Below are 111,813 nucleotides of genomic sequence, written 5' to 3'. Positions count from 1 at the left end.
ACAACGCCATGAAGGTGGTGACGAACGCGCCCAGCCGGTTGACCAGCGTGCTCGTCCACAGCCACCAGAACTCACGCGGCAGCCCCGCGACGCTCCTTCTGACGCTCTCCCCCGCGGCGCGTCTGAGTGCGGCGATGGACATGCGGCGTTCCCCCCGAGGACTCCGGCGTTGTAAGTGGCCGAACGGCCAACCGCAACTTACGTACGGGCGTCGCCGAGCCGCCAGTCAATTGACGGCAGCCGTCAATCGGAAACGTTCGATTAGGCTCGGCCCCATGGCCGACGCACCGTACAAGTTGATCCTCCTCCGCCACGGCGAGAGCGAATGGAACGCGAAGAACCTGTTCACCGGCTGGGTGGACGTCAATCTCACGGACAAGGGCGAGAAGGAGGCCGTGCGCGGCGGTGAGCTGCTGAAGGACGCCGGTCTGCTGCCCGACGTCCTGCACACCTCCCTGCAGAAGCGCGCGATTCGCACCGCCACGCTGGCGCTGGAGTCCGCCGACCGCTCCTGGATCCCCGTCCGCCGCTCCTGGCGCCTGAACGAGCGGCACTACGGCGCGCTCCAGGGCAAGGACAAGGCGCAGACGCTCGCCGAGTTCGGCGAGGAGCAGTTCATGCTCTGGCGCCGCTCGTACGACACCCCGCCGCCGGAGCTGGAGGACGGCACCGAGTTCTCGCAGAGCGACGACCCGCGCTACGCGACGATCCCGCCGGAGCTGCGCCCGCGCACCGAGTGCCTCAAGGACGTCGTCGTCCGCATGCTGCCGTACTGGTACGACAGCATCGTCCCGGACCTGCTGACGGGCCGTACGGTCCTGGTCGCCGCCCACGGCAACAGCCTGCGCGCGCTGGTGAAGCACCTGGACGGAGTCTCGGACGCGGACATCGCGGGCCTCAACATCCCCACGGGCATCCCGCTCGCCTACGACCTGGACGCCGAATTCCGCCCGCTCAAGCAGGGCGGCACCTACCTGGACCCGGACGCGGCGGCGGCCGCGATCGAGGCCGTGAAGAATCAAGGCAAGAAGAAGTAGTACGCGAGGAGTAGCAGGGCCCGGTCCGGGTGGAGGTCTTCACCACCGGACCGGGCCCTTGTCCGTGTCAGCCGCAGCTGCCCGCACAGGCGCACGGCGAGCCCGACTGGCAGCCGCAGCCGCAGCCCGAGCCGCAGCCGCAGGCGCCGAGGATCGGCAGCCGCACCCGTTCGACGGGCGCTTCCTGCTGGGTATCGGTCATGGTGGACTCGGCCATGGTTCCTCCTCGAAGGTGTGCACGGGCGAACGTGGGTGCGTCTTCGCTCATTGCATCGGCACCATGGCGGGCGCATCAACGGCGCATGCGCGCAGGCGCCCCCCAAAGTCACCCCGGCACGCCCCTGTGCGCCCCCCATGGCCCCATCCCACGAAGCCCATGCGGCACATCCGGCCCTCAGGCCCCTTCGACCGGAGCCTCCGCCTGCTGGATCTCGTCCGCGTGCTCACCCGTCACCAGATAGACCACGCGCTTGGCCACCGACACCGCGTGGTCGGCGAACCGCTCGTAGTACCGGCCGAGCAGCGTGACGTCCACCGCCGTCTCGATGCCGTGCTTCCAGCGGTCGTCCATCAGGTGCTGGAACAGCGTGCGGTGCAGCAGATCCATCTCGTCGTCGTCCTGCTCCAGCTGGAGCGCCAGATCGACGTCCTTGGTGATGATGACCTCGGCCGCCTTCGCCATCAGCCGCTGCGCGAGCTGCCCCATCTCCAGGATGGTCGCGTGCAGGTCGTGCGGCACGGCGTTCAGCGGGAAGCGGAGCCGGGCCAGCTTGGCGACGTGCTGCGCCAGGTCGCCCGAGCGCTCCAGGTCCGCGCTCATCCGCAGCGACGTGACCACGATCCGCAGATCGGTGGCGACGGGCTGCTGCCGCGCCAGCAGCGCGATGGCCCTCGCCTCCAGGTCGTGCTGGAGGTCGTCGACCTTCTGGTCGCCGGCGATCACGCTCTCGGCGAGCTTCAGGTCGGCGTCGAGCATGGACGTGGTGGCGCGCCCGATCGCCGACCCGACCAGCCGGGCCATCTCGACCAGGCCCTCGCCGATCGAGTCAAGTTCCTCGTGGTACGCGTCCCGCATGGGTGTCCCTCTCTGGATTTGCCTGCTGGTGGTCCGGGGGTGTCCGAGTACGTCGAAATGGCTCCCGAACAGCACCGTCCTCGTCGCACGGACCGGCGACGGACCGTCCGGGGTGGGGGCTGTCGAACCCCCACGGTCCCACGTTCGGGCCGTCAGGAGTCCGGATGCTCCCTCCCAAGTGAACCGGCACTTTCTCCACGGTGAACTCTGGGCGACGAGTGTTCGAGAAGACACCTGTACGGCTGGGAGAGTGCCGCTGACCGCGCATAACCTGGATACATGGACGTGAACGCGGCAGTCGCCGCAGTGGCAGCGATCGCCGGGGCGTGTACCGGCGTGATCGCCATGCTGGCGTTCCGCTGGAGCGAGCGCGACCAGGCCAGGCCCACCCGTAGCTCACTGCATACGGAGGCCGGCCTTCCGCCCGGCGTCGACACCGTGCTCTCCGTTCTCCGCTCCTCCGCCGTCGTGCTCGACGAGAGCGATTCGGTGGTCAAGGCCAGCTCGGCCGCGTACGCGCTGGGCCTGGTCAGAGGCGGCAAGCTGGCCGTCGACCCGATGCTGCACATGGCGCGCGACACCCGCCGCGACGGCGAGATACGCCAGGTGGAGCTCGATCTTCCCCGGCGCGGCACCGGCCGCGGCGAGGCCCTGGCCGTATCGGCGCGGGTGGCGCCGCTCGGCTCCCGCCTCGTCCTGCTCCTGGTCGAGGACCTCACGGAGGCGCGCAGGATCGAAGCGGTCCGGCGTGACTTCGTGGCGAATGTCAGCCATGAGCTCAAGACCCCCACCGGGGCGCTCTCCCTGCTCTCGGAGGCCGTCATGGACGCCTCCGACGACCCCGAGGCGGTCACCCGCTTCGCCGGCCGCATGCAGATCGAGGCGACCCGGCTCACCAACCTCGTACAGGAACTCATCGACCTCTCGCGGGTGCAGAACGACGACCCTCTGGAGGACGCCGAGCCGGTACGGGTGGAGGAACTCGTCGCCGAGGCCGTCGACAGGTCCCGGCACGCGGCCTCCACCAAGCAGATCACCATGGCCGCCGGTGGCGCCGCCGATCTGCGAGTCTGGGGTAATCGCGGCCAGCTGGCCGCCGCCCTCGGCAATCTCGTCGAGAACGCCGTCAACTACTCCCCGGCCCGCACCCGTGTGGGCATCGCGGCGCGCCGTGTGGCCGCGCCCGGCGGGGATCTGATCGAGATAGCCGTCACCGACCAGGGGATCGGCATCTCCGAGAAGGACCGGGAACGCGTCTTCGAGCGGTTCTACCGCGTCGACCCGGCCCGCTCCCGAGCCACCGGTGGTACGGGCCTCGGCCTGGCCATCGTCAAGCACGTGGCCGCCTCGCACGGCGGAGAGGTCACGATGTGGAGCTCCGAAGGCCAGGGCTCCACCTTCACCCTGAGGCTCCCCGAGGCGGGCGCCGGACGGGACCGCACGCTCACCGGCCCGGACGAAGACGCCCAGCGCCGCTTTCATCACGACGTCAACGATCTTGACCAATCGACTGAGATCCCTGCCCCGGAGGTCCTTCCGTGACCCGAGTGCTCGTCGTCGAGGATGAGGAATCCTTCAGCGACGCCCTTTCCTACATGCTCCGCAAGGAAGGCTTCGAGGTCGCGATCGCGACCACCGGGCCCGCGGGGCTCGACGAGTTCGAACGCAACGGCGCCGATCTCGTCCTCCTCGACCTGATGCTGCCCGGTCTGCCCGGCACCGAGGTGTGCCGGCAGCTGCGCGGGAAGTCCAATGTTCCGGTGATCATGGTGACCGCCAAGGACAGCGAGATCGACAAGGTCGTCGGCCTGGAAATAGGAGCCGACGACTATGTGACCAAGCCCTTCTCCTCGCGGGAGCTGGTGGCGCGCATCCGCGCGGTGCTGCGCCGCAGGGGCGAGCCGGAGGAGGTCACGCCGGCCGCCCTGGAGGCGGGGCCGGTCCGGATGGACGTGGACCGGCACGTCGTGACGGTCTCCGGCGGCAAGGTCGACCTGCCGCTGAAGGAGTTCGACCTCCTGGAGATGCTGCTGCGCAACGCGGGCCGGGTGCTGACACGTATGCAGCTCATCGACCGGGTCTGGGGCGCGGACTACGTGGGGGACACCAAGACCCTCGACGTCCACGTCAAGCGGCTGCGCGCCAAGATCGAGCCGGATCCGGGGGCGCCGCGGTATCTGGTGACGGTGCGCGGTCTCGGCTACAAGTTCGAGCCGTAAACCGGCGGATCTCACTCGTCACATGTGTTCACACGTGTAAGGGCGCCGCACCGGAATCCGGTGGGCGCCCTTACACGTACGAGTGCCGCGACGCGGCGCTGTCGGTGCCCGTTCTCAGTGCTCGGTGTTCGAGGACGCCGAGGCGGAGTCCGTCGGCGTCGACTGCTCGCCCTCCTCGGTGCCCTGGTCCGCGCCCTCGGCGGTGCCACCGGGCGCCTCGGACTCGCCGTTGGCGTTCCCGTCCGTCTCCCCGTCGCCGGGTGCGCCGGAGGCGCCGTCGGACGGGGAGCCCGAGGGCGAACCGCTCGGCTCTTCCGAGGGACCGGTCGACGGCGAGGGCGGTGCGCTCGGCCCGAAGCCGGTGAAGGGGCCGGTCGCAGGGACCACGAAGGCGTCGAGCTCGACGTCGCCGGTCTCGCTGAACTGGAACACGACCCGCTGGGCGTCGCCGTTGCGCGCCGGCTCGTCGCCGGTCTCGATCACGGCGGAGGCGTTGCCCTCGCCGCCGATCAGGATCGAGCCGTTGGCGGGCACCGTGAGCGGTCCCTTGCCCTTGACCGGGGTGATCTTCACCGTGTTGCCGCTGCCCGGCAGCGTGATGGCGTCGAGCGTCTGCTGGGTGCGGCCGTTGTTGAAGAGCTTCGCCGTGATGACGGCGGGGCCTTCGGTGGTGGCCTTGGGCTGAGTGACGACCGTGGCGTTCTGGACGCTGATGTCGCCGATCGAGGTCGAGGCGTTGTCAGGTCGGACGCCGAGCGTCTGCGCGTTGTTGCCGGCACCGCACGCGGCGAGCGAGGCGATCGAGAACGCGATGGCAGACGCGGCGAGGGTGCCGCGTCGAAGGCTGCGGCTCACGGCGGCGGCAACTCCTTGGACTTGGACGTGCGGACGGGCTGAGACGCTGACGCTGGTCCAGCGGGCCCAGGTTACCGAGCCCCTGTCGGGGCCCCGCACCCGACCCGCCCTCTACGGCGCCCGGCCCGCCGTGGAGACGACCGGGGAGTGAGGTCCGAAGTGAGATCGGGAGCGGGATCCGGAGCGGGATCGGGCCGAGGTCCGAAGTGACGCGGAAGTAAGTGGCCACGGCATGTTTAGTACGCCGTTCACATAAGTCCGGTGATCAATTCCCTGACCCGACACACATTCCTTACGAATAGCGCCGGATAGCTTCGTAAACCTTCGGTGATCAAATTCGGATTGGGTTCGCACTTCCGTCCGCACGCGTGACCGACATCCGAACGGAGCAGGGGAAGTTCAGCCTTCGGAACCAGACATATAGGGACGTTCGGCCCATCGTGGCGGGGTTCGGGGCGGTGGAACACGTGTGTTTCTGTCCGGCTTCGTAGCCGCTCCCACCTGCGAATACCTCGTTCCGGAAGCCGCTCGCAGCACGTTCCTATTGCTGTTGTCAAGCCCCGAGATGCGCCCTGACCTGCGAAAACGCCATTCAGAACAGGCCGTTCCCGTGTTACCCTGGATAGCCACGGAAGGGGTACCTGTCACATGACGTTCAAGGTTGGCGACACCGTGGTCTATCCCCATCACGGGGCCGCGCTGATCGAGGCTATCGAAACTCGTCAGATCAAAGGCGTGGACAAGACCTACTTGGTGCTCAAGGTCGCCCAGGGCGACCTGACGGTTCGTGTCCCGGCGGACAATGCGGAGTTCGTCGGAGTGCGCGATGTGGTCGGTCAGGATGGGCTGGACCGAGTCTTCGAGGTGCTCAGGGCACCGTACGCGGAAGAGCCGACGAACTGGTCCCGGCGCTACAAGGCAAATCTTGAGAAGCTCGCCTCCGGCGACGTCATCAAGGTCGCCGAAGTGGTCCGCGACCTCTGGCGTCGGGAACGAGAGCGTGGACTCTCCGCAGGTGAGAAGCGCATGCTTGCCAAGGCGCGCCAGATTCTGGTGAGCGAGCTGGCTCTCGCGGAGAACACGAACGAGGACAAGGCCGAGGCTCTGCTCGACGAGGTCCTCGCGTCCTGACCGGGTCCTGACCCGGACGTCCCGGCTGTCGTACGCGGTCGATGTGCGCGTCACGCGCGCACCGACGCGGAGCAGCAGCCGGGCGTGAAGCAGGAACAGGCATCAATGCCGCGGTGCCCGCTGACCAGCAGTGATTCATATGCTGCGTCGCCGGGCACTGCGGCATGCCCGGAAGAGTCGGCAGGTCCCACGGCAGGCCCGCCAAGTGAAATTGTCTTCGGCGAGATCTCTTCACGAGCCTCGTCCGGCCCTAAGATCTACTCGGATGTGACACCGCGTCACAACCGAATTTTCCCCGCAGTCCCCGTATCCGTACTCGAATCCGACACGCGCCTGCGCCCGATCCTGGTGTGCCGGGCCCGGGCAGCTGGCGCAGCTGGTCTCAACCAGTGTCACGGAAGGGTCCGGTCAAGGCGCCGCGCCCGGCACGCTGAGGCCATACCCATGTCGGCCGAGGAAACAAACCTGCCGGAGTGCAACCGATGTCAGACGAATCGAGCCCACACCGCACCGCCGCCGTGATCCCCGCGGCGGGCCGTGGCATACGGCTCGGCCCCGGCGCCCCCAAGGCGCTCCGCACCCTGGGCGGCACCCCGATGCTGATCCACGCGGTACGGGCCATGGCGGCCTCCCGCACGGTCTCCCTCGTGGTCGTGGTGGCCCCGCCCGACGACGCGGCGGCGGTGAAGCTGCTCCTGGACGAGCACTCGCTGCCCACCCGCACCGACTACCTCGTGGTACCCGGCGGCGAGACCCGCCAGGAGTCCGTACGGCTCGGCGTGGAGGCCCTGCCGGACGACATCACCACCGTCCTCGTCCACGACGCGGCACGGCCGCTCGTACCGGTCGACACCGTGGACGCGGTGGTCGACGCCGTACGGGCCGGAGCGCCCGCCGTCGTCCCCGCCATGCCGCTCGCCGACACCGTCAAAGAGGTCGAGCCGGGCGAGAAGGACCAGCCCGAGCCCGTCGTCGCCACCCCCGAGCGGGCCAGACTGCGCGCCGTACAGACCCCGCAGGGCTTCGACCGGGACACGCTCGTACGCGCGCACCTGAACGTGCCGCTCGCCGGCCAGGGCGCGACGGACGACGCCGGGCTCGTCGAACAGCTCGGGGCGCCCGTCGTGGTCGTGCCGGGCCACGAGGAGGCGTTCAAGGTGACCAGGCCGCTGGACCTGGTGCTCGCCGAGGCCGTACTCGCCCGCAGGAGGGCCAACGATGGGTTCTGAGTCCGCACCGCTCGCCGCCCTGCCGCTGATCGGCATCGGCACCGACGTGCACGCCTTCGAGGCCGGGCGCGAGCTGTGGTGCGCCGGTCTGCTCTGGGACGGCCCCGAGAACGACGGCTACGGCCTCGCCGGACACTCCGACGGTGACGTCGCCGCCCACGCCGCCTGCGACGCGCTCTTCTCCGCGGCCGGCGTCGGAGACCTCGGCGCGCACTTCGGCACCTCCCGGCCCGAGTGGTCCGGCGCCTCCGGCGTCACCCTCCTCAAGGAGGCGGCCAGGATCGTCCGCGCCGAGGGCTTCGCCATCGGCAACGTCGCCGTCCAGGTCATCGGCGTACGGCCGAAGATCGGCAAGCGCCGCGACGAGGCCATGAAGGCGCTGTCGGAAGCCGTCGGAGCGCCCGTCTCCGTGTCCGGCACGACTACCGACGGGCTGGGGCTGACGGGACGCGGCGAGGGCCTGGCCGCGATCGCCACGGCGCTGCTGGTGCGCGACCGCTGACCCGTCGCGGAGACGGCCGCCGGCTCGTGGGCGGACGGTCCGCCGATGTCGAGTGGTCCGACCCGAAATACCGGGCGGCCGAAGTGGGTTGAGAAAGCATCGAGGGGTACGCGCACCGCCGCGTACCCCTTCCGCGCACCCCTCCTCAGGAAGGCAGCATCGATGGCAGTCGCTCTCTCCGAGAAGCTCAAGGAGCTCCTCGACAGCCCCGTTTTCGTCGCGATCGCCACCATCCAGCCCGACGGCAGCCCCCAGGTGTCGCCGGTATGGGTGAAGCGCGACGGCGACGACATCCTCATCTCGACGACCGTCGGCCGTCGTAAGGAGGAGAACCTGCGGCGCGACCCCAGGGTGACGGTCATGCTCCAGCCCTTCGACGCCCCGTACTCGTACGCCGAGGTCCGCGGGTCGGCCACCCTCACCACGGAGGGCGGACAGGAGCTCATCGACGAGCTGGCCGTGAAGTACGTGGGCAAGCCCTACCGCGAGTTCAACCCGAACGCGGGCCAGGACGACGAGCGCGTCGTCGTCCGGATCACCCCCCGGAAGGTCGTCGGCCGCATCTGACGCCCTCCGGGCGCCACCGGGCACTGTCCGATGACGGACAGTGCCCGGACGGCCGTCCGGCGGCCCCTGACGAGGGCCGTCCGGCGCGTCCAACGTCACGCTTCGGTGTCCCGTGTCCCCAAGGGGCCCGGTGCACTGCCTCCGGAGCACTACCCTTGTCGCGTGACTATTCGGCTGTACGACACCGGCGCCCGGCAGATTCGTGACTTCACCCCGCTCGTCGCGGGCTGTGTCTCGATCTACCTCTGTGGTGCCACCGTGCAGGCCGCACCGCACATCGGGCACATCAGGTCGGGGCTGAACTTCGACATCCTGCGGCGCTGGTTCGCCTACCGCGGCTACGACGTGACCTTCGTACGGAACGTCACCGACATCGACGACAAGATCATCGCCAAGTCGGCCGTACAGAACCGCCCCTGGTGGGCGATCGGGTACGAGAACGAGCGCGCCTTCAACGACGGCTACGACGTCCTGGGCTGCCTGCCGCCCACCTACGAACCGCGCGCCACCGGGCACATCCCCGAGATGATCGAGATGATGCGCGTCCTCATCGAGCGCGGTCACGCCTACGCGAGCGACGGCAACGTCTACTTCGACGTGCGGTCCTTCCCGGAGTACCTCCAGCTCTCCAACCAGGACATCGACGATCTGCGCCAGCCCTCCGGCGAGGGCGAGACCGGCAAGCGCGACCAGCGCGACTTCGCGATGTGGAAGGCCGTCAAGCCCGGCGAGCCGTACTGGGAGACCCCCTGGGGTCCCGGCCGGCCCGGCTGGCACCTGGAGTGCTCCGCCATGGCGCACAAATACCTCGGCAGCGCCTTCGACATCCACGGCGGCGGCCTCGACCTGGTCTTCCCGCACCACGAGAACGAGATCGCGCAGGCCAAGGCGTACGGCGACGAGTTCGCCGAGTACTGGGTGCACAACGCCTGGGTCACCATGAGCGGCGAGAAGATGTCCAAGTCGCTCGGCAACTCGGTCCTGGTGAGCGAGATGGTCAAGCACTGGCGGCCCATCGTCCTGCGCTACTACCTGGGCACCCCGCACTACCGCTCGATGATCGAGTACAGCGAGGAGGCCCTGCACGAGGCCGAGTCCGCCTTCGGGCGGATCGAGGGCTTCGTCCAGCGCGTCATCGAGCTGGCCGGCCACACCGTCGAGCCCGCCGACGAGGTACCGCCCGCCTTCGCCGAGGCGATGGACGACGACCTGGGTGTCCCGCAGGCCCTCGCGATCATCCACACCACCGTCCGGCAGGGGAACTCGGCACTCGCCGCCGACGACAAGGAAGCGGCGGTCGCCCGTCTCGCCGAGGTCCGCGCGATGCTCGGAGTTCTCGGTCTGGACCCGCTGGACGCACACTGGACGGGAGCGGGCGCCGGCGAGGGCGGCCCCGACGGGCGGGACAGCCTGCACGGAGTCGTCGACACCCTCGTACGGCTGGTGCTCGACCAGCGCGAGTCGGCCCGCGGCCGCAAGGACTGGGCCGCGGCGGACACCATCCGGGACCAGCTCCAGCAGTCCGGACTCGTCATCGAGGACGGTCCGGCAGGCCCGCGGTGGACGCTGGGCCCCCGCTGAGCGGGGCGGACACCACGGCCTCCTGAAGAGGAGGCGCCGGGCGGACCGGGTGCCGCGGGGCCTCGACCGGGGCCCCGATTGTGCTGTCCGGCCGCCGGGCGGCACACTCACGTGAACGAAGTGAAGTTCTCACGAACCGACGAAAGCAACGAAACAGGTAGGTCATGGCCGGGAACAGCCAACGCAGGAACCGCCGCACGTCCAACAAGAAGGGCGCGCAGGTCGGCAGCGGTGGCAAGCGACGCCGCGGCCTGGAGGGCAAGGGCCCGACGCCGCCCGCGTCCGCCCGCAAGGGCCATGTGCAGAACCGCGTCTCCAACGCCAAGGCCAAGCTGACCGCCCGCCGCCAGGTCACCCGGCGCGGCGGCAAGGGCGCCAGCGAGATGGTCGTCGGCCGCAACCCCGTCTTCGAGGCGCTGCGCGACGGCGTACCGGCGACGATGCTCTACGTACAGCAGTACATCGAGAACGACGAGCGCGTGCGCGAGGCCCTTCAGCTCGCCGCCGACCGCGGCGGCATCCATCTGATGGAAGCCCCCCGGCCCGAGCTCGACCGCATGACCAACGGCCTCAACCACCAGGGCCTGGTGCTCCAGGTCCCGCCGTACGAGTACGCGCACCCCGAGGACCTGGCCGCCGCCGCGTTCGACGAGGGCGAGGACCCGCTGATCGTCGCGCTCGACGGCATCACCGACCCGCGCAACCTCGGCGCCGTCGTCCGCTCCGTCACCGCCTTCGGCGGTCACGGCGTCGTCGTGCCCGAGAGGCGCGCCGCCGGGATGACCGCCGGCGCGTGGAAGACCTCGGCCGGCACCGCCGCCCGTACGCCCGTCGCCCGCGCCACCAACCTCACCCGCGCGCTGGAGAGTTACCAGAAGGCCGGCCTGACCGTCGTCGGTCTGGCGGCCGACGGCGAGACCGAGGTCGGCGACCTCCCGGCGCTCGGCGGCCCCGTCGTGATCGTGGTCGGCAGCGAGGGCAAGGGCCTGTCCCGGCTGGTCGGCGAGACCTGCGACTACCGGGTGCGGATCCCGATGCCCGGCGGCGCCGAATCGCTGAACGCGGGCGTCGCCGCCGGTGTGGTGCTGTACGAGGCGGCCCGCCGGCGCGGCTGAGCGGCCGGGGGCGCGGGCCCGGTGACGGGCGCCGCGCCGGGGCGGCGCGGCGCATCCTTCGTACAGATGTCCCCACCCCGCCACTCTTGACGGGTCTCGGACATTTACCGGCCGTCAAGGCAGTGTCCTAAACACAAGTCACTCGGTTAGATGAGTGTGGACACCAGAACGCCCCGGCCCGGGTTCGACGAACAGCCCCCGCTGAGCATGGTCAAGGTGGACTGCGATCCCGCGCAGGTCATCGTGAACCACGCCAGCTTTCGGGTGAAGCTCGCAACGAGCCAGCGCCCCAGCCCCGTACGCGCCACGGCGGACACCGCGCGGATCCCCGCGATGAGCCGCCCCGCAGGCGCGGCCCGCCGCCGGGCCCCGGTCGTCTGGAGCGGCAGGTCGGAACCGGGCGACCTCGGAGCCACCGGGCTCCTCCAGGCCGTACGGAACTCCTCCGCGGCAGCCGCGGGCGCGGCCCTCGCCGAAGCGCCGGGCGGCCCCTACGGAACGGGGGTCGCCGGCGCCACCCAGGTCATCCCGCGCATCGACCTGGGCGACGACACGATGCCGACCCCCCGCGTGCCGCACCGCGGCGGGGGCGCCGGGTCCGACACTCCCCTGCTGCCTCCCATGCGGCAGGCCGTGGGCGCGTACGACGCGCCGGAGTACGACACGTACGGCGCGGGCGGCGCGCGTCACCGCGGCGGGCACGACGACCGCGACGACCTCGAGTACGAGCGCGACTACGAACGCGAGCGCCGCAGCTACGACGGTCCCGGCTACGACGACGACCCGGGCGGAGACCGCCGGGACCTCTCGGCGGCGGAGGCCGCCGTACGGCACGCCTACTACCCGGGCCGCCGGATGAACCTCGGCGTGGTGCTCCTGCCGCTCCGCGTCTTCCTCGGTCTCATCTCCATCTACGCGGGCATGGGCAAGCTCTGCGACCCCGTCTACTTCGACGGCGGCAAGCGCGGCTCCATGGTCACCTGGCTCACCTCGCTCCAGCCGTGGGCGCTCGCCGAACCACTGCGCGACTTCGCCCTCTCGCACCCCGTCGGCGCCGGACTCAGCGTCGCGTTCCTCCAGGTCGTCGCCGGTGTGCTCACCGTCCTCGGCCTCTGGCAGCGGCTCGCCGCCTGCTTCGGGGCACTGCTCTCGGCCGCGCTGATCCTCACCGTGAGCTGGCGCACCGTCCCCGTCTACGACGCGCCCGACATCATCTACCTGGCCGCCTGGTCCCCGCTGATCATCGCGGGCGCCCCCGTCTACTCTCTGGACGGACGCCTGGCCGGCGAGGCCTGGCGCAAGCTCGGCCCGCGCTCCCCCCTCCGGGAGCTGCGACGCCGCGTCCTGCGCCGGGGCGCGGTCGTCGCGACCGTGGTCATCGGTCTGACGCTGCTCATCGGCTCCATGCTCGGTGGCGCCGTACGGTCCACGGACATGGTGACCGTGCCCGGACCGAACAACCCGGTCAACCAACTCCCCGGCTCGCCGCTCCCGCAGAAGTCCGGCAAGAGCAGCGCGTCCGGCTCGCCCACCGGCGAGGCCCGGCAGAACGGCGGCAGCGCCGCGCCGACGGCCGGCCAGACCAGCGGTCCGTCGGCCGAGCAGTCGACGCCGGGCCGGAACCCGGCCCGCGAGCCGGGCCGTACCGGCGCGAGCGGGCAGCCCAGCCAGTCCCAGGGCACGGGCCAGGCGCCCCCGCAGACGTCACAGCAGCAGGTGCCACCGCCGTCCAGCAGCCAGGGCCCCGCCACGAGCGGCGGCTCGACGGGCGGCGGCGGCACCACGGGCGGCGGAGGCGACGGCGGCGGCACGACGGGCGGCGAGGGCGGCTCGTCCACCGGCGGCGGTGGCGGCGGCGCCAGGAACCCGATCGGCGGCCTGCTCGGCTGACGCGGAGCGGCGACGAACGGAACACGTACGAGGGCGGCCACCCGGCGGGATCGGGTGGCCGCCCTCGTACGTGTGCTGTGCGCCCGTCTGCGGGCCTGGGACGTCCGGTACCACCGATAGTCGCGCAGGGCGCCTCAGCGCCCGTCAGGACCCGCCAGGAGTGCTCGGCGCCGGCGCCCGGCATGGAACGCCAACAACGGGTACGCCCACAAACAACGGGAGAGTCAACGCGCGGCGGTCGCCAGCTCCTTGGCCGCTTCCGTGAGGTCCTTCGCGGTGTCGATGGCCCGCCAGTACGCGCCCTGCGGCAGCGGGAAGCCCGCCAGCCGCCGCTCGCGCGCCAGCCGGGGAAAGGTCGTCCGCTCGTGGTCGCCGCGGTCGGGCAGCAGACCCGCGAACGCCGAAGAGAACACGTACACGCCCGCGTTGATCAGATACGGCGACGGGGGCGACTCGATGAAGTCCAGCACATGACCGAACTCGTCGGTCTCCACGGCCCCCCAGGGAATCCGCGGCCGGGCGAGGGCGAGCGTCGCGGTGGCATCGCGCTCGTCGTGGAACGCGGCCATCTCGCGCAGCGAGAAACGCGTCCAGATGTCGCCGTTGGTGGCGTACCAGGGCTGCTCGGGCTCGGGCAGCCGGGCGGCGGCGTACTTGAGACCACCACCGCGGCCGAGCGGCTCCTTCTCCACCACGGTCGTGACACGCAGCGGGAGTTCCGACGCGTCCAGCCACTCCTGGAGCACCTCGGCGAGATGGCCGCACGAGACGACGGCGTCCGTGACGCCCTCGGCGGCCAGCCAGGCAAGCTGATGGCCGATGATCGGGGTCCCCGTCCCGGGGATCTCGACCATCGGCTTGGGACGGTCGTCGGTGTACGGGCGCAGCCGCGAACCCTGGCCACCCGCGAGAACCACGGCCTGCGTCGGAAACGTCATCATGCCGTGAACGATAGGCGGGGCGGTCGGGGAGGCGGTGCTCAGTGCCCCGCGGTCTGCTGGGAGACCCCGTAGGCGAACGAGGTGTCGCACACGGGGCGGGAGAACGACTGCGCGCGGGTGGGTCCGTAGTGCGCGACAGCGGCGCGGCCGAGCGCGCGGGCCAGGGACATGCAGTGCTTGGCGAGCGAGGGACGCTCCTCGATCTGGCGCTGGAGGTGGGTCAGGGCGATCCCCGGGTCCTTCTCCTGGAGCTCCACGAGCAGCTTGTCGCGGAGAACGTCCTGCGGGGCGCGGGACTTGGCGCGTACGGAGGCCTTGTCCGAGGACGCGGAGATGATCTGTGCCTCGGAGTTCTTCGCCGCCCACGGGACGGTCGCGACCGCCAGGGTTCCGGAGAGGACGAGGACGACGGGCAGTACGAGGGCGAGAGTTCGGCCGATTCGGCGGGCAGTGTGGGTCACGCAGGCGAGCGTAGCGGTCAGTGATGATTTGGCGACATTTAGTCACTCGGGCGAGGGATGGTTCGACTGGGCTTTTCGAATCGGGTGTTGACGTACACGATTCGAAATGACCTGTGTGCCGGGGTATTTGTCCGCCCGAGCGGCATACGCAAACGGCCCCGCACCGAAGTGCGGGGCCATAAGTACGTTCTTCAGTTCAGTCGCCCCGAGGGGGTCAGTCGCTGAGGCGCTCGCCCGTGGAGGACGCGAAGACGTGCGTCTCGCCCGGACGCGGCACGACGTGCAGCTTGGCGCCCTTCTCGGGAACGGCACGGCCGTTGACGCGGACCACCAGGTCCTTGTGCTCGCCGCCGACCTGCGCGTCGCCGTAGACATAGCCGTCGGCGCCGAGCTCCTCGACGACGTTGACGGTGACGGCCAGACCGGCCGGCGCGTCGGCGCTGTCCTTCGACAGCGTCTTCGCGACCTCGCCGCCCTGCTCCACGATGTCGAAGTGCTCCGGGCGGACACCGACGGTGACGGTGCTGTCACCACGGTCGGCCGCGGCGGACAGCGCCTCACGGGAGATCGGGACGACGCTGTTGCCGAACTTCACACCACCGTCGGTGATCGGGACCTCGACCAGGTTCATGGCCGGGGAGCCGATGAAGCCGGCAACGAAGAGGTTGGCGGGACGGTCGTACATGTTGCGCGGCGAGTCCACCTGCTGGAGCAGACCGTCCTTGAGGACGGCGACCCGGTCACCCATGGTCATGGCCTCGACCTGGTCGTGCGTGACGTACACCGTCGTGATGCCCAGACGGCGCTGGAGCGAGGCGATCTGCGTACGGGTCGACACACGGAGCTTGGCGTCGAGGTTCGACAGCGGCTCGTCCATGAGGAACACCTGCGGCTCACGCACGATCGCGCGACCCATCGCCACACGCTGGCGCTGACCACCGGAGAGCGCCTTCGGCTTGCGGTCCAGGTACTCGCTGAGGTCGAGGATCTTCGCGGCCTCTTCGACCTTCTTACGGATGTCGGCCTTGTTGACGCCGGCGATCTTGAGCGCGAAGCCCATGTTGTCGGCGACCGACATGTGCGGGTAGAGCGCGTAGTTCTGGAACACCATCGCGATGTCCCGGTCCTTGGGCGGCAGGTGCGTGACGTCGCGGTCACCGATGCGGATGGCTCCGCCGTTGACGTCCTCAAGACCCGCGAGCATGCGCAGGGAGGTCGACTTGCCGCAGCCGGAGGGCCCGACGAGTACGAGGAACTCGCCGTCGGCGACGTCGAGCTCGAGCTGATCGACGGCGGGCTTGGTGGAACCCGGGTACACACGGGTCGCCTTGTCGAACGAGACAGTGGCCATGGTGATGTGGTCCCTTCACCGGCAGGAACGTGCCGGACGATCCGAGTAAAGGAATGGCTCCCCCGCCGAACAGCGGAGGATGGGTCTAGTCCACCTGGATGAACTTGAGGTGACGCTACCCCGCGTTTCAAGATCTGTCAGTAGGTGAGCCGCGACGAAATTCCCGGCTGACCTGTGATCCGTGCCGGTTATAGTTTTCCCGCACGCCTCCTTAGCTCAGTTGGCCAGAGCAACGCACTTGTAATGCGTAGGTCGTCGGTTCGAATCCGACAGGGGGCTCGGGGGAAGGCCAGGTCATCCACGGTGACCTGGCCTTTCGGTCGTGATGGGGCGGGACCGTGGCTCTCCGGGGGTGGGACCGGCCGGGAGTGGTCCGCGTCAGTGGCGGCCCGCGATGCGGTTCGCCGTGCGGGCGACGGGGTGGGTCGTCGTCGTGTGGGCGGTGGATTCCCGGCGGTCCGCCGTGCGGTAGGCCGCGTAGAGGGTGTGGACTCCCAGCCAGCGCAGGGGTTCCGGTTCCCACTTGCGGACCTTGTGGTTGACCCAGGGCAGGGTCGTGAGGTCCGTGGGGCCGCCCTGGCCGGAGTCCTGCTGGATCAGGTCGCGCAGGGTGCGGGCCGCGAGGTTGGTCGTGGCGACTCCCGAGCCGACGTAGCCGCCCGCCCAGCCGAGGCCGGTGGAGCGGTCGAGGGTGACCGTGGCGCACCAGTCGCGGGGGACGCCGAGGACGCCCGACCAGGCGTGGTCGATGCGGACGCCGGCCGTGGTGGGGAAGAAGCGGACCAGGATGTCGCGCAGGGCGTCGATGGTGGCGGGCCGGGTGCGGCCGTCGTTGTCGGTTCGGGAGCCGTAGCGGTACGGGACTCCCCGGCCGCCGAGCGCGATGCGGTCGTCGGCGGTGCGCTGGGCGTACATGTAGGCGTGCGCCATGTCGCCGAGCGTTTCGCGGCCTTCCCAGCCGATGGTGTCCCACACAGCGGCGGGCAGCGGTTCGGTGGCGATCATCGAGGAGTTCATGGGGAGCCAGGTGCGGCGCTGGCCCTTGAGGCCGGCGGTGAAGCCCTCGGTGCAGCGCAGGACGTAGGGCGCGCGGACGGTGCCGTACGGGGTGATCGCGTGTTTGGGCTTGATCTCCGTGACGGGCGTCGATTCGTGGATGGTGACGCCGAGTGCCTCGACGGCAGCGGCGAGGCCCTTGAGGAGTTTGACGGGGTGCAGCCGGGCGCCGTGCGGGGTCCAGGTGGAGCCGACGGCTCCGGTGACCCGTACGCGTTCGGCGGTCTCGCGCGCGCCGTGCAGGGTGCGGTCGGTCTCGCCGAAGGCGATCTCGGTGGTGTGGAAGTCCTTGAGGCGGGCGAGCTGCGCGGGTGTGTACGCGACTTCGAGGACGCCGCCCCGGTGGATGTCCGCGTCGATCGACTCGTCGGCGGCGACGCGTACGACTTCGGCCACGGTGTCGTTCATGGCCTGCTGGAGCCGTACGGCGGCGTCGTGGCCGTGCTTGAGGGCGTACGTGTCACGGCCGGCGATGCCGTTGTAGAGCCAGCCGCCGTTGCGCCCGGAGGCGCCGTAACCGCAGAACTTGCCTTCCAGGACAGTGATGTTGAGGAAGGGCACGGCCTTCTTCAGGTAGTAGGCCGTCCACAGGCCCGTGAAGCCGCCGCCGACGATGCAGACGTCGGCCGTCGCGTCGCCGGGGAGGGGTTCGCGGGGCGCGGGTATGCCGTCCTGGGCGTACCAGAAGGAGATGCCGCCGTTGCTGGTGCTGCTCATGTCGGTGTTCGTACACCGCTTTCCGTGCCTGTGTCCAGGTTCGGGTCACGGGGGCGGGCCCGGGTGAGGGGGTAGCAGGCGAGGCCGATGAGGACGGCGGTGAAGTGGCCGATGTCGGTGAAGCCCGGCCCGGCGATGAGCGGGACGCCGTAGAAGATGAGGACGGCTCCTACGTACGGATATCGCCACGGCGGAGCGATCCGGTAGGCGAGGACGGCGACGACGCCCGCGAGGGCGTAGCCGACACCCACGTCGAGGGTGCGCGTGACGGCTTCGTGCGAGCGGCCGTGGTGGATGGCCCAGCTGAGGATGCCTTCGCTGACGAGGGTGGCGCCGACGTGTGCGGCGACGGCCGCGAGCCACAGGTAGGTGCCGGGAGCGGTCCTGATCCGGATCCAGGTGGTGTGGGCGGCCTTGCGGAGATGGCGGCGCATGAGGTGATTCACCCACGGGGGCGGGGCCTTGGACGGGATCGACATTCCGGGCGGAGCGGCCGTGGCGCGGAAACGCGGTCGAGGTTCCGGGGGCGCGCTCGTAGGCTCGGGGCGATGGAGATTCCGGCGGAGTTGGCGAGGACGCAGTCGAAGTTTCTGGGTGCGCGGGGGCGCGCGTTCATCGCCGCGCTCCCGGGGCGCGCCGCCGACTTCCTGAAGAGGTGGGAGCTTCGGCGTACGGGCCCGGCGATGCACGGCATGTGCGCGCTGGTCCTGCCGGTGGAGCGGGCGGACGGTACGCCCGCCGTGCTGAAGCTCCAGGACCTCGACGAGGAGACGGCCGGTGAGCCGGTGGCGCTGCGGCTGTGGGACGGCGACGGCGCGGTGCGGCTGCTGGAGTACGACGGGGCGTCGGGCACGCTGCTGCTGGAGCGGCTGGACGCGGCGCGGGATCTGACCGCTGTCCCCGTACGGGACGGGGTGGCGGTCATCGCCGGGCTGCTGGCCCGGTTGACGGCGCTGCCCGCGCCTGCGGGTCTGCGGACGCTGGACGGGATCGCGGGGGCGATGCTCGACGAGACGCCGGCGGCGGTGCGCTCGCTCCCCGGCGGCTCGGAGCGGCGGCTGCTCCTGGACTGCGCGGCGGCGGTACGCGAGGTGGCCGGCGAGCCGGGAGACCGGCTGCTGCACTGGGATCTGCACTTCGAGAACGTGCTGGCGCCCGTGCCTGAGCCGGACGCCGGGGATCAGGGCCGTGAGCCGTGGCTGGCGATCGACCCGAAGCCGCTGGCCGGGGATCCGGGGTTCGAGCTGCTGCCCGCCTTGGTCAACCGGTTCGACGCGGACGACATCCTGTGGAGGTTCGATCTCATGACGGAGGTCATGGGGCTGGACCGGGAGCGCGCTCGTGCTTGGACGCTGGGGCGGGTGCTCCAGAGCTGCCTGTGGGACATCCATGACGGGGAGCGGGGGCTGTCGCCCGAGCACCTGGCCGTGGGACGGGCGCTGCGGGACCGCCGTGGCTGACGCCGCGACCGGGATCTTTCAGGAACGAACCGCCGGGCGCGGGCTGTCCGGGCGCCGCTGGCGCGACAGCCGGAGAAAGGGCAGGCTGCGGACATGATTCGTACGGCGACGGCCGCCGACGTTCCGGTGATCCACGCGATGATCCGTGAACTGGCGGCATACGAGAAGGCCCCGGACGAGGCGCGGGCGACCGAGGCGCAGTTGGGGGAGGCGCTGTTCGGGGAGCGGCCCGCCGCGTACGCGCACATCGCGGAGACGGACGACGGCGCGGTGGCGGGGTTCGCGCTGTGGTTCCTGAACTTCTCGACGTGGCGCGGGGTGCACGGCATCTACCTGGAGGACCTGTACGTCCGTCCGGAGCTGCGCGGCGGCGGGCACGGGAAGGCGCTGCTGACGGAGCTGGCGCGGATCTGTGTGGAGCGCGGGTACGAGCGGCTGGAGTGGTCCGTACTGGACTGGAACGAGCCGTCGATCGCCTTCTACCGGGCGTTGGGGGCGCGGCCGCAGGACGGGTGGACGGTGTTCCGGCTGACGGACGGGGAGTTGGCCGCGCTGGGCGCGCCCGGTGCGTGAGGTGCGTGCGGACGGCGTTGTCAGTGGGTCCCTCTACTCTCGGTGACGAGTGCGGAGAGCGACTTTTCTGGGGGGCCTCGTGTCCGGGACGACGATTCAGCAGCCCGATCCGGTGATGGCGGAGATCGGCCGTGGCATGGAGCTGGGGCAGCGCGGTGAACGGGACGCCGCCCGGCGGGTTTTCGCCGGAGTGTGGGACCGGCTGGGCGCGGACGGCGACCCGTTCCACATATGCGCGCTGGCCCACTCCATGGCCGATGTCCAGGACGATCCGCGGGAGGAACTGGTCTGGGACCTGCGGGCGTTGGAGGCGGCGGATCTGGTCTCGGACGAGCGGGCGCGGCTCGCGGGGGTGGCGAGTCCGGTGGCCGCGTTCTACCCGTCGCTGCATCTCAACCTGGGGGACGTGTACCGGCGGCTGGGCGATCTCGACCTGGCCCGCGATCATCTGGCGCGCGGGCTGGACGCGGTGGGCACGCTCGGTGACGACGGGTACGGGCAGTTGATCAAGGGCGGGCTCGACCGGTTGGCCGAGCGCCTGTCGGCCCCCGGCCTCTCGTCGGCCTGAACCTCGCCCGCTCCCCGTCCGATCTCCGTCGAATTCGCGTCGGGTTCGCGTCCGGTTCCGGCGTGCAGGTCGTTCCGGTCGTTCCGGTCGGACGTCCTACGGGCCGAGCGGCGGCTCCAGGACCACCTTGCCCATCGTGCCGCGCGTCTCGATCGCGCGGTGCGCGCGGGCCGCGTCGGCGAGCGGGAAGCGCTGTACGGCGGGCCGCAGGCGCCCCTCGGCGGCCTCGGACAGGGCACGGTCCTCCAGTACGCGGACGTCGCCGCCCGCCTTCTGGAGCATCACGGGGCCGAGGACGCCCTCGGAGGTGATGCCGCGCGCCGCCTGCTCCTCCTCCGTGTAGCTCAGCGGCTCCCCGTCGAGGAGGCCTTCCCCGGTCCAGCCGAAGACGATGTGGCGCCCGCCCTTGCCGAGGAGGTCCACGGCGGCGCGGCCGGTGTCGCCGCCGACGGAGTCGAAGACGACGGTGGCGGGGCGCCCGTCGAGGCGGGCGCGGAGCGTCTCGGGCCAGTCGGGCAGCGTGTAGTCGACGGCGATGTCGGCGCCGTTCCCGGTGACGCGCGCGACCTTGGCGGGACCTCCGGCGAGGCCGACGACGGTCGCGCCGGCGTTCTTCGCGTACTGGACGAGGAGCGTGCCGATGCCTCCGGCGGCGGCAAGGACGATCGCGACGTCCTCGGGGCCGAGGGTGGTGAACTGAAGGATGCCCATGGTGGTGCGGCCGGTGCCGATCATGGCGACGGCCTCGGCGGCGTCGAGGTTGTCGGGGATCTCGTGGAGCCGGGCGGCATCGGTGACGGCGAGTTCCGCGTAACCGCCGGGGACCATGCCCAGATGGGCGACGACCCGCTTGCCGAGCCAGCTCGGGTCGGTGCCGTCGCCGAGCGCGTCGACCGTGCCCGCCACCTCGCGGCCGGGGATGGTGGGCAGTTCGACGGGGTTGGGGAACGGGCCCTGTTCGCCCTCGCGCAGGGCGGTGTCCAGGACATGGACCCCGGCCGCGGCGACGGTGATCCGGACCTGGCCGGGGCCGGGCACGGGGTCGTCGGTCCGTTCATGGACCAGGTTCTCGGCCGGCCCGAAGGCGTGGAGGCGGATGGCGTGCATGGCTGGCTCCCTCGTGAGGTCCCGGCGGGTCGCGACGCGTTTTTCCGTGCGTCGCGCGTTATGGCGCGTCGCGTTTCCGTGCGTCGCGCGTTCCGGGTCGGCGTACGGGAGCCAGCCTCCGACCTCAAGCGGACTTGAGGTCAAGCGGAGTGGCGGAGCCGTACGCCGCCGACCCTCAGCAGCGCGAGCGACGCCGCCTCGATCGCGCTGTTGAACGACACCTCGGACAGGACACCGGGCGCGGCGACCTGGTCGCCGACGAGATAGACGCCGTCGCCCCGGTCGATGTGCGGCCGGTCGCGCCAGGTGGTGCCCGGCAGGTCGACCGCACCCGTACGGCCCGCGGCGAGCGACTGGCGCCGCCAGAGGGCCCGTTCGCGCCAGTCGGGGAAGCCCAGGTCGAGCAGGTTCTCCGCGCGCGCGATGCCGACGGCCGCGGACTCGCCGGGGGCGACCGGGAATTGGCCCTGGAGCAGTTGCTCACCGGCCGGTGCGAGCGACGGATCGGCGGCGGTGAACCGTTCCAGCCAGCCCGGCGCGTCGAGATCGCAGATGACGAACGGGTCGCCCCTGCGCGTGGTGAGCCCGAGGTCCAGCAGGGCGGTGCGCCCGCTCTCCCACCGCAGGCTGTCGTCGCCGAGCAGCGGCCGGGCCGAGTCGAGCGATGTCGCGACGATCACCGGACCGTCCTCGGGGAGGGCGTCGACGCGGGAGACCGTCTCGATGCGTACGCCCAGATTCCAGGCCCGCCCGAGCATCCGGTCGATGACCTGGCTCCAGCCGCCGACCGCGATGTGGGCCTCCGGCGGGACGGTGGCGGCGCGCCGGAGCCGTTCCTGGACGAAGGCGGCGGAGAGGGAGCCCGGATCGTGGTGGAACAGGACGACGGCGGCGTAGCGGGCGGCGGCGACTGCCGCGTCGTGGCCGTGCCGCTCGGTGGCCCAGGTGTGGAAGTCGACGTCCACGGGCGCGCGTTCGGCCCTGCTTCGGCTCGCCTTGAGCAGCCCGAAGGGCGGGGCCTTGCGGAGCGCGCCGTCGCGGTGGAAGCGCAGGCGGGCGGCTTCGAGGGCCGGTACGCGGGCCATCGGGCCGAGGAGACCGCGCTGCCGGAGCCAGGCCCAGTGCGGGCCGCGATGGTAGAAGACGTGCGGCCCCTCGTTGGCGCGGTACGGGCCCTCGGTGGTGCGGGCCCGCCCGCCGAAGGTGTGGTGCGCCTCGAAGACGGTGACCCTGGCGCCCGACTCGGCCGCCGAGATGGCCGCGGTGAGTCCCGCGAAGCCGCCGCCGACGACGGTGATGTGATCCATGGCTGTTGCCCCTTCACTCGTTTCACTCGTTCCGGGTGTGCCTGCGCGTTGGTCCTCATGAATGTGACGAGATGCGGGTGCGGTTTGTGACATTACGAGCCGGACATTTCGGGCGGCTGTCAGTGGTGTACGTCACGATGGATTCATGGTTCGGAGAGCGACGACGCGGAAATCGACGGCGGGGAAAACGGGAACGACCGGCAGGAGTGTGTCGGCGCGGCGGCCGGAGGTCCGGCTGCCGCCGCTGGTCCCGTACGAGGGGGAGCTGGAGCCCGACGGGGAGTACGACGGGCAGGAGTTCGGCGGACTGGATCTGGCGGATCAGGAGGGACCGGGGTCCCGGTTCATCGACTGCGCGCTGCGCGAGGTCGGGCTCGACCGGACGGATCTGGGCCGGGCGCGCTTCATCGACTGCGTTCTCGAAGGGATCCGGGGGGTGGGCACGGATCTGGGGGGAGCGTCGCTGCGCGATGTCGAGGTGGTGGACGCGCGGCTCGGCGGGGTGCAGCTGCACGGCGCGGTGTTCGAGCGGGTGCTCATCCGGGGCGGCAAGATCGACTATCTGAATCTGCGGAAGGCGAAGCTGAAGGACGTGGTGTTCGAGGGCTGCGTCCTGGCCGAACCGGACTTCGGGGGAGCGGAGTTGGAGCGCGTCGAGTTCCGCGACTGCGTCCTCAAGGAAGCGGACTTCAGCGGTGTCCGGATGAAGGACGTCGATCTGCGGACCGTCGCCGAGCTGGGCATCGCGCGCGGGATCGACCGGCTGGCGGGTGCCGTGATCAGTACGGCGCAGCTGCTCGATCTGGCGCCCGCGTTCGCGGCGCAGATCGGTGTACGGGTGGAGGACGCGCCGGGCGGCTGAGGACCCAAGCGGAAGACCCCGACCGTGGGGGGTGGGTCGGGGTCTTCAATGTGCTCCGGGGGCTCGGCCATGTGGGGGGTGAACCCTGGCGTCTGGGTTCCTGGTGGCGTCCCGGCAGAACTGCGTCTGCCCGACTCCGACGCCTGTATTCCTGCCAATCCGAAAACGTCCCACCGGGTCGTGTGGATTCGCCCATGTCCACCCATCCTCACCCGCGTCCGCCCACGCGGGCCGATGTCGGCTCACTTCGTGGCGGGCCGGACGGAGGGAGTGCTGTCCGGGGAGCGGGAGAGAGGCGGAGGGGCGGTCAGACGCGGGGGAAGCGCGCCTGGATGTCCCAGATCACGGGGTTGTCCATCAGACCCTCGTGCATGTCCCCGAGATCGGCCAGCAGGTCGTGCAGGAAGTCGCGCGACTCACGGCGCAGCAGCCGGTGGCCGAAGGTGAGCGGGGGCTCGTCGGCGGGCATCCAGTCGGCGGCCACGTCGACCCAGCCGAAGCGACGCTCGAAGAGCATGCGGTCCGTCGACTCGGTGAAGTCCAGCTCGGCGTACTGCCTGTTGGCCGACCGGTTGCCGCGCGGATCACGGTCGAGCTGCTCCACGATGTCGCACAGCGCCCACGCGAAGTCCAGCACGGGCACCCATCCCCAGCCCGTGGACACCTCGCGGTCGGCCTTGGTGTCGGCGAGATACACATCGCCGCAGAACAGATCGTGCCGCAGGGTCCGGACGTCGGTGAGGCGGTAGTCGGTCTGCGGGGGATCGGGAAAGCGGCGGGAGAGGGAGTAGCCGATGTCGAGCACGCGTCCGATGGTGTCACGACGCCGCGCGGACGAGTTTCCGCCCGCCGGGATACGGGCCGGACGCGACCTACGATCACCGCGTGCACCAGCCGGAAGACCGCAGCCCGCACCAGCCGCGACACCAGAACCCGCACCAGCCACCACACCGGAGTCCCCTCGCGCAGGCACGCCGCACCACCCGCCGCACCGTCCCCCTCCCTTTCCCCACCTCCGCCCTCGTGCTCGTCTTCCTCCTCACCTTCACCCTCGGCATCGGCGGCCTCGCGGGCTGCGCGGAGCGGGAGGAGCCGGGCGCCCCTGGCGCGGCCGGCGTCGGTGACCCGTACTTCCCGCACCTCGGCAACGGCGGCTACGACGTCACGCACTACGGCCTGACCCTCGACTACGACCCCGCCACCGGCCGCCTCGACGCCGACGCCGAGATCACCGCCCGCGCCACACGCCGGCTCAGCGCGTTCAACCTCGATCTCGCCGGTCTGACCGTCGGCCGGGTGACCGTCGACGGCGAGCGGGCCGGCGTACGGCGCGCGGATACGGAGCTGACGCTGTCCCCGCGCGCGGACATCGGGCGCGGGGACACCTTCCGTACGGTCGTGCGCTACTCCGGCGTCCCCCGGACCCTGACCGACGCCGACAGGACGAGGGAGGGCTGGCTCAGATCGGGGAAGCGGTCCGTCGCGCTGGGCCAGCCGACCGGTTCGATGGCCTGGTTCCCCGGCAATCACCATCCGAGCGACAAGGCGGCGTACGACATCCGGATCACCGTGCCGGAGGGGCAACAGGCGATCTCCAACGGTGAGTTGACGAGCGAGCGAACGGCCGGCGGCCGTACGACCTTCGGCTGGCACTGCGCCGAGCCGATGGCGAGCTATCTCGCGACGGTCGCCGTCGGCCCCTACCGGACCAAGCTCTCCCGGGGCTCCGGCGGCGCCGTTCCCGTCTTCACCGCCGTCGATCCTGCCGTGGCCGCCGACAGCGCCCGTCTGCTCGCGAAGATCCCGGCGATCATGAAGTGGGGCGAGAAGACCTTCGGTCCGTATCCGTTCTCCTCCACCGGCGTGATCATCGGACGGCCCGGCGACGCCGACTACGCGCTGGAGACGCAGAACCGGCCCTTCCTGCCGGGCCCCACCAGCACCGGGATCCTCGTCCATGAGCTGGCCCACCAATGGTTCGGCGATTCCGTGACGCCCGAGTCCTGGCGGGACATGTGGCTCAACGAGGGCTTCGCCGAGTACGCGGCGTGGCTCTGGGCGGAGGACATGGAAGGCGTCCCGGCGCGGCGCGCGTTCGAGCGGGCGTACGGGGACGAGGGGAACTGGGCCTTCGCACCGGCCGAACCGCCGACCGCCGCCGATATCTCCGGGCGGCCGGTGTACGGGCGCGGCGCCATGGTGGTCCATCAGCTCCGGCTGGCGGTCGGCGACGACGCGTTCTTCGCGCTCGTACGCGACTGGACACGGGCGTACCGCCACGGCAACGCGTCAACCGCCGACTTCACCGCCTTCGCGCAGAAGCGGACGGACCGCGATCTGACGGCTCTTTGGGACGATTGGCTGTACGGCTCCGACAAACCGCCGCCCGGCGCGTGAGTCCACGGCGAGTTCGGCTGCGGCACGTGTGTCCGCGAGTCCGTGGATCCGTGGGTCCGCGAGTCCGTGGGTCCGCACGCCAAAGGCCCCCGGCCGTAAAGCCGGAGGCCCCTCGCACCAATCAGTCGGTCACTCGCTCAGCGACTCGCCGACGTGCTGAATCGGCGACTCAGAGGTTGACGCCGAAGTCCGTGGCGATGCCCGCGAGACCCGAGGCGTAACCCTGGCCCACGGCGCGGAACTTCCACTCCGCGCCGTTGCGGTACAGCTCGCCGAAGACCATCGCGGTCTCGGTGGCGGCGTCCTCGCTCAGGTCGTAGCGGGCGATCTCGGCGCCGCCGGCCTGGTTCACGATGCGGATGTACGCGTTGCGGACCTGGCCGAAGTTCTGGCTGCGGGTCTCCGCGTCGTAGATCGACACGGGGAAGACGATCTTGTCGACGTCGGCGGGCAGACCCGCCAGGTTGACGTTGATCGCCTCGTCGTCGCCCGCGCCTTCGCCGGTGCGGTTGTCGCCGGTGTGGACGATGGTCTGGTCCGGCGTGGACTTGTTGTTGAAGAAGATGAAGTGGCTGTCGGAGACAACCTTTCCACCCGGGTTGACCGCGATCGCCGAGGCGTCGAGGTCGAAGTCCGTACCGGTGGTGGAGCGGACGTCCCAGCCGAGGCCGACCGTGACGGCTGTCAGGCCCGGTGCCTCCTTGGTGAGCGAGACGTTGCCGCCCTTGGACAGGCTTACAGCCATGGGGATGGTCCCTTTCGTTGTGTACGAGCTCGTGTGCGGACTTCGATCGGCTTCCGAAGTTACCGTCACCCGCCATAACGCGGAGAGAGGACTCAGAGGTTCCTTAACGCCTTTGATTTGTCTGTGCGGACACGGGACGATGGACACATGTCCGGGTCCCCGCACGTCATCCGCGGCTCCGTCTCCCTCCCGGAGGCCGAGCTCATGTGGCGTTTCTCGCGCTCCTCGGGACCCGGCGGGCAGCATGTGAACACCAGCGACTCGCAGGTGGAGCTGCGCTTCGATCTCGCCAAGACGGAGTCGCTGCCCGAGGTGTGGAAGGAGCGGGCGCTGGAGCGGCTCGCGAGCAGGCTGGTGGGCGGTGTCGTGACCGTACGGTCGTCCGAGCACCGTTCGCAGTGGCGCAACCGCGAGACGGCCCTGGTGCGGATGGCCTCACTCCTCGCCGAGGCGACGGCTCCGCCGCCCCGTCCGCGCCGGGCCACGAAGATCCCGCGCGGTATCAACGAGCGCAGGCTGCGCCAGAAGAAGCAGCGCGCGGAGACCAAGCGCGGGCGCAACGGCCGGGATTGGTCGTAGCCGACCGGGAATGACGCGGCCCGAACCGGGCCCACCCGGTCCGGCGCGGTCGGGGATCGGCGGTCCGCGGCCCCTTCGGCTTCGGTCCCTTCGGCCTCAGCCCTGCCCCTGGCCCTGCCCCAACTGCCGGTATTTCCCGCGGAAGTACGTCAGCGGGCCCCCGTCGCCGGATCCGCCCGGCACGGCCGCCGTCAGCACCCGGCCCACGACCAGCGTGTGGTCGCCGGTCACGATCCGCTGTTCCGTACGGCACTCCAGGACCGTCAGCGCGCCGTCCATCAGCGGCGCCCCGCTCACCTCGCCGCGCCGGTGGGGCATGTCCTCGAAGAGCAGCCGGTCGCTGATCCGGCCCTTCATCGCGAAGCGGCCGGCGATCCGCACCTGGCTCTCGGAGAGCATCGACGCCGCCCACATCGGCTGTTCGTCGAGCAGGTCGTCCATGCGGGAGCCGTTGCGCAGGCTCACCACCACCAGAGGCGGGTCGAGCGAGACGGACATGAAGGACGTGGCCGTCATTCCGGCGTCCGCGCCCTTCGGACCGTCGTCCGGGTCGTGCGCGGTGACCAGCACCACCCCGGCGGCCAGCCGGGAGAGCGCGGCGCGGAACTCGTCGTTGCTCACTCCCTCAGGATGGGGGACGGCTTCGGGAGACGCGGCGTCGGGAGGCTGGGCCTCGGTACGCCGGGCGGTTGTCTTCTGCAGCACGTCGTCCACGCTAGCCCCGGCGGTGACATGCCCGCATCGGACCACAGAACCAGCCAGGACCTAGGTCCACCCCGCCTCGCGGTGCATCGCGACACCTCGCGAGGGCGTCGCTGGGCCTTCGTGGGGGCCTCGTGGCCTCCGCGCGCCGGAGTGTGCGCCCACAGCGCGCCCCGCCGCGCGCCCCCCACCGCACCACGTCCCACCTCGATATTTGCGTTCATGAAGCCCTGGAGCGCTCCCACGCCCCCATTCAACCCTCCTTCCTCATGTGTGACTTGGCTCACAGGGTCAAGGAATTGTTGACCCTGTGTACCGACTGCACAGCTCGCTGTGATTCAGTGGCCGGGATACCGCATCAAGCGAGCCGATGAGAATTCTGGAGTTGCTGTCGAGGTCTCGGGGAGAGCGAACGATGGAGACCGAGTCGGAGCCGTACGTCCGCCTTGCGACCCTGCGGCAGCTGCATGACGTTGTCGGCGAGCTCAATACCGCCCGCAGTCTGGCCGACACCCTTCAGACAGTTGCCGACGGCATAGTCAAGGGTCTCGGCTACGAGCTGGCCTGCGTCAACCTCGTACAGCCCGACGGCGACCTGGTCGTCGCCGCCTTCGCGGGCAACGCCGCGGCCGAAGCACTGATCACCGGCCGCGTCGGCGCGCGCGCCTCCTGGGAACGCCGGCTCAGCATGGGCGAGACCTGGGGTGAGCTGCGGTACATACCCCACACCGAGGGCTGGATCCTGCTGGATGACGATGTCCCGCAGTGGTACACCGAGGGACCCGATCCGCGCTTCGAGGACGAGTGGCACCCCCAGGACCGCCTCTACGCCCCCATGTACGCCCCTGGGGGCGGACGCGAGCTCCTCGGGGTCATATCCGTCGACCGGCCGCGCGGCGGGCGCCGTCCGGGTCCCTGGGGGCGCGAAGCGCTCCAGATGTACGCCTCCCAGGCCGCCATTGCGATAAGTAACGCCCGCCTCAGAGCAAACATGCAGCGCGCGCTGGTCCGGCTGGAGCGTGAGCAGCAGGCGCTGCGGGCCAGTGAGGAGTCCTTCCGGCAGGCGTTCGAGTACGCGCCCAGCGGTATGGCCATCGCCGAGATGGGCGGGGACCAGCACGGCAGGCTGCTGCGGACGAACGACGCGCTCTGCCGGCTGCTCGGCCGGTCCGCCTCCGCGATCCGCCGCTACTCCTTCTCCGACCTCGTCCACCCCGAGGACATCGGCACCCTGCTGCGCACCTCCGCCGAGGGCGGTCGCGCCGAGCTGCGGCTGGCGCGCCGTGACAACAGCTATGTGTGGGTTTCGCTGCGCAACTCCGTCGTCGCCGACACCACCGACGGCCCCCGCTTCCTCCTCACCCATGTCGAGGACATAGAGGAGCGCAAGCGCAACGAGCTCCAGCTCGCCCACCGCGCCTCGCACGACTCCCTGACCGGTCTGCCCAACAGCGCCGAGCTGCGCGCCCGTCTCAGCGCCCGCCTCTGCGAGCGTCCCAACGCCATATCGGTACGGGAGACGGCGGTGCAGGCCGTGGACAAGGCGTACGGCGGATACGAGGGCGACAACGGCAACGGCGCGGGCAACGGCGCCGGCGGATACGACGAGGCCGGCTACGGCGGTGGAGTGGTCCCGTACGGCCAGGGGCCCGGTTACGGCGGCTACAACGGGACCAGCGGTGCCGGCTACGCGCCCGTGCCCGCCCCCGGCTACGGACCCGGCACCGGCGGGGGCTACGGCGGGGGGTACGGCGGCGCGGTCGAGGGCTACGAACCCGGCTACGAACCGTACGAGCCCTACGAGCCGTACGACTCCTACGGAGACCCCGCCGAGCGCGCCTTCCAAGGAGACGGCTTCGACCCGTCCGCCGCCCCCGCGCCCCTCGACCACCATGTGCACACCGTCGCGCCGGGCGCCGACCCCGACGACGGGAGCAAGGGCCTCGCCGTCCTCTTCTGCGACCTCGACGGTTTCAAGTCGATCAATGACCGTTTCGGCCATAACACCGGCGACGCCGTCCTCATCGAAGTCGCCCGCCGGCTGAACACCGGCGTGCGGGACGGCGACACCGTCGCGCGCCTCGGCGGCGACGAGTTCGTGGTCCTCGCCGACGGCCTCGGCGCCACGGACGCCGCTGACCTGGCGGTTCGGCTGCGGAACGCGATCATCCCGCCCATCCGGGTGGACGGCAGGGCGGTCCGCGTGGGAGCCAGCTTCGGTATCGGCTGGGCGAGTTGCGGCATGACGGTCGAGGAAGTGCTGAAATCCGCGGACCAGCGGATGTACATCGAGAAGCGCTCGCGTAGCAAGGTCCAGCGCCGGGCGGGATAACGTCGGCGGTGCGCCGGGGCCCGCCGTGTCCTATCTCTCTGTACGGCGGTTCACCGATGTCCACCGACGTCTCCCGATGTTCACCGGGGGATGGTGCAACCGCCCACTCCGATCAAGGCCCGTCCGTATGCTTGCCCAATCGAGGTAGGCTCGGCCGGTCGGCGACGCTGGCGAGATGGTAAGGAGTGACCCAGGGATGACGGCCGGGAACAACGGCGCGAGTACGCCCGAGGACGACGATCCGTTCGGCTATCTGTACGAGGACGGACAGACGGCCGCGAACGGTGCGCAGGCCCGGCGCGGCGGCTACGGCTACCCCGGTCCCGCCTCTCAGCCCGGTGTGCCGAGAACGTCGTACAACCAGGTCAGGACCGTCGGCGAGCGCCAGTACGGGCAGGTCCCGCAGCAGCAACAGCAGCCCTACGGGCAGCAGCCTCAGTACGGAGGCCAGCAGCAGTACGGCCAGCAGGCGCCGCACGGCCAGGCCCCCTACGGACAGACCCCCGACGCGCACTACGCGGCCCCCGAGACCGGCGGTGCGGCCACCCGTACGGTTCCCGCCCAGCGCGGCGGTGGCGGCCGTGGCAACGGCGGCGGACCCAACACCAAGGGCCTGCTCATCGGCGCCGTCGCCGTCGTGGCGGTCGTCGTGATCGGAATCACGGCCGCGCTGCTCTCCAACGGGGACGACAGCAAGAACGCCGACGGCGGTCCGACGGACGGCCCGACCACGGGTGAGTCGGCGGCGCCGAGCGAGGACCCCGGCAAGCAGGATCCGGACCCCGACAAGCCGGTCGAGCTTCCCAAGCAGGACGCGGCGACGCTCCAGCTCGGGGCGCCGGCGGTGCTGGCGAAGGACATCAAGGGCGCGAAGGGCGCGGGCGGCGCGTATGTGACGTTCAACGGGCCCGGTGGATCGGCCAGTTGGACCGTCGACCTGCCGGAGGCCGGTGAGTACACGCTGTTCATCACCTACGGCGTGCCGGGCAAGGACGCGAAGACGTCGCTCACGATCAACGGCGAGACGCCCCGCTCGGTCAACATGTCCAATTTCGCCAAGGCGAAGGAGGGCGACTGGGAGAAGGGGTGGACCACCACCTACGCCTACGTCAACCTCGCCAAGGGCAGCAACACGCTGAAGCTCTCGTGCGAGGCGGGCGACCAGTGCGAGGCCATCCTCGACCAGGTATCCCTGGAGCAGGGCAAGGCGAAGGGCTGAGCCCGCTCGCCGGGCCCCGCCCCCGGCGGGAGCCCGCGGCCTAGGGCCTGTCGTTCGGATCTTGCCGGGCTCGCGGGGTCTGGCACGCACGCCCGCCGCGTTGTCGTCGGTCGCCAACGCTCCGCGTTGTCTCCCTCCTCCGCCTTGCGCTCGCACGCACCAGACCCCGCTCCTTGATCCGGCCTGATCCAAACGACAGGCCCTAGGACTCCCCGCCTATCACCTTCAGGAAAGCCGCCACCGTCCCGGTCATCGCCTCGCGAGCCGGGACGAGGTATTTCCGGGGGTCGACCGTCTTGGTGTCGGCCTCCAGATGGGCGCGGACGGCGCCCGTGAAGGCCGTGTTCAGGGCCGTACCGACATTGATCTTGACCATGCCCGCCGCGACCGCCCGCCGGATCTCCTCGTCGGGGACGCCCGACGAGCCGTGCAGCACCAGCGGTACGGCGACGGCCCGGCGCAGCGCGCCGATCAGTTCGTGGTCCAGGGCCGCCGTGCGGTCCGTCATCGCGTGCGAGGAGCCGACCGCGACGGCCAGCGCGTCGACGCCGGTGGCGCCCACGTACGCGACCGCCTCGGCCGGGTCCGTGCGGACGCCGGGGGCGTGGGCGCCCAGCGGCGGTTCGCCGTCCTTGCCGCCGACCTTGCCCAGTTCGGCCTCGATCCAGATGCCGCGCGCGTGGCCCCAGGCGACCGCCTCCGCCGTGGCGGCGACGTTCGCCTCGTAGCTCAGCTTCGACGCGTCGAACATCACGGAGCTGAAGCCCTCGCCGTCCGCCGCGCGCAGCAGTCCGGCCGATTCGACGTGGTCGAGGTGGAGCGAGAGCGGGGCGTCCGAGGCGCGCGCGACGGCGGCGGCGGCCGCGGCGACGGCCGTCAGCCTGCCGCCGTGGAACTTCACCGCGTTCTCGGAGATCTGGAGGATCGCGGGGCGGCCCGCCCGTTCGGCGCCGGCGGCGATCGCCTCGGCGTGCTCCAGGGTGATGACGTTGAACGCGGCGACGCCGCCCCGCCCGTCCCGCTGTTCGGCCGCCGCCGAGACGAGTTCACCGGTGCTTACGAGTGGCATGTGGTCCCCTGTTCGAACTGTTCCGTTCCGTCACCGGGCCTGCCCGGTCACGGTGCTTGTTCCGTCACGGCGATCCGCGGCAGCAGGTCCGCGTACGCCTCCCGGTCGAACTCGCCCGCCGCGGGCGCCAGGACCGTCGCCGTGGAGAGCGCGACCGCCCTCGCGAGCCTCTCGGGCCACGGCAGCCGCTCCACGAGCCCCGACAGCAGCCCGGCCACCGCCGAGTCTCCCGCGCCCGTCGGATTGCCCCGCACGGCTTTCGGCGGTGCCGCCCGCCACGAGCCGTCCGGGGTCGCGGCGAGCAGCCCGGCGGCGCCGAGCGAGGCGACGACGGCACGGCCGCCGCGCCTGCGCGCGTCACGGGTCGCGCGCAGCGGTTCGCGCGAGCCGGTGAGCCGGGCCAGTTCGTCGGCGTTGGGCTTCACGAGGTCGGGGCGGGCGGCGATGCCCCGGCGCAGTGGTTCGCCGCTGGTGTCGAGGAGGACGGGCAGGTTCGCGGCGCGCGCGAGGCGGACCAGTTCCGCGTACGCGCCGACGTGGATGCCGGGCGGCAGGCTGCCGCACAGTGCCACGGCGTCCGCGCGGGCGGCGAGCCCTTCGTAGGAGGTGAGGAACGAGACCCACTCGGCGGGTGTGACGGTCGGGCCCGGTTCGTTCAGCTGGGTCGTGTCGCCGGTCGCCTCGTCGACGACGGCGATGGTGCGGCGCGTGGTGCCCGCGATGCCCACGAGCGCGTCCGACGGGCCCTCGGCGGCGAGCAGTTCACGCAGCGCGTCCCCGGTCCGGCCGCCGGCGAACCCGGTCACGACGGTCTCGTGGCCGAGCGCCGACAGCACACGGGCGACGTTGAGGCCCTTGCCGCCGGGCCGTTCGGAGACCTCGGCGACGCGGTTGGTGGCGTGCGGGGTGAGCGCGGCGGTGCGGTAGGTGATGTCGAGGGCGGTGTTGAGCGTGACCGTGAGGATCATGCGCGGTGCCCTCCCCTCGGGGGTGCGACGGGGGAGGGGCCGCCTGCCCGCTCCGTATCGGTCCTGATCATGCCAAAGCCGGGGCGGGCGTCCCAGCGGTGGGAGCGGAACGGATGACCGGACCCACCGGCCCGGTACTGACCTGACCCACCGGCCCGGTACTGACCTGACCCACCGGCCCGGCACCGGCCGGATCTACCGGCCCGGTTGGGGCTTGACCACCCATTCGCCCTTGCGCAGCACGCCCGCGATCGCGAAGTCCGCGTCCAGGATCACGAGGTCGGCGTCCTTGCCCGCCTCCAGCGAGCCGACCCGGTCGTCCACGCCCAGCAGCTTCGCCGGGTTGGCGGAGATCGCCCGCACGATGTCGGTGACCGGCAGCCGGTCGATCGTCGCCGCGCGTCTGAACGCGGTGTCCAGGGTCAGGGTCGAGCCCGCGATCGAACCGCCCACGGCGAGCCGCGCGACGCCGTCCTTGACCTCGACCTCCAGCGGCCCGAGTTGGTAGACGCCGTCACCGAAACCGGCCGCGTCCATCGCGTCCGTGATGAACGCGACCCGGCCCGCGCCGGCGCGGTGGAACGCCAGCTCCAGCGCCGCCGGATGCAGATGCGTGCCGTCGTTGATCAGCTCGACGGTGATCCGCTCGTCCTCCAGCAGCGCGGCGATCGGCCCCGGCGCGCGGTGGCCGAGCGGCGGCATCGCGTTGAACAGGTGCGTGGCGACCGTCGCGCCCGCGTCGATGGCCTCGACGGTCTGCTCGTACGTCGCGTCCGTGTGCCCGATCGCTGCGATCACGCCGTGCTCGACCAGCAGCCGTACGGAGTCGATGCCGCCCGGCAGTTCGGTCGCGAGGGTCACCATCCTGGCCGTGCCGCGGGCCGCGTCGAGGAGCTTGCGCACCTCGGCCGGGTCCGGGTCGCGCAGCAGCGCCTCGCTGTGCGCGCCCTTGCGGCAGGGCGAGATGAACGGCCCCTCGAAGTGGATGCCGGCGAGGTCGCCCTGCTCGACGAGTTCGGAGAGGAACCCGGCGCGCTGCGCGAGGAAGTCCATCTCGCCGGTGACGGTGGAGGCGACGAGCGTGGTGGTGCCGTGCTCCTGGTGCGTACGGACGCCCTTGAGGACGTCGTCCGCGCTGCCCGACGTGAAGGAAGCGCCGCCGCCGCCGTGGTTGTGCATGTCCACGAAGCCGGGCACCACCCAGTGGCCGGTCAGGTCGAGCGTCCCCGGGCCGGCGGCACCGTCGGACGCGGTCGCGTCTCCTACGGAGGAGGCGGCCGGCCCGGCCTCGGTGATACGTCCGCCCTCGACGCTCACCCGTCCGTTCTCCACGATCCCGGTCGGCAGCACCACCCGGGCCCCGGTGAGAACAGTGCTTTCGGCGCGTGCGGCCATCAGGCGGATACCTCCGTGGAGAGAAGATCCCAGGCGAGCAGCCCCGCGCCCAGGCATCCGGCGGTGTCCCCGAGGGCCGCCGGGACGATCTCGGGCAGCTTCTGGAACGTGACCCGCTCCTCGACCGCGGCCCGCAGGGGTGTGAACAACGTTTCCCCGGCCTCGGCGAGACCGCCACCGATGATCAGCCTTCGGGGGTCGAGCAGGGTGAGCGCGGTGACCAGCCCGGCCGCGAGCGCGTCGACGGCGTCCGCCCAGACCGCCAGGGCCCGCGGGTCGCCGGACGCGACGGCCTTCGCGCAGTCGGCGGCGTCGGCCTCCGGATCACCACTGGCCGCCGCCCACGCCCGGGTCACGGCCGCCGCCGAAGCGAGCGTCTCCATGCAGCCGGTCTGTCCGCAGCCGCACACGGGCCCGTCGGGCCGGACCACCACATGCCCGATCTCGCCCGCGTAGCCGTGAGCGCCCGCCTCTATGGTCCCGTCGATGCCGATGGCGCCCGCGATGCCGGTGCCGAGGGGGACGAAGAAGAACCGGTCCGAGCCCTTGCCCGCGCCGATCCGCCCCTCGGCCAGTCCGCCGGTGCGTACGTCGTGCCCGAGCGCGACGGGTACACCGCCCAGCCGCGCCGCCAGCAGATCGCGCAGCGGCACGTCGCGCCAGCCGAGGTTCGCCGCGTACAGCGCGATCCCGCGCTCGGCGTCGACGATGCCCGGTACCGCCACTCCGGCGGCGACCGCGCTCTCGCCCAAGTGCTCGACGCCGTACGCGCGCAGATCCGCCGCGAAGCCGAGGATGGTCTCGACGATCGCGTCGGGGCCGCGCTCCCTGTCGGTCGCGCGGCGCGCTTCGTACAGCAGCGCGCCGTCCGTCCCGACCAGGGCGGCCTTCATACCGGTGCCGCCCACATCCAGGGCGATGACGTGTCTCACAAGCGCATTCTCGCGCGAAAACCCAAGAAAGGTCTAGTCCACTGTGCGGGATTGTTGCCAGCCCATACAAAGCCTTCGCCAAACCTGACCGGCGGGGGAAGTTGCCGAAGCGATACGGGGCTGGTGTAGACCTCCGACGGCACATGGGGGAAAATCGCAGCTCGTCAACGCAGGACGTCGCGGGGGACCGACTGGGACAACGAACGCCGTAAAGACGGCCGAGTGAATACAAGGGTGGGAAAAGAGCTGTGCAGCAGCGCTTCCTGAGGCATACCGCGGCGATAGCCGCACTGGGCATGACGATGGCGCTGAGCGGCTGCGGCAGCTCCAGCGGTTCAGGTGACGTCACCCTGAAAGTGGTCGCGGCGGACTACGGCAACAGCGCCGCCAACAGCTCGGAGAAGTACTGGAACAGCCTGGCCAAGGAGTTCGAGTCCAAGAACCCGGGCATCAAGGTCGACGTCGACGTCCGTTCCTGGAAGACCGTGGACGCCGACGTGGCGAAGATGGTCCGGGACGGTGAGGCGCCCGACATCGCGCAGATCGGCGCCTACGCCGACTACGTGAAGAAGGAAGAGCTGTACAGCGCGGACGAGCTGCTCTCCATTCCCACGCAGGCGAACTTCCTCTCCCGCTTCGCGGACGCCGGAAAGGTCGACCAGACCCAGTACGGAATGCCGTTCGTCGCCAGCACGCGGCTCCTCTTCTACAACAAGGGCCTCTTCGCGGCGGCCGGTCTCTCCGCGCCGCTGGACTGGGACGACATCAAGTCGGACGCCGAGGCGCTCAAGGCGCAGGACGTGCCGACCCCGTTCGCCCTTCCGCTCGGCCCCGAGGAGGCGCAGGCGGAGACGATGATGTGGATGCTCAGCGGTGGCGGCGGCTACACGGACGCCACCGACGGCTCGTACGCGGTCGACTCGGAGACGAACGTCAAGACCTTCGAATGGCTCCAGAAGGAGCTGGTCGGCAAGGGCCTCACCGGCTCCGTACCGCCCGGCGAACTGGACCGCGCCGACGCCTTCAAGGCGTTCACGAGCGGCAAGGTCGGCATGCTCAACGGGCACCCGACGATGATGCAGGAGGCCGAGAAGGCCGGCGTCGATGTCGGGATGGTGCCGCTGCCCGGTATCAACGGCAAGTCCAAGGCGACGATGGGTGTCGCCGACTGGATCATGGCCTTCAAACAGGCCGGCCACCGCGAACAGGCGGGCAAATTCCTCGACTTCACCTTCGAGGACAAGAACGTGATGGACTTCGTCGGGCAGTACGACCTCCTGCCGGTCACCTACAGCGCGTCCGAGACGATGGTGGCGGACGACGAGCACAAGGAGCTGCGGAAGTTCCTGGAGGCGCTGCCCACCGCCGAGCTGTACCCGTTCGGCAAGACGTCGTGGGCGGGTGTCAGCGACGACATCAAGAAGAACATCGGCAAGACGGTGCAGCCCGGCGCGGTGCCGTCGGAGATCCTGGCGAGGATCGGCCGTGACGCGACGACGGCGGAGAACGCCGAGTAGCGTGGCAGCCCTATGACCGCCGCATCCATACCCGAGCCCGAGTCCGAGTCCGGGCCCGAGGGCACGCCGCAGGAGGACCGTGGTCCCGCCGGCCGGTCGGAACTGACCGAGCGGGACCGCGCCGTCCTCGCCGTGGAGAAGCGCTCCTGGCCGGGCCCCGGCGCCAAGGAGCGCGTCATCAGGGAGCGGCTCGGCATCTCGCCCACCCGCTACTACCAGCTGCTGGGCGCGCTCATCGACGACCCGCTGGCCCTGGTCCACGACCCGGTGACGGTCAACCGTCTGCGCCGGATCAGGGACGCCCGCCGCGCGAGCCGCTGAGCACGACAACGGCCTGGGCGGCGACAGGGCCGGGCACCATCAAGCCCGTCCGGCGTTCGAGGACGAACCGGCCACCGGACGGACCCGGTGGACCGAACCCGGCCACCGCACCGGCTCCGCACCAGTAGGGCAGGCCCCGGCTCCCCTTCGCGGATAGGCTCGGCGCATGGGCAGTCATCCGCACCCCCTGCCGACCCCCGTCACCCCCGCCGGCGCCGAAGGACTGGCCGCGCTTCTCGCGCGGCCCGGGAAAGCCGTCGTCGCGCTCGACTTCGACGGCACGCTCGCCGACATAGTCCCCGACCCCGAACAGGCCCGCGCCCACCCCGGCGCGGTCCCCGCGCTCGTCGCCCTCGCCCCGCACGTGGCGTCCGTCGCGGTGATCACCGGCCGTCCGGCCGATGTCGCCGTACGGTACGGCGGCTTCGCCGGAGTACCCGGCCTGGAACACCTCGTCGTCCTCGGCCACTACGGCGCCGAACGCTGGGACGCGGTCAGCGGCGCCGTACAGGCTCCCGAGCCGCACCCCGGAGTCGCCGCCGTCCGCGCCGAACTCCCCGGACTCCTCGACCAGTTCGACTCCTGGCGCGGCGCGTGGATCGAGGAGAAGGGCCGGGCGGTCGCGGTCCACACCCGCCGCGCCACTGACCCGCAGGGGGCCTTCGACGCCCTGCGTGAACCGCTCGCCGACCTGGCGGCCCGGCACGGCCTGATGCTCGAACCGGGCCGCCTCGTGCTGGAGCTGCGCCCGCCGGGCATGGACAAGGGCGTGGCCCTGGAGGAGTACGTCCGCGAGGTCGGCGCCGAGACGGTCGTCTACGGAGGCGACGACCTCGGAGACCTCCCGGCCTTCGCGGCGGTCGACACCCTGCGCGACAACGGCCATCCGGGTCTGCTGCTGTGCAGTGGTACGGGCGAGGTCCCCGAACTCGCCGCGAGGGCCGACCTGGTGCTGCCGGGCCCGGGAGCGCTGACCGACTTCCTCGCCTCGGTGGCCGCCCGCCTCTGACGGCGCGGAGGCCGGAGCGCGGGCGCCGGGCGGAAACGCGGGCGACACCCGGCGTCCGGCTCCCGCATCATGGTCGTTCGGTGTGAGCGGGGGGCGAGGGCTCGATGAACGACGGCTTGATGGACGGCCCGACGGACGACCTGACGGACGACCGGATACAGGCGACGCTGGAGTTGCTGAACGAGGCACGGGACCTGTCGATCGAGGATCCCCGGCGCGAGCGGCTTGAGCGGGCCGCCAGCGGGCTCTTCCGGGACGGGCGGCGCAAACGCCGCTCGGCCACCCGGGGCGCCCGCGCGGCGGCGGACGCCGGGATCCAGGCCGGCACCGTCATGGGCGCGCCGGACCGGACGATGGACGCGCCACTGGGCGGCGTGAATCCGGAGCGGGACGACCGGTCCGTGGGCGAGTTGGGGCGCCCCCAGCGCTGCTACGTCTGCAAGGACCACTACCGGCGGATCCACCACTTCTACCACCGGCTCTGCCCCGACTGCGCCCGCGACAACCTCACCCGCCGCCGCGCCCGCACCGATCTGACCGGGCACCGCGCGCTGCTGACCGGCGGACGCGTCAAGATCGGCTACCAGCTCGCGCTGATGCTGCTGCGTGACGGCGCCGATCTCACCGTGACCACCCGCTTCCCGCAGGACGCGATACGGCGCTTCGCGGCGGCGCCCGACTCCGCCGACTGGTGGGACCGGCTGCGCGTGGCCGCACTCGACCTGCGCGATCCCCGGCAGGTGCTGGCCTTCACCGACCATCTGCTGGCCGAGGCAAGGCCGTTGGACATCCTGATCAACAACGCGGCCCAGACGCTGCGCCGTTCGCCGCGCGCCTACTCCGCCCTGGCCGCCGCCGAGGCCGCACCGGCGCGCACGGCGCTGCCGGCCGCCGAAGCGCCCGCCGTGTGGACCGCCCCCGACTTCAGCGTCCCCGGCGCCGCGAACACCGGGTTGGCGGGCCGGTCCTGGGCCGCCGGGCTCGTGCCCCGTACCACCGGTGCACCCGCGACCGCCGGTTCCGTGCTCGCCGCCGTGGACGAGGCAGGGCTGCTGACCGAGACCGCCGCCGAGAACTCCTGGACCGCCCGGCTCGGTGACATCGACCCGGCCGAGATGCTGGAGGTCCAACTGGTCAACGCGGTGGCCCCGTTCCTGCTCGCCGACCGGCTGCTGCCCCTGCTGGAGTCCTCACCCCGGGCGCGGCGCTATCTGCTCAACGTGTCCGCCGTCGAGGGCCAGTTCACCGTCCACAAGAAGACGAGCGGCCACCCCCACACCAACATGGCGAAGGCCGCCCTCAACATGCTCACCCGCACCAGCGCCGCCGGCCTGGCCGAGCGCGGCATCCACGTGTGCAGCGTCGACACCGGCTGGGTCACCGACGAGAAACCCCTGCCCGCCAGGGAGCGGCACGCCGCCACCGGCTGGCGCCCGCCGCTGGACATCGTGGACGGCGCGGCGCGGATCTACCACCCGATCGTGCAGGGGCAGGCGGGCAGCCCCGTCCACGGCGTACTGCTCAAGGACTACCGGCCCGTCGCCTGGTAGGCGCTCAGCCGTTCCGCAGCGCCTCCAACTGGTCCAGGAACCACCGCTGCGGCGGCAGCGCCGTCGCGGCGGCGGCCAGGCGCTTCGTCCGCGCTGTACGGTCGTCGTCGTCCATCGTCAGGGCCTCGTGCAGGGCCGCCGCCGTGGCCGACACGTCGTACGGGTTCACCACCAGCGCGTCGTCGCCCAGCTCCTCGTACGCGCCCGCCTCGCGCGACAGCACCAGCGCGCAGCCCGTCTCCGAGACGACCGGGATCTCCTTCGCGACCAGGTTCATACCGTCGCGGATCGGGTTGACCAGCGCCACGTCCGCGAGGCGGTACGCGGCGAGCGAGCGCGCGAAGTCGTCCTTGACGTGCAGCACCACCGGCGTCCAACCGGGCGTGCCGTAGGCGGAGTTGATCTCGTCGGCCACCTCCTGGACACGGGCCGTGTAGTCGCGGTAGACCGCCAGGTCCTGCCGGGACGGATAGGCGAACGCCACATGCGTGACCCGCTCGCGCCACTCCGGACGGTCCGTCAGCAACTGCCGGTAGGCGAGCATCCCGCGCACGATGTTCTTCGACAGCTCCGTGCGGTCCACCCGCACGATCGTCCTGCGCGGCGCGCCGTCCGGGCCGCCGATCTGCTCCCGCAGCTCGGCCAGCCGCTCGTCGACGTCGGGCCGGTGCGCACGCTCCCGCAGGAAGTCCGCGTCGGCGCCCAGGCCGTGCACCCCGATCTGCGTTTTCCCCGTCCCGCCCAGCAGCTCCGTACAGCACGCGGTGAACGCGTCGGCCCAGCGGTGGGTCAGGAACGCGGCCCGGTCGGCGCCGAGGATGCCGCGCAGCAGTTGGCGCGCGATGTCGTCGGGCAGCAGCCGGAAGTAGTCGACCGGGGCCCACGGCGTGTGCGAGAAGTGCCCGATCCGCAGATCGGGCCGCAGCGCCCGGAGCATGCCCGGCACCAGGGCCAGGTGGTAGTCCTGGACCAGGACGGCCGCGCCGTCGCCGGCCTCGTCGGCCAGGGCCTCGGCGAACGCGCGGTTGTACGCCTCGTAGGACGCCCATCGCGCCCGGAAGTCCGAGTCGAAGGCCGGCTCCAGGGGAGTTTGGTAGAGCAGGTGATGGACGAACCAGAGCGTGGAGTTCGCGACGCCGTTGTACGCGTCCGCGTAGACCTCCGGCGGGATGCCGAGCATCCTGACCCGCTGCCCGCCCGTGTCGCCGGTGTCCAGCCGGCCGCCGGTGCGCCGCACGGCCTCGCGGTCGCCGTCACCGAGGGCCGCGCACACCCACACCGCGTTCGTGTCGGGCCCGATGGCCGAGAGACCCGAGACGAGCCCGCCGCCGCCGCGCCCGGAGGTCAGCTCGCCGTCCTCACCGAGCGTGTACGAGACGGGGCCGCGATTGGACGCGACGAGAACCTGGGCGGCTTGCTCGGAGACCATGTGCCGAAATCTAGCCCGTCGCACAAACGCTCAAACGTACGGATTCAGGTCGGCGAGGATCAGCCACGCCCCCGGCCCCGGCTCGCCGCCAGCGCCACCACCCCGGCGCCCACGAGGGCGAGGGCCACGCCGCCCAGCAGCCAGAGCTGTTCCGTGGTCAGGGTCACCGCGCTCATCGCCATACCGGGCAATATACGCAAATCATACGAACGGACCGGTAATGCCACGCGGCGACGCCCGGCAACCGGACGGGCCCGGTGAGACCGTCACGGCACGCCCTGCGCCCTTACGCCCTACGCCCCTACGCCGCGCGCCGCGCCGTGTACTCCGCGATCTCCCGCATCGGCGGCCGCTCCTCCGTGTCCACCGCGTGCGTACGCGGCTCGAAGCCGCCCTCGCCCCGCTCGAACTGCGTCAGCGCCGGCCGCACCAGATGCCCCCGCGACAGCCGCAGCTGCGCCGTCCGGTAGATCGCCGCCGCCATCCGCCCCAGCGCCTGCCCGTCCTGGTGCCGGTGCCTGCGCACCCCGACGTCGACCTGGCCCAGCGCGTCCAGCCCCACCGTGTGCAGCGCGTCCACGAGCAGCCCCAGCTCCACCCCGTAACCGACCGGGAACGGCAGCCGCTCCAGCAGCGAGCGCCGTACCGCGTACTCGCCGCCCAGCGGCTGCACGAATCCCGCGAGCAGCGGCCAGTGCAGATTCAGCAGCGGACGCGCCACCAGCTCCGTCACCCGGCCGCCCTGGCCCGGCTCGTCGCCGAGCGGACGGTCGTACATCGCCTTCACGAACAGCACGTCCGGCTCGGTCAGCAGCGGCCCCACGATCCCCGACACGAAATCCGCCGAGAAGTCCTTCAGGTCCGCGTCCACGAAACAGACGATGTCGCCGCTCGTCACCAGCAGCGAGCGCCACAGCACCTCGCCCTTGCCCGGCACGGCCGGCAGCCTCGGCAGGATGTCGTCCCGGTGCACCACGCGCGCCCCGGCCGCCGCCGCGACCTCCCCCGTACGGTCGGTCGAGCCCGAGTCGATCACCACCAGCTCGTCGACGAGCGGCGCCGGGCCCGACATCAGTTCGCGCCGGATCACCGACACGATCCGGCCGACCGTCGCCGCCTCGTTCAGGGCCGGGAGCACCACGCTGACCTGCGTACCCTGCTTCGCCGCGGCCAGCAGACCGAGCGGCCGGTCCGCCGCGGACCAGGACCGCCGGGCCAGCCAGCGCTCCACCTCTTCCAGCACGTGATCTCCATCTCGCGGATCGGACGAGGCCTTCAACCGTCCAGGGGTTCGGTTACAGTCTTGAACAACGCGGATGACCGTCGCACGTCGGGGGTCGTCAGGCTGACAATCGAATACCGCTCATCCAGAGGGGCAGAGGGAACGGCCCGTTGAAGCCCCGGCAACCCTCCCGCCGACCGCGAGGTCACGGTGGGGAAGGTGCCAATTCCGTCTCGCGGCGAGATGCGTCGCGAGGAAGATGAGGAAAGGGCCCTCGCCTTCATGGCTGTGCAGACTGTTTCCAACACCGACGACGCCGCCACCGCCACCGGATCAGCAGCATCCGACGCCGGCACCGTGGACCTCGGACCCGCCGCCGCCCTCTCGTGCCGCGAATGCGGGGAACGCTTCGAACTCGGCCCGATCTTCGCCTGTCAGAGCTGTTTCGGCCCTCTCGAAGTGGCCTACGACCTGCCGACGGGCGACCCCGAGGACCTGAAGAAGCGCATCGCCGCGGGTCCCGACAACATCTGGCGCTACGCCCCGCTGCTGCCCGTCCCCGCCGACGTCGCGTCGAAGCCGAACATCAACCCCGGCTTCACCAAGCTCGTCAAGGCCGACAACCTCGCCCGTGAGCTGGGCGTCACCGGCGGCCTCTACGTGAAGGACGACTCCGGCAACCCGACGCACTCCTTCAAGGACCGCGTCGTCGCCATCGCCGTCGAGGCGGCGCGCGCCTTCGGCTTCACCACGCTCTCCTGCTCCTCCACCGGCAATCTCGCGGGCGCCGTCGGAGCCGCCGCGGCCCGCGCCGGCTTCCGCTCCTGTGTGTTCATCCCGCACGACCTGGAGCAGGGCAAGGTCGTCATGGCCGCGATCTACGGCGGTGAACTCGTCGGCATCGAGGGCAACTACGACGACGTCAACCGCTTCTGCTCGGAGCTCATCGGCGACCCGCTGGGCGAGGGCTGGGGCTTCGTCAACGTCAACCTCCGCCCGTACTACGGCGAGGGCTCGAAGACCCTCGCGTACGAGATCTGCGAGCAGCTCGGCTGGGTGCTGCCCGACCAGCTCGTCATCCCCGTCGCGTCCGGCTCGCAGCTGACGAAGATCGACAAGGGGCTCAAGGAGCTGATCGCGCTCGGCCTGGTCGAGGACAAGCCGTACAAGATCTTCGGCGCGCAGGCCGAGGGCTGTTCGCCGGTGTCCGTCGCCTTCAAGGCCGGTCACGACGTCGTACGGCCGCAGAAGCCGAACACGATCGCCAAGTCGCTGGCGATCGGCAACCCGGCCGACGGCCCGTACGTCCTGGACATCGCCCGCCGCACGGGCGGCGCCGTGGAGGACGTGAACGACGAGCAGGTCGTCGACGCGATCAAGCTGCTCGCGCGGACCGAGGGGATCTTCGCCGAGACGGCGGGCGGGGTGACCGTGGGCGTGACGCGCAAGCTCATCGAGGCGGGTCTGCTCGACCCGGCGCTCACGACGGTCGTGCTGAACACCGGTGACGGGCTCAAGACGCTGGACGCCGTCGCGCCGACGACGGGGCCGACCGCGACGATCCCGCCGAGCCTCGACGCGTTCCGCGCCGCCGGTCTGGCGCGTTGAGCACCTCACCAACCCGCTACTTCCCGGAAGGCAGAAACCGATGAGCGTGAACGTCCGCATCCCCACCATCCTCCGTACGTACACCGGCGGGAAGGCCGAGGTCCCGGCCGAGGGCACGACCCTCTCCCAGGTCATCGAGTCCCTGGAGACCAACCACCCGGGCATCGCCGCCCGCGTCCTGGACGACCAGGGCAAGCTCCGGCGCTTCGTCAACGTGTACGTGAACGACGACGACGTCCGCTTCGAGCAGGGCCTGGAGACCGCCACTCCGGACGGTGCCGGCATCTCGATCATCCCGGCGGTCGCCGGAGGCTGAACGTACGGCCGGACGTACGGCCGAACAGCACGCACGGTGAACGGTGTTGCCCCCTCCGCAAGAGAAACGGAGGGGGCAATTCCATGAGGTTGAACGCGGTACAGTTGGGGTAGCCCCGCCGCCGCCTGTGCCACGAGCATATGAGTTCGCGACAAGATGCGGTCAAAGTGTGGACGCTGTTTGCGCGGTTCCTTGCGCTTTGCCCGGCCCGACTTGCCCCTGGTGGCCCGGCAATTCACCCCTTTGCGTGTTCGGCCATGCCCATAATTCTCGTCCGATTGACCTGTTGCAGAGGGCAGTTGGGCAGATACATTCAGCCGCGGTCGACGCGTTCCGGCGCGAAGTGCGGTCCCGCGCAGGGGCCAGTAATAGGGGAGTTGGGCATGGCTCAGGGCACCGTCAAGTGGTTCAACGCGGAGAAGGGCTACGGCTTCATCGCGGTCGACGGTGGTGCGGATGTTTTCGTCCACTACAGCGCGATCCAGATGGACGGCTACCGCACCCTTGAAGAAGGTCAGCGAGTTGAGTTCGAGATCTCGCAGGGCCAGAAGGGTCCGCAGGCGGACATGGTCAAGCTCGCCGTCTGATCCCGGCGCGATCGGCCAACGACGCACTCACGGACGAGGGGCCCGTATCCCGGCAGGGGATACGGGCCCCTCGTGCGTGCGCGCGGGGGGCGTGCGCGAGGCGTGCGCGGGTCCTGCGCTTGCTCTGTGGTCACTCGGGAGTCGCTTGCACTCTCGGGGGTCGAGTGCTAATCATTGGCGTTAGCACTCTGCAGGTGAGAGTGACAACTTATGGACCGGGTCAGCGAGGCCCGAGAGCCTGTGGGGCAAGGAACCGCAGGGCTCTCAGGCCGTCCGTCGCGGGCGCGGACACGGTCCGGAGCAATCCACCCCCTGTCCGGGAGGACCACTTCACATGGCCAAGATCATCGCGTTCGACGAGGAGGCACGGCGCGGTCTCGAGCGCGGGATGAACCAGCTCGCCGACGCCGTCAAGGTCACCCTTGGCCCCAAGGGCCGAAACGTCGTCCTCGAGAAGAAGTGGGGCGCCCCCACGATCACCAACGATGGTGTTTCCATCGCCAAGGAGATCGAGCTCGAGGACCCGTACGAGAAGATCGGCGCCGAGCTGGTCAAGGAAGTCGCCAAGAAGACGGACGACGTCGCCGGTGACGGTACGACCACCGCGACCGTCCTGGCCCAGGCCCTGGTCCGCGAGGGCCTGCGCAACGTGGCCGCCGGCGCCAACCCGATGGCCCTCAAGCGCGGTATCGAGAAGGCCATCGAGGCCGTCTCCGGTGCGCTTCTCGAGCAGGCCAAGGACGTGGAGACCAAGGAGCAGATCGCTTCGACGGCCTCCATCTCCGCCGCCGACACCCAGATCGGCGAGCTCATCGCCGAGGCGATGGACAAGGTCGGCAAGGAAGGCGTCATCACCGTCGAGGAGTCGCAGACCTTCGGGCTCGAGCTTGAGCTCACCGAGGGCATGCGCTTCGACAAGGGTTACATCTCGGCGTACTTCGCCACCGACATGGAGCGTATGGAGGCGTCGCTCGACGACCCGTACATCCTGATCGTCAACTCCAAGATCGGCAGCGTCAAGGACGTTCTGCCGCTCCTGGAGAAGGTCATCCAGTCGGGCAAGCCGCTGCTGATCATCGCCGAGGACGTCGAGGGCGAGGCGCTCTCCACCCTCGTCGTCAACAAGATCAAGGGCACCTTCAAGTCCGTCGCCGTCAAGGCCCCGGGCTTCGGTGACCGCCGCAAGGCGATGCTGAACGACATCGCCATCCTCACGGGCGGCACGGTCATCTCCGAGGAGGTCGGCCTCAAGCTGGAGAACGCCGGTCTCGACCTGCTGGGCCGCGCCCGCAAGGTCGTCATCACCAAGGACGAGACCACCATCGTCGACGGTGCCGGTGACAGCGAGCAGGTCGCCGGTCGCGTGAACCAGATCCGCGCCGAGATCGAGAACTCGGACTCGGACTACGACCGCGAGAAGCTCCAGGAGCGCCTCGCGAAGCTGGCCGGCGGCGTGGCCGTCATCAAGGCCGGCGCCGCGACCGAGGTCGAGCTCAAGGAGCGCAAGCACCGCATCGAGGACGCGGTGCGCAACGCCAAGGCCGCCGTCGAGGAGGGCATCGTCGCCGGTGGTGGCGTGGCTCTGCTCCAGGCTTCCTCGGTGTTCGAGAAGCTGGAGCTCGAAGGCGACGAGGCGACGGGCGCCGCTGCCGTCAAGCTCGCGCTGGAGGCCCCGCTCAAGCAGATCGCGGTCAACGCGGGTCTTGAGGGTGGCGTCATCGTCGAGAAGGTCCGCAACCTCAAGATCGGTCACGGCCTGAACGCCGCGACCGGCGAGTACGTGGACATGATCGCCGAGGGCATCATCGACCCCGCGAAGGTCACGCGCTCCGCGCTGCAGAACGCGGCGTCCATCGCGGCGCTGTTCCTCACCACCGAGGCCGTCATCGCCGACAAGCCGGAGAAGGCCGGCGCCGGCGGCGCGCCGGGCGGCATGCCGGGCGGTGACATGGACTTCTGATCGACCTCCGGTCGATCGGCAGTCCTGCACGGATTGACGAACCGAGGGCGGCACTCCCGAAAGGGGGTGCCGCCCTCGGGGCGTTCGGCTGCCTCCCCGCCCCCGGTCTACGGCCGGTGCTGCGGGATCGGGCGGGAGTCGGTCGAGACCGCGACGTAACCCACGCCGTCGTACTCGTCCGACAGCCGGAGCGGGGTGGTGTCGCGGCGGTAGTACCAGCGCGTCACCAGCGCGCCGAAGGTTCGCGTCCCGTGCGTGGCCCCCACCCACTCCCGTACGGCGCGCGGCGTGTCCTCGGCGTCGGCGGGGCGCAGGTCCAGCAGATGGTCCCGCGGTGTGGCGGCGGCCAGTTGGGCCTCCACGGTGTTCGCGGGGGCGGCGCCGATGGAGTTGCCCTCGGCGGCCCGGCCCGTCAGTCCGCCGACGCCGCTCCAGGGGCCCGGCCAGATGCGGTGGGCGCGGAAGGAGCCCGAGCCGAAGAGGAGCCCGAGGGCGTAGTACGCGTCGCCGTACCGCTCGCGCAGGTGCCGGCCGAGCGGCGGGACGCCGCCGGAGGTACGGCCCTTCGCGACATGGCCGTTGTGGCCCCAGAGCACCACCTTGGCCGCCGGGTCGCCGTCCAGGACGTCCTCGACGGCCTCCGCCATGTACCGGTCGCGTGCGGCCTGGACGGTCCGTTCCGGGTCCGGGTGCTGTGCGTTGCGCGTCACCAGATCGGCGGCCCGGACCAGGTTCCGGGCGTGCCGTACCGCCACGGCCCCCGCCGGGGTGTCGGGCTTGTCGTAGCCGCGTACGAACTCCAGCAGACTCGTGGCCTCGCGCATCAGCTTCTGCTCGGGGTCGGGGAGCGAGCCCGGATAGGCGGTGGCGAGCACGCCGAGCGTGGAGTGCAGGGCCGGCAGCCGGTCCGGCGCCACGCTGGTCAGGAACGCCTCGAGCACCGCGAGCGAATCCCCGGACCGCTGCGGGTCGATGCCGACGAAGCGGACCTTGTCGTCGTCCGGACGCCCGTCGTTGTACGCGCGCATCCACTTGATCGTGGCCAGGACCTCTTCGGTCCGCCAGGTCCAGAACCCCAGCCCGGTCAGCACCCGTTCGGGGTCGCCGACTCCTTCGCGTACGTACGCGTCGACGGCCGGACCGGCGGACGCGCTCGCCTCCATGGCCAGCACGGTGAAGCCCAGTTCGGTGACCAGGTACTCCAGCAGGCGGTGCTTGAGCTGCAAGAACTCACGGGTGCCGCGGGTGGACTCGCCCAGCCCCACGATCCGTACGCCGTCGAGGACCCGCCCGAGCGGCCGGAGGTCGTCGGTCGGCGCGCCGGCGGTCAGGCCGCCGCTCAGCGGTAGGGCGTTCCGTGACAGCCATGCCGTCACCGTCGCCCCTGCCGTCGCCGTCGTCTCCGACGCCTCGGCGGACATGGTCTCCCGATCATTCGCTGGCATGCCGCCGAGGCTACAGCCGGGACGGTCCGCCTCCGGCACCGGGAACTCGGTGGCGGGCGCGGCGCGTTACGTGCGCATAGCGCACCGGAGTTGTCCCTGTCCCCAGGTACCCCCGAAGCCCCGGAGGCTCAACACCATGCCCCTGACACCCCCCGACTCCTCCCGCCCCAGCCGCCGTGCCGTGCTCGGCGGCGCCGCGGCGGCCACGCTGGCGCTCGCCGCGACGGCGGCCGGTGCGGGTACGGCCACGGCGCACACCCGGCCCGGCCGTCCCGAAAGCCCCGGCCGTCCCGCTTGGCCCGCCGAGTTCGCGCTGCCCAACGGCTTCCGTCCCGAGGGCATCGCCATCGGCAGTGGCCCGTACGCCTACATGGGCTCCCTCGTGGACGGCTCCGTCCGCCGCGCCGACCTGCGCACCGGTGAGGGCCGTACCGTCCTGGCGGGCGCGACCGGCGCGGCGGCCACCGGCCTGAAGCTCGACCGTGACGGGCTGCTCTACATCTCGGGCGGCCTGAGCGCCTCCATCCGCGTGCTCGACACCCGTACGAACCGGCTCACCGCCACGTACCAGCCGACGACGGCCGGCTTCGTCAACGACGTGATCCTGTACGGCGACCGCGCCTGGTTCACCAACTCGCACGCCCCCGTGATCTACACCGTCCCGCGCGGTCACGGCAGACGCGGCGCCGATGTCCGCGAAGTCCCGCTCGGCGGCGACTGGGAACAGGGGCCCGCCGGCGGCATCAGCGCCAACGGCATCGAGACGACGCCCGACGGCCGCGCCCTGATCGTGGTCAACAGCCCGGCGGGCAAGCTGTTCCGTGTGGATCCGAGGACCGGGCACGCCACGGTCATCACACTCCGGGGCGCGGACGGCGTCGTCAACGGCGACGGCCTGCTGCGCGTCGGCCGCACGCTGTACGTGGTGCAGAACCGCCTCAACGTCATCACGGTCTTCGACCTGGACTCCCGCGCCCGCACGGCGACGCTGCGCCGCTCCATCACCGACCCCCGCTTCGACGTACCCACGACCGCGGCCCGCCTCGGCGACCGCCTCTACCTCGTCAACGCCCGCTTCACGACACCTCCGACACCGGAGACGACGTACAACGCGGTGGCCGTACCGCTGCGCTGAGCCAGGGACCGTCGAGTGAGGCGCATCGGGCTCCGCCGCGAGTCCGGTGCACCCTCAGCCGGGGGACATGCCCCGTTCGAGATCGCCCGCGTGGCGCATGCGGTGCTCGGTCTCGGCCACGACGAGGTGGGGGCAGGCGCGCCGCAGGGCCTCGACCAGCGGTGCGATGTGGGCCGAGGTGATGTGCGGTGCCTGGTACGTGGTGTGGGACGCCTTGCCCAGCTCCAGAAGCAGCACCATCTCGTCGGTCTCCCAGGACTCGTCGTCGTCTCCGTCATCCACGAAGACCGGTGAGACGAGTCCGACCTGGAGCGGGCGCACCGCGGTCACCGCGTCGAGAGGGTAGGCGCGGGTACGCCCGTACCGCTGCCGCAGCAGCAACCGCCGCCCGCCTTCCGTCTCCACCCGCACCTCGACCACCGACCGCCATGTACGCACCCAGGCCGGTCCCGACATCGCGAGTCCGACGACGGTCCAGAGCCCCAGCAGGCAGGCCACGACCGGTGCGACAAAGGAGAACAGGACCGTCAACGGCGGCAGGACGCCGACCGCGACGGCTCCCTCTTCGTAGATCCAGGGCTCCTTGTGCCGAGCCCGCCAACGGAACGCCGTATTCCTCATGCCGTCCATGAAGCCAGGACCGACGCCCACGGCACAAGGCTCCGGCGGACACGGACGAGTTCCTGATGCTCAAGAGCGTCGGCGGGGCCCATCCGTACCGCGATGGACGCGCAGCAGGTGCACGCTCGTCGCGTACAGCGCCGCCGCCGAGCCGAAGCCCGGAAGTGCCGTCCACAGGGCGGCGGTTGAGGTCAATGGTGCCAGTACGGCCGCCGTCAGGGCCGACGCGCACATCGCCGCGCCCGTGAGGTGGTACGCGCGGATGCCGAACAGGCGGGCCAGCGGGAAGAAGTGGATGCCCACCACCGCCGCGACGAACGCCGGGATCGCCTCCGCGTGGTCCGTCGCCACCAGCACGCGGGCGATCGCGAAGATGGCCACCCACTCCGCCAGGACCACCAGACCGAAGCGCCGGCCCACCTTCTTCTTGGTGTCCGCCGTCGGGTCGCCGTCCGTGGGCGCGTTCGCCGCCGCGCGGCTCTTGCGGGCGGCCAGGAACGCGAAGGTGATCGAGGCGAGTGCGGCGGCCGCGAACACCGCCCGGCCCGCCGTCACCGGCATGTCCGTGACACCGCACGCCGTCCAGCCGAGGCCGAAGAAGGCCATGACGCCGGCGCCGGTCGCCCGGCCGCGCAGTTCGGCGCGGGATATGGCCGACGGGACGTCGGTGGGCTGGGCGGTGGTCATGTGCGGTTTTCCTTACCAGTGGGTTCGGGGGAGAGGAGCGGGCCGTACGTCGCGAACGCCGTACGGCCTACGGCCCCATGGTCCTACGAATCGGAGGCCGCGGTCCCCTTCGATGCCTGGAGCGCCACGCGCAGATGTCCGTGCGAGTCCGCGAGCAGCCCCGCCGCCGTGGGGCCGTCGACCGCGCCGAGGATGGTGAGGATCGCGTTCTTCACCTCGCCGTCGGTCGCCGCCAGCGCCGCCTCGATCTCCTCGTCCGCCGCGCCCGTCGCGAGCGCGACGATGCGTCGGGAGCGGGCCCGCAGCTTCTCGTTGGACGCGCGGACGTCGACCATCAGGTTTCCGTACGTCTTGCCGAGCCGGATCATCGTGATCGTCGAGATCATGTTGAGGACCAGCTTCTGCGCCGTACCGGCCTTCAACCGCGTGGATCCCGTGAGCAGTTCGGGACCCACGACGATCTCCAGGCCGTGATCGGCGGCAGCGGCGAGCGGGCTGTCCGCGTTGCAGGACAGTCCGACGGTGAGCGCGCCGAGCGAGCGGGCGTGCTCGACCGCGCCCACCGCGTACGGCGTGCGGCCGGACGCCGAGATGCCGACGACCGTGTCGTTCGGGCCCACCTTCAGCTCGTCCAGGTCCGTCGCCGCGAGTTCCTTGGAGTCCTCGGCGCCCTCCACGGACTTGATCATCGCGCCCGGGCCGCCCGCGATGAGGCCGACGACCTCCGACGGGTCCGTGTTGAAGGTGGGAGGGCACTCGCTGGCGTCCAGGATGCCCAGACGGCCGGCCGTGCCCGCGCCCGAGTAGATGAGCCGGCCGCCACGGGCCATCCGCTCGGCGGTGGCGTCGATGGCGGCGGCGATACGGGGGAGCTGCGCGGCGACGGCGGCGGGGACGGTCTGGTCCTCGCCGTTCATGACACGGGCGATGTCCTCGGTCGACCGGCGGTCGATCTCGGCGAGTTCGGGGCGGAACGCCTCGGTGGTGAGGGTCGCGAGTTCGGCGCGGAGCTCGCCGTAGGAGGAAGGGCTGGAGGCGGAACTACCGGCGCCGGACGTCGAGGAGGCATCGGTGGGCATGGAGGTCATGGAGAAGCGGCTCTTTCTGGCGAGCTGGCAGAAACCTGAGGAAGCCCCGTTTTTGGTGATGCGGTCGAGCGGTCGAGCGGTGCGTGCCTGTTCAGCGGCGCGCGGGTGTGCGGTTGCGGGTTCGTGATGGGCGGCGTGCGTTCGGCGGGCGCGGCGACCGGCGGGTGCGCGGACCCCGGATCAGCGCGAGCGCGGTGAGTGGCGGTGCGCCAGCGCCTCGTAGGACGCCGCGAGCGCGGGTGCCGCCGTCTCGTACGTCCGCTGGGCGACCCCGACGAACAGGCAGTCCACGACCAGGAGTTGGCTCGTCCGGCTGGACATCGCCGCCGGCCGCAGCTCGCTCTCGCGGGCCGTGGACGTCGTGAGGACGTGGTCCGCGTACTGCGACACCGCGCCGTCCGGGCGACCCGTGATCGCGACCGTCGTCGCGCCCCGGTCGAAGGCGACGCGCAGCGGCTCGATGACGTCACCGGTGGAGCCGGAGTGCGTGATCGCTATGGCCACGTCGCCCGGCCGGAGCTGGACGGCATTGGTGACCGCGAGGTGCGGATCGCTGTGCGCGTGGGCTATCAGACCGATACGCAGGAGCTTCTGCGCGAGGTCCATGCCGACGAGACCGCTCGCGCCGACGCCGTATATGTCGATACGCCGCGCGCTCGCGGCGGCGGTGACGACGGCGCCGAGCTGCACGGTGTCGAGCCCGGCCGCCGTGTCGGCGAGCGTCTGCTGCTCGTCGTACGCGAGCTTGGCGACGACATCGGCGATCGGGTCGTCGACGGCGATGTCGGCGGTGACGGCCGGGGCCGCGCCGGACTCCTGGTGGGCGGCGAGTCCGGCGAGGGCGAGACGCAGATCGCGGTAGCCGGGGTAGCCGAGGAGGCGGGCGGTCCTGACGACGGTGGCCTCGCTCGTACCGGTGAGTTCGGCGAGACCGGTGACGGTGAGGGCGGCGGTCCGCGCGGGGTCGGCGGCGACGGCTTCGGCGACGCGCTGCATCGAGCGGGTCATCGAGGGCGCGAGGGTGCGCACCTTGGCCGCGAGGGCGGCGGGGGCCGGAGGGGCGCCGCCGCTGTAAATTTCCTTCACGTCACTGGTCACCTCTGAAAGATAATTTCAGGCGGGGGGTGCGTCAAGGGGTCGGGTCGGCGGCGGCGCGGGGCGTCCTGGGGCGCCGGACGGGCTCGACACGACAGGCGCGGCCGTCGCGCGGACCGTCGCCAGGTACTCCTCCACCGCGTCCCTGTTGCGGGTCAGGCAGTCGATCCGGCGTGTCATCCGGTCCCGTTCCACTTCGAGCGTCGCCAGCATCTCCGGGGTCGCGTCCGGGAAATGGATGACCCTCGGCTTGTCGAGGCACGGGAGGATCTGCTTGATGATCCGGGTCGGCAGCCCGGCGTCGAGCAGCCCCCGGACCTGTACGACCCGGTCGACGGACGGCTCGTCGTAGGAGCGGTAGCCGTTGGCGCAGCGGGTGGAGACGATGAGGCCCTGCTCCTCGTAGTAGCGCAGGAGGCGCCGGGAGGTGCTGGTGCGGTCCGACAGTTCACCGATACGCATGTGGCCCCCTCGGCCGATCCTTCACACGGATGTGAAGCTTCGAGCGTACGACAATGGGTGCATGGAAGACATGAACCCCCTGGAACAGGCGCTGCACACCGCACGCGCCCTGGTCCTCGCCGATCTCGCGGCGGGTGACGTCGCGCGGGCCGAGATCGTCTCGCTGGTGGAAGACGCCGTGTCGCACCGGCGGTGGTGGGTGGAGCAGTGGCCGGAGGGGATCGAGTTCGTCGTCGGCCTGGTCGCCCAGGACGTACAGGACGCCCTCCTGGAGACGCACGGTCGCTGGCCGCTCTGCCCCGTCTGCGGCGAGTCCCGGACGGAGCTGGCGGCGGAGGGCGGGCCGCACGCGCTGGAGGTGGAGCCGGAGTTGGGCGCGGATCCGCACTGGGTGTGCGGGAAGGCGGCCGTGGTGGTGGCGCCGGTCGGGTCGCTGGGCGCGGTTCTGGGGGCCGGCTGACGTGACCGTGTACATCGATCCGCCGACCTGGCCGGGGCACGGGCGGCTGTGGTCGCATCTGGTGAGTGACGTCTCGTACGAGGAACTGCACGCCTTCGCGGCGGGGATCGGGTGTCCGGCGCGGGCGTTCGAGCGCGATCACTACGACGTGCCGGCCCATCGGTACGGGGACGCCGTCCGCGCGGGTGCGGTGGAGGTGGGCTCGCGGGAGCTGGTGCGGAGGCTTACGGGGGCGGGGTTGCGGCAGCGGAAGCGGTGGCGTGGGTAGCGGTTGGCGGGCGGCCTGCCGGCCGGGCGCCCTCAATCGCCGGGCGGGCTTCAGGTGGCCGGGGTTGTCTTCACGGTGCGGGCCGTGGGCGGGTGTCCTCAATCGCCGGACGGGCTGAGAACGCCCTCAATCGCCGGGCGGGCTTTGGGCGGCCGGGCGTTGTCAGCCCGCCCGGTGGGCTGGTGAGGCGTCCTCGATCGCCGGGCGGGCCTGATTCGAGCCCTTCGCGATCACGCGTGTGCCGCCCGGCCGCTGGTGGCGTATCGCGAGGGCCACCAGGCCCACCGCCAGCACCGTCATCGCCGCTCCCGCCCACGCCGTCGAGGCGAAGCCGAGTCCCGCGTCGATCACCGTGCCACCCAGCCACGGGCCGCCCGTGTTGCCGAGGTTGAACGCCGACGTCGCTGTCGCGCCCGCCAGGATCGGGGCCGCGGCCGCCACGTTGAACATCCGGGCGTTCAGCGCCGGCGCGGTGAAGAACGCCGAGAAACCGAGCAGCAGCGACAGCACCACCACCGCCACCGCGCTCGACGCCAGGAGTGCCAGCGCGGCCAGGAACACCGTCGACGCCACCACTCCGCTCAGCAGCACCCCGAAGAGGTGCGCGTCCGCGACCCGGCCGCCGATCACCGTACCGATCAGCGCGCCCACGCCGAACAGCGCGAGCACCGTCGGGACCCAGCCCTCGTCGAGACCGGCCACGTCCGTGAGCAGCGGGGCCAGATAGGAGAACGCGCAGAAGACGCCGCCCGCCGCGAGCGCCGTGATGGCGATCGCGAGCCAGACCTGGCGGTCGCGGTAGATCAGCAGCTCGCGCCGCAGTTCCGGCTTCCGCTCGGGCAGCGGGATGCGCGGGATCAGCGTCGCGACACCGACCAGCGCGACCGCGGAAGCCGCGCCGACCGCCCAGAACGCGGAACGCCAGCCGAGATGCGTACCGAGGAACGCCCCCGCCGGCACCCCGAGCACGTTCGCGATCGACAGCCCGCCGATCATCACGGCCATCGCGCGGGCACGCGAGGTCTTCGGCACCATCGCGATGGCGACCGCCGCGCCGACCGCCCAGAAGCCCGCGCACGCGAACGCGCTGACGACACGTGAGACGAACAGCACCTCGTAGTTGGGCGCGATCGCGCCCGCGACCTGGCCCACGCCGAAGACGGAGATCAGCGCGATGAGCGTCGTACGGCGGGGCAGCCGCAGCGTCGCCACGGCGAGCAGCGGGGCGCCGACCACCATGCCGATCGCGAAGGCGGATATCAGCAGACCGGCCTGCGGGATGCTGACATCCATGTCCTCGGCGATCGGCGGCAGCAGTCCGGACAGGCATGAACTCGCTGGTTCCGAGGGCGAAGACGGAGAGCCCGAGTATGTACACGGCGAGTGGCATGCGGGCGCGGCTGGGCGCGACGGGAGCGGAGTCAGGCATGGCACGTACAACCACCGACCCCCGCCCCGTCATTCCTGAGTGCGCCGGTCAGTGGGTGAGCGTCTCCAGCTCGGCCGTGAGGTTCGCGCGGGCCCGTCCCTCCCAGAGCTCCGCTCCGTGGGGAGTTCGGAACAGCCGCTCCAGATCGAGGAGTTGGCGCAGTACGGCCGCCCGGCCCGCCCGGAACGCGTCGTCCGGGACGAACCCGTACTCCTCCCGTACGGCGCGCGTGTACGCCTCGTACGCCTCCGGTTCCGACGCGAGGATCGCGAGATCCGCGTCACACAGCACCTCGCCGTTGGTGTCGCCGGGCGCCGGATCGTGGGTGACGGTGAGGCGGACGAGACGGGCGACCTCGTCCGTGACGTCGGCCCGTACGCCCGCCTCGGTGAGCGCGCGGACCGCGAGGACGGCGCTGCGCTCCTCGTTCTCGGAGCGGTCGGGGCGGTAGACGGCGTCGTGGAACCAGGCGGCGAGGCGGACGGCTTCGGGGTCGGCCGCGTACACGGCGAGGGCGTCGATGTGGTCCAGGACGGCCAGGAGGTGATCGGTGTTGTGGTACCGGCGCTGGGGCTCGGCCCAGCGGGCCATGAGGTTTTCGGCGTAGGGGAGGGGATCGGGGAGCGGGTCGGGGGCGCTCTCCCCGATCCGGACCGCGTCGAGGGTGCGCAGCCAGCGGCTGCGGAGGGCGTCGTGAACGGACATGGAGGGAGAGCTTAGAGCCCTGTCCCCGGCGGCCAGCTCAGCGTTGAACTGGGCGCCGGCCACCAGCGACAGGTTCGACAGCCACAGCCAGACGAGAAAGACGATGCTGCCCGCGAGAGAGCCGTAGAGCCGGCTGTACGTACCCGAGTGCGCCGCGTACAGCGCGAATCCCGCCGACATCAGCAGCCACAGCAACACCGCGAGCACCCCGCCGGGCAGCGAGCTCCGCAGATGGCGGGTACCTGGCGGGCCCGTACGGAACACGATGAGGACGAGGACCGCCGCGAGCGCCAGCAACAGCGGCCACTTCAGCACCGTCCACAGCACGGTCGCCGTACTGCCCACACCCAGCAGCGGACCGATCCGGTGGACCGCGTCGCCCGTCAGCACCAGCGTGAACGCGCTCGTGACGAGGAGCGCGAGCAGCGCGCACGCGGCGATCACGATGCGCGGGGCCTTGCGCCACGGCGGGCGGTGGTCGACCGCGCCGTGCATTCGGTGCAGCGCCCGCCGGAACACACCCAGATAGCTGGAGGCAGACCAGAGCGCGCCGACCGTGCCGAAGATCGTCAGCAGCCAGGCAGCCGTGCGCTGGCGAGTCATCTGGTTGAGCGCCTCGCTGATCAGATGCCGGGACTGGGCCGGGACCAGGGAGGTGATCTGGTCGGCCAGTTCGCCCGCCGCCTCGGCGCCCGCGAGGCCGATGGAAGCCACGGTCACCAGAAGGGCCGGGATGATCGCGAGGACGGTGTAGTACGTGAGGGCGGCGGCCCAGTCGGTGGCGTCGTCCCGCCACAGCGCGATCGGGGTGCGCCGGAGCGCGCGGGCGAAGCGGCGGGCGTCGCGCGGGGGACGCTTGGCGCGCGGTGGATGCGGGTGCCACCAGGCGTGTGCCGGGCGGGACTTGGGCACTCTCGTCTCCCCGTTCGGTGTTCGTGTTCGGCGGTCGTGTCGGGCGGTCACAGCGGTCGCGGCGGTTACGGGGGTGCGTGCGGCGCTGTGGCCGACCTGTGGCCGTTCCGCCGTGCTGCTTGACCTCAGGGTGCCCTGCTGCGGGCGTCCGACGCGGCTCAGAGCAGCGGCGCACGTGTGGTGTCGGCCCGGCGGGTCCCGCGGAGCCCGCCGCGCGAGCGCGCGGGGCCGCGTGCCGGGGCTCGGAGCCGTACGACCGCTTGGATGCGCCACCCGCCCTCGCCGCTCGTGCGCGCGTCCGCGACCGGGCCCTCGTCGATACGCCGTACGACGTCCGCCGGGACGGCGTCCGGTTCCAGCCGCACGGAGAAGGTCGCGCGCAGGCGGCGCGGCCGGCCCGACAGGGTCACCCGGGCACGGTCCACCCCCGGGATCCGCTCCGTCCGCTCCTCCATGGCGGCCGTCAGCGCGCGGGTACGGAGCCCGAGACCCGGGCGGGGGAGGCGGAGCGTGCGCGGCTGCCCGGTCCGGAACTGGGCCGCCAGCCACCACACGAACAGCACGAACGCGACGGTGAGCGCCGCGATCACGGCCGGGGTCCACCAGCCGTGCTCGCGCGGGCCGGACAGCAGCGCGCGGTCCGCCAGGGCGGCGTCGGGGTGGACGGTGGCCGCCGCGGGCCACGAGTCGGGCAGGTGCTCGCGTACGGTCTCGTGGCCGGTCAGGACCCACGCCCCCGCACCGGTCAGACCCGCGCCGATCACGGCCGACAGGGTGCGGTCGACGGCGCTACGGGGCCGAGGCCGGAGCCGGGGGCGGGGCATGGGAGGTCGCCTCCTTCTGTTCGTGGTCCTGGTCCTGGCCGTGTGCGCTGTCGTGTGTGCCGGGTGGTTGCCAGTACGCGTCGCGGCTCACGCGGACCCGTACGCGCGGCGGCTTCGCCAGGCCGAGACCGGCGACGACACCCTCGGTGGTCCGGGTGAGGGCTTCGCGCGTGTCGGCCGGGTCACCGAAACCGATCCGCGCGCGTACGGCGATCCGGCGGCGCCCGGCCGTGACCCGTACGCGCGAGACGCCGGGCACGTCGGCCGCGCGATGACGTACGAGGGCTGCGGCCGCAGGTCTGTCGATGGCGGTGGTGGTGGCGTCCGTGGCGCCCGTCGCGTCCGGCATCGCCGACTTCGCCGACATCGGCAGGCGACCGCGCAGTCCGGGTGTGAGCGCCGCGAACAGCGTCCACAGGCCGGCCACCGTCGCCACGGCCGCCCCGACGGCCACCGCCGTGTCCGCGGGACCGTGGCTCGTCAGCCAGTCCAGCGTGCGCAGGCGCACGTCGGACGGTTCGCGGCCGAGCGCCACCGCGACGACGTCGGCGAGGAGCGCCCCGCTCACGGCCGCGCCGAGCAGCGCGAACACGGCTGCCGGGGCGCGCCGTTCGGACCAGGGGCGGCGGCCGGAGCTGCTCGGGGACTCCGCCGACTCCGCCCACCGGGTGGGTTCCGGCGCCGCCGACCGCGCGAGGCGGGTGATCCGGACCGTCGTACGGCCGACCGTCAGGCCCGTGAGATACGCGGTGCGTTCGGTCACGCGCCGCTGGACTTCCGCACCGGACGTCTCGAGATGCGCGGGGTAGGCCATGCCGACGTCGAGATGGACGCTGTCCACCCTGCTGCCGCGTACGTCGACCGACGTACGCACCACCTCACCCCCGCCCCGGGGACCCAGCACCTCCTCCGCGGCGCGGCCCGCCACCCGCCGTACCACCCGGTCCGCGATCCGCGTCGCGCCGCGGTCGGCGGGCGCAAGCGTGCCGGCAGTCGCGGGCGGAGGCGAGGGCGCGGGCTCCCCGGCGTCCGCGCTCACCGGCGCTTCCGTTCGTCCGGGTCCAGGAACTCGCGCAGGCTGATGCCCTGGTCGACCAGCCGGCCCGCCACGAAGCCCACCGCTCCGAGCGCGGCCACCAGCAGGAACGCCCCGAACCCGCCGAACCAGCCCACGAAGCCCAGGGCCATGCCGACGGCCAACCCCACCAGGGACGCGTTCATCGGGCCGCTCACTCGACGCGCGTGTCGGTGCCGCTGGTCGACTCGTCCTCGTCGTCCGGCAGACGCACGTCGTTGACGGTGACGTTCACCTCGACGACCTCAAGACCCGTGATCCGCTCGACGGCCGCGATGACGTTCTCGCGTACGTCGCGGGCGACGTCGCTGATCGGTACGCCGTACTCCACCACCAGGTCCAGATCGATGGCGGTCTGGCGCTCGCCGACCTCGACCTTGACGCCGCGGCCTACGTTGGGGCGTCCGCCCGGTACCCGGTCGCGTACGGCGCCGAGCGTCCGCGACAGGCCGCCGCCCATGTCGTACACGCCGGGGATCTCGCGCGCCGCCATGCCGGAGATCTTCACGACGACGACATCCGCGATGGAGGTCCGGCCGCGCGTGGCGGCGGGTTCGGAGGCTCCGACGGCGCCGCTGCGGAGGGTGGTGGAGCCGGCCGCGCCGGGGCTCGTCGAGCTCACGCCCTGGCCACTCGTCGCGGTCGTGGAGACGGGGGACGCTTCCTGGGGCCGGGCCGCCTGGGTCGCTGTCATGGGACAGCCTCCTTCTCTGTGTCGTTCACGTGGTGTCGTTCATGTGCCGTTCGCGCTTGTCGTCTCGTTGGACACGGGTACCTGGCTTTCGTCACGCACGACCGCGAGATTCTTTTCCGCCGCTCGCGCGTGACGATCGGCCGTCCCCCGTGTCGAAGTCGTGTGAGGGGCCGTGTCGGACCGAGGGACACGGCTACGACGAGGCGGCGAGAGGAGTCGGCGAGTGCCCGGCGACAACCTGCTGGCCGTACGCGCGGGCGAGGGTGACGAGGAAGCGTTCGAGACGCTCGTACGCGACTACGGGCCGCTGATGCTCCAACTGGCCACCCGGCTCCTCGGCAGCCGGACCGAGGCCGAGGACGCCGTGCAGGACGCCTTCGTGAGCGCCTGGCGCAAGCTGCCCGAATTCCGGGGCGACGCGGAATTCAGCACCTGGATGTACCGCATCGTCACCAACCGGTGCCTCAACCAGCTGCGCGCCCGCCGCCCGGCGACGGACCTCGACTCCGTACCCGAACCGGCCGCGCCCGAGCACGAGTCCTCGCCGGTGCGCGCCGCCGAGTCGCACGCCGCCGTACGCGCGCTGGCGGTGGCCATGGCCGGGCTCTCGCCGGAGCAACGCGCGTGCTGGGTGCTGCGCGAGCTGCACGGGATGAGTTACGACAACATCGCGGAGACGGTCGGGATCAGCCTGGTGGCTGTCCGGGGCAGGGTCTTCCGCGCACGCCGCTATCTGACGGAGGCGATGAGCGCATGGCGCTGAACGCGCATCCCGACCGCCCCGGGTCCGGAGACGGCGTGGGGGACGAAGGGGAATCCGCCGAGAACGGGACCGAACTGCTGCCGTGCGGGCGGGAGTTGAGCGCGGTCTGGGATGCCTGGGACGACCGGGACCCGGCTGGGGGTCCGTCCGGCGTGGCCGATCCGCATCTCGCGCAATGCCCCTACTGCTCCGCCGCACTGGCCGATCTCGCCGCCCTCGGCGAGGCCGTGGACCGGACGCGTGGGGCCGAGCGGCCCGGACCGGCCGAGGTCTCCGACCTCACGGCCCGTGTCATGGACATCGTGCGGCTGGAGCTGCGGCCGGGCCGCCCCCTGCCACTCGGTGAACCCGACGAGGACCTGTGGATCGTGGAGGCCGCGGCGGCACGGGCCTTCCGGGGCGCGGCCGAGTCGGTGCCGGGGGTACGGGCGGGGAGCTGCCGCATCAGCCCGCGCGAACGCGGGCCCGTCCGCGTAAGGCTGGAAGTGGCGGCCGGACTCCACCTCGGCCTGCCGGATCTCGCCGAGGAGATCCGGGCGCGGGTGGCCGCGTCGGCGCGCGACACCATCGGTATCGAGGTGGAGAGCATCGACGTGCTCGTCGTCGACCTCTTCGACGGAGACGACGGAGACGACGGAGACGACGGAGACGGTGGGGCCGACGGGATCGACGGAGACGGAGGAGAGGGCCGATGACGCGGAACGAGACCGGCGCGACGAGAGACCGGCTGGCGCTGGCGGCCGTCGACGCGGTGGAGCGGGTGCCGGGGGTGGCCTTCCTGCGCCCCGGCATCGCCGACCTGGTCCGGGCCTCCTACGCGTCACGTGATCGGCGGAAGTCCGGCATACGCGTGCGGCCGGGCGGAGACGCGTCCTCCTGGCACATCGAGGTCCAGTTCGTCGCCCGGCGCACGCACCGCACGCTGGATGTGACGCGTGCGGTGCGTGAAGCGGTGCTCGGAGCGGTGGCGGAGGCCGGTGACCCGGCTCGTACCGTCGTGACCGCGACGGTGACGGTGACGGTCACCGGCCTCGTTTGACGGACGCCCGGGCCGACCGGACCGACCCCCCCGACTCAACAGGTCACTGCGCGGCCAGCCACTTCAGGCCGTTGATCACGAAGCGGTTCTGCGTCGCGCTGTCGAACGTGGACGACAGGCCGGTGTTGGTGTTGTAGTCCATGGCGTTGTGGCCGAAGTTCGCGTACAGCATCTTGTAGTTGTTGTTGGTCCACAGGATGGGGTAATCCCCGCTGTACCAGGACTGGTTGGGGTCCGTGCCGAGCGGGAAGCTCGACGGGTCGACCGAGGCCAGGACCTTGATGGCGGGGTTCGACCGGAGGTTGTTCGACCAGCTGTACCACTCGCTGACCGACGAGGTGAAGGTCGCCGGGATGCCGGCGAGCGCCGGGTGCGAGGAGTTCTCGGTCTTCAGCTTGGCGGTGGTCGGACCCCAGGTGTTGGACTTGAAGTTTCCGCTGCCCAGGAACTCGTTGTGGTACCAGGGCCACTGCTGGGCGCCCGTCGTGAACGCGGCGACATGGAAGCCCATCCAGCCCCCGCCGTTACGCATGTACTGCTCGAAGCCCGAACGCTGGGCGGCGTTCTTCGGCAGGTCGTCGAGGAACAGGACGACGTCCACGCCCTGGAGACCGCTTCCGGTCAGCCGGTTCCAGTTGGTGGTCGACTCGTACGAGAAGTTGTTGGCCGCGGCGGTCTGAGGGAACCACCTGTTCGCCTCTTGTACGAAGTTGATGTGCGCGGCGTCCCAGGTGCCGCTGTAGAAGGCGAGGACCTTGAAGTCCGCGGCCTTCTTCGCCGCGGGCGCCGCCGCTGATGCCGCGGGGCCGATGGCGGGTACGGCGGCCAGTCCGAGGAGGACGGCGAGCAGGAGGAAAAGGCGGAGTGGGCGTTGTACGAGACGTGTCCCGGTGAGCATGTGACGATCCCTTCCTGAGTGGGGGACTGTCATGCATATGACAGACAGGTGGATCGGGAAACGACAGAAAGCGCTTCACCTCTTCGATCTAAGAAGTGAAGCGCCACCCTGTCAAGGCTTTGGTCTGGACCAGGCGTCGACCGGTCGGACCACTCAGACGGTCGCCTTGAACCCGCGCAGTCGTAGGGAGTTGCCGACGACGAAGACGGACGAGAAGGCCATGGCCGCGCCGGCGATCATGGGGTTGAGGAGTCCGGCGGCGGCGAGGGGGAGCGCTGCGACGTTGTAGCCGAAGGCCCAGAAGAGGTTGCTCTTGATGGTGCCGAGGGTGCGGCGCGAGAGGCGGATGGCGTCGGCGGCGGCGCGGAGGTCGCCGGTGACGAGGGTGAGGTCGCCGGCCTCGATGGCGGCGTCTGTGCCGGTGCCCATGGCGAGGCCGAGGTCGGCCTGGGCGAGGGCGGCGGCGTCGTTGACCCCGTCGCCGACCATCGCGACGGACCTGCCCTCGCCCTGGAGGCGCTTGACGACATCGACCTTGTCCTCGGGCATGACCTCGGCGAAGACGTCCTGCCTGCTGATGCCGACCTCGGTGGCGACGGCTTCGGCGACGGCCCTGTTGTCGCCGGTGAGGAGGATGGGGGTCAGGCCGAGGGCGCGCAGACGGCGGATGGCCTCGGTGCTGGTGTCCTTGATGGCGTCGGCGACTTCCAGGATGCCGCGTGCCCGGCCGTCCCAGGCGACCGCGACGACCGTACGGCCCTGCTGCTCCGCCTCTTCCTTCCTGGCGGTGAGTTCGTCGGGGAGGTGGATCTCCCATTCGGCGAGGAGTTTTGTGCGGCCGACGAGGACGGCGTGGCCTTCGACGACGCCCTGGACACCGAGGCCGGGGACGTTCGCGAAGTCCTCTGGGGTGGGCAGGGGCCCGGTCCGGTCGGTGGCGCCGGTGGCGATCGCGCGGGCGATGGGGTGTTCGGAGGCGTGCTCCAGGGCGCCGGCCAGCCGCAGCAGTTCCGATTCCTCGGTGCCGGGCGCGGTGTGGGTGCCCAGGAGGGCCATGCGGCCGGTGGTGACGGTACCGGTCTTGTCGAGGACGACCGTGTCGACCTTCCGGGTCGATTCGAGGACTTCGGGGCCCTTGATGAGGATGCCGAGCTGCGCGCCGCGTCCGGTGCCGACCATGAGGGCGGTGGGGGTCGCCAGGCCCAGGGCGCAGGGACAGGCGATGATGAGTACGGCGACGGCGGCGGTGAACGCGGCGGTGAGGCCCGATCCGTTGCCGAGCCAGAAGCCGAGAGTGCCCAGGGCGAGTGCGATCACGACGGGGACGAACACGGCGGAGATCTTGTCGGCGAGCCGTTGGGCGGCGGCCTTGCCGTTCTGCGCGTCTTCGACCATGCGGGCCATGCGGGCGAGTTGGGTGTCGGCGCCGATCCGGGTGGCGGTGATGACCAGGCGGCCGCCGGCGTTGAGGGTCGCTCCGGTGACGGTGTCGCCCGGTGCGACCTCGACGGGGACGGATTCGCCGGTGAGCATGGAGGCGTCGACGGCGGAGGTGCCTTCGCTGACCGTGCCGTCGGTGGCGATCTTCTCGCCGGGCCGGACCACGAACCGGTCTCCGACCACGAGTTCACCGGTGGGGACGGTCGTCTCCCGGCCGTCGCGCAGGACGGTGACCTCCTTCGCCCCCAGCTCCATCAGAGCTTTGAGCGCGGCACCGGCCTTGCGCTTGGACCGGGCCTCGAAGTACCGGCCGGCCAGGATGAACGCGGTGACACCGGCCGCCGCCTCCAGGTAGATGTTCCCCGCGCCGTCGCCCCGCGCGATCGTCAGCTCGAACGGGTGCGTCATTCCCGGGGTGCCGGCCGTCCCGAAGAACAGCGCCCACAACGACCACGCGAACGCCGCCGACGTCCCCACCGAGATCAACGTGTCCATCGTCGCCGCGCCGTGCCGCGCGTTCGTCCACGCCGCACGGTGGAACGGCCACGCCGCGTAAGTGACGACGGGAGCGGCGAGCGTCAACGACAACCACTGCCAGTACTCGAACTGGAACGCCGGCACCATCGCCATCGCGATGACGGGCACGGAGAGGACGACGGCGGTGATCAACCGCTCCCGCAGCGTGCGCAGTTCGTCGTCGGCGCGGCCGGCCCCGCTCGCCGCGCCGCCGGATCCCGGCTCCGTACCGCCGCCGCCCGCCGGTAGGGGCGGGGGTGGCTCGGCGGCGGTGTAACCGGTCTTCTCGACGGTGGCGATCAGGTCCTGTACGGAGAGATCGCCCTCCGCGTAGCTGACCTTCGCCTTCTCGGTGGCGTAGTTGACGGTCGCCTCGACGCCGTCCATGCGGTTGAGCTTCTTCTCGATACGGGCCGCGCAAGAGGCGCAGGTCATGCCACCGATGGCCAGCTCGACGTCGACCTTGACGGTGCCCGGGGCGCCGGTGGTGCCGGTGGCGCCGGGGGCTTCGGCGGGTGTGTCGGTTGCCGGTGTGGTGCTCATGACTGGCATTCTCCTCCGCGTCGCGTGCAGATACCCCTAGGGGGTATCTCCTTCTCCATCCATGTATACCCCTCGCCCCTATCCGAAGCAAGGGTAGTTCCTGGCTGACTTTATACCCCCCAGGGGTATTGATCGGCGATCGCTCGGGAGAGGAGGCGCCCTGGGGGGCGACGGTGCCCAGTGACGGCGCGTACCGGCTGATGTGGTGTGGTGGAGGTTTGATGATGCGAACGCGCCGTGCGGCGTCGTACGCTGGCTATTGGACTAGACCTATAGAGACCGACCTATAGATCTGCGCCGGGCCGACTGCCGACCGGTCGTCCCAGGTCCTGCCCCGGCTTCCTAGCCTCCCGAACGGAATGGGTTCCCATGAGCAAGCGTGCAGTCCTGGAGGTGATCGCCCTCAACGCCGAGGACGCCGTCGCGGCCCAGGCGGGCGGGGCGGACCGTCTTGAGCTGGTCACCGACATGGCGGCGGACGGTCTCACCCCGCCGGTCGAGACCTTCGCCAAGATCCGTGCCTCCGTCGACATCCCGCTGCGCGTGATGCTGAGGCTCCAGGACGGGTTCGCGGCGGGCTCACCGGAGGAGGTGGACGTGCTGGTGGCGTCCGTGAACGCCATGCGGGTCGAGGGCGCGGACGAGTTCGTACTCGGCTTCCTCGACATCTCCGGCAATGTGGACCTCGTCACGGTCGAACGGCTCGTCGCGGAGTTGGACCCCTGCCGCTGGACGTTCCACCGGGCGATCGACCGCGCGGCCGACCGCGACGCGCTGCGCAAGCAGCTCGCGGACCTGCCCGGCCTCGACACGTACCTCACGGCGGGAGCGGCGAACGGGGTCGACGCGGGCATCCCGGTCCTGCTGGCCGAGGCGGAGTCCGCGGCCCTGGGCGAACCGGGATACGGCCCCGAACTCCTCGTCGGCGGCGGCCTGCGGCTGGACCATCTGCCGCGGCTGCGGGCGAGCGGTCTGAACGCCTTCCACATCGGCGGCGCGGCGCGGCCGAACGGCTGGGAGGCGCCGGTGGACGAGGCGACGGTACGGGAGTGGCGCGAGGCGATCGACGCGTAGTGGTGTGGCCGGCGGTCGGCTGTCCTCAATCGCCGGACGGGCTGCGTATGGAGGCCGTCCGGCGATTGACGGGGTCAGTCCGCCGTGTTGTCGACGGTGTCGCGGTCGACCGCCTCTATGCCCTTGAACGACAGCACCACGATGCTCACCGCTCCCGCGAAGATCCCGATGTCGGCGACGTTGCCGACGAAGAAGCCCGCGTAGTCGATGAAGTCGACCACGTGGCCGCGCGCGAATCCGGGCTCGCGGAAGAGGCGGTCGCCGAAGTGGGACGTGGCGCCGCCGAGGAGGAGCCCGAGCGCGTACGCCCACGGGGTGGAGCGCACGCGCCACGCGTACCAGGCGATGGCGACGACGGCGACCCCGGCGAAGATCGTGAAGACCCAGGTCACGCCGGTGCCCATGGAGAAGGCGGCGCCGGGGTTGTAGACGAGCCAGAAGCGGATGACGTCGCCGACGACGTCGATCGACTCCGAGTCCCCCAACGCCCCGACGGCCCACCACTTGGATGCCTGATCGACGAGCAGCAGCACGACGGCGACACCGAGAGTGGACCAGAACAGCCGACGGGTGGGGGCCGCGGGGGCGCCGGGTGCGGGTGCGGTGTCGCTCGTGTCCGGGCCGGCGGCGCTCTCCGCGCCGACTGCGCCGGGCGCGTTCGTCGCACTGCCTGTGTCGCCGCTTGCGCCGACGGCTGTGGCGTGATGCACGCCGACGTCGGCCCCGTCCGGCGCGGCTGTGCCGGCGGCCACACCCTCCGCGCTGACCAGGTCGGGCCCGTTCGCATCCGCCGTCCCGGCCGGGTCGGCGGATGCCGTACCGACGCCCGCGCTGTCCGCGCCGACTGCGTCGGGTGCCGCCGTGTCCGCTGTCCCTGCCGGGGTGGGTGCTTCCGGCGCGTTTGCCGCGCCGGGCGAACCGATCGCTCGATCCCTGCCGACGCCGGCCGGGGCGCCCGTGTCGTCGACCCCGGCAGCACCGGCGGCGGCGGTCGTGCGGGCCCCGTCTGCCGCGTTCGCCGACATCGCCGCCCCGCCCGGCGCGGCAGCCGGGCCCGGCGCCCCCGGGGTATCCGTCGCAGACACCGTTTTCGCCGCATCGGGCTCATCGTTCGAATTCACTCCGACAGTGTCGCCTACCCGGCCTGCCCCGCCCAGGCGGTGTCCAGCTGGTGCGGCAGTGGGGCGCCGTGGATCACCGTCAGGCCCGAGACCGCGCGCGTCAGTGCCACGTACAGGCGGCGCAGGCCCGTGCGTTCGTCCGGTTCGCCCGTGACCACCGCCGACGGCTCGTCCAGGACCACGTAGTCGTACTCCAGGCCCTTCGCCAGCGACGCCGGGACCAGGGTCAGGCGGGAGGCCGCCGTCGTCTCCTCGCCCGGGGCGAGGTACGCCAGGCCCGCCGCCGACAGCGCGGCGGCCAGCGCCGGGATACGGGCGTCCGCCGCGATCAGGCCGATCGAGCCCTCGTGCCGCAGCGACTCCCCGCAGGCCCCGACGACCGCCGCGTCCAAGGTGGCCGCCTCCACCGCGCGTACCTCCAGCGAGCCCGGCGACTCACGTACCGACGCCACCTCCGTCAGCCCCGGCGAGATCGCGGGCAGCAGGCGCGACGCGTAGGCGATCACCTCGCGCGGCACGCGGAAACCGGCCGTCAGTTCCTCCACCACCGCCTCCGGCTTGCCCAGATGCGCCAGCGCCTCCGCCCAACTCGCCGTCGCCCAGGGTGTCGTGCCCTGCGCGAGGTCCCCGAGCACCGTCGCCGAGCCGGTCGAGCAGCGCCGGCCCACCGCCCGGTACTGCATCGGCGACAGGTCCTGCGCCTCGTCCAGTACGACGTGGCCGAGCGAGTGCGTACGGGACACCAGGTCGTTCGCCTCGTCGATCAGCACCGCGTCCGCAGACGACCACTTCGCCGTCTTCAGGCTGCGCGGCGGCTTCGTCCACAGCAGGACCTTCTGTTCGTCGTCCGTCAGCAGCCCCTGCGCGTGCTCGGCGAGGAAGTCCGCGTCGGAGAGCAGCCGCAGCACCAGCTTCGCCGGATCGACGGCGGGCCACATCGCCTTCACGGCCGCCTTCACCGCGGGGTTACGGGCCACCGCGTCCTGCACCCGGTCGTCGGGGGCCTCGCCGGATCTCTCCATCTGTACGAGCACGGCGTGCGCGATGCGCTGCGGCAGGGCGTCGTGCGCGGCGCCGTAGCGGATGTCGCGGTCCAGCAACTCCCGTACCAGTTCTTCGAGTTCGTACGCCGACAGCCGCCAGCGCCGGGAGCCGCGCACCACCATCACCGGCTCCGTGGGCAGCGTGACGTGCGAACGGACCGCCCGGCGCAGCACCCGCGCCATCCGTGCGTCGCCCTTGACGACCGCCGTCGCCGCGCTGTCCGCGCCCAGCACCCGCACCTGGCCGGGCCCCGACGCCACCAGCTCGTCGACGGTCGCCTGCTTGACCTCCAACTCGCCCAGCGCGGGGAGCACTTGCTCGATGTAGTGGAGGAAGGAGGCGTTCGGTCCGATGACCAGCGTGCCGGTACGGGCCAGCCGCTCGCGGTGCGCGTACAGCAGATACGCCACCCGGTGCAGGCCCACCGCTGTCTTTCCGGTGCCGGGGCCGCCCTGTACGCAGACGGATCCGCCGAGCCCGGACCGGACGATCTCGTCCTGCTCGGGCTGGATCGTCGCGACGATGTCGCGCATCGGGCCGACGCGCGGGCGCTCGATCTCGGCCTGGAGGAGCTTGCTGGAGTGGGCCGCCTCCGTCGGGTCGGAGAGGTGTTCGTCCTCGTACGCGGTCAGTTCGCCGGCCGTGTAGCCGAAGCGGCGGCGCAGGCCGACGTCCAGCGGGTTCTTCTTGGACGCCTGGTAGAAGGGCTGTGAGACGGGCGCGCGCCAGTCGATGACCATCGGGTCGCCGTCGGCGTCGTGGACGTGCCGTCGGCCGATGTAGAAGCGCTCGCCCTCGGCGCCCTCGGCCTCGTCGGCGCCGACCGCGTGTTCGTAGTCGAGGCGGCCGAAGAAGAGCGGGGTGTGGGACAGGTCGGCGAGCGCCTTGATGCGGTCCTCGATCTGCGCTCCGAGGACGGCGGCGTTGACCCAGTTCGCCGTCACGTCGCGGATGTCGAGGGACTGGACGTCCTCGCGCATGGAGCGCAGGGCGGCGCGGGAGGCCCCGAGATGGGCGCGCTCGCGGGCGAGCGGATCGGTCGGGGTGTCGATGGCCGTGGCCGACTGGGTCGGGGCCTCGGGCGGTGCGGGGTCGTGCGCGGACACGGTGGTGCCTCCGGATGTACGCAGGCCGACGGGCCGCGACCCGGTGGTGGCGGGGTGGCGGCGGCCGGGTGTCGGCGGTGGATCACGTCAGGGCAGCCGCCCGGTTTCCGACCGGGCGGCAGCGCTCCTCGGAGGGAGGCGGGAGAAGAGGGCGATTGTAGTCAGCGGGTGGCGGTGGGGCGAACGGGTTTTCCGGGGCCGCTCCGCATGCCGGTCGGCATCGGCCCGCGTCCGTCCCCGGTCGAGGTCAGGGGCGGGGACGTAGTCCCCGTAGGGGATGCCGTATCCCCGGAGGCGTACGGAACGGCTCAGCCGATTCCCCCTGCGGAGCGATGTGCCGCGGTCGCGCGAGGCGCACCATTGAAGTATGAGTACAGCGACATTCACCCCCATCCCGACCGTGGACGTCGGCCCGCCGCACAGCGGGGCGACGGCGCTCGGTTCCGCCCCTCACTCCGGCCCGCGCCCCCCGCACCGCGTCGGCAGCGCGCTGCGGGCGGTCAAGGTCTTCGTGACCGCCGCGTTCAGCGTGGCCGTCCTCGGTGAGTACGGAGAGGAGGCGGGCATCATGCGCTGAGCACGCACGTCCGTAGGTCCGCACGTACATCCGCACACCTCCGCGCGACTGACCGGCACCTTGGCATGCGCCCCGATCGGCTAATGTCGCGGCCGTGACGCACCCGACCGTGACTGTCCGGTCACTCCTCGCAGTTGGCGCACTCGTCCTGTCGCTGACGGCACTCACCGCACTCACCGCGCTCTGCCCGGCCCAGTACGCCCTGCTCGCTCAGCCGATCCCCGTGGCCGAGCGCTTCGCGGTCACCGAGTGGCGACTGCCCGCCACCTCGCCGCCGTTCGCCGCGATCCTGTTCGTCCCGGCCACCTGGCTCCCGGTCGCCACGCTCAAGGCCGTTGTCGTCGTGGGCAACGTGCTGCTTCTCGCCCTGCTCGTCCGGCTGTCCTGGCGATTCGTCGCCCGGCGCCCCACCACCGCCACCGACCCCGTCCCCACGTCCGCGCCCGCCACCTCCGCCACACCCCAGCTGTCCGTTCCCGTTGCTGTTCCCCTTTCCGTTCTCGTCGCCGTCGGGCTGTGGCTCGAACCGGTCTTCCGGACCGTCCTCCACGGAGAGATCAGCCTCGCGCTGGCCTGCCTCATCCTCTGGGACCTGACGCGGCCGGACCACGCGCTCGGCAAGGGCTTCGCCATCGGTATCGCGGCGGGAGTCGAGCTGACCCCCGCCCTCTTCATCGCCTATCTGCTGCTGACGGGCAGGCCCGGCGACGTACGCGCCGGGCTCACCGCCCTGGCGTCGCTCATCGGCACGATGCTGCTGGGCGCCCTCGTCCTCCCGCGGTCCAGCCTCGACTTCTGGACGCTACGGGTCTTCGGGGCCGGCCGGCCGGGCGAGGCGTGGAGCGCCGACAACCAGTCGCTGCAAGGGCTGTTCGCCCGCGCGCTGCACACGCCCGAGCCGGGCGTCGGCTGGGCGGTCGCCTGCGTCGTCATCACGTTCGCCGGCCTGTGGCTGGCGCGAAGGGCCGTCGTGCGGGCGGGACATGAGGCATGGGGCGTGCTGGCCATCGCGCTGACCGCGCTGCTCGTGTCACCGGTCAGCTGGTCCCACCACTGGGTGTGGTGCGTGCCGCTGCTGGCCGTCCTGTTCGCGGAGGGCCGGTGGCGTACGGCGGCGGCGGTCGCGCTGGTCTTCTCGGCGCGGACCTTCCTCCTCGTACCGCACGAAGGCGGGGCGGAGCTTCAACTGCCCTGGTGGCAGCAGGTGCCGGCCTCGCCGTACCCACTGCTGGCGCTCGCGGTGCTCGCCGCCCTCGCGTACGGGTTGTACCGCCATCGCCGCCACCGCCGTAAGACGGTCCCGCGGCTCGCGCCCGTCCGCCCTCTTCCGCTCTCTCAGCTGCCGGCCAGCAACTCGTCCGCGTCCACGATGCGGTAGGCGTACCCCTGCTCCGCGAGGAAGCGCTGACGGTGCGCCGCGAAGTCCTGGTCGATCGTGTCGCGGGCCACCACCGAGTAGAAGCGCGCCTCGTGGCCGTCCGCCTTCGGCCGGAGCACCCGGCCCAGCCGCTGCGCCTCCTCCTGGCGGGAGCCGAACGTGCCCGACACCTGGATGGCGACCGTCGCCTCCGGCAGATCGATCGAGAAGTTCGCGACCTTCGACACGACGAGCACCGAGATCTCACCCTGCCGGAACGCCTCGAACAGCTTCTCCCGCTGCGCGTTGCTCGTCTCGCCCTTGATCACCGGGGCGTCCAGATGCTCGCCCAGCTCGTCGAGCTGGTCGATGTACTGGCCGATGACCAGCGTCTGCTCGCCCTTGTGCTTACGGACCAGGGCCTCCGTCACCTTGCGCTTGGTCGCCGTCGTCGCGCAGAAGCGGTACTTCTCCTCCTGCTCGGCCGTCGCGTACGCCAGGCGCTCGCTGTCGGTGAGATTGACCCGTACCTCGACACAGTCCGCGGGCGCGATGTAGCCCTGCGCCTCGATCTCCTTCCACGGCGCGTCGAAACGCTTCGGCCCGATGAGCGAGAAGACGTCCGACTCGCGGCCGTCCTCCCGTACGAGCGTCGCCGTCAGCCCGAGCCGGCGCCGCGCCTGGAGGTCGGCGGTGAACTTGAAGACGGGCGCGGGCAGCAGATGCACCTCGTCGTAGACGATCAGACCCCAGTCGCGGGAGTCGAACAGCTCCAGATGCGGATAGACGCCCTTACGGCGGACCGTGAGGACCTGGTACGTCGCGATCGTGACCGGGCGGATCTCCTTGCGCGTACCGCTGTACTCGCCGATCTCCTCCTCGGTCAGGGACGTGCGCCTGATCAGCTCGTGCTTCCACTGCCGGGCGGAGACGGTGTTGGTGACGAGGATCAGCGTCGTCGCCTTCGCCTGCGCCATCGCGCCCGCGCCGACGAGCGTCTTGCCCGCCCCGCACGGCAGCACGACGACCCCGGAGCCGCCGTGCCAGAAGCCCTCGACAGCCTGCTTCTGATACGGCCGCAGCGACCACTCGCGCTCGTCCAGCTCGATCGCGTGTGCCTCGCCGTCCACATATCCGGCCAGGTCCTCCGCCGGCCAGCCCAGCTTCAGCAGCGTCTGCTTGATCTGCCCGCGCTCGGAGGGGTGCACGGCGACGGAGTCCGGGTCGATCCGCGCACCGACGAGCGGCTGGACCTTCTTCGACCGCAGGATCTCCTCGAGAACCGGCCGGTCGGTGCTGGTCAGGACGAGCCCGTGGGTGGGGTGCTTGGACAGCGTGAGCCGCCCGTACCTGGCCATGGTCTCGGCGACGTCCACGAGCAGCGCGTGTGGCACCGGGTAGCGCGAGAACGCCACGAGCGCGTCGACGACCTGCTCGGCGTCGTGCCCGGCGGCCCGCGCGTTCCACAGCCCGAGCGGGGTCAGCCGGTACGTATGGATGTGCTCGGGCGCCCGCTCCAGCTCGGCGAAGGGCGCGATGGCCCGCCGACAGGCGTCGGCCTGCTCGTGATCCACCTCCAGCAGCAACGTTTTGTCACTCTGGACGATGAGAGGTCCGTTCACAGCAGCGCCTTTCCGTCCTTCGTACGGCCACTTCCCACGGCCAAACGTCCAGTGTGGCGCATCGCCGGTGGTTTCGTGGCGGGGGTGCGTACGTGGGCCGGTCGGGGGCAAGCGCGGCGTATGGCCGCTGAAATGGAACGGACGGGTGGGCGGGGCACCGCCCGCGGGGTGGATGCATCGGGGAACGCGACGTCGACCTGGAGTACGTCATGGGGCGGAGCCGTGTTGCGCGTGGTCATTCTGGCCGTCGCGCTCATGCTGCTCGTCGCCTTCGCCGCCGTTCTCGCGGAGTTGACGCTCACCCCGTCACCCGCGTCGTCGGAGATCGCCGGGTCCAATCTCCAGCCGGGGCATTCGCTGCGCCAGTACGCCGAGGACTACACCTTCCTCGCCGCCTGCAAGCAGGTCGGCGGCAACGTGCTGATGGGCGCGCCGTTCGGGCTGCTGCTGCCGGTGCTGGTGCCGCGCAGGTTCCGGATGCTGCGGGTGATGGCGCTGACCGTCGTCATGATGACCGTGGTGGAGCTGGCGCAGGGCGCGATCGTCGAGGGCCGGGCCTTCGACGTGGACGACGTGATCATGAACACGAGCGGTGCGTTCCTCGCGTATCTGCTGGTCGGCCGCCGGTTCAGCCACCGCTTCCACACGCTGGGGTTCCGCTCGCTGGAGGCGCAGGCCCGGCGTGAGCGGGAGCGCGAGGAAGAGCGCGAGCAGGAGCGGCGCGAGCGGGCGGCGGAGAAGAAGGCCCGGCGCGCCGGTGTGGGCACGCGCACGACCGGTCGCGCGCCGTGGACCGAGCGCGTGCGGTCCGCGGTGAGGCGCGAGCCCGTGGGGGCGAAGAAGCCGGCGGCTCCGGCCAGGAAGACCGCGGCCAAGAAGCCCACGGCCAACAGGACCACGGCCAAGAAGTCCGCCGCGAAGAAGACCACGACGGCGAAGAAGCCCGCGGCGAAGAAGACCACGATCACGAAGAAGAACCCGAAGTAGCCCCCGGCGGGGCTACGCCGGGTCGTCCGCCAGCTCCGACACACCCGTGATGCGGTGCAGCGGGTACGTGCGGACCTCGTCCGCCGTGTGGTCGTACGCCGTCACGAAGCCGCCCTCGACCCGCACGGGTGCGATCACCCGCTGGCTCGCCGCGCCCTCCGCGTTCACGTAGCCGATCCACAGTGCCGAGCCCGTCAGCGCGGCGGCCTGGACCGTCGCCAGGGTCTCGGCCGACGTGGTGCGGGGCAGGTCGCCGCGTGCCGGCGCCGCCTCGGCCGGTTCGGGGAGCGTCTTGCGTACGACGGTCGCCGCCTGGTCGCCGGCCCGGATTGCCCGTACCGCCGCGCCGAGCAGTGTCGGCGCGGGCACCGGCGGGCCGTCCGGTACGGGGACCGGCGGCGTACGCGGCGGGGTGCGGTGCGCGTGGGCGCGGGTGACCAGCACGTCGCCCTCCGCGGACTCGGCGGCCGGTGCGAGGCCCATCGCGCGCAGCCCGTCCAGCAGCGTCGTCGGGTCGGCCTGGGCCGCCAGGACGGTGGGCGCGAGGCGGCGCAGCCGCAGGCCCTGGGAGCGCCGGTCGGCCAGGATCTCGTCCAGGACGGCCTCGTCGTCGCAGCGCACGTACGCCGACGCGGAGCCGATCCGCAGATGCCCGTGGCGGCGCGCCATGTCGTCGATGAGATAGCTGAGCGGCTGCGGTACCGGCGTACGGCTGTGGGCCGCCAGGAACGCGTGCAGGTCGGACGCGGACTGCCCGGCGTCCAGCGCGCGGCGTACGGACGCGGGCGTGAAGCGGTAGACGGTGGCGCCGCCCCGCGACTCGATGTCGGCGATCACGGACAGCGTCTCGGCGAGCGGACGCAGCAGCGGCCCGGGGGCGACGGCGGTGAGGTCGGCCTGGAGGAGGACGTGGTCGAGGGGTTCGGGGAGGTGGGGGGCGAGGGCGCGGGCGGCGTGCAGACCGGCGGCGGGGAGATCCGCGCCGGTGGCCGCCCGGGAGGCCGGTTTCGGGAACGCGCCCATCGCCCCGCCGGCCACCGCGTCGGGGGCGATCAGCGCGCGGCCGTGCGACGACAGCGCGCCGCGGCCGGTCACGCCCAGCATTTCCGCCTCGTTCAGGGTCCACGCGGCGATGCGCGCCCGCAGGTCCTCGGGCCGGCCGGCCACCGCGCCGCGCAGCGGGCGCTCCCAGCGCAGCCGGGCCAGCACGCTCTCCGGATCGGGGGCGGTGCCGTTCGGGAGGCTCGCGAGCAGGTCCAGTACGTGGCGCCGTACCTCCGGCGCGGCGCCGCGGTCCAGGTCGGGACCGAGCGCGGCGAGCGTACGGCCCTTGCTGTCCTGGCCGCCGACGAGGCCCGACGTGCGGGTGGCGCCGAGCCAGGCCGTGGCCAGTCTGGCCCACCGTTCGGCCGGGGGCAGGTCGGGCCACTGGTCGTAGGCGGGCGTCGGCGCGTACCGCTCGCCGGCCTCGCCGTCCGCCGCCAACAGCCCTGCCGCGTAGGCGAGTTCGACCCAGAAGGCGGCCACGGGCTCGCTGACGTCCAGCGCGGTGGCGGTGCGCTTGAGATCGCGTACGGAGAGACCGCCGGCGCGAAGGACGTTCGGGCCGCCCTCGTTCCACTCCTTGGCCAGCTCCTCGATCGTCTCCAGCGCGGTGTACGCCTGCGCCGCCGCCGCGCTGTCCACAACCTGTGGACGACCGGCGGCCGTCGAGGCCGCCGACGACGTCGAGGGATGCGGCAGGATCGCCGGCGGCTCCGGCTCGGCGATCCGGTGCGCGCGGCCCCCGCGCAGATGCAGCGCGGCCTCGCGCGGCAGCACGACGGTGCGCGTGGAGGTCGGCAGCAGCAGCCCGTGGTCCCGCAGCCACTGCACGGGCGGCGCCGGCTTCGAGGTGATCTCGCCGTACGGCGGCCCCCACACCAGCCGGTCGAGAACGGTCAGCGCGTCGGGCGGGGCGGTGTCGAGCAGCGCCGCCATGCGGGTGCGGTCGGTGAAGAGCGCGGCCAGTGCGGTGACCGCCGAGACCGGGTCGTGCGTGGACGGCAGACCGGCGGTGGTGATGATCTCCTGGATCCGGCCGGGCGACATCCCCGCCGTGGCCTCGGCGACGGTCGGCCCGAGCCCGGTCGGGGAGGGGTGGTTGGGGGACGGGGCCAGGATCTCGCGGGCCGTACGCACCAGCCGCAGCCGGTCGTCGGCTCCCCAGATCAGCGCCTGCTCGCGCAGCGCGGCGACGGCGCGCGGCAGGGCCGCCTCGACGCCCGGTTCACCCTCGTCGCCGGTCATCAGGGCCAGGAGGGCCTCGTACGGCGCGGGGTCGGTCGAGGCCGCCAGCGCCTCGGCGGCCTGGAGCGTGAAACGGTCCAGCCGCTCCAGCGCCCGCATCACGGAGGCGCGGGTGCCGGCCCGGGTGGCGAGCTGGCTGAGGTCGTTCGGTACGGGGCTCAGCAGGTCGGGACGCGTGCGCAGCAGAGCGGCCAGCGCGTCGTCGTCGCGGGTGCGCAGGGCCTCCGCGAGCGTACGCGGTGGCGTTCCGCCGGTTCGTTCGGACACGTGCGCCTCCAGGGGCGGCTAGCTGATTCCCATCCGCCCCACGTTAGCCCCTGCGGGGCGCCGGGCCCGGGTGGTGGCCGTCGGGGCCGTGCGGCGCGGTGCGGGGGAGGGCGCCCGAGGCTTGTTGACAGGTGGCGGGCGGCTGCATGTAATGGACGCGGTGCCGCGTGGTGCCGGCCGAAGAGCAGTGGGCGGGCCGGTGACCGGGCGAGCGCCCTTCATTCAGGGGATCCGCCATGAGTACGTACTCCGCGACCCGTATGTGACCTCGTACATGACGTAGCCGCGCGCGAACGAGCGCCGCCGCACGTCGCCTCTCATCCTTCGCGGCCGGTTCCGGCCTTCGCGGCGCCGTCACGCGTGCCGCGCGTCCGAGAGCCGCCCTCATCCTCCGGAGAACACACACGCATGCCCACATCGTTCAATGAATCCGTCATCGAGGAGTTCCGCGCCAACGAGGGGAAGGTCGGCGGCCCCTTCGAAGGCGGCAACCTGCTCCTGCTGACCACCACCGGCGCGAAGTCGGGAACCGCCAGGACCACTCCCCTCGGGTACGTACGCCACGGCGGCTCGCTCCTGCTCGTCGCCTCCAACCTCGGTGCCCCCGACGACCCCGACTGGTACCGCAACCTGCTCGCCCACCCCGTGGTCGGCGTCGAGATCGGCACCCGCGCCTACCAGGCACTCGCGATCCCGGCCGAAGGGACCAGGCGCGACGAGCTGTTCGCGCACGTCGTACGCGAGGCTCCCGGCTACGGCGACTACCAGACCGCCACCACCCGCACCCTGCCGGTCGTGGTGCTGGAGCCCGCCGAGCCGGACGACGGGAGCCCGCGCGAGGTGCGGACCCTCGCCGACAAGATCTTGGAAGTTCATGACCAACTGCGCCTCCAGCTGCGGCTGGTGACCGCCGACGTCGACGCGCACTTCGCCGCGCTCGCCGCCCACGAGGGTCCCGGCGGGCCGCCGGCGCCGGGTCTCGGGTTGCAGATCCGGCAGCGCTGCCTGGCGTTCTGCCAGGCGCTGGAGTTCCACCACACCGGCGAGGACGGGCACTTGTTCCCCGGGATCGCCCACTACCACCCGCATCTGACCGATGTCTTCGACCGGCTGCGCGCCGAACACCGCACGGTCGCCCGCGTCCAGGAGGGGCTGGTGGCGCTGCTCGCCGACATCGGCGCCGCCGATCCGCCGCGGTTCCGCGCCGAGTTGGCGCGGATGACGACGGAGCTGACCGCGCACCTCGACTACGAGGAGGAGGCGATCCTTCCTCTCGTGGCGGACGTGCCGTGGCCGCCGGCCGGACCGGGGCCGGAACCTGTGCCCGAGCCGGCTCCCCAACCAGTGCTGCGCGTGAAGGACTTCGACCATCTCGTGCTCAACGTCCGTGACGTGGAGCGCGCCTTGGACTTCTACTGCGGGCCGCTCGGCCTGGCGCCGGTCCGGGTGGACGAGTGGCGGGCGGGGAAGGTCCCGTTCCCTTCGGTGCGGGTCGGCCGGACCACGATCATCGACCTGTTCGCGCGCCCGCCCGGGGATTCGGGGGAGTCGAACGTCGATCACATCTGCCTGGTGGTCGAGCCGTTGGACTGGCGGGAGGTGATGGACGCGGGGACCTTCACCGTGCTCGAAGGACCGGTCGAGCGCTTCGGCGCCCGGGGCGACGCGCAGTCAATCTACGTACGGGATCCGGACGGCAACACCGTTGAGCTGCGCTGGTATCCGCAGGACGTACCGCGTGACGCGCCACAGGACGTGACACGGGACGCCGTTACGGGCTGACCCCGCCGTGCCGCACGCGCCGTACTGGACGTACGGGGACGAGCGCGACACCATCGGCCCCAGGTACGGCGCGCATGTGCGGAGGGCAGTGTGGGGATCGAGAGCGACCAGCTCGTCTACGACTATCTGAGCCGGGTGGGGGACGTGGCCCAGCAGCGGCAGTTGCCCTCCGGCGACCGGATGAGACTCGTCTCCGAGCTGCGCGGCGAGATCGACAAGCAGCGGGGGAAGTTCGGCGGCGACAGCCCCGCCGCCGTCCGCCGCATCCTGGGTCGGCTCGGTTCGCCGGACCAGGTGGTGGGCGCGGCGGCGTCGGGCGGTACGTTCGCCGACCGGCGGCCGTCGCCGGATCCGTCACCCGAGCCGTCTCCCGGGCCCCGGTCCGGGCCCACGCTTCCCAAGCAGCGCGGCAAGCGGGGGCGCGGGCTGGGTCTCGGGCTCGGGCGGCGGCCGGACGGGCCGTCGCTGCCGAAGCAGAAGCGCCGGTCCGCTCCTGAGGCGCCCGCCGAGCCCACCGCCCTCCCGCCGCATCTGGCTCCCATGCACGAACTCGGCGAGTCCGGCGGCGAACCCGACTGGTGGCGCGTCGACGCCGGCCCGATGGGCGAGGCGACCGGTGTCTCCGGGTTCGTCGGCGGCGTCGAGATCCCCGAGATACTGAAGCCGCCGCCGACGCCCGAGGAGCGCGCCGAGAAGGCCCGGCTCGAGGCGGAGGCGGAGGCGGCCGAGGGGGCCGGCGCGGTGGAGGTGGCCCAGACGCCCCAACGGCGCGGGCCGCTGTCACGACTGCGCCCACGCGGCAAGAAGACGGCCCCCGCCCCCGGCGCGGGTCCCGGGCTGCGGCTTACCAACCCGTTCCTCCTGCTGGCCGCCGCCCTTCTCGTCGCCGGCGCGGTCCTCGGCTCCTGGCTGGCGCTCGCCGGCGGCTGGGTCCTCGCGTACGCCTCACGCCGGCTGTCGCGCTTCGAGGCGAAGCTGGCGGTCTTCGGCTTGCCGATTGTGGCCGTGGTCGGGGGCGGGATCTGGCTCTGGGGCCGTACGACGGAACGCTGGGGCGAGCCCATCCCGGACGGCACGATGGCCGACGCGATCTCGTCGACCTGGCCGCTGGTGATCCGCGTGGCGGCGGTCAGCTCGGCCCTCTTCCTGATCTGGCGCTCCCGCCGAAGCTGAGGCGTGGGCGTGGTGGGTTCAACTCGCGCGGCGGCGGAGAGTGGGTTCCGTCGCGGCAGGTCACCCAACCTCCTTACCAAAACTACGCTGTTTCATCACGTAATCGTCACAACCGGAGCATGTCCGGGTCTGTGGGCAATCGTGGTCGCTACGGTCATCCCTCCACGAATCAGTTCTTGGGGGGACACATGAGCCACAATCCACCGCAGGGCCCGACTCAGCCGTGGGGACAGCCACCCCAGCCGTTCGGGCCGCCGCCAACCCCCCTGACGACACGGCCCCGTTGGGCACGTAAGCGTGTCGTCATCCCCGCCGCGGTCATCCTGTTCGGCATCGGGGGTGCGGCGGGCGCCTCAGGGAACACCGATGCCGACGCCACCGCGAAGTCCGAGCCCGGCCCCACCGTGACGGTCACGGTGAAACCCGCCGCGCCCGCCTCGGACGAGGAGCCGGCGCCCGAGGTCACCGTCACCAAGACGGTCACGGAGAAGCCCAAGGCCAAGCCGAAACCGAAGGTTGTCGGCATCCCCGGGGATGGCACGTTCGTCGTCGGCGACGAGGTGAAACCCGGCACGTACAAGACGTCGGGTCCCGCCGACTCCGCCTTCCCGAACTGCTACTGGGCGCGGCTGAAGAGCACGACGGGCGACTTCGAGGACATCATCGCCAACGGGAATCCGCAAGGTCAGACCACCATCACCATCGCCGGTGGAGACGGGGCGTTCCAGACCTCCGGGTGCGGGGAATGGAAGAAAACCGGCTGACACCCCGACAAGCAGAGGCCCCGCCAGCCCCGTGAGGGACGAGCGGGGCTTCGTGCCGCCCGGCCGCGTGAAACGGCTACGCCACGCCCCCCGCCGGCACACGCCGCGCGCCCGCGCTACGGAGCAGCTCCCGATCGTCCTCGATCCGCAACCGCACAGGGAGGCTCAACGCCTCCGACGACCGGGGGCCCACCGTCGCGCAGCGGCTACGCCACGTCCGACCCGTCCCCCGGCCGGTACGGCGCCCCGGGGACCACCAGTGGCGACCCCGTCACCGGGTCCGGGACCACCACCGATTCGAGGCCGAACACCTCCCGTACGAGCTCCGCCGTGACGACCTCGCCCGGCTGCCCCTCCGCGACGATCCGGCCCTCCTTCATGGCCACCAGGTGATCGGCGTACCGCGCCGCCTGGTTGAGGTCGTGGAGCACGATCAGGACCGTGCGGCCCTGGTCGTGGTTGAGCCGCCGCACCAGGTCGAGGACCTCCACCTGGTGCGCGATGTCCAGGAACGTCGTCGGCTCGTCCAGCAGCAGCAGATCCGTCTCCTGCGCCAGCGCCATCGCGATCCATACGCGCTGCCGCTGCCCGCCCGACAGCTCGTCGACCGACCGCTCGGCCAGCTCGGTCACGTCCGTACGCGCCATCGCGTCCGTGACGGCCCGCTCGTCCTCCTCCGACCACTGCTGCCACCAGCGCTGATGCGGCTGGCGCCCGCGCGAGACCAGATCGGCGACGGTGATCGCCTCGGGTGCGACCGGCGACTGCGGCAGCAGGCCGATCGACTGCGCGATCCTCCGTGTCGGGATGCTCGCCAGCTCCGCGCCGTCCAGCAGCACCGAACCGCTCTTCGGCTTCATCAGCCGCCCGAGCGCGCGCAGCGTGGTCGACTTGCCGCACGCGTTGGGGCCGACGATCACGGTCACCCGCCCGTCGGGAACGGCCAGTTCGAGATCGTGGACGACCATGCGGTCGTCGTAGGCGAGCGTCAGCTCGTGGGCCGCGAGCCGGCTCGCGCCGATCTCCCGCGCCGTCGTCCGGCCACCGATGCCGGTGCCGGTGCCCGTGCCCGTGTCTGCGCCCATACTCATGCTCCAGCTCCTGCGGTACGGCTGCGGATGATCAGCCAGATCAGATACGGGGCACCGATCGCCGCCGTGAGCACGCCCACGGGCAGCTCGGTGGGCGCGAACAGCTTGCGCGCGAAGAGGTCGGCGAGCACGACGATCACCGCGCCGAGCAGCGCGGAGCAGAGCAGCGGGATCTGCGCCGTACGCGTCATCCGCCGCGCGATCTGCGGTGCGAGCAGCGCGACGAAGTCCACCGGCCCCGCCGTGCCGGTCGCGACGGAGGCCAGCACCACGCCGAGCAGGACGAGCCCGAGCCGTACGTGCCCCAGGCGCACGCCGAGCGCGGTGGCGGTCCCGTCGTCCAGGGACACCGTGCGCTGGGCGTACGCCGCCCATGCCACCGCCGGCAGCAGGATCAGCAGCACCCAGCCGAGCGGCGCGGCCTCGTCCCAGCCCCGGCCGTTGAGCGAGCCCGTCATCCACACCTGGGCCTGCTGTGCGACCAGATAGTCGCCCTTCGTCATGAAGAGCGTGGTGAGCGAGCGCAGGGCGATCGCGAAGCCGATGCCGATGAGTACGAAGCGGGTGGCGTGCAGCCCGCCGCGCCAGGCGAAGACGTACACGAGCACGGCGGCCAGCATGCCGCCCGTGACCGAGAGGTAGGGCAGGACGGTGAACGACGTGACGCCGTACGTCATCGCGAAGACCGTCAGCGCGCTCGCGCCCTGTGTGACACCGATGATGTCCGGGCTGGCGAGCGGGTTGCGGGCGACGGTCTGGATGAGCGCGCCGGAGACGCCGAAGGCGGCGCCGACGAGGAGACCGACCACCATGCGCGGCATCCGCAGCGTGCCGACGACCAGTTCGTCCGACGACGGCTGTCCGAGGATCACCTTCAGGACCTCGGCGGGGGCGACGAAGCTCTCACCGACGCTGAGGTAGGCGACGCAGACCAGCGAGAGCAGCACCGCGAGGGCGCAGGCGACGACCGCCGCGCGCCGGTGCACGAGGAACGACACGCGCCGGGTGCCCAGCCGGGTGCGTACGAGCGAGTATCCGGCGGGCCGCACCCCGGCGCCCTTGGCGACCACTTTCCGGTCGGCTGTGGCCGTACTCATGCCGGTACCGCCTTCCTGCGTACGAGAGCGACCAGGAACGGCACACCGAGCAGCGCCGTCATCACGCCCGCGGGCACCTCGCCCGGCGGGAACAGGACACGGCCGAGCACATCCGCCACGAGCAGCATCACCGGTCCGACGAGCGCGGCCATCGGCATCAGCCAGCGGTGGTCGTTGCCGACGATCGCGCGGGCGATGTGGGGGACGGCGAGGCCGATGAACGCGATCGGCCCGGCCGCCGCTACACCGACCCCGACGAGTACGGTCGCGCCGACGCCGCCCACGACACGGACGGCTCCGACGTTCTGCCCGAGGCCCTTCGCGACGTCCTCACCGAGCGCGAGTGCGTCGAGCCCGCGCGCGACGCTCACCACCAGGACCGTGCCGACGAGGAGGAACGGCCAGACCTGGCCGACGAGTTCGGCGTCCCGGCCGGCGACCGACCCCACCTGCCAGAAGCGGAACTCGTCCAGCGCGGCGGCCCGCGTCGTCAGGATGCCCATCGTCACGGACACCAGCAGCGCGTTGATCGCGGCGCCGCCGAGGGCGAGTTTGACGGGGGTCGCGCCGCCCCTGCCGCGCGAGGCGATGGCGTACACGGCGACCGAGGCGACGCCCGCGCCGGCGAACGCGAACCACACGTATCCGGTCAGCGTGTGCACCCCGGCGAAGGCGATGGCCATGACGACGCCGACCGCCGCGCCCTGGCTGATACCGAGGATGCCGGGGTCGGCGATGGGGTTGCGGGTGATGCCCTGGAGGACCGTACCGGCGAGTGCGAGCGCGGCACCGACCATCAGGCCGACGACGGTACGGGGCACCCGCAGCTGCCGTACGACCTCGGCGTCCTCGCTGTGACCCCCGTTGAGCAGGGCGTCGAACACGGCGCCCGGCGCGACGGCGCGGGCCCCGACCGCGAGGCTGAGCAGGACGGCGAGCAGCAGGGCCGCGGCGGCGACCGTCGTCCAGCCGATGCGGCGGGCGACGAGGACGCGTCTGGTGCGGTGGGTCGTCGGGACGGCGGCGGCTGTCATCGGGACCAATCGGGTGCTGGGCTCCGGGGCCACGACGGCGGGGCGGGACGTGGCGTGGCCGGCGAGGCATGGCTTGAGGCGTGGCTTCGGGCGTGGCTTGGTAAGGCTTGGCTAAGTCTAAGCGTCGAGATCAGGCCACCGACCGGCGGAGGGGTCCGGGCACAATGCTTGTATGACTTCGCTCCCGACCCCGCCCCTGTCCGTCGGTCCCGACCGGCCGCTGACGGTCGGCTTCGATCTCGACATGACGCTCATCGACTCCCGGCCCGGCATCCACGCCGCCTACCTCGCGCTCTCGGCCGAGACCGGTGTCCCGATCGACGCCGATCTGGCCGTGACCAGGCTGGGGCCGCCGCTCGACGAGGAACTGGCGCACTGGTTCCCGGCGGACCGCATCGCGGCGATGGGTGACCGGTACCGGGAGATCTATCCCACTCACGCCATCGCGCCGACGCTGCTGATGGCCGGGGCCCGTGAGGCCGTCGCCGCCGTTCAGGCGCTCGGCGGGCGGGTGATCGTGGTGACGGCGAAGCACGAGCCGAACGCGAAGCTGCATCTCGCGCACCTCGGTGTGGAACCGGACGCGGTCATCGGTTGGCTCTGGGCGGAAGCGAAGGCGGGGGCGCTGCGCGAGCACGGCGCGAGCGTGTACGTGGGCGACCACACGGGTGATGTACGCGGTGCCCGTACGGCCGGCGCGCTCTCCGTCGCGGTGCCGACCGGCCCCTGCGCCGAGGACGAACTGCGGGCGGCGGGCGCGGACGTGGTGCTGCCGGACCTGCTGGCGTTCCCGGAGTGGCTGCGCGCCTACGTGGCGGAGCCCGCCGCCGACTTGGCCTGACGGCGCTGCGCGGCGATCGACCGCAGGAGCCCGGCGCCGGCGATCACGAAGCCGACGGCCATGAGCATGCAGAGCGCGTAGACGGCGGTCGGGAACGGGTCCGTTCCGAGGAACAGTGGGGCCACCGTGACCAGTGTGGCGACCGCGCCGACGATGAAGACGATCGCGCCGATCCGCACCAGCCGGTCGCCGGGACCGGCCTGTTGGGCGCGCCGTTCGGACGTGGGATCCGGCGCGGGTTCCGTCGAGGGCGATGAAGGAGTAGCAGTCACTCCACCAGGGTAGTTCCATGCGGACAGGAACCAACCGGCGACGTCTTGTCACCAGCCCCTGGACCATTAGCCTTGGGGATGGCGGGTCGTCCGACCCGCTGTAGTGCTATCCAGAGCCGTTTTTGTGCGCGCCAGCGCCCCCAACACATATGAGGACGAGGACAGACGTGCCTACCGGCCAGGTCAAGTGGTTCAACCGCGAGAAGGGCTTCGGCTTTCTCTCCCGTGACGACGGCGGCGACGTCTTCGTCCACTCATCGGTCCTCCCTGCCGGAGTCGAGGCACTGAAGCCGGGCCAGCGCGTCGAGTTCGGCGTCGTCGCGGGTCAACGTGGTGACCAGGCCCTCTCGGTCACGGTCCTCGACCCGGCCCCGTCGGTGGCGGCGGCCCAGCGCCGCAAGCCCGACGAACTGGCCTCGATCGTCCAGGACCTGACGACGCTCCTGGAGAGCATCACGCCCGTGCTGGAGCGGGGCAGATACCCGGACAAGTCGCAGGGCGCGAACATCGCGGGCCTGCTGCGCGCGGTGGCGGACCAGCTCGACGTCTAGGCCCTGTCCGACGGACAGGACCCAGCCCCTGTCGGACGGATCCCGCCGGGCTCATGTGCCCTGGTGCCCTGGCACCGTGAGCCCGGCTTCCCCCTCCCGTCCATGACCCGGCCACGGCCCTCCGCGTCACGCGACCTTGGGGCCGCAGCGCATACCGATGTACACGCACCCCGTGCCGTCCCGCAGGGTGTCGAAGACCACGGGCATGTAGTCCTCGCTGAACGCGGCGCCCACCCCCGTACCGGCGAAGACCGTCTCCGTCACCGGCACCAGATCGATCTCCAGGGGCTCGGAGAAGTCCTTCATGCCGTCGACGAACTCGTACACCGCGTGCCCCGCGCCGTCCCGTTCGGTCACGGTGATGACCACGCCCTCGCGCCGGTACGTGCCGACGAGCGGCCCGAAGTCGACCGCGGGCGGCTCGGCCGGCGGGGCGAAGGGCTCCGGCATCGTCACCCCGGCCAACTCGGCGAGCAGTTCGCGGTAGAGCGCCGCGTACAGCTCACGCGCACCCCCGCCGTTGGTCAGCAGCGCGACCGCGACCCCCGCCGACGGCACCACGCGCAGATAGCCGTACTGCCCGATCGAGGCGCCGTCGTGCCCGTAACCGCGCACGCCGTCCCAGTCGTACAAGGTCCAGCCCAGGCCCCAACCGTCCGCGCTGACCGTCCACTTGTCGGGTGAGTCGACCACGCGCCGCTGCATCAGCGCGACCGACTCCTCGGACAGCACGCGGGTGCCGTCCCGCGCCACACCGCCGTCGAGGTGCATCCGCGCGAGCCGCGCGAGGTCCCCGGCCGAGGCGATGACCCTGCCGTACGGGCCCGCCGAGCGCGGCATCAGGTCCCAGGACGGCGCCGGGTCCGGGTCCTGGCCGGCCTCGCCCAGGTGTCCCATCGCCGCACGGAAACGCAGCGCCTCCTCCGGCAGCGTCATCGTGTGCGCGAGGCCGAGCGGGGTCAGGACCAGATCCTTCAGCGCCTCGTCCCAGACCTTGCCGGTGACCACCTCGACGATCCGGCCGAGCACGTTGTAGCCGACGCTGCTGTACGAGATCGCGGTGCCGGGCGGGCAGTCGAGCGCGACGTCCTTCGCGGCCTCCACGTACTTGGCCAGGCAGTCGTCGCCGCGTCCGCTGTCATGGGTGAAGTCGCAGGTGAGGCCGCTGGTGTGGCTGAGCAGTTGCCGTGTGGTGATCGCCTTCGTCGCCTCGGGGTCGGCGACCGAGAACTCCGGCAGGACGTCCACGACCGGTGCGTCCAGGTCCAGTTGACCCGATTCGGCGAGCCGCATGATCAGGGTGGCGGTGTAGACCTTCGCGATCGAGCCCATCTGGAAGACGGAGTCGGTCGTGGCCTCCACGCCCGTTCCGCGGTGCAGTACGCCACTGGCCAGCTCGTGAACGGTCCCGTCGACGAGCACCGCCAGCGACGCGCCCGGAACGTGGTGTCCGGCGCGCAGTGCGTCGAGTCGGGCCTGCCAGTGGCCGAGGTCCAGGCTCACGTTCTCCGACATGTTCGCTCCCCATCGATGCGTGACGCGTATGCGTACGGCGTTCCCGTTGCGAACACTGTACGCACGGCGTAACGCTGCACGCAACATGCGTACAGCGTGCGCTATCGTGGGGGAGAAATGGCGGGACGAGCAGGGACGAGGGCGTATGCCGACCGACGAGAATCCGATCGCATCGGTGTGGACCCGTCCGCGCCGCCCGCAGCGCAGGCAGCTGACCCGCGAACAGATCGTGACCGCGGCCATCGAACTGCTGGACGCGGAAGGCGTCGAGGCGCTCAGCATGCGCAATCTCGGCACCCGCCTGGACGCCGCGGCCACGTCCCTCTACCGGCACGTGGCCAACAAGGACGAACTGATCGAGCTGGTCGTGGACGAGGTCTACGGCGAACTGGACGTACCGGCCACCGCGACCGCCACCCACTGGCGCGCCACCGTCACCCGCACCGCCACCGCCCTGCGCGCGATGACTCTGCGCCACCCCTGGATCGCCCCCGAACTCGGCCAGGTCGGCCTGGTCCACATCGGCCCGAACGCCATGCGGATGTCGTCGGGCCTGCTGGCACAGTTCGAGGCGGCGGGCTTCCCCGCGAACGAGAAGGACCAGGCCGTGGGAACGCTCACGGCGTACGTCATCGGAATCGCGACCTCCGAGGCCGCGTACCTCTCACTGATCGCCCGCAGCGGCAAGACCGAACAGGAGTGGGTGGCAGACCTCCGGCCGGCCTTCGACGAGACGTCAAGGGACCACCCGCGACTCCGCGAGGGGGACTCGGCCCAACAGGACGTACACCCACGCGAAATCCGCGACGCCGACTTCGACTACGGCCTCAACCGCGTCCTGGACGGCCTGACATCCCGCCTCGGAGCCTGAGGCAGGACATCTCTACGAGCTTCAGTACGAGTTCAGCCCTCAGTAGATCAGCGGTTCGCTCAGGTCGATCGCGCGCAGTGCGGCCGTCAGTGCCCGTTCGTCGCCCACGTCCAGCGCCGTGTCCGCGAACTTGATGACGTGCTCGTCGCCGTGGGCCAGGGCGCGTTCGAGGACCTCTTCGGCCGTCGTGTCCGGGGCGGGGGTGTACGGGGCCGGGTGGGAAGGGGCGTACATCGATGTGACCGCCGCCGAGGCCGTCCAGGCCGCGTGCAGGCTCGGGACCCACAGGGCGCGGGGGAGGGCGGGCAGGGTGCGCAGTACGGCGTTCGGGGCCGTTGCCGCGTGGACCAGCATCGTCTCGTCGCCGTGGCCGTGGGTGGCGTAGCGGTGGGTCGCCGCGGCCACCAGGGACGTCAGCCGGCGCCGTGCCTCGTCCGGGTCGGTGACGTCCGCCGACCAGACCGGCAGCCGGTCGACCCGGGCGAGCCGGTCCCTGAAGCCGCCCTGGAAGTCGCCGATCGCGGGTACGGCCTCCAGCGCGCCGTCGGCGTCCGGGGCGCCGGCGAGTGGGGTGGTGCCGGGGACCGTGTGGTGCCGGGCGGCCCAGTAGCCGAGTCCGTGGGCGAGTTCGGTGAGGCGCGGCCCGTTCTCGCCGCTCTCCGTGATGACGCGTACGGCGTGGCCGACCCGGATCACCGGGTGGGTGGCCCCGCCGTACATTCCCGGCAGCAGCCGGGGCCACCACTCGGCGAGCACGTCACGCCAGGGACGTTCGTCGATCGCGCGCAGGAAGTAGCCGATCCAGTCCGCCCCCCGGCGCGTATCGCCCAGCGCCTCCCGCCAGTTGGCGTCGGTCACGGGGGACACCGGGGTGGGGAAGTCGTCGAGTCGGACCTGGTAGGCGTCCAGCCACCGGTGCACGGCCGACGACCGCCCGTGCGTGGCGAGCGCCTCGACCACCATGGGGGCGTGGTTGGTCAGGCGCCACTCGTAGATCTCGGGACCGGAGGCGTGCAGCCGCCCCAGGGCCTCTTCCAGGACACCGCTCGTGTTCGCGTCGTTGGTCATGGGTGTGACGCTAGGGCGGGCCCGGCGGTCGCGTATCGGCCGCGCGGACCAGGCCCGCACCCCCGGGTCCTAGGACCGAGGTCCCGGCGGGTCAGCCGAAGGACAGCGCTTCCGGGGAGAGCGGCGGAACCAGGCCCTCCGCCGACGCGCGGGTGAGGAGCCCGCGGACCGCCGCGTAGCCGTCCGGACCCAGGTCGGCGGTGAACTCGTTGACGTACAGGCCGATGTGCTGCTCCGCGACCGCCGGGTCCATCTCCTGCGCGTGGGCGCGGACGTACGGACGGGACGCCTCCGGGTCGTCCCACGCCATACGGACCGACGTACGCGCCGAGTCCGCCAGCAACTGGAGCGTGTCCGAGCCCAGGTTCCGCTTGGCGATGATCGCGCCCAGCGGGATCGGCAGGCCCGTCGTGGACTCCCAGTGCTCGCCCATGTCGGCGAGCCGGTGCAGCCCGTAGTCCTGGTAGGTGAAGCGCGCCTCGTGGATGACGAGCCCCGCGTCGACCTTGCCGTCGCGCACCGCGGGCATGATCTCGTGGAAGGGCATGACCACGATCCGGCCCACCCCGCCCGGCACGACCTCTGCCGCCCACAGCCGGAACAGCAGGTAGGCGGTGGAGCGTTCGGACGGTACGGCGACGGTCCGGCCGGTCAGATCGGCGGCCGGCTCACGGGTCAGGACCAGCGGACCGTTGCCCCGGCCGAGCGCCCCGCCGCACGGCAGCAGCGTGTACTCGTCGAGGACCCACGGCAGCACGGCGTACGACACCTTCAGCACGTCAAGCTCGCCGCGCTCCGCCATGCCGTTGGTGATGTCGATGTCCGCGAACGTCACGTCCAGCTCGGGGGCGCCGGGCACCCGGCCGTGCGCCCAGGCGTCGAAGACGAACGTGTCGTTGGGGCAGGGCGAGTACGCGATCCGCAGGGGCGGGGCGGCGGCGTGCCTCATGGCGACTCCTCGAAGACGGGGCTGAGTTGCTGGAAGGCGTACCGCAGCGCGTCCAGCGCCGGGCCGATGCGCCATGCCGAACGGTCGCGCGGGCCGACGGCGTTGGAGATCGCGCGGATCTCGATCACCGGCAGGGAGTACGCCGCGGCGGCCTCAGCGACACCGAACCCCTCCATCGCCTCGGCGGCGGCGCGCGGATGACGCGAAGTCAGTTCGTCGGCACGGGCCGCCGATCCGGTCACGGTGGAGACGGTGAGCACCGGCGCGTGGACGGCGTCCAGCAGGTGCGCGATCCGGGCGGCCCGCCCCGGAGGCGGGAGATGGACGGTGCGGCCGAAGCCCAGCTCATCCACCGGGAGGAAACCGCCGGGCGTCTCGGCGCCCAGGTCGGCGGCGACGATCGCGTCGGCCACCACCAGCGAGCCGAGGGGGGCGAGCGGTTGGAACCCGCCGCCGATCCCGGTGGAGACGACCAGGTCGTACGGCACGGCGGAGACGGACGAGGTGGCGGAAGCGGGGGCCGGGGCGGAGGCGGACGCGACGGCCAGTGCTGTCGCCGTACCGGCCGCCGCCGCTGCGGGGCCGACCCCGGCCGCCAGTACGTCGGCGCTCGGGTGGGCGTTGAGGACGTAACCGCCCGGCAGGGCGCGCTCCGCGGCCGCCGTACCGGATCCGCCCAGTCCGGCGGAGACCGCGTCGGCCTCGGCCGTCACGGCCGTCACGACGAGTACGCGCACGAACGCCCCTCCCTCGCCCGGAAGCCCGGCCAGTACGCCAGGATCAGGACTTTTTCTTCAGCTCGAAGTTCCAGACACCGGTGACCGCCTTCTCCTTCTCGCTCGTCTCCACGATCCCGAGATTGACGGACTTGATCAGCTCGCCCGTCTGCGAGGCGAAGAACGAACTCGCCTGGATGGTGCGGTACGTGTCCTTGTTCGGCTCCGGCTCGACCCGCTGACCGTCGATGTAGAAGGTCCAGCCGTTGTCCGCGATCGCCGGGTCGACGCCGAAGTGGATCCGGTCGTCGAGGGAGACCGAGATGGTCTTCCGCCCCGACGTGTCGTTGAGGCACTTCGCCAGCACGGACTCCCCTCCCAGCGACTTGCCGTCGTTGTAGCAGGCCGCCTCGGAGTGCACGGAGTCCGTGCCCACCGTCACCGTCGCGACCGGCGTCGGCTTGTCGCAGGCCGAGAGGACGAGCAGGCCCGCGGACACGGCGCCGAGCGCGACACCGGTCCGGCGGGCCCTGTCAGAGATAAACGCAACGGTCATGGGCCGAAGGCTATCGCCCGGCCGGTCTCATCCGACGCGCGGGTGCGGCGCGCCGTGCCGGGCCGCGCCGAGCAGCCCCCGTACGGAGAACAGCGCCCCGGTCGCGACCAGACCGGCGGCGACCGACATGCCGAGCACGCCGTTGAGCGGCAGCGCGATACCGATCGCGCCGCCCACCACCCAGGACATCTGGAGCAGCGTCTCGGCGCGCGCGAAGGCGGACGTACGGACCTCCTCCGGGACGTCCCGCTGGATGCACGCGTCCAGCGACAGCTTCGACAGCGCCTGGGTGAAACCGGCCGTGGTGGCGAGCACCGCGATCGTCAGGCCGCCGAAGAACACCGCGGCGAAGATCGCCGCCGCGAGCGCCAGACCCAGCACCGTCGCGATGATCACCTCGGGCGCGCGGGCCTTGAGCCAGGCGCCCACCGCCGTACCGATCGCGTTGCCCGTACCGGCGCAGACGCCCACGATGGCCAGCGAGACGGCGGCGCTCTGCCCCGCGAGCGGGTGCTGCCGCAGCAGGAACGCCAGGAAGAAGATCAGGAACCCGGAGAGCGCGCGGTGCGCCGCGTTCGCCTGGAGGCCGTTGAAGACGGACGGGCCGACCGTACGCAGACTCGGCCGCTTCTTGCCCGCGCGCGCCACCAGCCGCGCCTTGTGCTCGCCCTTCGCGGAGTCCACCTTCGGCGGCATCGTGAACGCCAGGAACGTGCCCGCGACGAAGATGACGAACGCCCCGTACAGCGGCCACTGCGGCCCGATCTGGTGGAGGCCGGCCCCGATCGGGGCCGCCGCACCCGTCGCGAGCAGCCCCGCGAGCGTCACCCGGGAATTGGCCCGGACCAGTGGAAACTTCGGTGGCAGCAGTCTTGGCACGACGGCGCTGCGGACGACCCCGTACGCCTTGGAGGCGACGAGTACGCCCAGCGCGGCCGGATACAGCTCGAGACCGCCCGTCGCCACCGCGCCCGACATGGTCAGCGCGAGCAGCGCCCTGGTCAGCATGGCGCCGGCCATCGCGGCGCGGCGGCCGTGCGGAAGGCGGTCGAGAAGGGGGCCGATCACCGGGGCCAGGAGCGTGAAGGGGGCCATGGTGACGGCGAGGTAGAGCGCGACGCGGCCACGGGCCTCGTCGGTCGGTACGGAGAAGAAGACCGTCGACGCGAGGGCGACGGTGATCATGACGTCACCCGCGCCGTTCACGGCGTGCAGCTCGATCAGCCTGCCGAGGCCGGACTCGCCCGCGCCGTGCGCGTGCGTGGCCTTGCGGATGCCTTTGGCGGTGCCGGTGAACGGCAGGTGCAGGGCACGCCCGACCGACCGGCCCGCTCTGCGGAACGGACCGGGCTTCTCGGACGACCTGACGGCTGCCACCCCGTCATACTGCCCCCACTTCGGGTGAGGGAACGCTCGTGACGTCGCTGACGCGCTGACTTCGGCTCTTCTTCTCATTACTTTGCCGAGATTTCACGGCCGTCCAGGTACCCGCTCCACCGCTGTCTCCCAGCCCTTTCCCGGGCCGTCGCACCGCCTCCGGGCTGCCCGAACTACGGGAAAGGGGGCGTGCAGGTGGGCGGCGGGCGGTGGAGGGGGTAGCGTGCGTAGCGCGCCACCGGCGGTTGTTCTCGGCCGCGCGCCTCTTCGTCATCCCGCAGAATGGTTGACGGTAGGTGTGCCCGAGAGGCCTCGGGCGTGGACGTCGATGCGGCCCTCTGGTCCGCTCCGCCCTCGGCCCGTGCATCGCGACTCGGCCGGCGCACCCGTGAAACGGCGTAGGAGAGAAGCGAGACCTGTGAGTGCTGCGACGACTCGAAGCCGAACCCCCGACCGCCTGTGCGCAGAGGCGGTAGACCTCGCGAGGGCGGCAGCCGAGGAGGCTGCCGCGCCCGGTGTCGTCGGCGAGCATGTGTCGGCGGTGTCCGAGGGCGACCGCGTCGTCACCCATCTCTTCGAATGCAAGGAGATGGGCTACCGCGGTTGGCGCTGGGCGGTGACCGTCGCCCGCGCGTCCCGCTCCAAGCTCGTCACCCTTGACGAAACGGTGCTGCTGCCCGGCCCCGACTCTCTCCAGGCCCCCGAATGGGTGCCGTGGAGCGACCGGCTGCGACCCGGCGACATGGGTCCCGGCGATCTGCTGCCGACCGAGGCGGAGGATCTGCGCCTGGAGCCCGGCTACAGCGGCGAGGACGCGCCCCCGCCGAACTCCGTCCTGCGCGACGTCGTCACCCCGCAGGCCCTGGCCGACCTGGTCGAGGCGGAGGACATCGAAGTCACCGCGGAGACGGACCGCGACACCGCGACGGCGACCACCGTCCGCGGCACCATCTCGGCGGTCGCCGAGGAGCTCGGCATGCGCCGGGCCAGGGTGCTTTCCCGGTACGGGCTCCACATCGCGGCGGACCGCTGGGACGAGGCGTTCGGCGCGAAGACCCCCATGGCCCAGGCGGCGCCCGCGCCCTGTGTCTCCTGCGGCTTCCTCCTGCCGCTCGCGGGCTCGCTGCGGCAGGCGTTCGGCGTCTGCGCGAACGAGTTCTCACCGGCGGACGGACGGGTGGTGTCCCTGGCGTACGGCTGCGGCGGCCACTCCGAGGCGGCCGTGATGCCCACGCCCCCGCGCCCGGCACCGCACGTGCTGGACGAACTGGGCGCGGACGCGTTCGAACTGGGACTCCCGGCGAAGGACGGTGCCGATGACGGGGCGCCGTCGCCCGGCGACGCCCCGGAGAACCCGGGACCGGCCTGACCGATCGGCCCAAGACCGCCCGCACCTGGCCCGCCCGGCGGCCGGTCCGTCCTCAATCACCGGACGGGCTTGCCGAGCCCGGGGACGCCGACGCCGGAGCCACGCCGTACACCCGCGACCAGGACGTCGGCCGGTCCGAGTACCGGCTCGACAAGCGGTTCGAACGGGGCCCGGCCAACGCCGAGTTGGCCGCGCTGTTCGAGTGCGAGCCCGGCGAACGGCTCCTCGCCCGGCACTTCGTCTTCCACGACAACGACCAGCCGACGCAGATGTCCAGCAGCTACGTGCGTTGGTCCGACGTTGCCGGCACCCCCGTGGCGGATCCGATCAACGAGCCGTGGCCGGGCGGCACCCGCGCGCAGCTCGGCAGCCTGGGCATCCACGTCAACCGCGTCACCGAGAGTTTCACGGCTGCGATGCCGACCGAGATCGAGGCGGCGACCCTGCGCGTCGGTGCCGGGGTCCCGGTGCTGCGGTACACCAGACGGCATATCGCGGACACCGGACGCATCGTGGAGGTCGCCCATCCGATTGTGCGTAGAGGCGACTCCACAGTCGTCGACTTCGTCATCGACCTGGACGACTGAACCCCGGAAGCACGAAAGAGCCGCCCGCTCGCGGGGGCCCGCGCCCTGCGGCGGCGTGTGCTCAGGCGGGCCTTTCCCAATCTTCGGCGGTGACGGTGCGTGGGGGTTGCGGAATGTTCGGCGAGGTCGTCGGCCGTGGCTACGCCGAGTACAGGTCAGGCGTGGACGAGGAGGAGCGCAGACGCTCGTCGTCGGTGGCCCGGTGGTCAGCAGGCTGCCGGGCACTCTCGATCTGCGGCCGAACGGCGAGTATTTCGAGCCGGGTTGCGCCCGCCTCACACCTTCGGCCTCCGAACCCAGGCAGCTGGCGTCAGGTGAACGAACCCCACATCACATCAAGTTCAGTAGGCTCATAGACCACCCTGCTGTCCGCTGTGCGAGGTAGCTCGATGTCGATGTCGTCCCGTGATCCGGTCAGCGCGCAGTTCGGCGCAGAGGGGATGCGTCGCTTCCGCGTCGGTGCTGCCGCCGATGTACGACTGCCTGACTCTGCACGCGCGGGCCTTGAGGAGACGGGCGTGCCGCTGCAAGTCCCTCCTTATTTCACGGCCGCTGGTGAGAGCGATGCGCTCCAGCTCGGTACTTTCGCTGCTCATTCCGGTCTTTCCCGCCCCGCGGCGGGGTTTGAGGGGTGGCCGCGTGTGGGGCATGACGGGCTGGCCCATATGTGCGTACGGCCTGACGGCGCCGTCCAGGCGGTCATGCTGGAGGGAGGCGAGGAGGACTTGTTCGTCAGCTCGGATCTCGAGGCGTTCAACGCGTCGTTGGCGGTGCTGGACCGGGTGCTGCCGGTGATCGCGACCTCGTCCGATCTGCCCGAGGCGGCCGGTGTGTTCCGTGAGCTCAACGAGGCGCTGCGCGGTGTCGACGAGGGGGCGTTCAGCGAGCGGGAGGGTTGGTGGCCGCGGGTGTTGGACGATGTGCGGCACACACTCAACTTCCCTTTCTCCGCTGCGTTCGAGTACGTCGACGGGGCCGGGGAGAAGCACATCGTCACGGAGGCGACCGGGCCGGGGCGTGAGCATCCGGAGGAGCTTGTCTGGCGGGAGCTGTCTGCCCTGGGTGTGGCGCCGGGGCAGGTGCGGCGGGTGTTCTGCGAGTTGCAGGCGTGCATGATGCCCGGTCACTACTGCGCGGTGTGGATGCAGCGGCTGTTTCCGCAGGCGGAGTTCACGCACGCATTCGACTACGGCAGTGATGCCGCGTCCCGCGAGGCGGGGCTCAAGGGACTGATCGCGCGGGCGGCCGAGCAGGCAGGCCGCGGGTGAGTGTGACGAAGTGGGCGCGGCCCGCGGTCGGCCGTGAACCGGCCGGTGCCGCGCTGCTTGCATGGCTGGCTGACTCCTCCGCGGCGGTCCTGTGTCTGGTCACGGGCGGTGCGGGGTGCGGGAAGTCGACGTTGCTGGCATGGCTGGTGGGGCACGGCACCCGTGCGGGCACCGAGCGGGAGCGGGTGGTGCATGCTTTCGTGCCGCTTGCCGGGCTGAGTGTGCGCGGCGCGGTGTGGACGCTGGCCGACCAGCTGGGTCTGATGGCGCGGGGGCCGGAGGAGTTCCTGGCACGGCTGACCGCTGACCGCCGTCCGGTCACCATCGTCCTACCCGACCTGCACGCTGCTACCGATCCAGGTGTGCTCACCGAGCTGGTGCTCGCGCTGAGTACTCAGGACCATGTGCGGCTTGTGGTCGAGACCCGCTCGGACACCCCTGTTCACCGGCAACTGGCCGCCAGCGGGGCGGCGGTGATGGATTTGGATGAACCGCGGTGGACGGATGAGGCCCGCCGCCGATCCTGGAATGCCGCCCACGGCGAGACCATCGCTCCCCCGGCCCCGGAGCGGCATCAGGTCGCCGCCGTCGTGGAGTTGAATGACCCGGCCGCGCTTTGCGCGGCCGATCCGTGGCTGGTCACCGCCGCTTTCGACGCTGACCAGGAGGAGCGCGGGGGGCTTCGTTCCGCTTGGCTGCGTGCCGGGCAGTCGCTGTGCCGGGACCAGGACAGCGCGGAGCGCGCGCTGGTGCTGCTCACCGCCCTGGGCGACGCCGCGGATCCGCGGCTGCGGCCCGAACTGGACCAGTTGGCGGCCACCGCGGGCTGGCGGCTGGGATGGTCCAGGATTCGGGGGGACATGGCCCCGCCGTGGCCCGGGCCGGTCTTCGCGATGACCACTGCGGGGCTACCCGCCGGCCAAGCACTCCTTGCCGACCACCAGGGTGTACTGCGGACCGTGAACACGGCCGACTGCACCCCCAACGGGCGGATACCCCAGCTGCAGTCCCCACTTGTCGGGCTCGGCCTCCTCACGGACTCAACCGTGCTGGCCCTCGACGACCAGGGCCGAGTGAGCGCAGAGACGCTGCCCGGTGCGGCGCGGCCAACGGGCCTCGCGGCTCTCCTCGATGACCGGCCGACACCCGCTCAGCGGCTCACCGATACCCTCCGCACCCATCTCGTCCGCTCCGCCGGCCGCGCACTCTGCGCCACGCCCGGTGTGGTGGCTGTCGGCGGAGGCGATGGCACGGTGCACGCCTTCACACCCGGTTCGCCGGACGAGGCTCCACGTACCTGCCGCCTGCACACCGGCCGCGTCACCGCGCTGGCGGCGCTCGACCTTCCGCTCGGCGACGACGGGCAGACGGTGCCGCTGCTGTACAGCGCAGGAGCCGACGGCCGCGTCCGCGCCTGGTCGCCCGCCGCCGACCCGCAGCTCACCCCCGTGGCCGAACGCCCCAGTCCGGTCACGGCGTTGAGCGCGACACACACCCCCCGTGGCCCGGTCCTCGCAGTCGCCTGGGCGGACGGGCTGGTGGAGTTGCGCTTCCTCGATGGGGGAGAGACACGACATCTGTGGCCCGGTACGGCGGTGAACGCGCTGGCCCTGACGGCCGACGGGAGCCTGCTGATCGGGACTGACGACCGATTGCTCTGCCTGCACCCGCGGTGACGTAGCTGAACTCAACCACCCCACTGTCGCGCCTAGTTGACGGCACCTCACGCCCCGTAGAAAGTGTGATGAGCTGATCATCGAGGGGGAATGTGCGGCGTGGGGAAGAAGCTGCCCGATGAACTCGTCGAGGTGCTCGACCTCGTCGGCGTCCAGTGGCCCAACATCGACGAGGACGAGGTCCGCGACAGCGCAAAGGACTACCGGCAACTCGCCGAGGGCCTTCGGGACGTCATCAAGGAAGGCAACACCGCCTGCGCCCACATCGTCGGAGGCCGCAGCAAGGGCGCGACCGTCACGGCCATCGACCGCCGCTGGGGCAAACTCACCACCAAGGACCTCACCACCTTCGCCGCGGCGCTCGACGACCTGGCCGGCGCCCTCGACGACTGCGCCGGCCTGATCGAGGCCTGCAAAGCCGCCTGCATCGTCGAACTCGGCGCCACCGCGACAGCCGCCACCGTCGGTGTCGTCGGCATGTTCTTCACCGCCGGCATCAGCGGACTGCTCTCCGCCGGCGCCATCGCCGCCTGCCGCTTCGCCCTGCACGAAATCATTGACTACGCCATCGGTGAGATCACCGCCATCGTCACCGACAAGATCGAGGCGAAAATCCTCGGCAAGATCGAGGACGTCTTCACCGACCACCTCGACGCCGACGGCGGTGAGAACCTCTCCGGCTACACCACCGGCAGTACCGACATGGCCCAGGACCTCGCCATCGAGTTCGACGACTTCGACCGGGCCACCGGTGGCTACCAGGAAACCCGCGACAACTTCGACAAGAAGAAGGGCACCCACAAGACCGGGGGCTCCAAACGCCGCAGTTCGGTCAAGAAGGACAGCCGCTTCCACAAGCTCGCCACCGTCATGGACAAGGCCGAGGACGCCGTCGACAAGAAAGCCGACGAAACCGTCGACGTCCTCGAAAAACACGGCGGGAAAATAGACAAGAGCAAACGGGAACAGAAAGAGCGCGACGAGAAGACCAAACGCGACATCGACTCATGCGAGGACGTCGATGGCCACGACGTCCGCACTTACATGCTCAACGCCGACGGCACTGTGGACCGGATTTTGCCGAACGGAACCATCGCTCCGAACGGTCTCGACGACACGGACAAGCTGAACCTTGCCAACATCACAACCAACGGCAAGGTATGGCGGCCGGTGGAGGACTCAGAAAAGCGAGAATGGAACACACCGACTGACCACACCGGCACGGTTTCGTCGAAAAAGATTGACCCGAACACCAGTGATCTGGCCCAGGCGACACAGTTGGCTCGGAAGGCGCACGACTACTACAAGGGAAAGAACTACGCTGCCGGTAGGTACGTCGACCCGGAGAGCGGTCGTCAGTCAATTCTCGTCGGACGCAGCGAAGGAGGATTCCACTCGGAGAAGCAGATCGGTCATCCGTTGTTGCACACCAAAAACCAATCCGGACTGACGGAAATGTTCACAGAGCGGGAACCTTGCCAGAAGAATCCGCAATGCAATAGATGGCTGGACTATTACTTCAAGTCGGCCAATCCAGATCTTGAGGTGACGCACGCAGCCAACTATGATCAGTTCAGCCCCGGCCAGGGCAAGGAGCACAGCAAGTATGTCGATGACCTCAAGAAGGCTCACGGGAAGGGCTAGAGTAAAATAGCGACATGATCTCCCCCGTTTCCTACAGCGACCTGACGCAGCTTTATGGGATGGATGGTGTGGTGCTCTACCCCATCCAGGATTCCAGTTCTGTTGATGCTGCGACTGCACAGTTCCTTGGGTCCGTGGGCCTGCCGCACGACAGGTTCTTCAGCTCCCGTGCCGGGCTGGCGGGATCGGAGCGAGACCCATATGTATTGGCCCCCTTGTTCGCCCTGGGGAACCGATACTGCCCCGAGGAGTCGCGCGCTTGGCATGTTCTGGGTTACCTGCCCGCGGCGCTCGTGGTTCTCGCTCCGTCCTCCGGAGCCGTGTACATGTTCCAGGAAAGCGCGCGTGATTACCAGCTCGCGCATCGAGATGTCGCGGCGCTTGTGCATTGTCTGACGCAATTCAGGAAACTCGAAGACGCATATAATTCACCAGAACCCGATGTCGAGGATCTGGTCGACACATTCCGTGAAGCGGTCAACTCATTCGACCCGACTCCGCTGGCCGACCCCGATTCTGAATGGAATCGAATGCTGGAGGAAGTGCTCGAGGAAATGTGGTAAAGCTGCACTGAAGGGCATTGAAGTCGTTCAGGGATCGGCTCGTTGACCGCGAGTTCGTCGGGAGCGGGCAGCACGGCGGAGGCGATGAGCGCGCGTGGACACCCGCCGGCGCCTTCCTGACCGGGCCGGGCTACCGAACGGGCCCGGCCGTAGCCCAGACCCCCACCCCGCCGGACGCCCGTCGCGCGGTACGTTCGGGCCCGCACACTTACCGAGTAGCGGACCGGTAGGCGGACGGACAGAGTGGAGTCACAGGGTGAGCGTCACGACGACCGAGGGGGCCGACCCGTTCGGGACGGGGCGGCTGCGGCGTGCGGTACTGGCCTCCTGGGGTGCGGGTCCCGCCCGTTTCCGGGAGGACGCCAACGCCGAGGAGGACCTCGCCCTCGGCGGCTACCGTGACCGCCTGATCGTCGAGCTGGCGCAGAACGCCGCCGACGCCGCCGCCCGCGCCGGCGCCCCCGGCCGGCTCCGGCTCACCCTGCGGCCCGCCACGGCCGAGGGTCCCGCCGTGCTCGTGGCCGCCAACACCGGCGCCCCCCTCGACGCGACCGGCGTCGAATCGCTCAGCACACTGCGCGCCTCCGCCAAGCGCGAGGGGCACGAGTCCGCCGTCGGGCGGTTCGGTGTCGGCTTCGCCGCCGTCATCGCCGTCAGCGACGAACCGGCCGTCGTCGGCCGGCACGGCGGCGTCCGCTGGTCGCTCGCCGAGGCGCGCGGGCTGGCCCAGGAGGCCGCCCAGGGGAGCCCCGGGCTCGGCGACGAGCTGCGCCGCCGCGACGGGCACGTGCCGCTGCTGCGGCTGCCGCTGCCCGCCGAGGGCAGCGCGCCCGAGGGTTACGACACCGTGGTCATCCTGCCCCTGCGGGACGGGACCGCGCTCGACCTGGTCGAGCGGCTGCTCGCCGCGATCGACGACGCGCTGCTGCTCACCCTGCCCGGCCTCGCCGAGATCGTGGTCGAAACCCCCGACGGCGAGCGGGTGTTGAGGCGCAGTGTGCACGGGGCGTATGTGCACGTCGAGGACAGCGCGGCCGAGGCCCTGAGCCGCTGGCGGGTCGTCAGCCACCACGGCGCCACCGCGCCCGAACTTCTCGAAGGCCGCCCCGTCGAGGAACGCCTGCGCCCCCACTGGGCGGTCACCTGGGCCGTCCCCGTGGACGACGAGGGCGCCCCGGCCCGGCCCCGTACCGCACCCGTCGTGCACGCCCCGACGCCGACCGACGAACCCCTCGGTGTCCCGGCGCTGCTGATCGCCTCGCTGCCGCTGGACACCACCAGGCGCCACCCCGCGCCCGGACCGCTCACCGACTTCCTGGTGGAGCGCGCCGCCGACGCGTACGCCGAACTGCTCGGCGACTGGCAACCGGTGTCCACCGGCACCATCGACCTGGTGCCGGGACCGCTCGGCAAGGGCGAGCTGGACGGCGTCCTGCGGGCCGCGATCCTGCGACGCCTGCCGCGCGTCGCCTTCCTCGAACCGGCCGCCCCCAGCGAGGAGTTGACCGCGCTGCGGCCCTTCGAGGCGGAGGTCGTGGAGGGCGCGGGCGACGACACCGTACGCGTACTGGCCGAAGTACTGCCCACGCTGCTGCCCGCCGGACTCGAACGGCGCACGGAGCTGCGGTCCCTGGCGGTGGGCCGGTTGCCCCTCGGTGACGCGATCGAGCGCATCGGCGGCGCCGAGCGGGCCCCCGAGTGGTGGCGGCGGCTGTACGAGTCGCTGGCCGGTGTCGACCCGGACCGGCTGTCCGGGCTGCCGGTGCCGCTCGCCAGCGGCCGTACGGCCGTAGGGCCCCGGCGGGTCCTGCTGCCGCTCGCCGACACACCGTCCGACCTGGCCAGGCTCGGGTTGAAGGTGGCGCACCCCGACGCCGCCCATCCGCTGCTGGAGAAGCTGGGCGCCCTCCCCGCCTCGCCGCGTGCCGTGCTGACCACCCCGGAGGTACGGGCGGCGGTCGCCGCCTCGCTGGACTCCGGCGAGGTCTGGGACGAGGAACAGGGTCTGGACGCGGAGGAGTTGGCCGAGACGGTCCTGGCCCTGGTGCGGGACGCGGATCTGGACGCGGGCGACGAGCCGTGGCTGGCGGCGCTCGCCCTGCCCGACGAGGACGGCGAACTCGCCCCCGCCGGTGAACTCGTCCTGCCCGGCAGCCCGTTCGCCGCCGTCATGCGCGAGGACGAACTCGCCCTGTGCGACGCCGATCTGGCCGAACGCTGGGGTGAACAGCCCCTCGCCGCCTGCGGGGTGCTGGCCAACTTCAGCCTCGTACGCGCCACCGACGTCGTCCTGGACCCCGACGAACTGGAGCCGCGCGACGGCGACTTCGCCGAACCCGACGACGCCGGTCTCCTCGACGCCGTCGACGTGTGGTGCGAGGACGTCCTGGACCGGCTTCCCGAGACGCCCGTGCCGCCGGTCGCCACCGAGATCGTCGCCGTACGGGACCTGGACCTGGTGGACGACGACGCCTGGCCGCAGGCGCTGGCCCTGCTGGCGCGGCCTCCGCTGCGGGACGCGCTGACCACGCCCGTACGCGTGCTGCTGCCCGACGGCACCACCGAGAGCGTGCGCTCGTACACCGCGTGGTGGCTGCGCGACCACCCCGTGCTCGACGGGCGCCGCCCCGCCGGGCTGCGCGCGGCGGGCGGCGATCCGCTGCTGGCCGGGTTGTACGACTCCGTGGACGCCTCCGGCTTCGAGGACGCGCAGGTGCTGCGCGCCCTGGGCGTGCGGACATCGGTCGCCGCGCTCCTCGACGAGCCGGGCGGCGCCGCCGAGCTGCTGACCCGGCTGGCCGACCCGGACCGCGAGGTGACGGCCCGTCAACTGCACGCCCTTTACACGGCGCTCGCGGATCTCGACCCCGAACAGGTCACGCTGCCCGACGAGTTGCGCGCGGTCGTGGACGGCGAGGTACGGATCGTGGACGCGGCGGACGCCGTGATCGCGGACGCGCCCGACCTGCTGCCGCTGACCGCCGGACTGCCGCTGCTGCCGGTCGCCCCGGCCCGCGCCGCCGACCTCGCGGAGCTGCTACAGGTCGGACGGCTCGGCGAGAGCGTCACGGCGGAGGTGACGACCGAGGGCGAGGAGTACGACGTCCCGGAGTCCGTCCACGTACTGCTCGGCGCGGGCACGCCCGCCACCTATGTCGAGCACGAGCGACTGCTCGCGGGCGGCGTGGAGTTGGACTGGCGGCGCACACCGGACGGCACGGTCCACGCGTCAACGGTGGAGGGCGTCGCCGCGGGGCTCGCCTGGGCGGCGGGCCAGTGGCCGCGCCGCTTCGAGGTGGCCGCCCTGCTGGAGGACGCGTCGCGGACGGAGGAACTGGCGCGGGACCGCTGGTTCGACTGAAGTCGTCCGGGCAAGAGGTGCGATCTTCACGAAAGTCGCACGTTGTGTACAACCATTACGTCCTGATCCTCGTCTGTACAGGTGAGCCAACAGGCTCACTGACAAATGGGGAAATGCATGCGAATCCGCGCCACTGTTGCCGTCGCGACCGGTGCCCTGGCTCTGTCGGCCCTCGCCGTGCCGGCCACCCAGGCCGCGCCCGCGGAGACACGTCCCGGCGTGCCGTCCTACGGCTCCGCCACCCACCAGGGCTCCGCCGCCGCGCCGAAGGGCAACGCCAGGGCGGCTGCCGAGGCCCCGGTCATCAACAAGGCCGTGGTCAACGGCGGCAAGCCCATCGTCGTCGGCACCACCGCCGTCAAGAAGGTCTCCGTCTCGATCACCGCGTCCCACCCGGCCGGCATCGCCGACGCCGACGCGATCATCTGGATCGGCTCCAGCCTCGACGACCCGGATTCCTTCGGCTTCGGAGCGCCCGGTGCGTTCAAGTGCACGGCCGCGAGTGCCACCACCTCGACGTGCACCCAGACCATCGAGGTCGACCCGCTGTGGCTCATCAACAGCGACTCCAAGACGTGGAACGTCGGTGTCTGGGCAGCGTCGAACGACGACTACAGCGTCCAGAACGACAAGTTCGCCAAGACGAACCTCCAGCGCCTGTCCAAGATCACCGTCAACGCCGCCCCGGAGCCGGTGAAGAAGGGCGGCACGATCACGGTCACGGGCAAGCTGTCCCGCGCCAACTGGGAGACGGGCACCTACAAGGGCTACGCGACCCAGTCCGTGCAGCTCCAGTTCCGTAAGAAGACCAGCACCACCTACAACACGGTCAAGACGGTCAAGACCTCCAGCACCGGCACGCTGAAGACCACCACCAAGTCCACGGTGGACGGCTACTGGCGCTGGAACTTCGCCGGCACGTCCACGACCCCGGCGGTCATCCCGGCCGGCGACTTCGTCGACGTGAAGTGACGTAGCAGCCCGAGCTCGGTACGAAGGGCCCCGCGCACCCGGCGCGGGGCCCTTCGTCGTCCGGTCTCCCGGTCGGCCTTCGTCGTTCCGTCTCCCGGTCGGCCGTGCCTACACCGGGTACTTCCGGTCCACCACCCGCCAGGCCACTTCCAGCAGCACCCCGCCCACGGCCGCGATCGCCACCGCCGTCCACGGCATCGTCGTGCCCACCAGCTTCAGTGCGAAGAAGTGCTGGAGCGACGGGACGACCAGCACCACCAGGAAGCAGAATCCCATCGTCAGCACCAGCCCCACCCGCCACCAGGTGTACGGGCGGGCGATGATCGCCAGGACCCACATCGAGACCAGGAACAGCGTCAGTGTCGCCGCGCTCGTCTCGGCGGGCAGGGAGCCCGGACCGCTGTAGTGGGAGCGGGCCAGCAGATACGTCGTGAATGTGGCGGCCGCGGCGATGACGCCGCTGGGTATCGAGTAGCGCATCACCCTGCGTACGAAGTTCGGCTTGGCGCGCTCCTTGTTCGGCGCCAGGGCCAGGAAGAACGCGGGGACGCCGATCGTGAGCGTGGAGATCAGCGTCAGATGCCGGGGGAGGAACGGATACTCCACCTGCGTGCACACCACCAGGATGGCCAGCAGTACGGAGTAGACCGTCTTCGTCAGGAACAGCGTGGCGACGCGTGTGATGTTGCCGATGACGCGGCGGCCCTCGGCCACCACCGAGGGCAGCGTCGCGAAGCTGTTGTTCAGGAGCACGATCTGGGCGACCGCCCGTGTCGCCTCCGACCCCGATCCCATCGCGACGCCGATGTCGGCGTCCTTCAGGGCGAGGACGTCGTTCACACCGTCACCGGTCATCGCGACCGTGTGGCCGTGCGACTGAAGCGCGCCCACCATCTCCCGCTTCTGCTGCGGGCTGACCCGGCCGAAGACCGTGGCCGAGTCGAGCGCCTTCGCCATCTCGTCGCGTTCGCCCGGCAGCTGGCGCGCGTCAACCGTACGGTCCGCGCCCGGCAGCCCGAGTTTCGCGGCCACGGCGCCGACCGAGACCGCGTTGTCGCCGGAGATCACCTTCGCCGCGACGTCCTGGTCCGCGAAGTACGTGAGGGTCTCTGCGGCGTCCGGGCGCAGCCGCTGCTCCAGTACGACCAGGGCCGTCGGCACCGCTCCGGCCGTCACGTCGGGTGCGTCGAGCGGGCCGGTGCCCTCGACGCGGGCCAGCAGGAGCACCCGCAGGCCCTGCTCGTTGAGGGAGTCGATCTCCGCGAGCGTCGGATCACCGGCGGGCAGCAGGACGTCGGGCGCGCCGAGGAGCCAGCTCGTGGGCCCGCCCTGGCCGACCTCGAACGTGGCGCCGCTGTACTTACGGGCCGAGGAGAACGGCAGCGCCGCCGTGGCGCGCCACCCCGAGTCGTCCGGATACGCGTCGATGATCGCCTGGAGGCTGGCGTTGGGCCGGGGGTCGGACGCGCCGATGGCACCGAGCACCGTGCGTACGTACGCCTCGTCCGCGCCGCCCAGCGGGCGCAGTTCGGTGATGTCCATCCCGCCCTCGGTGAGCGTGCCCGTCTTGTCGAGGCAGACGACGTCGACGCGGGCCAGGCCCTCGATCGCCGGCAGCTCCTGGACGAGGCACTGCTTGCGGCCGAGCCGGATGACACCGATCGCGAAGGCGACCGAGGTCAGCAGGACCAGGCCCTCCGGGATCATCGGGACGATGCCGCCGATGGTCCGGGCGACGGAGTCCTTGAAGTTGCTCTCCTTGACGACCAGCTGACTGATGATCAGCCCGATCGCCGTCGGGACCATCATCCAGGTCACGTACTTGAGTATCGTGCTGATGCCGGTGCGCAGTTCGGACTGGACGAGCGTGAAGCGCGAGGCCTCCTCGGCGAGTTGGGCCGCGTACGCCTCCCGTCCCACCTTCGTCGCCCGGAACGCGCCGCCGCCCGCGACCACGAAGCTGCCCGACATCACCGTGTCGCCGGGGCGCTTGAGCACCGGGTCGGCCTCACCGGTGAGCAGGGACTCGTCGACCTCCAGATTGTCGGCCTCGAGGATCTCGCCGTCCACGACGACCTTGTCACCGGGGCCCAGCTCGATCACGTCGCCGAGGACGATCTCGGAGGTGGAGATCCCGGCCGCGACGCCGTCGCGCCGTACGACCGGCTTGGCCTCGCCGATGACGGCCAGACCGTCGAGCGTCCTCTTGGCGCGCAGCTCCTGGATGATGCCGATGCCGGTGTTCGCGATGATGACGAAACCGAAGAGGCTGTCCTGGATCGGCGCGACGAACAGCACGATCGCCCAGAGCACACCGATGAGCGCGTTGAACCGGGTGAAGACGTTGGCGCGGACGATCTCGGCGGTCGAGCGACTGCTGCGTACGGGAATGTCGTTGACCTCGCCCCGCGCGACCCGCTCGGCGACCTCCGCGGCGGTCAGCCCCTTGGCCCGGCCGGGCGCGGGCAGTTCCCTCGGGTGGACGGGGTCGAGCTCCGCACCCGCGTCGATTGAGGGGCCGCGTGGCTCGCCGCCGCCGGTGTCGATCTTCGCCCGCTGAGTCATGAGGTCGACGTTACGGCCGTGCGGGGGCGTTTACCCGCCGAGTGACCCGAAGATCCGACCGAGGTACGAGAGGTACGAGCACAAGTCGTCCCGAGGCACTACGGCGCGGAGTCCCCGGCGGACCCGGAGCCGGTGTCCGACGCCCCCGGTTCGGCGCCCGGTTCGCCCCCGGCTTCCGTGGCCGGTTCCGTATCAGCGTCCTTGGCCGCGTGCCTGATGGCCGCGTCGCGCCTGAGCACGTACCAGACGCCGATCAGCCCCAGCCCGGCGCCGGCCAGACAGGTCCACACCCACCAGATGTGCCCGTGGTCGTCGAACCAGCCGTAGAACGGGAGCTGCACGAGGAAGAGGACGAACCAGATGACGGTGCCGCCGACGATGGTCGGGACGACCGGCCCCTCCAGGGGCTCGGGTGCCTCATGCGTCGGGGTCCATTTGGCCATGGCGTCAGTGTATGCGGCGGCCCCCGGCCAGGCCGGGCGCGGTCCCGCACGGCTCTACGCGCGGAGATAGCGATCACCGGCCCATCTGTTCATACTGAAACGGTTTTGCGAGATGGCCCGTTCCGCGTGGCCGGTTCCATTCGTTCGAACAACCGATGACCACGACGACCGAGGGTTGCGCATGCCCGTCCAGGACAAGGCCACCGCCCCGGTCGCCATCGACCGTTTCTTCAAGATCTCGGAGCGCGGGTCCACCGTCGCCCGCGAGGTGCGCGGCGGCTTCGCCACGTTCTTCGCGATGGCCTACATCATCGTGCTGAACCCGATCATCCTCGGCAGCGCGAAGGACCTGTACGGCCACCAGCTCCAGGGCGGCCAGCTGGTCACCGCCACCGTGGTGTCCGCGGCTTTCGCCACGCTCCTGATGGGCGTCATCGGCAATGTGCCGATCGCGCTCGCCGCCGGGCTCGGCGTGAACACGATCGTCGCGCTCCAGCTCGCCCCGAGGATGAGCTGGCCCGACGCGATGGGCATGGTCGTCCTGGCCGGTTTCCTGGTGATGCTGCTGGTCGCGACCGGGCTGCGGGAACGGGTGATGAACGCCGTACCGACCAGTCTCCGCAAGGGCATCGCCATCGGTATCGGCCTCTTCATCATGCTGATCGGCCTGGTCGACTCCGGCTTCGTCTCGCGTATCCCGGACGTCGCCGGGACCACCGTGCCGCTTCAGCTCGGCTCGAACGGCCACCTCAACGGCTGGCCCGTGCTGGTCTTCGCACTCGGCGTGGTGCTCACGCTCGTACTGATCATCCGCAAGGTGTCGGGTGCGATCCTGATCTCGATCGTGACGATGACGGTCCTGGCGCTCGTCATCGAGGCGGTCGCCGAAGTGCCGAGCTGGGGCCTGACGACCCCGAAGTGGCCGGGCAACCCCGTGGCCGTCCCGGACTTCGGACTGCTCGGTCAGTTCAGCCTCTTCGGCGGCTTCGCGAAGGTCGGCTTCGTCACCGGCCTGCTCTTCGTCTTCACCGTGCTGCTGTCGACGTTCTTCGACGCGATGGGCACGATCCTCGGCGTCGGCGACGAGGCGAAGCTGATGGACGAGAAGGGGCGGCTGCCCGGGATCAACCGCGTGCTGTTCGTCGACGGCGTTGCCGTCGCCTACGGCGGCGCGACCTCGTCCTCCGCCACCACCTGCTTCGTTGAGTCCACGGCGGGGGTCGGCGAAGGGGCGAGGACGGGACTCGCGTCCGTCGTGACGGGCACGCTCTTCTCGCTGTCGCTGTTCCTCACACCGATCGCGACGATGGTGCCGTCCCAGGCGGCGACGCCCGCGCTGCTGGCGGTGGGCTTCCTGATCCTCGCCGGGTCGGTCAGGGACATCGACTGGAGCGACTACACCGTCGCCGTTCCCGCCTTCCTGGCGATGGTGCTCATGCCGTTCACGTACTCGATCACCAACGGCATCGGCATCGGGTTCATCACCTTCAGCCTGCTGCGGCTGGCGGCGGGCCGGGGCCGCGAGGTGCCGGTGGCGATGTACGTCGTGTCGGCCGTGTTCGTCTTCTACTACGCGATGCCGGCGCTGGGCCTCACGTGACGGCCGGTTTCTCCGCCGCGTACGTCACGCCCGCCGGCGTCACGCCGCGCCGTAGAACCTCTCCGTCTCGTCGACGGACGCCCTGAAGCGCTCGTCGAAATCGTCGCGCATGAGCGTCCCGACCACATAGTCCTGGACGCTCATTCCGCGTCTGGCGGCGTGTTGCCGAAGCCGGTCGAGCAGCTCACCGTCTATCCGCAGGCTGAGCACTGTCGATCCCATGCCGACCAGAGTCGCGGGCGCCTGTGGGCCGTCGCGTGACTTTCCGCGGTTGTCTCACTCGTTCGAGTGAGCCACGGGCGCTCGATGTGTGGGATCTGTGAGCCCTGGCGTGGAGAGCTGCTTTCCGTTTTCCTTAGCCAAGGTAATGAGTTACGCTAAAGAACATGCCTGACCTATCCCACGGCGACGACGCGGCCGCCGTGAACGCACTCCGCTCGGCCGTCATGCGGCTGGGCCGACGCCTCAAGCACCAGCGCGTCGACGAGTCGCTGAGTCCGACCGAGATGTCGGTGCTCGGCACCCTCGCCCGCTGCGGCTCGGCCACACCCGGCGAGCTGGCCCGCAAGGAGCACGTACAGCCGCCGTCGATGACACGGATCGTCGCCCTGCTCGAAGCCAAGGGACTGGTCCGGCTGGAGCCGCACCCCGACGACCGCCGACAGAAGGTGGTCACGTCGACCGAGCGGGCCGAAGCCATGCTCGAAGAGAGCCGCCGCAAGCGGAACGCCTGGCTGACCGCCGTGGCCGAGGGCCTGGACGAGGACGAATGGTCCAAGCTCCGCGCCGCCGCGCCGGTGCTGGAGAAACTCGCGCACCTGTAGCCGCCCGTCGCCGATCTGTAGCCGCCCGCAGAAGCACGTTGTCCACGCCGAGGAGGCGAACCAACTTTGAGTACGGGATCCGGAGCAGACTCCGCCCCCGCACCGACCACCCCCGACCCCGTTCAAGGGACAGAACAGCCCCGCACGAGCATGTTCAGCTCGCTGAAGATCCGTAACTACCGGCTCTTCGCCACCGGGCAGGTCGTGTCGAACACCGGCACCTGGATGCAGCGCATCGCCCAGGACTGGCTGGTGCTCACCCTCACCGGATCCTCCACGGCCGTCGGTATCACCACGGCCCTGCAATTCCTGCCGATGCTGCTCTTCGGCCTGTACGGCGGCGTCATCGCCGACCGGTGCAACAAGCGCACGCTGCTGCTCGGCACCCAGGCCGCGATGGGAATCACCGGCCTCGCGCTCGCCGCGCTCACCCTGAGCGGTCAGGTCCAGGTGTGGCACGTGTACGCCACGGCCTTCGTACTCGGCCTGGTCACGGTGGTCGACAACCCGGCACGGCAGTCGTTCGTGCACGAGATGGTCGGCCCGGACCAGCTCCGTAACGCCGTCAGCCTGAACTCCGCCAACTTCCAGTCCGCCCGGCTCGTGGGCCCGGCCGTCGCCGGTGTGCTGATCACCGCCGTCGGCAGCGGCTACGCCTTCCTGCTCAACGGAGTGTCGTTCATCGCGCCGCTCACCGCCCTGCTGCTGATGCGCAACTCCGAGCTGCTGAAGGTCGAACGCACCCCGCGCGGCAAGGGCCAGCTGCGGGAGGGACTGCGTTACGTCGCGGGCAAGCCCGAGCTGATCTGGCCGATCGTGCTGGTCGGGTTCATCGGCACCTTCGGCTTCAACTTCCCGATCTGGCTGTCCGCCTTCGCGGACGACGTGTACGACGCGGGCGCCGGCACGTACGGCCTGCTCAACACCCTGATGGCGGTCGGCTCCCTGATCGGCGCCCTGCTCGCGGCCCGCCGGGGCACCTCCCGGATGCGGCTGCTGGTCGCGGCGGCGGTCCTCTTCGGTGTGCTGGAGATCGTGACCGCGTTCGCGCCGACGTTCTGGCTCTTCGCGGCGCTGCTCGTGCCGGTCGGCATGTGCGGCCTGACGGTCAACGTCACCGCCAACTCCAGCATCCAGATGACCACGGACCCGGCCATGCGCGGCCGGGTGATGGCCCTGTTCATGATGGTCTTCACGGGCGGTACGCCGGTCGGCGCCCCGATCGTCGGCTGGGTCACCGACACCTACGGCGCCAGGGTCGGCTTCGCCTCCGGCGGCGCGGTCGCCGCGCTGGCGGCGGTGGGCGTGGGCGTGATGCTCGCCCGGGTCGGCGGCCTCCGCGTCAAGATCGACCTGCGGCGGGGGCACCAGCACGTGACGTTCGTCCAGCGGGAACAGCCACTGGCGACGGCTGCTTGAGTGACGGCGCCCGCTCTCCGGAAGGATCCGGGGGAGCGGGCGCCACGACAACCACGGTGACCGGGTCACGCCGGGCTGCCAGACTGGCCGGCATGCGTCTATTCGCCGCCGTGCTGCCGCCCGTCCATGTCGCCGACGAGCTCGCCGAGGCCGTCGACCGGCGGGTGCGGGGGCTTCCCGGGGCCGATGGGATGCGGTGGACCGGGCAGGCGGGGTGGCACTTCACGCTCGCCTTCATGGGGGAGGTCGACGACGCGCTCGTGCCCGAGCTGACCCAGCGGCTGGAGCGTGCGGCGCACCGGACGGAAGCGTTCTCGCTGCGGCTGCGCGGCGGCGGGCACTTCGGGGGGCGCGCGCTGTGGGCCGGTGCCGCCGGGGGTATCGCCGAGCTGCGGCGGCTCGCCGAGCGCGCGGACGCCGCCGCGCGCCGGACCGGGGTGCCGATGGAGGAGCACCGGAGCTACCGGCCGCACCTCACGCTGGCCCGTACGCGGATCGATACCGACCTCAGCCCCTACGTGGCCGCGCTCGACGGCTTCGAGGGGACGCCGTGGGAGGTCGGGGAGCTGGCGCTCGTACGGAGCCGGCTGCCCGTGGCCGGGGTGCCGGGGGAGCAGCCGCGCTACGAGACGCTGGTGCGCTGCCCCACCGTGAGGCCCGCCGCGCGCGGCCGTTAACCTCGACGCGTGGACCCCAAAACCCGGAACCGGATCATGGCCGCCGTGCTGGTGCTGATGTTCGTGATCGTCGCTGTGGCGGGAGCGGTCGGCTAGGGCCTGTCGTTCGGATCTTGCCGGGCTCGCGGTCCCTGGCACGCACGCCCGCCGCGTTGTCGTCGGTCGCCAACGCTCCGCGTTGTCT

The 111,813-nt window shown here is 71.3% G+C and carries 104 protein-coding genes, 1 tRNA gene, 5 pseudogenes and 1 riboswitch (1 of these 111 only partly in view); of the genes and pseudogenes, 56 read left to right on the top strand and 54 right to left on the bottom strand.

All coding sequences use genetic code 11. The annotated features are described in order from the left end of the window. Positions 1-142 carry the 5' end (the start) of an MDR family MFS transporter gene (locus ACFWHU_RS26620; RefSeq protein WP_387227755.1) on the bottom strand. It extends 1,229 nt beyond the left edge of the window, so the window shows 142 of its 1,371 coding nt (coding positions 1-142); it begins with the start codon at positions 140-142; its stop codon lies beyond the left edge, outside the window. Positions 143-275: 133 nt separating this feature from the next. Here ACFWHU_RS26620 and ACFWHU_RS26615 point away from each other — a divergent pair, with 133 nt between their 5' ends. Then, positions 276-1,037: a phosphoglyceromutase gene (locus tag ACFWHU_RS26615; protein WP_164251520.1), complete on the top strand. Its 762-nt coding sequence runs from the start codon at positions 276-278 to the stop codon at positions 1,035-1,037. Between the two features lie 67 nt (positions 1,038-1,104). Here the strand turns inward: ACFWHU_RS26615 and ACFWHU_RS26610 are convergent, their stop codons facing one another. Further along, positions 1,105-1,254 carry a hypothetical protein gene (locus tag ACFWHU_RS26610; protein WP_385796471.1) on the bottom strand — a complete coding sequence of 50 codons (150 nt, stop codon included), beginning with the start codon at positions 1,252-1,254 and terminating at the stop codon, positions 1,105-1,107. Positions 1,255-1,431: 177 nt separating this feature from the next. Beyond that, complete coding sequence (phoU, locus tag ACFWHU_RS26605; RefSeq protein WP_383630591.1) at positions 1,432-2,112, bottom strand: phosphate signaling complex protein PhoU; 681 nt, start codon at positions 2,110-2,112, stop codon at positions 1,432-1,434. 279 nt (positions 2,113-2,391) lie between these two features. On the opposite strand from phoU, the gene ACFWHU_RS26600 reads away from it, so the two are divergent. Then, complete coding sequence (locus ACFWHU_RS26600; protein WP_387227752.1) at positions 2,392-3,654, top strand: sensor histidine kinase; 1,263 nt, start codon at positions 2,392-2,394, stop codon at positions 3,652-3,654. After that, positions 3,651-4,331: a response regulator transcription factor gene (locus ACFWHU_RS26595; RefSeq protein ID WP_030353388.1), complete on the top strand. Its 681-nt coding sequence runs from the start codon at positions 3,651-3,653 to the stop codon at positions 4,329-4,331. The genes ACFWHU_RS26600 and ACFWHU_RS26595 overlap by 4 nt, the downstream gene beginning before the upstream one ends. 114 nt (positions 4,332-4,445) lie before the next feature. Here the strand turns inward: ACFWHU_RS26595 and ACFWHU_RS26590 are convergent, their stop codons facing one another. After that, positions 4,446-5,186, bottom strand: a complete 741-nt coding sequence (locus ACFWHU_RS26590; RefSeq protein ID WP_385796477.1) for a DUF461 domain-containing protein — start codon at positions 5,184-5,186, stop codon at positions 4,446-4,448. 648 nt (positions 5,187-5,834) lie between these two features. Here ACFWHU_RS26590 and ACFWHU_RS26585 point away from each other — a divergent pair. From ACFWHU_RS26585 to ACFWHU_RS26555, 7 genes are all read left to right on the top strand, one after another. Continuing rightward, a complete protein-coding gene (locus tag ACFWHU_RS26585) occupies positions 5,835-6,317 on the top strand; it encodes a CarD family transcriptional regulator (protein WP_003953493.1) in 483 nt (160 codons plus the stop codon). Positions 6,318-6,799: 482 nt separating this feature from the next. Next, a complete protein-coding gene (gene ispD / locus ACFWHU_RS26580; protein ID WP_387227750.1) occupies positions 6,800-7,546 on the top strand; it encodes a 2-C-methyl-D-erythritol 4-phosphate cytidylyltransferase in 747 nt (248 codons plus the stop codon). Then, the gene (gene ispF, locus ACFWHU_RS26575) at positions 7,536-8,048 is read left to right on the top strand and encodes a 2-C-methyl-D-erythritol 2,4-cyclodiphosphate synthase (protein ID WP_387227748.1); all 513 of its coding nucleotides are present in this window, start codon (positions 7,536-7,538) and stop codon (positions 8,046-8,048) included. Before ispD ends, ispF begins: the two co-directional genes overlap by 11 nt. A gap of 162 nt (positions 8,049-8,210) precedes the next feature. Continuing rightward, positions 8,211-8,615, top strand: a complete 405-nt coding sequence (locus ACFWHU_RS26570; RefSeq protein WP_385796485.1) for a PPOX class F420-dependent oxidoreductase — start codon at positions 8,211-8,213, stop codon at positions 8,613-8,615. A 162-nt stretch (positions 8,616-8,777) separates the two neighbouring features. Beyond that, positions 8,778-10,196, top strand: coding sequence for a cysteine--tRNA ligase (gene cysS, locus ACFWHU_RS26565; protein ID WP_385796487.1), 1,419 nt, complete (start codon positions 8,778-8,780; stop codon positions 10,194-10,196). A gap of 164 nt (positions 10,197-10,360) precedes the next feature. Beyond that, positions 10,361-11,311 (top strand): 23S rRNA (guanosine(2251)-2'-O)-methyltransferase RlmB, encoded by a 951-nt coding sequence (rlmB, locus tag ACFWHU_RS26560; RefSeq protein ID WP_385796489.1) that lies wholly within the window; start codon positions 10,361-10,363, stop codon positions 11,309-11,311. Between the two features lie 150 nt (positions 11,312-11,461). Continuing rightward, a complete protein-coding gene (locus tag ACFWHU_RS26555) occupies positions 11,462-13,201 on the top strand; it encodes a DoxX family membrane protein (RefSeq protein WP_387227745.1) in 1,740 nt (579 codons plus the stop codon). A 224-nt stretch (positions 13,202-13,425) separates the two neighbouring features. Here the strand turns inward: ACFWHU_RS26555 and ACFWHU_RS26550 are convergent, their stop codons facing one another. From ACFWHU_RS26550 to ACFWHU_RS26540, 3 genes are all read right to left on the bottom strand, one after another. Further along, the gene (locus tag ACFWHU_RS26550; RefSeq protein WP_385796494.1) at positions 13,426-14,142 is read right to left on the bottom strand and encodes an NDP-sugar synthase; all 717 of its coding nucleotides are present in this window, start codon (positions 14,140-14,142) and stop codon (positions 13,426-13,428) included. A gap of 38 nt (positions 14,143-14,180) precedes the next feature. Then, the gene (locus tag ACFWHU_RS26545; RefSeq protein WP_387227743.1) at positions 14,181-14,603 is read right to left on the bottom strand and encodes a hypothetical protein; all 423 of its coding nucleotides are present in this window, start codon (positions 14,601-14,603) and stop codon (positions 14,181-14,183) included. Positions 14,604-14,817: 214 nt separating this feature from the next. Continuing rightward, complete coding sequence (locus ACFWHU_RS26540; protein WP_385796499.1) at positions 14,818-15,954, bottom strand: ABC transporter ATP-binding protein; 1,137 nt, start codon at positions 15,952-15,954, stop codon at positions 14,818-14,820. 205 nt (positions 15,955-16,159) lie between these two features. Here ACFWHU_RS26540 and ACFWHU_RS26535 point away from each other — a divergent pair. Then, positions 16,160-16,233 (top strand) — tRNA-Thr (locus tag ACFWHU_RS26535). A 99-nt stretch (positions 16,234-16,332) separates the two neighbouring features. Here the strand turns inward: ACFWHU_RS26535 and ACFWHU_RS26530 are convergent. Together ACFWHU_RS26530 and ACFWHU_RS26525 are read right to left on the bottom strand one after the other, a co-directional pair. Beyond that, positions 16,333-17,727, bottom strand: coding sequence for an NAD(P)/FAD-dependent oxidoreductase (locus tag ACFWHU_RS26530; protein ID WP_387227740.1), 1,395 nt, complete (start codon positions 17,725-17,727; stop codon positions 16,333-16,335). Next, positions 17,724-18,101: pseudogene (locus ACFWHU_RS26525) on the bottom strand (rhomboid-like protein); the annotation flags it as partial. The pseudogene ACFWHU_RS26525 and the gene ACFWHU_RS26530, both read right to left, overlap by 4 nt. 174 nt (positions 18,102-18,275) lie before the next feature. Between ACFWHU_RS26525 and ACFWHU_RS26520 the strand changes: the two are divergent. The 3 genes from ACFWHU_RS26520 to ACFWHU_RS26510 all read left to right on the top strand — a co-directional run bounded on the left by ACFWHU_RS26520 (position 18,276) and on the right by ACFWHU_RS26510 (position 20,328). After that, on the top strand, positions 18,276-19,187 hold the full coding sequence (locus ACFWHU_RS26520; protein WP_387227738.1) for an aminoglycoside phosphotransferase family protein: 912 nt from the start codon (positions 18,276-18,278) through the stop codon (positions 19,185-19,187). Positions 19,188-19,280: 93 nt separating this feature from the next. Continuing rightward, entirely contained in the window at positions 19,281-19,760 is a 480-nt protein-coding gene (locus ACFWHU_RS26515) for a GNAT family N-acetyltransferase (RefSeq protein ID WP_164251512.1), read from the top strand. Positions 19,761-19,839: 79 nt separating this feature from the next. Then, complete coding sequence (locus ACFWHU_RS26510) at positions 19,840-20,328, top strand: hypothetical protein (protein ID WP_387227736.1); 489 nt, start codon at positions 19,840-19,842, stop codon at positions 20,326-20,328. 96 nt (positions 20,329-20,424) lie between these two features. Here ACFWHU_RS26510 and ACFWHU_RS26505 read toward each other — a convergent pair whose 3' ends face one another. Both ACFWHU_RS26505 and ACFWHU_RS26500 read right to left on the bottom strand, forming a co-directional pair. Continuing rightward, the gene (locus ACFWHU_RS26505; RefSeq protein WP_387227733.1) at positions 20,425-21,435 is read right to left on the bottom strand and encodes a zinc-binding dehydrogenase; all 1,011 of its coding nucleotides are present in this window, start codon (positions 21,433-21,435) and stop codon (positions 20,425-20,427) included. Positions 21,436-21,575: 140 nt separating this feature from the next. Further along, positions 21,576-22,742, bottom strand: coding sequence for an NAD(P)-binding protein (locus ACFWHU_RS26500; RefSeq protein ID WP_385796513.1), 1,167 nt, complete (start codon positions 22,740-22,742; stop codon positions 21,576-21,578). Positions 22,743-22,887: 145 nt separating this feature from the next. On the opposite strand from ACFWHU_RS26500, the gene ACFWHU_RS26495 reads away from it, so the two are divergent. Beyond that, positions 22,888-23,604, top strand: coding sequence for a pentapeptide repeat-containing protein (locus tag ACFWHU_RS26495; RefSeq protein ID WP_387227731.1), 717 nt, complete (start codon positions 22,888-22,890; stop codon positions 23,602-23,604). A 307-nt stretch (positions 23,605-23,911) separates the two neighbouring features. On the opposite strand, the gene ACFWHU_RS26490 is transcribed toward ACFWHU_RS26495, so the two are convergent. Continuing rightward, complete coding sequence (locus ACFWHU_RS26490; RefSeq protein WP_385796519.1) at positions 23,912-24,409, bottom strand: hypothetical protein; 498 nt, start codon at positions 24,407-24,409, stop codon at positions 23,912-23,914. Between the two features lie 218 nt (positions 24,410-24,627). Between ACFWHU_RS26490 and ACFWHU_RS26485 the strand changes: the two genes are divergently transcribed. Then, on the top strand, positions 24,628-26,001 hold the full coding sequence (locus ACFWHU_RS26485) for a M1 family metallopeptidase (protein ID WP_387227918.1): 1,374 nt from the start codon (positions 24,628-24,630) through the stop codon (positions 25,999-26,001). A gap of 169 nt (positions 26,002-26,170) precedes the next feature. On the opposite strand, the gene ACFWHU_RS26480 is transcribed toward ACFWHU_RS26485, so the two are convergent. Then, positions 26,171-26,746 (bottom strand): TerD family protein, encoded by a 576-nt coding sequence (locus ACFWHU_RS26480; protein ID WP_385796521.1) that lies wholly within the window; start codon positions 26,744-26,746, stop codon positions 26,171-26,173. Positions 26,747-26,893: 147 nt separating this feature from the next. Here ACFWHU_RS26480 and arfB point away from each other — a divergent pair, with 147 nt between their 5' ends. Beyond that, the gene (arfB, locus tag ACFWHU_RS26475; RefSeq protein ID WP_387227727.1) at positions 26,894-27,325 is read left to right on the top strand and encodes an alternative ribosome rescue aminoacyl-tRNA hydrolase ArfB; all 432 of its coding nucleotides are present in this window, start codon (positions 26,894-26,896) and stop codon (positions 27,323-27,325) included. A gap of 96 nt (positions 27,326-27,421) precedes the next feature. Here the strand turns inward: arfB and ACFWHU_RS26470 are convergent, their stop codons facing one another. Beyond that, positions 27,422-28,027: a flavin reductase family protein gene (locus ACFWHU_RS26470; RefSeq protein ID WP_385796644.1), complete on the bottom strand. Its 606-nt coding sequence runs from the start codon at positions 28,025-28,027 to the stop codon at positions 27,422-27,424. 415 nt (positions 28,028-28,442) lie between these two features. On the opposite strand from ACFWHU_RS26470, the gene cdgB reads away from it, so the two are divergent. After that, positions 28,443-30,359: a diguanylate cyclase CdgB gene (gene cdgB, locus ACFWHU_RS26465; RefSeq protein WP_387227725.1), complete on the top strand. Its 1,917-nt coding sequence runs from the start codon at positions 28,443-28,445 to the stop codon at positions 30,357-30,359. A 196-nt stretch (positions 30,360-30,555) separates the two neighbouring features. Next, a complete protein-coding gene (locus ACFWHU_RS26460) occupies positions 30,556-31,578 on the top strand; it encodes a carbohydrate-binding protein (RefSeq protein WP_387227722.1) in 1,023 nt (340 codons plus the stop codon). Between the two features lie 202 nt (positions 31,579-31,780). On the opposite strand, the gene ACFWHU_RS26455 is transcribed toward ACFWHU_RS26460, so the two are convergent. From ACFWHU_RS26455 to ACFWHU_RS26440, 4 genes are all read right to left on the bottom strand, one after another. Continuing rightward, positions 31,781-32,647 carry a ketose-bisphosphate aldolase gene (locus ACFWHU_RS26455; RefSeq protein ID WP_387227719.1) on the bottom strand — a complete coding sequence of 289 codons (867 nt, stop codon included), beginning with the start codon at positions 32,645-32,647 and terminating at the stop codon, positions 31,781-31,783. A gap of 47 nt (positions 32,648-32,694) precedes the next feature. Beyond that, on the bottom strand, positions 32,695-33,615 hold the full coding sequence (locus tag ACFWHU_RS26450; protein WP_387227717.1) for a 1-phosphofructokinase family hexose kinase: 921 nt from the start codon (positions 33,613-33,615) through the stop codon (positions 32,695-32,697). A 195-nt stretch (positions 33,616-33,810) separates the two neighbouring features. Further along, on the bottom strand, positions 33,811-35,010 hold the full coding sequence (nagA, locus tag ACFWHU_RS26445) for an N-acetylglucosamine-6-phosphate deacetylase (RefSeq protein WP_387227715.1): 1,200 nt from the start codon (positions 35,008-35,010) through the stop codon (positions 33,811-33,813). Next, complete coding sequence (locus ACFWHU_RS26440) at positions 35,010-35,903, bottom strand: ROK family protein (protein WP_387227915.1); 894 nt, start codon at positions 35,901-35,903, stop codon at positions 35,010-35,012. The genes nagA and ACFWHU_RS26440 overlap by 1 nt, the downstream gene beginning before the upstream one ends. A 335-nt stretch (positions 35,904-36,238) precedes the next feature. On the opposite strand from ACFWHU_RS26440, the gene ACFWHU_RS26435 reads away from it, so the two are divergent. The 4 genes from ACFWHU_RS26435 (at position 36,239) to ACFWHU_RS26420 (ending at position 40,339) form a co-directional block, all read left to right on the top strand. After that, positions 36,239-37,459, top strand: coding sequence for an ABC transporter substrate-binding protein (locus ACFWHU_RS26435; protein WP_387227913.1), 1,221 nt, complete (start codon positions 36,239-36,241; stop codon positions 37,457-37,459). Positions 37,460-37,471: 12 nt separating this feature from the next. After that, complete coding sequence (locus ACFWHU_RS26430) at positions 37,472-37,780, top strand: DUF3263 domain-containing protein (RefSeq protein WP_385796537.1); 309 nt, start codon at positions 37,472-37,474, stop codon at positions 37,778-37,780. Between the two features lie 166 nt (positions 37,781-37,946). Next, positions 37,947-38,789: a trehalose-phosphatase gene (gene otsB / locus ACFWHU_RS26425; RefSeq protein WP_385796540.1), complete on the top strand. Its 843-nt coding sequence runs from the start codon at positions 37,947-37,949 to the stop codon at positions 38,787-38,789. A gap of 104 nt (positions 38,790-38,893) precedes the next feature. Then, on the top strand, positions 38,894-40,339 hold the full coding sequence (locus ACFWHU_RS26420; protein ID WP_387227713.1) for an SDR family NAD(P)-dependent oxidoreductase: 1,446 nt from the start codon (positions 38,894-38,896) through the stop codon (positions 40,337-40,339). Between the two features lie 4 nt (positions 40,340-40,343). Here ACFWHU_RS26420 and ACFWHU_RS26415 read toward each other — a convergent pair whose 3' ends face one another. The 3 genes from ACFWHU_RS26415 to ACFWHU_RS26405 form a co-directional block, all read right to left on the bottom strand. Further along, positions 40,344-41,768, bottom strand: coding sequence for a trehalose-6-phosphate synthase (locus ACFWHU_RS26415; protein WP_385796543.1), 1,425 nt, complete (start codon positions 41,766-41,768; stop codon positions 40,344-40,346). 59 nt (positions 41,769-41,827) lie between these two features. Next, positions 41,828-41,950 (bottom strand): hypothetical protein, encoded by a 123-nt coding sequence (locus tag ACFWHU_RS26410; RefSeq protein WP_385796546.1) that lies wholly within the window; start codon positions 41,948-41,950, stop codon positions 41,828-41,830. Positions 41,951-42,069: 119 nt separating this feature from the next. Beyond that, positions 42,070-43,011 carry a glucosyl-3-phosphoglycerate synthase gene (locus ACFWHU_RS26405; RefSeq protein WP_385796549.1) on the bottom strand — a complete coding sequence of 314 codons (942 nt, stop codon included), beginning with the start codon at positions 43,009-43,011 and terminating at the stop codon, positions 42,070-42,072. A gap of 117 nt (positions 43,012-43,128) precedes the next feature. Further along, a riboswitch (SAM riboswitch) is annotated at positions 43,129-43,256 on the top strand. A 16-nt stretch (positions 43,257-43,272) separates the two neighbouring features. Here ACFWHU_RS26405 and thrC point away from each other — a divergent pair. The 4 genes from thrC to groL all read left to right on the top strand — a co-directional run bounded on the left by thrC (position 43,273) and on the right by groL (position 47,461). Continuing rightward, positions 43,273-44,598, top strand: a complete 1,326-nt coding sequence (gene thrC / locus ACFWHU_RS26400; protein WP_385796551.1) for a threonine synthase — start codon at positions 43,273-43,275, stop codon at positions 44,596-44,598. Between the two features lie 40 nt (positions 44,599-44,638). Then, the gene (locus tag ACFWHU_RS26395; RefSeq protein ID WP_078076586.1) at positions 44,639-44,914 is read left to right on the top strand and encodes a ubiquitin-like small modifier protein 1; all 276 of its coding nucleotides are present in this window, start codon (positions 44,639-44,641) and stop codon (positions 44,912-44,914) included. A gap of 383 nt (positions 44,915-45,297) precedes the next feature. Beyond that, entirely contained in the window at positions 45,298-45,501 is a 204-nt protein-coding gene (locus ACFWHU_RS26390) for a cold-shock protein (RefSeq protein ID WP_005315736.1), read from the top strand. Positions 45,502-45,835: 334 nt separating this feature from the next. After that, entirely contained in the window at positions 45,836-47,461 is a 1,626-nt protein-coding gene (gene groL / locus ACFWHU_RS26385; protein ID WP_078076587.1) for a chaperonin GroEL, read from the top strand. Between the two features lie 107 nt (positions 47,462-47,568). Here groL and ACFWHU_RS26380 read toward each other — a convergent pair whose 3' ends face one another. Continuing rightward, entirely contained in the window at positions 47,569-48,906 is a 1,338-nt protein-coding gene (locus ACFWHU_RS26380) for an erythromycin esterase family protein (protein WP_387227709.1), read from the bottom strand. Between the two features lie 136 nt (positions 48,907-49,042). On the opposite strand from ACFWHU_RS26380, the gene ACFWHU_RS26375 reads away from it, so the two are divergent. Beyond that, on the top strand, positions 49,043-50,041 hold the full coding sequence (locus tag ACFWHU_RS26375; protein WP_387227706.1) for a superoxide dismutase: 999 nt from the start codon (positions 49,043-49,045) through the stop codon (positions 50,039-50,041). 54 nt (positions 50,042-50,095) lie between these two features. Here ACFWHU_RS26375 and ACFWHU_RS26370 read toward each other — a convergent pair whose 3' ends face one another. The 5 genes from ACFWHU_RS26370 to ACFWHU_RS26350 form a co-directional block, all read right to left on the bottom strand. After that, the gene (locus ACFWHU_RS26370) at positions 50,096-50,662 is read right to left on the bottom strand and encodes a hypothetical protein (protein WP_387227704.1); all 567 of its coding nucleotides are present in this window, start codon (positions 50,660-50,662) and stop codon (positions 50,096-50,098) included. Between the two features lie 69 nt (positions 50,663-50,731). Next, entirely contained in the window at positions 50,732-51,349 is a 618-nt protein-coding gene (locus ACFWHU_RS26365; RefSeq protein ID WP_387227702.1) for a DUF7010 family protein, read from the bottom strand. Positions 51,350-51,432: 83 nt separating this feature from the next. Continuing rightward, the gene (gene murQ, locus ACFWHU_RS26360; protein WP_385796566.1) at positions 51,433-52,437 is read right to left on the bottom strand and encodes an N-acetylmuramic acid 6-phosphate etherase; all 1,005 of its coding nucleotides are present in this window, start codon (positions 52,435-52,437) and stop codon (positions 51,433-51,435) included. A 180-nt stretch (positions 52,438-52,617) separates the two neighbouring features. Further along, on the bottom strand, positions 52,618-53,535 hold the full coding sequence (locus ACFWHU_RS26355; RefSeq protein WP_381796916.1) for a MurR/RpiR family transcriptional regulator: 918 nt from the start codon (positions 53,533-53,535) through the stop codon (positions 52,618-52,620). Positions 53,536-53,550: 15 nt separating this feature from the next. Beyond that, positions 53,551-53,994: a MerR family transcriptional regulator gene (locus tag ACFWHU_RS26350; RefSeq protein ID WP_385796568.1), complete on the bottom strand. Its 444-nt coding sequence runs from the start codon at positions 53,992-53,994 to the stop codon at positions 53,551-53,553. A 61-nt stretch (positions 53,995-54,055) separates the two neighbouring features. Here ACFWHU_RS26350 and ACFWHU_RS26345 point away from each other — a divergent pair, with 61 nt between their 5' ends. Then, positions 54,056-54,454 carry a hypothetical protein gene (locus tag ACFWHU_RS26345; RefSeq protein WP_385796570.1) on the top strand — a complete coding sequence of 133 codons (399 nt, stop codon included), beginning with the start codon at positions 54,056-54,058 and terminating at the stop codon, positions 54,452-54,454. Position 54,455: 1 nt separating this feature from the next. Beyond that, the gene (locus tag ACFWHU_RS26340; RefSeq protein ID WP_147876694.1) at positions 54,456-54,722 is read left to right on the top strand and encodes a DUF4031 domain-containing protein; all 267 of its coding nucleotides are present in this window, start codon (positions 54,456-54,458) and stop codon (positions 54,720-54,722) included. A 162-nt stretch (positions 54,723-54,884) separates the two neighbouring features. Here ACFWHU_RS26340 and ACFWHU_RS26335 read toward each other — a convergent pair. The 7 genes and pseudogenes from ACFWHU_RS26335 to ACFWHU_RS26305 form a co-directional block, all read right to left on the bottom strand. Continuing rightward, positions 54,885-56,112, bottom strand: a pseudogene (locus ACFWHU_RS26335) (Cmx/CmrA family chloramphenicol efflux MFS transporter). An 87-nt stretch (positions 56,113-56,199) separates the two neighbouring features. Beyond that, entirely contained in the window at positions 56,200-56,856 is a 657-nt protein-coding gene (locus ACFWHU_RS26330) for a hypothetical protein (RefSeq protein WP_385796654.1), read from the bottom strand. A gap of 90 nt (positions 56,857-56,946) precedes the next feature. Further along, positions 56,947-57,768: pseudogene (locus ACFWHU_RS26325) on the bottom strand (YihY/virulence factor BrkB family protein); the annotation flags it as partial. A gap of 158 nt (positions 57,769-57,926) precedes the next feature. Beyond that, the gene (locus ACFWHU_RS26320) at positions 57,927-58,592 is read right to left on the bottom strand and encodes a hypothetical protein (RefSeq protein WP_387227698.1); all 666 of its coding nucleotides are present in this window, start codon (positions 58,590-58,592) and stop codon (positions 57,927-57,929) included. Next, positions 58,558-59,631, bottom strand: a complete 1,074-nt coding sequence (locus tag ACFWHU_RS26315) for a DUF6286 domain-containing Asp23/Gls24 family envelope stress response protein (protein WP_387227696.1) — start codon at positions 59,629-59,631, stop codon at positions 58,558-58,560. Before ACFWHU_RS26315 ends, ACFWHU_RS26320 begins: the two co-directional genes overlap by 35 nt. Beyond that, positions 59,628-59,813, bottom strand: a complete 186-nt coding sequence (locus ACFWHU_RS26310) for a hypothetical protein (RefSeq protein WP_387227694.1) — start codon at positions 59,811-59,813, stop codon at positions 59,628-59,630. Before ACFWHU_RS26310 ends, ACFWHU_RS26315 begins: the two co-directional genes overlap by 4 nt. 8 nt (positions 59,814-59,821) lie before the next feature. Continuing rightward, positions 59,822-60,361: an Asp23/Gls24 family envelope stress response protein gene (locus ACFWHU_RS26305; RefSeq protein ID WP_387227692.1), complete on the bottom strand. Its 540-nt coding sequence runs from the start codon at positions 60,359-60,361 to the stop codon at positions 59,822-59,824. A gap of 223 nt (positions 60,362-60,584) precedes the next feature. Here ACFWHU_RS26305 and ACFWHU_RS26300 point away from each other — a divergent pair, with 223 nt between their 5' ends. Genes ACFWHU_RS26300 through ACFWHU_RS26290 form a run of 3 tightly spaced genes read left to right on the top strand, consistent with a single transcriptional unit; the run spans position 60,585 to position 62,163 of the window. Then, positions 60,585-61,124: an RNA polymerase sigma factor gene (locus ACFWHU_RS26300; protein ID WP_387227690.1), complete on the top strand. Its 540-nt coding sequence runs from the start codon at positions 60,585-60,587 to the stop codon at positions 61,122-61,124. After that, the gene (locus ACFWHU_RS26295; RefSeq protein WP_385796588.1) at positions 61,115-61,819 is read left to right on the top strand and encodes a hypothetical protein; all 705 of its coding nucleotides are present in this window, start codon (positions 61,115-61,117) and stop codon (positions 61,817-61,819) included. Before ACFWHU_RS26300 ends, ACFWHU_RS26295 begins: the two co-directional genes overlap by 10 nt. Beyond that, a complete protein-coding gene (locus tag ACFWHU_RS26290; RefSeq protein WP_385796591.1) occupies positions 61,816-62,163 on the top strand; it encodes an Asp23/Gls24 family envelope stress response protein in 348 nt (115 codons plus the stop codon). Before ACFWHU_RS26295 ends, ACFWHU_RS26290 begins: the two co-directional genes overlap by 4 nt. Before the next feature lie 55 nt (positions 62,164-62,218). Here ACFWHU_RS26290 and ACFWHU_RS26285 read toward each other — a convergent pair. Then, positions 62,219-63,061: pseudogene (locus ACFWHU_RS26285) on the bottom strand (ThuA domain-containing protein); the annotation flags it as partial. A gap of 153 nt (positions 63,062-63,214) precedes the next feature. Next, positions 63,215-65,560 (bottom strand): heavy metal translocating P-type ATPase, encoded by a 2,346-nt coding sequence (locus tag ACFWHU_RS26280; protein WP_387227688.1) that lies wholly within the window; start codon positions 65,558-65,560, stop codon positions 63,215-63,217. Between the two features lie 369 nt (positions 65,561-65,929). Between ACFWHU_RS26280 and ACFWHU_RS26275 the strand changes: the two genes are divergently transcribed. Continuing rightward, positions 65,930-66,634 (top strand): copper homeostasis protein CutC, encoded by a 705-nt coding sequence (locus ACFWHU_RS26275; RefSeq protein WP_385796594.1) that lies wholly within the window; start codon positions 65,930-65,932, stop codon positions 66,632-66,634. Positions 66,635-66,708: 74 nt separating this feature from the next. On the opposite strand, the gene ACFWHU_RS26270 is transcribed toward ACFWHU_RS26275, so the two are convergent. Both ACFWHU_RS26270 and ACFWHU_RS26265 read right to left on the bottom strand, forming a co-directional pair. Beyond that, the gene (locus ACFWHU_RS26270; protein WP_387227686.1) at positions 66,709-67,659 is read right to left on the bottom strand and encodes a signal peptidase II; all 951 of its coding nucleotides are present in this window, start codon (positions 67,657-67,659) and stop codon (positions 66,709-66,711) included. 110 nt (positions 67,660-67,769) lie between these two features. Beyond that, positions 67,770-69,779 carry a HelD family protein gene (locus tag ACFWHU_RS26265; RefSeq protein WP_387227911.1) on the bottom strand — a complete coding sequence of 670 codons (2,010 nt, stop codon included), beginning with the start codon at positions 69,777-69,779 and terminating at the stop codon, positions 67,770-67,772. Positions 69,780-70,272: 493 nt separating this feature from the next. On the opposite strand from ACFWHU_RS26265, the gene ACFWHU_RS26260 reads away from it, so the two are divergent. Continuing rightward, positions 70,273-70,482 (top strand): hypothetical protein, encoded by a 210-nt coding sequence (locus ACFWHU_RS26260; protein WP_385796601.1) that lies wholly within the window; start codon positions 70,273-70,275, stop codon positions 70,480-70,482. Between the two features lie 94 nt (positions 70,483-70,576). Then, positions 70,577-71,860: a glycosyltransferase 87 family protein gene (locus tag ACFWHU_RS26255; RefSeq protein WP_387227683.1), complete on the top strand. Its 1,284-nt coding sequence runs from the start codon at positions 70,577-70,579 to the stop codon at positions 71,858-71,860. Here the strand turns inward: ACFWHU_RS26255 and ACFWHU_RS26250 are convergent. Beyond that, the gene (locus tag ACFWHU_RS26250; protein WP_385796606.1) at positions 71,818-73,461 is read right to left on the bottom strand and encodes a DNA repair helicase XPB; all 1,644 of its coding nucleotides are present in this window, start codon (positions 73,459-73,461) and stop codon (positions 71,818-71,820) included. The two genes, ACFWHU_RS26255 and ACFWHU_RS26250, sit on opposite strands and share 43 nt — an antisense overlap. Before the next feature lie 222 nt (positions 73,462-73,683). Between ACFWHU_RS26250 and ACFWHU_RS26245 the strand changes: the two genes are divergently transcribed. Beyond that, on the top strand, positions 73,684-74,448 hold the full coding sequence (locus ACFWHU_RS26245) for a VanZ family protein (protein WP_387227681.1): 765 nt from the start codon (positions 73,684-73,686) through the stop codon (positions 74,446-74,448). 12 nt (positions 74,449-74,460) lie between these two features. On the opposite strand, the gene ACFWHU_RS26240 is transcribed toward ACFWHU_RS26245, so the two are convergent. Continuing rightward, positions 74,461-77,004, bottom strand: a complete 2,544-nt coding sequence (locus tag ACFWHU_RS26240) for a helicase-associated domain-containing protein (RefSeq protein WP_385796610.1) — start codon at positions 77,002-77,004, stop codon at positions 74,461-74,463. A 408-nt stretch (positions 77,005-77,412) separates the two neighbouring features. Here ACFWHU_RS26240 and ACFWHU_RS26235 point away from each other — a divergent pair. From ACFWHU_RS26235 to ACFWHU_RS26220, 4 genes and pseudogenes are all read left to right on the top strand, one after another. After that, positions 77,413-78,321 (top strand): annotated as a pseudogene (locus ACFWHU_RS26235) (nitroreductase/quinone reductase family protein); the annotation flags it as partial. Positions 78,322-78,351: 30 nt separating this feature from the next. Continuing rightward, complete coding sequence (locus tag ACFWHU_RS26230) at positions 78,352-78,786, top strand: VOC family protein (protein ID WP_385796656.1); 435 nt, start codon at positions 78,352-78,354, stop codon at positions 78,784-78,786. A 90-nt stretch (positions 78,787-78,876) separates the two neighbouring features. Next, positions 78,877-79,959: a hypothetical protein gene (locus tag ACFWHU_RS26225; protein WP_387227678.1), complete on the top strand. Its 1,083-nt coding sequence runs from the start codon at positions 78,877-78,879 to the stop codon at positions 79,957-79,959. Between the two features lie 188 nt (positions 79,960-80,147). Next, positions 80,148-80,723, top strand: a complete 576-nt coding sequence (locus ACFWHU_RS26220) for a hypothetical protein (RefSeq protein ID WP_387227676.1) — start codon at positions 80,148-80,150, stop codon at positions 80,721-80,723. A 206-nt stretch (positions 80,724-80,929) separates the two neighbouring features. Here the strand turns inward: ACFWHU_RS26220 and ACFWHU_RS26215 are convergent, their stop codons facing one another. The 3 genes from ACFWHU_RS26215 to ACFWHU_RS26205 are packed head-to-tail and all read right to left on the bottom strand — an operon-like array spanning position 80,930 to position 83,945. After that, positions 80,930-81,808 (bottom strand): ABC transporter ATP-binding protein, encoded by an 879-nt coding sequence (locus tag ACFWHU_RS26215; RefSeq protein ID WP_387227909.1) that lies wholly within the window; start codon positions 81,806-81,808, stop codon positions 80,930-80,932. A 2-nt stretch (positions 81,809-81,810) separates the two neighbouring features. Continuing rightward, the gene (locus ACFWHU_RS26210) at positions 81,811-82,911 is read right to left on the bottom strand and encodes a FecCD family ABC transporter permease (protein WP_385796617.1); all 1,101 of its coding nucleotides are present in this window, start codon (positions 82,909-82,911) and stop codon (positions 81,811-81,813) included. Continuing rightward, positions 82,908-83,945: a FecCD family ABC transporter permease gene (locus ACFWHU_RS26205; protein WP_385796619.1), complete on the bottom strand. Its 1,038-nt coding sequence runs from the start codon at positions 83,943-83,945 to the stop codon at positions 82,908-82,910. Before ACFWHU_RS26205 ends, ACFWHU_RS26210 begins: the two co-directional genes overlap by 4 nt. A 172-nt stretch (positions 83,946-84,117) precedes the next feature. On the opposite strand from ACFWHU_RS26205, the gene ACFWHU_RS26200 reads away from it, so the two are divergent. Further along, complete coding sequence (locus ACFWHU_RS26200; RefSeq protein ID WP_387227672.1) at positions 84,118-84,786, top strand: HAD family hydrolase; 669 nt, start codon at positions 84,118-84,120, stop codon at positions 84,784-84,786. Here the strand turns inward: ACFWHU_RS26200 and ACFWHU_RS26195 are convergent. Next, on the bottom strand, positions 84,753-84,968 hold the full coding sequence (locus tag ACFWHU_RS26195; RefSeq protein WP_385796660.1) for a hypothetical protein: 216 nt from the start codon (positions 84,966-84,968) through the stop codon (positions 84,753-84,755). The genes ACFWHU_RS26200 and ACFWHU_RS26195 overlap by 34 nt on opposite strands. Before the next feature lie 257 nt (positions 84,969-85,225). Here ACFWHU_RS26195 and ACFWHU_RS26190 point away from each other — a divergent pair, with 257 nt between their 5' ends. After that, complete coding sequence (locus ACFWHU_RS26190; RefSeq protein WP_308354223.1) at positions 85,226-85,609, top strand: cold-shock protein; 384 nt, start codon at positions 85,226-85,228, stop codon at positions 85,607-85,609. Positions 85,610-85,735: 126 nt separating this feature from the next. Here the strand turns inward: ACFWHU_RS26190 and ACFWHU_RS26185 are convergent, their stop codons facing one another. Then, positions 85,736-87,124, bottom strand: a complete 1,389-nt coding sequence (locus tag ACFWHU_RS26185; protein ID WP_387227670.1) for a serine hydrolase domain-containing protein — start codon at positions 87,122-87,124, stop codon at positions 85,736-85,738. A gap of 145 nt (positions 87,125-87,269) precedes the next feature. On the opposite strand from ACFWHU_RS26185, the gene ACFWHU_RS26180 reads away from it, so the two are divergent. Further along, a complete protein-coding gene (locus ACFWHU_RS26180) occupies positions 87,270-87,995 on the top strand; it encodes a TetR/AcrR family transcriptional regulator (RefSeq protein ID WP_387227668.1) in 726 nt (241 codons plus the stop codon). Between the two features lie 39 nt (positions 87,996-88,034). Here the strand turns inward: ACFWHU_RS26180 and ACFWHU_RS26175 are convergent, their stop codons facing one another. The 5 genes from ACFWHU_RS26175 to ACFWHU_RS26155 form a co-directional block, all read right to left on the bottom strand. Next, positions 88,035-89,063 carry a questin oxidase family protein gene (locus ACFWHU_RS26175; protein ID WP_387227666.1) on the bottom strand — a complete coding sequence of 343 codons (1,029 nt, stop codon included), beginning with the start codon at positions 89,061-89,063 and terminating at the stop codon, positions 88,035-88,037. Positions 89,064-89,154: 91 nt separating this feature from the next. Further along, positions 89,155-90,012, bottom strand: a complete 858-nt coding sequence (locus tag ACFWHU_RS26170) for a 1,4-dihydroxy-6-naphthoate synthase (protein WP_385802775.1) — start codon at positions 90,010-90,012, stop codon at positions 89,155-89,157. Then, the gene (locus ACFWHU_RS26165; RefSeq protein WP_387227663.1) at positions 90,009-90,749 is read right to left on the bottom strand and encodes a futalosine hydrolase; all 741 of its coding nucleotides are present in this window, start codon (positions 90,747-90,749) and stop codon (positions 90,009-90,011) included. Before ACFWHU_RS26165 ends, ACFWHU_RS26170 begins: the two co-directional genes overlap by 4 nt. Before the next feature lie 43 nt (positions 90,750-90,792). Further along, complete coding sequence (locus ACFWHU_RS26160; RefSeq protein WP_387227661.1) at positions 90,793-91,284, bottom strand: DUF2771 domain-containing protein; 492 nt, start codon at positions 91,282-91,284, stop codon at positions 90,793-90,795. A gap of 27 nt (positions 91,285-91,311) precedes the next feature. Then, positions 91,312-92,661 carry an MFS transporter gene (locus ACFWHU_RS26155; protein ID WP_385802771.1) on the bottom strand — a complete coding sequence of 450 codons (1,350 nt, stop codon included), beginning with the start codon at positions 92,659-92,661 and terminating at the stop codon, positions 91,312-91,314. A gap of 418 nt (positions 92,662-93,079) precedes the next feature. On the opposite strand from ACFWHU_RS26155, the gene ACFWHU_RS26150 reads away from it, so the two are divergent. Further along, the gene (locus ACFWHU_RS26150) at positions 93,080-94,030 is read left to right on the top strand and encodes a DUF3027 domain-containing protein (RefSeq protein ID WP_387227658.1); all 951 of its coding nucleotides are present in this window, start codon (positions 93,080-93,082) and stop codon (positions 94,028-94,030) included. A 56-nt stretch (positions 94,031-94,086) separates the two neighbouring features. On the opposite strand, the gene ACFWHU_RS26145 is transcribed toward ACFWHU_RS26150, so the two are convergent. Continuing rightward, positions 94,087-94,278, bottom strand: coding sequence for a hypothetical protein (locus ACFWHU_RS26145; protein WP_387227925.1), 192 nt, complete (start codon positions 94,276-94,278; stop codon positions 94,087-94,089). Here ACFWHU_RS26145 and ACFWHU_RS26140 point away from each other — a divergent pair. From ACFWHU_RS26140 to ACFWHU_RS26110, 7 genes are all read left to right on the top strand, one after another. Next, positions 94,216-94,617 carry a UTRA domain-containing protein gene (locus ACFWHU_RS26140; protein WP_387227656.1) on the top strand — a complete coding sequence of 134 codons (402 nt, stop codon included), beginning with the start codon at positions 94,216-94,218 and terminating at the stop codon, positions 94,615-94,617. The genes ACFWHU_RS26145 and ACFWHU_RS26140 overlap by 63 nt on opposite strands. Before the next feature lie 389 nt (positions 94,618-95,006). After that, positions 95,007-95,885 (top strand): nucleic acid/nucleotide deaminase domain-containing protein, encoded by an 879-nt coding sequence (locus ACFWHU_RS26135; protein WP_387227654.1) that lies wholly within the window; start codon positions 95,007-95,009, stop codon positions 95,883-95,885. Then, the gene (locus ACFWHU_RS26130) at positions 95,882-97,561 is read left to right on the top strand and encodes a hypothetical protein (RefSeq protein WP_387227652.1); all 1,680 of its coding nucleotides are present in this window, start codon (positions 95,882-95,884) and stop codon (positions 97,559-97,561) included. Before ACFWHU_RS26135 ends, ACFWHU_RS26130 begins: the two co-directional genes overlap by 4 nt. A gap of 99 nt (positions 97,562-97,660) precedes the next feature. After that, complete coding sequence (locus ACFWHU_RS26125; protein ID WP_387227649.1) at positions 97,661-99,205, top strand: nucleic acid/nucleotide deaminase domain-containing protein; 1,545 nt, start codon at positions 97,661-97,663, stop codon at positions 99,203-99,205. Between the two features lie 14 nt (positions 99,206-99,219). Next, positions 99,220-99,768 carry an SUKH-4 family immunity protein gene (locus tag ACFWHU_RS26120; protein WP_387227647.1) on the top strand — a complete coding sequence of 183 codons (549 nt, stop codon included), beginning with the start codon at positions 99,220-99,222 and terminating at the stop codon, positions 99,766-99,768. A 256-nt stretch (positions 99,769-100,024) separates the two neighbouring features. After that, positions 100,025-103,129 (top strand): sacsin N-terminal ATP-binding-like domain-containing protein, encoded by a 3,105-nt coding sequence (locus ACFWHU_RS26115; RefSeq protein WP_387227645.1) that lies wholly within the window; start codon positions 100,025-100,027, stop codon positions 103,127-103,129. Between the two features lie 117 nt (positions 103,130-103,246). After that, positions 103,247-104,101, top strand: coding sequence for a DUF5707 domain-containing protein (locus ACFWHU_RS26110; protein WP_385802763.1), 855 nt, complete (start codon positions 103,247-103,249; stop codon positions 104,099-104,101). A gap of 108 nt (positions 104,102-104,209) precedes the next feature. Here the strand turns inward: ACFWHU_RS26110 and ACFWHU_RS26105 are convergent, their stop codons facing one another. Both ACFWHU_RS26105 and ACFWHU_RS26100 read right to left on the bottom strand, forming a co-directional pair. After that, the gene (locus ACFWHU_RS26105; RefSeq protein WP_387227642.1) at positions 104,210-106,666 is read right to left on the bottom strand and encodes an HAD-IC family P-type ATPase; all 2,457 of its coding nucleotides are present in this window, start codon (positions 106,664-106,666) and stop codon (positions 104,210-104,212) included. Between the two features lie 98 nt (positions 106,667-106,764). Next, positions 106,765-107,109 carry a DUF2530 domain-containing protein gene (locus tag ACFWHU_RS26100; protein WP_387227640.1) on the bottom strand — a complete coding sequence of 115 codons (345 nt, stop codon included), beginning with the start codon at positions 107,107-107,109 and terminating at the stop codon, positions 106,765-106,767. Between the two features lie 181 nt (positions 107,110-107,290). On the opposite strand from ACFWHU_RS26100, the gene ACFWHU_RS26095 reads away from it, so the two are divergent. Beyond that, positions 107,291-108,709, top strand: coding sequence for an NCS2 family permease (locus ACFWHU_RS26095; protein WP_385802759.1), 1,419 nt, complete (start codon positions 107,291-107,293; stop codon positions 108,707-108,709). Positions 108,710-108,748: 39 nt separating this feature from the next. Here ACFWHU_RS26095 and ACFWHU_RS26090 read toward each other — a convergent pair whose 3' ends face one another. Beyond that, the gene (locus ACFWHU_RS26090) at positions 108,749-108,931 is read right to left on the bottom strand and encodes a ribbon-helix-helix protein, CopG family (RefSeq protein WP_354606068.1); all 183 of its coding nucleotides are present in this window, start codon (positions 108,929-108,931) and stop codon (positions 108,749-108,751) included. Between the two features lie 164 nt (positions 108,932-109,095). Here ACFWHU_RS26090 and ACFWHU_RS26085 point away from each other — a divergent pair, with 164 nt between their 5' ends. The 3 genes from ACFWHU_RS26085 (at position 109,096) to thpR (ending at position 111,629) form a co-directional block, all read left to right on the top strand. Continuing rightward, a complete protein-coding gene (locus ACFWHU_RS26085) occupies positions 109,096-109,533 on the top strand; it encodes a MarR family winged helix-turn-helix transcriptional regulator (RefSeq protein WP_078076637.1) in 438 nt (145 codons plus the stop codon). A gap of 66 nt (positions 109,534-109,599) precedes the next feature. Then, positions 109,600-110,952: an MFS transporter gene (locus tag ACFWHU_RS26080; RefSeq protein ID WP_387227636.1), complete on the top strand. Its 1,353-nt coding sequence runs from the start codon at positions 109,600-109,602 to the stop codon at positions 110,950-110,952. A gap of 92 nt (positions 110,953-111,044) precedes the next feature. Further along, positions 111,045-111,629 carry an RNA 2',3'-cyclic phosphodiesterase gene (gene thpR, locus ACFWHU_RS26075; protein WP_385802753.1) on the top strand — a complete coding sequence of 195 codons (585 nt, stop codon included), beginning with the start codon at positions 111,045-111,047 and terminating at the stop codon, positions 111,627-111,629. Positions 111,630-111,813: the final 184 nt, after the last annotated feature.

The sequence above is a fragment of the Streptomyces sp. NPDC060366 genome (assembly GCF_042725135.1).
Lineage (GTDB): Bacteria > Actinomycetota > Actinomycetes > Streptomycetales > Streptomycetaceae > Streptomyces.
This window is presented reverse-complemented; position numbering and strand designations above follow the sequence as displayed.

Excerpts from the sequence above, each read along its gene's own strand:
- ACFWHU_RS26615 (WP_164251520.1), top strand. The coding sequence starts at position 276 with ATGGCCGACGCACCGTACAAGTTGATCCTCCTCCGCCACGGCGAGAGC.
- ACFWHU_RS26610 (WP_385796471.1), bottom strand. The coding sequence starts at position 1,254 with ATGGCCGAGTCCACCATGACCGATACCCAGCAGGAAGCGCCCGTCGAA.
- phoU (WP_383630591.1), bottom strand. The coding sequence starts at position 2,112 with ATGCGGGACGCGTACCACGAGGAACTTGACTCGATCGGCGAGGGCCTG.
- ACFWHU_RS26600 (WP_387227752.1), top strand. The coding sequence starts at position 2,392 with ATGGACGTGAACGCGGCAGTCGCCGCAGTGGCAGCGATCGCCGGGGCG.
- ACFWHU_RS26585 (WP_003953493.1), top strand. The coding sequence starts at position 5,835 with ATGACGTTCAAGGTTGGCGACACCGTGGTCTATCCCCATCACGGGGCC.
- ispD (WP_387227750.1), top strand. The coding sequence starts at position 6,800 with ATGTCAGACGAATCGAGCCCACACCGCACCGCCGCCGTGATCCCCGCG.
- ispF (WP_387227748.1), top strand. The coding sequence starts at position 7,536 with ATGGGTTCTGAGTCCGCACCGCTCGCCGCCCTGCCGCTGATCGGCATC.
- ACFWHU_RS26570 (WP_385796485.1), top strand. The coding sequence starts at position 8,211 with ATGGCAGTCGCTCTCTCCGAGAAGCTCAAGGAGCTCCTCGACAGCCCC.
- rlmB (WP_385796489.1), top strand. The coding sequence starts at position 10,361 with ATGGCCGGGAACAGCCAACGCAGGAACCGCCGCACGTCCAACAAGAAG.
- ACFWHU_RS26555 (WP_387227745.1), top strand. The coding sequence starts at position 11,462 with ATGAGTGTGGACACCAGAACGCCCCGGCCCGGGTTCGACGAACAGCCC.
- ACFWHU_RS26550 (WP_385796494.1), bottom strand. The coding sequence starts at position 14,142 with ATGATGACGTTTCCGACGCAGGCCGTGGTTCTCGCGGGTGGCCAGGGT.
- ACFWHU_RS26540 (WP_385796499.1), bottom strand. The coding sequence starts at position 15,954 with ATGGCCACTGTCTCGTTCGACAAGGCGACCCGTGTGTACCCGGGTTCC.
- ACFWHU_RS26530 (WP_387227740.1), bottom strand. The coding sequence starts at position 17,727 with ATGAGCAGCACCAGCAACGGCGGCATCTCCTTCTGGTACGCCCAGGAC.
- ACFWHU_RS26520 (WP_387227738.1), top strand. The coding sequence starts at position 18,276 with ATGGAGATTCCGGCGGAGTTGGCGAGGACGCAGTCGAAGTTTCTGGGT.
- ACFWHU_RS26515 (WP_164251512.1), top strand. The coding sequence starts at position 19,281 with ATGATTCGTACGGCGACGGCCGCCGACGTTCCGGTGATCCACGCGATG.
- ACFWHU_RS26505 (WP_387227733.1), bottom strand. The coding sequence starts at position 21,435 with ATGCACGCCATCCGCCTCCACGCCTTCGGGCCGGCCGAGAACCTGGTC.
- ACFWHU_RS26500 (WP_385796513.1), bottom strand. The coding sequence starts at position 22,742 with ATGGATCACATCACCGTCGTCGGCGGCGGCTTCGCGGGACTCACCGCG.
- ACFWHU_RS26495 (WP_387227731.1), top strand. The coding sequence starts at position 22,888 with ATGGTTCGGAGAGCGACGACGCGGAAATCGACGGCGGGGAAAACGGGA.
- ACFWHU_RS26480 (WP_385796521.1), bottom strand. The coding sequence starts at position 26,746 with ATGGCTGTAAGCCTGTCCAAGGGCGGCAACGTCTCGCTCACCAAGGAG.
- arfB (WP_387227727.1), top strand. The coding sequence starts at position 26,894 with ATGTCCGGGTCCCCGCACGTCATCCGCGGCTCCGTCTCCCTCCCGGAG.
- cdgB (WP_387227725.1), top strand. The coding sequence starts at position 28,443 with ATGGAGACCGAGTCGGAGCCGTACGTCCGCCTTGCGACCCTGCGGCAG.
- ACFWHU_RS26460 (WP_387227722.1), top strand. The coding sequence starts at position 30,556 with ATGACGGCCGGGAACAACGGCGCGAGTACGCCCGAGGACGACGATCCG.
- ACFWHU_RS26455 (WP_387227719.1), bottom strand. The coding sequence starts at position 32,647 with ATGCCACTCGTAAGCACCGGTGAACTCGTCTCGGCGGCGGCCGAACAG.
- ACFWHU_RS26450 (WP_387227717.1), bottom strand. The coding sequence starts at position 33,615 with ATGATCCTCACGGTCACGCTCAACACCGCCCTCGACATCACCTACCGC.
- nagA (WP_387227715.1), bottom strand. The coding sequence starts at position 35,010 with ATGGCCGCACGCGCCGAAAGCACTGTTCTCACCGGGGCCCGGGTGGTG.
- ACFWHU_RS26440 (WP_387227915.1), bottom strand. The coding sequence starts at position 35,903 with ATGAAGGCCGCCCTGGTCGGGACGGACGGCGCGCTGCTGTACGAAGCG.
- ACFWHU_RS26435 (WP_387227913.1), top strand. The coding sequence starts at position 36,239 with ATGACGATGGCGCTGAGCGGCTGCGGCAGCTCCAGCGGTTCAGGTGAC.
- ACFWHU_RS26430 (WP_385796537.1), top strand. The coding sequence starts at position 37,472 with ATGACCGCCGCATCCATACCCGAGCCCGAGTCCGAGTCCGGGCCCGAG.
- otsB (WP_385796540.1), top strand. The coding sequence starts at position 37,947 with ATGGGCAGTCATCCGCACCCCCTGCCGACCCCCGTCACCCCCGCCGGC.
- ACFWHU_RS26420 (WP_387227713.1), top strand. The coding sequence starts at position 38,894 with ATGAACGACGGCTTGATGGACGGCCCGACGGACGACCTGACGGACGAC.
- ACFWHU_RS26415 (WP_385796543.1), bottom strand. The coding sequence starts at position 41,768 with ATGGTCTCCGAGCAAGCCGCCCAGGTTCTCGTCGCGTCCAATCGCGGC.
- ACFWHU_RS26410 (WP_385796546.1), bottom strand. The coding sequence starts at position 41,950 with ATGGCGATGAGCGCGGTGACCCTGACCACGGAACAGCTCTGGCTGCTG.
- thrC (WP_385796551.1), top strand. The coding sequence starts at position 43,273 with ATGGCTGTGCAGACTGTTTCCAACACCGACGACGCCGCCACCGCCACC.
- ACFWHU_RS26395 (WP_078076586.1), top strand. The coding sequence starts at position 44,639 with ATGAGCGTGAACGTCCGCATCCCCACCATCCTCCGTACGTACACCGGC.
- ACFWHU_RS26390 (WP_005315736.1), top strand. The coding sequence starts at position 45,298 with ATGGCTCAGGGCACCGTCAAGTGGTTCAACGCGGAGAAGGGCTACGGC.
- groL (WP_078076587.1), top strand. The coding sequence starts at position 45,836 with ATGGCCAAGATCATCGCGTTCGACGAGGAGGCACGGCGCGGTCTCGAG.
- ACFWHU_RS26380 (WP_387227709.1), bottom strand. The coding sequence starts at position 48,906 with ATGCCAGCGAATGATCGGGAGACCATGTCCGCCGAGGCGTCGGAGACG.
- ACFWHU_RS26375 (WP_387227706.1), top strand. The coding sequence starts at position 49,043 with ATGCCCCTGACACCCCCCGACTCCTCCCGCCCCAGCCGCCGTGCCGTG.
- ACFWHU_RS26370 (WP_387227704.1), bottom strand. The coding sequence starts at position 50,662 with ATGAGGAATACGGCGTTCCGTTGGCGGGCTCGGCACAAGGAGCCCTGG.
- ACFWHU_RS26365 (WP_387227702.1), bottom strand. The coding sequence starts at position 51,349 with ATGACCACCGCCCAGCCCACCGACGTCCCGTCGGCCATATCCCGCGCC.
- murQ (WP_385796566.1), bottom strand. The coding sequence starts at position 52,437 with ATGACCTCCATGCCCACCGATGCCTCCTCGACGTCCGGCGCCGGTAGT.
- ACFWHU_RS26350 (WP_385796568.1), bottom strand. The coding sequence starts at position 53,994 with ATGCGTATCGGTGAACTGTCGGACCGCACCAGCACCTCCCGGCGCCTC.
- ACFWHU_RS26345 (WP_385796570.1), top strand. The coding sequence starts at position 54,056 with ATGGAAGACATGAACCCCCTGGAACAGGCGCTGCACACCGCACGCGCC.
- ACFWHU_RS26330 (WP_385796654.1), bottom strand. The coding sequence starts at position 56,856 with ATGTCCGTTCACGACGCCCTCCGCAGCCGCTGGCTGCGCACCCTCGAC.
- ACFWHU_RS26320 (WP_387227698.1), bottom strand. The coding sequence starts at position 58,592 with ATGCCCCGCCCCCGGCTCCGGCCTCGGCCCCGTAGCGCCGTCGACCGC.
- ACFWHU_RS26310 (WP_387227694.1), bottom strand. The coding sequence starts at position 59,813 with ATGAACGCGTCCCTGGTGGGGTTGGCCGTCGGCATGGCCCTGGGCTTC.
- ACFWHU_RS26305 (WP_387227692.1), bottom strand. The coding sequence starts at position 60,361 with ATGACAGCGACCCAGGCGGCCCGGCCCCAGGAAGCGTCCCCCGTCTCC.
- ACFWHU_RS26295 (WP_385796588.1), top strand. The coding sequence starts at position 61,115 with ATGGCGCTGAACGCGCATCCCGACCGCCCCGGGTCCGGAGACGGCGTG.
- ACFWHU_RS26290 (WP_385796591.1), top strand. The coding sequence starts at position 61,816 with ATGACGCGGAACGAGACCGGCGCGACGAGAGACCGGCTGGCGCTGGCG.
- ACFWHU_RS26280 (WP_387227688.1), bottom strand. The coding sequence starts at position 65,560 with ATGAGCACCACACCGGCAACCGACACACCCGCCGAAGCCCCCGGCGCC.
- ACFWHU_RS26275 (WP_385796594.1), top strand. The coding sequence starts at position 65,930 with ATGAGCAAGCGTGCAGTCCTGGAGGTGATCGCCCTCAACGCCGAGGAC.
- ACFWHU_RS26270 (WP_387227686.1), bottom strand. The coding sequence starts at position 67,659 with ATGTCGGCGAACGCGGCAGACGGGGCCCGCACGACCGCCGCCGCCGGT.
- ACFWHU_RS26265 (WP_387227911.1), bottom strand. The coding sequence starts at position 69,779 with ATGCGCGAGGACGTCCAGTCCCTCGACATCCGCGACGTGACGGCGAAC.
- ACFWHU_RS26260 (WP_385796601.1), top strand. The coding sequence starts at position 70,273 with ATGAGTACAGCGACATTCACCCCCATCCCGACCGTGGACGTCGGCCCG.
- ACFWHU_RS26220 (WP_387227676.1), top strand. The coding sequence starts at position 80,148 with ATGAGCCACAATCCACCGCAGGGCCCGACTCAGCCGTGGGGACAGCCA.
- ACFWHU_RS26215 (WP_387227909.1), bottom strand. The coding sequence starts at position 81,808 with ATGGGCGCAGACACGGGCACGGGCACCGGCACCGGCATCGGTGGCCGG.
- ACFWHU_RS26210 (WP_385796617.1), bottom strand. The coding sequence starts at position 82,911 with ATGAGTACGGCCACAGCCGACCGGAAAGTGGTCGCCAAGGGCGCCGGG.
- ACFWHU_RS26205 (WP_385796619.1), bottom strand. The coding sequence starts at position 83,945 with ATGACAGCCGCCGCCGTCCCGACGACCCACCGCACCAGACGCGTCCTC.
- ACFWHU_RS26200 (WP_387227672.1), top strand. The coding sequence starts at position 84,118 with ATGACTTCGCTCCCGACCCCGCCCCTGTCCGTCGGTCCCGACCGGCCG.
- ACFWHU_RS26185 (WP_387227670.1), bottom strand. The coding sequence starts at position 87,124 with ATGTCGGAGAACGTGAGCCTGGACCTCGGCCACTGGCAGGCCCGACTC.
- ACFWHU_RS26180 (WP_387227668.1), top strand. The coding sequence starts at position 87,270 with ATGCCGACCGACGAGAATCCGATCGCATCGGTGTGGACCCGTCCGCGC.
- ACFWHU_RS26175 (WP_387227666.1), bottom strand. The coding sequence starts at position 89,063 with ATGACCAACGACGCGAACACGAGCGGTGTCCTGGAAGAGGCCCTGGGG.
- ACFWHU_RS26170 (WP_385802775.1), bottom strand. The coding sequence starts at position 90,012 with ATGAGGCACGCCGCCGCCCCGCCCCTGCGGATCGCGTACTCGCCCTGC.
- ACFWHU_RS26160 (WP_387227661.1), bottom strand. The coding sequence starts at position 91,284 with ATGACCGTTGCGTTTATCTCTGACAGGGCCCGCCGGACCGGTGTCGCG.
- ACFWHU_RS26135 (WP_387227654.1), top strand. The coding sequence starts at position 95,007 with ATGTCGATGTCGTCCCGTGATCCGGTCAGCGCGCAGTTCGGCGCAGAG.
- ACFWHU_RS26120 (WP_387227647.1), top strand. The coding sequence starts at position 99,220 with ATGATCTCCCCCGTTTCCTACAGCGACCTGACGCAGCTTTATGGGATG.
- ACFWHU_RS26110 (WP_385802763.1), top strand. The coding sequence starts at position 103,247 with ATGCGAATCCGCGCCACTGTTGCCGTCGCGACCGGTGCCCTGGCTCTG.
- ACFWHU_RS26105 (WP_387227642.1), bottom strand. The coding sequence starts at position 106,666 with ATGACTCAGCGGGCGAAGATCGACACCGGCGGCGGCGAGCCACGCGGC.
- ACFWHU_RS26100 (WP_387227640.1), bottom strand. The coding sequence starts at position 107,109 with ATGGCCAAATGGACCCCGACGCATGAGGCACCCGAGCCCCTGGAGGGG.
- ACFWHU_RS26095 (WP_385802759.1), top strand. The coding sequence starts at position 107,291 with ATGCCCGTCCAGGACAAGGCCACCGCCCCGGTCGCCATCGACCGTTTC.
- ACFWHU_RS26090 (WP_354606068.1), bottom strand. The coding sequence starts at position 108,931 with ATGGGATCGACAGTGCTCAGCCTGCGGATAGACGGTGAGCTGCTCGAC.
- ACFWHU_RS26085 (WP_078076637.1), top strand. The coding sequence starts at position 109,096 with ATGCCTGACCTATCCCACGGCGACGACGCGGCCGCCGTGAACGCACTC.
- thpR (WP_385802753.1), top strand. The coding sequence starts at position 111,045 with ATGCGTCTATTCGCCGCCGTGCTGCCGCCCGTCCATGTCGCCGACGAG.